Source organism: Microbacterium sp. NPDC058345 (genome assembly GCF_042723855.1).
Classification (GTDB): domain Bacteria; phylum Actinomycetota; class Actinomycetes; order Actinomycetales; family Microbacteriaceae; genus Microbacterium.
In genome coordinates this window covers 129328-241436 of sequence record NZ_JBHXIG010000003.1, presented here as the reverse complement: position 1 = coordinate 241436, position 112109 = coordinate 129328, and the positions used below count along the sequence as shown (strand labels likewise).

Annotated in this window: 109 protein-coding genes, 1 tRNA gene and 2 pseudogenes (1 of these 112 running past the window's edge); 58 read left to right on the top strand and 54 right to left on the bottom strand. The window is 68.9% G+C overall.

The features are described 5' to 3' along the window. From paaA to ACFWH5_RS12785, 7 genes are all read left to right on the top strand, one after another. On the top strand, positions 1 to 817 hold the 3' portion of the coding sequence (paaA, locus tag ACFWH5_RS12815) for a 1,2-phenylacetyl-CoA epoxidase subunit PaaA (RefSeq protein WP_378835128.1). The gene continues 164 nt to the left of window position 1, outside the view; 817 of the gene's 981 nt are visible here — the last part of the coding sequence; its start codon lies beyond the left edge, outside the window; its stop codon occupies positions 815 to 817. Continuing rightward, a complete protein-coding gene (gene paaB, locus ACFWH5_RS12810) occupies positions 817 to 1122 on the top strand; it encodes a 1,2-phenylacetyl-CoA epoxidase subunit PaaB (protein WP_378835127.1) in 306 nt (101 codons plus the stop codon). Before paaA ends, paaB begins: the two co-directional genes overlap by 1 nt. Then, positions 1119 to 1961: a 1,2-phenylacetyl-CoA epoxidase subunit PaaC gene (paaC, locus tag ACFWH5_RS12805; protein ID WP_378835126.1), complete on the top strand. Its 843-nt coding sequence runs from the start codon at positions 1119 to 1121 to the stop codon at positions 1959 to 1961. The genes paaB and paaC overlap by 4 nt, the downstream gene beginning before the upstream one ends. A 5-nt stretch (positions 1962 to 1966) precedes the next feature. After that, positions 1967 to 2479 carry a 1,2-phenylacetyl-CoA epoxidase subunit PaaD gene (gene paaD / locus ACFWH5_RS12800; protein ID WP_378835781.1) on the top strand — a complete coding sequence of 171 codons (513 nt, stop codon included), beginning with the start codon at positions 1967 to 1969 and terminating at the stop codon, positions 2477 to 2479. 14 nt (positions 2480 to 2493) lie between these two features. Beyond that, positions 2494 to 3645: a 1,2-phenylacetyl-CoA epoxidase subunit PaaE gene (gene paaE, locus ACFWH5_RS12795; RefSeq protein WP_378835778.1), complete on the top strand. Its 1152-nt coding sequence runs from the start codon at positions 2494 to 2496 to the stop codon at positions 3643 to 3645. 21 nt (positions 3646 to 3666) lie between these two features. Continuing rightward, positions 3667 to 4437 carry an enoyl-CoA hydratase/isomerase family protein gene (locus tag ACFWH5_RS12790; protein WP_378835125.1) on the top strand — a complete coding sequence of 257 codons (771 nt, stop codon included), beginning with the start codon at positions 3667 to 3669 and terminating at the stop codon, positions 4435 to 4437. A 63-nt stretch (positions 4438 to 4500) separates the two neighbouring features. After that, positions 4501 to 6024, top strand: a complete 1524-nt coding sequence (locus ACFWH5_RS12785; RefSeq protein ID WP_378835123.1) for an ATP-dependent DNA ligase — start codon at positions 4501 to 4503, stop codon at positions 6022 to 6024. A 104-nt stretch (positions 6025 to 6128) separates the two neighbouring features. Here the strand turns inward: ACFWH5_RS12785 and ACFWH5_RS12780 are convergent, their stop codons facing one another. Beyond that, positions 6129 to 6638 carry a phosphoribosyltransferase gene (locus tag ACFWH5_RS12780; RefSeq protein WP_378835122.1) on the bottom strand — a complete coding sequence of 170 codons (510 nt, stop codon included), beginning with the start codon at positions 6636 to 6638 and terminating at the stop codon, positions 6129 to 6131. Between the two features lie 86 nt (positions 6639 to 6724). Here ACFWH5_RS12780 and ACFWH5_RS12775 point away from each other — a divergent pair, with 86 nt between their 5' ends. Then, positions 6725 to 7537, top strand: coding sequence for a class II glutamine amidotransferase (locus ACFWH5_RS12775; protein ID WP_378835121.1), 813 nt, complete (start codon positions 6725 to 6727; stop codon positions 7535 to 7537). Between the two features lie 136 nt (positions 7538 to 7673). Further along, the gene (locus ACFWH5_RS12770) at positions 7674 to 9320 is read left to right on the top strand and encodes a thiamine pyrophosphate-binding protein (RefSeq protein ID WP_378835120.1); all 1647 of its coding nucleotides are present in this window, start codon (positions 7674 to 7676) and stop codon (positions 9318 to 9320) included. A gap of 100 nt (positions 9321 to 9420) precedes the next feature. Here the strand turns inward: ACFWH5_RS12770 and ACFWH5_RS12765 are convergent, their stop codons facing one another. From ACFWH5_RS12765 to ACFWH5_RS12740, 6 genes are all read right to left on the bottom strand, one after another. Continuing rightward, positions 9421 to 10041 (bottom strand): response regulator, encoded by a 621-nt coding sequence (locus tag ACFWH5_RS12765; protein ID WP_378835119.1) that lies wholly within the window; start codon positions 10039 to 10041, stop codon positions 9421 to 9423. Next, positions 10038 to 11156 (bottom strand): sensor histidine kinase, encoded by a 1119-nt coding sequence (locus ACFWH5_RS12760; protein WP_378835117.1) that lies wholly within the window; start codon positions 11154 to 11156, stop codon positions 10038 to 10040. The genes ACFWH5_RS12765 and ACFWH5_RS12760 overlap by 4 nt, the downstream gene beginning before the upstream one ends. A 10-nt stretch (positions 11157 to 11166) precedes the next feature. Further along, positions 11167 to 11928, bottom strand: a complete 762-nt coding sequence (locus ACFWH5_RS12755) for an ABC transporter permease (RefSeq protein WP_378835116.1) — start codon at positions 11926 to 11928, stop codon at positions 11167 to 11169. 2 nt (positions 11929 to 11930) lie between these two features. Continuing rightward, positions 11931 to 12905, bottom strand: a complete 975-nt coding sequence (locus ACFWH5_RS12750; protein WP_378835114.1) for an ABC transporter ATP-binding protein — start codon at positions 12903 to 12905, stop codon at positions 11931 to 11933. 86 nt (positions 12906 to 12991) lie between these two features. Beyond that, positions 12992 to 14860: an FAD-dependent monooxygenase gene (locus tag ACFWH5_RS12745; RefSeq protein ID WP_378835113.1), complete on the bottom strand. Its 1869-nt coding sequence runs from the start codon at positions 14858 to 14860 to the stop codon at positions 12992 to 12994. A gap of 54 nt (positions 14861 to 14914) precedes the next feature. After that, positions 14915 to 16300 (bottom strand): MFS transporter, encoded by a 1386-nt coding sequence (locus ACFWH5_RS12740; RefSeq protein WP_378835112.1) that lies wholly within the window; start codon positions 16298 to 16300, stop codon positions 14915 to 14917. A 137-nt stretch (positions 16301 to 16437) separates the two neighbouring features. Here ACFWH5_RS12740 and ACFWH5_RS12735 point away from each other — a divergent pair, with 137 nt between their 5' ends. From ACFWH5_RS12735 to ACFWH5_RS12705, 7 genes are read left to right on the top strand one after another with little or no spacing between them, the layout of a single operon-like run. Beyond that, positions 16438 to 17889, top strand: a complete 1452-nt coding sequence (locus tag ACFWH5_RS12735; protein ID WP_378835110.1) for a fumarylacetoacetate hydrolase family protein — start codon at positions 16438 to 16440, stop codon at positions 17887 to 17889. Continuing rightward, on the top strand, positions 17886 to 18563 hold the full coding sequence (locus tag ACFWH5_RS12730) for a GntR family transcriptional regulator (protein WP_378835109.1): 678 nt from the start codon (positions 17886 to 17888) through the stop codon (positions 18561 to 18563). Before ACFWH5_RS12735 ends, ACFWH5_RS12730 begins: the two co-directional genes overlap by 4 nt. Then, complete coding sequence (hpaE, locus tag ACFWH5_RS12725) at positions 18563 to 20083, top strand: 5-carboxymethyl-2-hydroxymuconate semialdehyde dehydrogenase (protein WP_378835108.1); 1521 nt, start codon at positions 18563 to 18565, stop codon at positions 20081 to 20083. The genes ACFWH5_RS12730 and hpaE overlap by 1 nt, the downstream gene beginning before the upstream one ends. Positions 20084 to 20111: 28 nt before the next feature. Next, the gene (hpaD, locus tag ACFWH5_RS12720) at positions 20112 to 21278 is read left to right on the top strand and encodes a 3,4-dihydroxyphenylacetate 2,3-dioxygenase (RefSeq protein ID WP_378835106.1); all 1167 of its coding nucleotides are present in this window, start codon (positions 20112 to 20114) and stop codon (positions 21276 to 21278) included. 2 nt (positions 21279 to 21280) lie between these two features. Then, positions 21281 to 22063: a 2-keto-4-pentenoate hydratase gene (locus ACFWH5_RS12715; protein WP_378835775.1), complete on the top strand. Its 783-nt coding sequence runs from the start codon at positions 21281 to 21283 to the stop codon at positions 22061 to 22063. Further along, positions 22048 to 22851 (top strand): HpcH/HpaI aldolase/citrate lyase family protein, encoded by an 804-nt coding sequence (locus ACFWH5_RS12710; RefSeq protein WP_378835105.1) that lies wholly within the window; start codon positions 22048 to 22050, stop codon positions 22849 to 22851. Before ACFWH5_RS12715 ends, ACFWH5_RS12710 begins: the two co-directional genes overlap by 16 nt. Positions 22852 to 22897: 46 nt before the next feature. Then, the gene (locus tag ACFWH5_RS12705) at positions 22898 to 24127 is read left to right on the top strand and encodes an MFS transporter (RefSeq protein ID WP_378835104.1); all 1230 of its coding nucleotides are present in this window, start codon (positions 22898 to 22900) and stop codon (positions 24125 to 24127) included. A gap of 18 nt (positions 24128 to 24145) precedes the next feature. On the opposite strand, the gene ACFWH5_RS12700 is transcribed toward ACFWH5_RS12705, so the two are convergent. Continuing rightward, a complete protein-coding gene (locus tag ACFWH5_RS12700) occupies positions 24146 to 25510 on the bottom strand; it encodes a short-chain fatty acid transporter (protein ID WP_378835103.1) in 1365 nt (454 codons plus the stop codon). 117 nt (positions 25511 to 25627) lie between these two features. Between ACFWH5_RS12700 and ACFWH5_RS12695 the strand changes: the two genes are divergently transcribed. Next, the gene (locus tag ACFWH5_RS12695) at positions 25628 to 26347 is read left to right on the top strand and encodes a DUF6882 domain-containing protein (protein ID WP_378835102.1); all 720 of its coding nucleotides are present in this window, start codon (positions 25628 to 25630) and stop codon (positions 26345 to 26347) included. Positions 26348 to 26431: 84 nt separating this feature from the next. Then, complete coding sequence (locus tag ACFWH5_RS12690; RefSeq protein WP_378835101.1) at positions 26432 to 26971, top strand: hypothetical protein; 540 nt, start codon at positions 26432 to 26434, stop codon at positions 26969 to 26971. Between the two features lie 9 nt (positions 26972 to 26980). Here the strand turns inward: ACFWH5_RS12690 and ACFWH5_RS12685 are convergent, their stop codons facing one another. Further along, the gene (locus ACFWH5_RS12685; RefSeq protein WP_378835099.1) at positions 26981 to 27862 is read right to left on the bottom strand and encodes a bifunctional methylenetetrahydrofolate dehydrogenase/methenyltetrahydrofolate cyclohydrolase; all 882 of its coding nucleotides are present in this window, start codon (positions 27860 to 27862) and stop codon (positions 26981 to 26983) included. A gap of 114 nt (positions 27863 to 27976) precedes the next feature. Then, positions 27977 to 29251 carry a serine hydroxymethyltransferase gene (gene glyA / locus ACFWH5_RS12680; RefSeq protein ID WP_378835098.1) on the bottom strand — a complete coding sequence of 425 codons (1275 nt, stop codon included), beginning with the start codon at positions 29249 to 29251 and terminating at the stop codon, positions 27977 to 27979. A 165-nt stretch (positions 29252 to 29416) separates the two neighbouring features. On the opposite strand from glyA, the gene ACFWH5_RS12675 reads away from it, so the two are divergent. From ACFWH5_RS12675 to ACFWH5_RS12655, 5 genes and pseudogenes are all read left to right on the top strand, one after another. Continuing rightward, on the top strand, positions 29417 to 30934 hold the full coding sequence (locus ACFWH5_RS12675; protein WP_378835097.1) for a family 20 glycosylhydrolase: 1518 nt from the start codon (positions 29417 to 29419) through the stop codon (positions 30932 to 30934). Further along, entirely contained in the window at positions 30931 to 32115 is a 1185-nt protein-coding gene (locus ACFWH5_RS12670) for an N-acetylglucosamine-6-phosphate deacetylase (RefSeq protein ID WP_378835095.1), read from the top strand. The genes ACFWH5_RS12675 and ACFWH5_RS12670 overlap by 4 nt, the downstream gene beginning before the upstream one ends. A 370-nt stretch (positions 32116 to 32485) precedes the next feature. After that, positions 32486 to 34816, top strand: coding sequence for a sigma-70 family RNA polymerase sigma factor (locus tag ACFWH5_RS12665; protein ID WP_378835094.1), 2331 nt, complete (start codon positions 32486 to 32488; stop codon positions 34814 to 34816). 9 nt (positions 34817 to 34825) lie between these two features. Continuing rightward, positions 34826 to 35197 carry a YrdB family protein gene (locus ACFWH5_RS12660; protein ID WP_378835093.1) on the top strand — a complete coding sequence of 124 codons (372 nt, stop codon included), beginning with the start codon at positions 34826 to 34828 and terminating at the stop codon, positions 35195 to 35197. Beyond that, positions 35194 to 36438 (top strand): annotated as a pseudogene (locus ACFWH5_RS12655) (FAD-binding oxidoreductase); the annotation flags it as partial. The gene ACFWH5_RS12660 and the pseudogene ACFWH5_RS12655, both read left to right, overlap by 4 nt. 12 nt (positions 36439 to 36450) lie before the next feature. On the opposite strand, the pseudogene acnA reads toward ACFWH5_RS12655, so the two are convergent. After that, positions 36451 to 38403, bottom strand: a pseudogene (gene acnA / locus ACFWH5_RS12650) (aconitate hydratase AcnA); the annotation flags it as partial. A 231-nt stretch (positions 38404 to 38634) separates the two neighbouring features. Here acnA and ACFWH5_RS12645 point away from each other — a divergent pair. Together ACFWH5_RS12645 and rraA are read left to right on the top strand one after the other, a co-directional pair. Further along, on the top strand, positions 38635 to 39309 hold the full coding sequence (locus ACFWH5_RS12645; RefSeq protein WP_378835091.1) for a GntR family transcriptional regulator: 675 nt from the start codon (positions 38635 to 38637) through the stop codon (positions 39307 to 39309). Positions 39310 to 39328: 19 nt separating this feature from the next. Beyond that, positions 39329 to 39796, top strand: a complete 468-nt coding sequence (gene rraA, locus ACFWH5_RS12640) for a ribonuclease E activity regulator RraA (protein WP_378835090.1) — start codon at positions 39329 to 39331, stop codon at positions 39794 to 39796. Positions 39797 to 39803: 7 nt separating this feature from the next. On the opposite strand, the gene ACFWH5_RS12635 is transcribed toward rraA, so the two are convergent. From ACFWH5_RS12635 to ACFWH5_RS12615, 5 genes are all read right to left on the bottom strand, one after another. Continuing rightward, complete coding sequence (locus ACFWH5_RS12635; RefSeq protein WP_378835088.1) at positions 39804 to 40517, bottom strand: MBL fold metallo-hydrolase; 714 nt, start codon at positions 40515 to 40517, stop codon at positions 39804 to 39806. After that, positions 40514 to 41929, bottom strand: coding sequence for a serine hydrolase domain-containing protein (locus tag ACFWH5_RS12630; protein ID WP_378835087.1), 1416 nt, complete (start codon positions 41927 to 41929; stop codon positions 40514 to 40516). The genes ACFWH5_RS12635 and ACFWH5_RS12630 overlap by 4 nt, the downstream gene beginning before the upstream one ends. Before the next feature lie 19 nt (positions 41930 to 41948). Further along, entirely contained in the window at positions 41949 to 42974 is a 1026-nt protein-coding gene (locus ACFWH5_RS12625) for an ornithine cyclodeaminase (protein ID WP_378835086.1), read from the bottom strand. A gap of 82 nt (positions 42975 to 43056) precedes the next feature. Continuing rightward, positions 43057 to 44136, bottom strand: coding sequence for an isocitrate/isopropylmalate dehydrogenase family protein (locus ACFWH5_RS12620; protein ID WP_378835084.1), 1080 nt, complete (start codon positions 44134 to 44136; stop codon positions 43057 to 43059). 141 nt (positions 44137 to 44277) lie between these two features. Further along, on the bottom strand, positions 44278 to 44829 hold the full coding sequence (locus ACFWH5_RS12615; RefSeq protein WP_378835083.1) for a MurR/RpiR family transcriptional regulator: 552 nt from the start codon (positions 44827 to 44829) through the stop codon (positions 44278 to 44280). Positions 44830 to 45576: 747 nt separating this feature from the next. Between ACFWH5_RS12615 and ACFWH5_RS12610 the strand changes: the two genes are divergently transcribed. From ACFWH5_RS12610 to ACFWH5_RS12575, 8 genes are all read left to right on the top strand, one after another. After that, the gene (locus ACFWH5_RS12610) at positions 45577 to 47019 is read left to right on the top strand and encodes an ABC transporter substrate-binding protein (RefSeq protein ID WP_378835082.1); all 1443 of its coding nucleotides are present in this window, start codon (positions 45577 to 45579) and stop codon (positions 47017 to 47019) included. A 7-nt stretch (positions 47020 to 47026) separates the two neighbouring features. Next, a complete protein-coding gene (locus ACFWH5_RS12605) occupies positions 47027 to 47974 on the top strand; it encodes an ABC transporter permease (protein WP_378835080.1) in 948 nt (315 codons plus the stop codon). Next, complete coding sequence (locus ACFWH5_RS12600) at positions 47971 to 48828, top strand: ABC transporter permease (protein ID WP_378835079.1); 858 nt, start codon at positions 47971 to 47973, stop codon at positions 48826 to 48828. Before ACFWH5_RS12605 ends, ACFWH5_RS12600 begins: the two co-directional genes overlap by 4 nt. A gap of 5 nt (positions 48829 to 48833) precedes the next feature. Next, positions 48834 to 49667 (top strand): ABC transporter ATP-binding protein, encoded by an 834-nt coding sequence (locus ACFWH5_RS12595; protein ID WP_378835078.1) that lies wholly within the window; start codon positions 48834 to 48836, stop codon positions 49665 to 49667. Beyond that, positions 49664 to 50509 carry an ABC transporter ATP-binding protein gene (locus tag ACFWH5_RS12590; RefSeq protein WP_378835076.1) on the top strand — a complete coding sequence of 282 codons (846 nt, stop codon included), beginning with the start codon at positions 49664 to 49666 and terminating at the stop codon, positions 50507 to 50509. Before ACFWH5_RS12595 ends, ACFWH5_RS12590 begins: the two co-directional genes overlap by 4 nt. A 46-nt stretch (positions 50510 to 50555) precedes the next feature. Next, positions 50556 to 51398, top strand: coding sequence for a hypothetical protein (locus ACFWH5_RS12585; RefSeq protein WP_378835075.1), 843 nt, complete (start codon positions 50556 to 50558; stop codon positions 51396 to 51398). Positions 51399 to 51437: 39 nt separating this feature from the next. After that, a complete protein-coding gene (locus tag ACFWH5_RS12580; RefSeq protein WP_378835074.1) occupies positions 51438 to 52391 on the top strand; it encodes an alpha/beta hydrolase in 954 nt (317 codons plus the stop codon). A gap of 196 nt (positions 52392 to 52587) precedes the next feature. Then, positions 52588 to 53829, top strand: a complete 1242-nt coding sequence (locus ACFWH5_RS12575; protein WP_378835072.1) for a copper resistance D family protein — start codon at positions 52588 to 52590, stop codon at positions 53827 to 53829. Positions 53830 to 53850: 21 nt separating this feature from the next. On the opposite strand, the gene ACFWH5_RS12570 is transcribed toward ACFWH5_RS12575, so the two are convergent. The 6 genes from ACFWH5_RS12570 to ACFWH5_RS12545 form a co-directional block, all read right to left on the bottom strand. Then, positions 53851 to 54693 (bottom strand): ABC transporter ATP-binding protein, encoded by an 843-nt coding sequence (locus ACFWH5_RS12570; protein ID WP_378835071.1) that lies wholly within the window; start codon positions 54691 to 54693, stop codon positions 53851 to 53853. Beyond that, entirely contained in the window at positions 54686 to 55699 is a 1014-nt protein-coding gene (locus ACFWH5_RS12565) for a FecCD family ABC transporter permease (protein WP_378835070.1), read from the bottom strand. The genes ACFWH5_RS12570 and ACFWH5_RS12565 overlap by 8 nt, the downstream gene beginning before the upstream one ends. Then, on the bottom strand, positions 55696 to 56709 hold the full coding sequence (locus tag ACFWH5_RS12560) for a FecCD family ABC transporter permease (protein WP_378835069.1): 1014 nt from the start codon (positions 56707 to 56709) through the stop codon (positions 55696 to 55698). Before ACFWH5_RS12560 ends, ACFWH5_RS12565 begins: the two co-directional genes overlap by 4 nt. Beyond that, positions 56699 to 57688: an ABC transporter substrate-binding protein gene (locus ACFWH5_RS12555; RefSeq protein ID WP_378835068.1), complete on the bottom strand. Its 990-nt coding sequence runs from the start codon at positions 57686 to 57688 to the stop codon at positions 56699 to 56701. The genes ACFWH5_RS12560 and ACFWH5_RS12555 overlap by 11 nt, the downstream gene beginning before the upstream one ends. 116 nt (positions 57689 to 57804) lie before the next feature. Next, positions 57805 to 59442 (bottom strand): ABC transporter substrate-binding protein, encoded by a 1638-nt coding sequence (locus ACFWH5_RS12550; RefSeq protein WP_378835067.1) that lies wholly within the window; start codon positions 59440 to 59442, stop codon positions 57805 to 57807. Between the two features lie 92 nt (positions 59443 to 59534). Next, positions 59535 to 60428: an FCD domain-containing protein gene (locus tag ACFWH5_RS12545; protein WP_378835065.1), complete on the bottom strand. Its 894-nt coding sequence runs from the start codon at positions 60426 to 60428 to the stop codon at positions 59535 to 59537. A 167-nt stretch (positions 60429 to 60595) separates the two neighbouring features. Here ACFWH5_RS12545 and ACFWH5_RS12540 point away from each other — a divergent pair, with 167 nt between their 5' ends. The 3 genes from ACFWH5_RS12540 (at position 60596) to ACFWH5_RS12530 (ending at position 63731) form a co-directional block, all read left to right on the top strand. Next, positions 60596 to 61315, top strand: coding sequence for a cupin domain-containing protein (locus ACFWH5_RS12540; RefSeq protein WP_378835063.1), 720 nt, complete (start codon positions 60596 to 60598; stop codon positions 61313 to 61315). 15 nt (positions 61316 to 61330) lie between these two features. Beyond that, positions 61331 to 62254, top strand: a complete 924-nt coding sequence (locus tag ACFWH5_RS12535; protein ID WP_378835062.1) for a cyclase family protein — start codon at positions 61331 to 61333, stop codon at positions 62252 to 62254. A 106-nt stretch (positions 62255 to 62360) separates the two neighbouring features. Beyond that, a complete protein-coding gene (locus tag ACFWH5_RS12530) occupies positions 62361 to 63731 on the top strand; it encodes an NAD-dependent succinate-semialdehyde dehydrogenase (RefSeq protein WP_378835061.1) in 1371 nt (456 codons plus the stop codon). A 77-nt stretch (positions 63732 to 63808) separates the two neighbouring features. Here ACFWH5_RS12530 and moaA read toward each other — a convergent pair whose 3' ends face one another. From moaA to ACFWH5_RS12505, 5 genes are all read right to left on the bottom strand, one after another. Beyond that, entirely contained in the window at positions 63809 to 64894 is a 1086-nt protein-coding gene (gene moaA, locus ACFWH5_RS12525; RefSeq protein ID WP_378835060.1) for a GTP 3',8-cyclase MoaA, read from the bottom strand. A gap of 111 nt (positions 64895 to 65005) precedes the next feature. Then, the gene (locus ACFWH5_RS12520; RefSeq protein ID WP_378835058.1) at positions 65006 to 66046 is read right to left on the bottom strand and encodes a sulfate/molybdate ABC transporter ATP-binding protein; all 1041 of its coding nucleotides are present in this window, start codon (positions 66044 to 66046) and stop codon (positions 65006 to 65008) included. Next, a complete protein-coding gene (gene modB, locus ACFWH5_RS12515; protein WP_378835057.1) occupies positions 66043 to 66828 on the bottom strand; it encodes a molybdate ABC transporter permease subunit in 786 nt (261 codons plus the stop codon). Before modB ends, ACFWH5_RS12520 begins: the two co-directional genes overlap by 4 nt. After that, on the bottom strand, positions 66825 to 67607 hold the full coding sequence (gene modA, locus ACFWH5_RS12510; RefSeq protein ID WP_378835055.1) for a molybdate ABC transporter substrate-binding protein: 783 nt from the start codon (positions 67605 to 67607) through the stop codon (positions 66825 to 66827). Before modA ends, modB begins: the two co-directional genes overlap by 4 nt. Position 67608: 1 nt before the next feature. Next, positions 67609 to 68001 carry a molybdopterin-binding protein gene (locus tag ACFWH5_RS12505; protein ID WP_378835054.1) on the bottom strand — a complete coding sequence of 131 codons (393 nt, stop codon included), beginning with the start codon at positions 67999 to 68001 and terminating at the stop codon, positions 67609 to 67611. Between the two features lie 128 nt (positions 68002 to 68129). On the opposite strand from ACFWH5_RS12505, the gene ACFWH5_RS12500 reads away from it, so the two are divergent. Genes ACFWH5_RS12500 through ACFWH5_RS12485 form a run of 4 tightly spaced genes read left to right on the top strand, consistent with a single transcriptional unit; the run spans position 68130 to position 70847 of the window. Then, on the top strand, positions 68130 to 68900 hold the full coding sequence (locus tag ACFWH5_RS12500; protein WP_378835053.1) for a HesA/MoeB/ThiF family protein: 771 nt from the start codon (positions 68130 to 68132) through the stop codon (positions 68898 to 68900). Then, positions 68897 to 70141 (top strand): gephyrin-like molybdotransferase Glp, encoded by a 1245-nt coding sequence (glp, locus tag ACFWH5_RS12495; RefSeq protein WP_378835052.1) that lies wholly within the window; start codon positions 68897 to 68899, stop codon positions 70139 to 70141. Before ACFWH5_RS12500 ends, glp begins: the two co-directional genes overlap by 4 nt. Continuing rightward, on the top strand, positions 70138 to 70617 hold the full coding sequence (gene moaC, locus ACFWH5_RS12490; protein ID WP_378835051.1) for a cyclic pyranopterin monophosphate synthase MoaC: 480 nt from the start codon (positions 70138 to 70140) through the stop codon (positions 70615 to 70617). The genes glp and moaC overlap by 4 nt, the downstream gene beginning before the upstream one ends. Then, the gene (locus tag ACFWH5_RS12485; protein ID WP_378835049.1) at positions 70614 to 70847 is read left to right on the top strand and encodes a MoaD/ThiS family protein; all 234 of its coding nucleotides are present in this window, start codon (positions 70614 to 70616) and stop codon (positions 70845 to 70847) included. Before moaC ends, ACFWH5_RS12485 begins: the two co-directional genes overlap by 4 nt. Positions 70848 to 70866: 19 nt before the next feature. On the opposite strand, the gene ACFWH5_RS12480 is transcribed toward ACFWH5_RS12485, so the two are convergent. Genes ACFWH5_RS12480 through ACFWH5_RS12470 form a run of 3 tightly spaced genes read right to left on the bottom strand, consistent with a single transcriptional unit; the run spans position 70867 to position 73409 of the window. Continuing rightward, positions 70867 to 71301, bottom strand: coding sequence for a molybdenum cofactor biosynthesis protein MoaE (locus ACFWH5_RS12480; protein WP_378835048.1), 435 nt, complete (start codon positions 71299 to 71301; stop codon positions 70867 to 70869). Continuing rightward, complete coding sequence (locus ACFWH5_RS12475; RefSeq protein ID WP_378835046.1) at positions 71298 to 71786, bottom strand: molybdenum cofactor biosynthesis protein B; 489 nt, start codon at positions 71784 to 71786, stop codon at positions 71298 to 71300. Before ACFWH5_RS12475 ends, ACFWH5_RS12480 begins: the two co-directional genes overlap by 4 nt. Positions 71787 to 71825: 39 nt before the next feature. Continuing rightward, the gene (locus tag ACFWH5_RS12470; protein ID WP_378835045.1) at positions 71826 to 73409 is read right to left on the bottom strand and encodes a molybdopterin-dependent oxidoreductase; all 1584 of its coding nucleotides are present in this window, start codon (positions 73407 to 73409) and stop codon (positions 71826 to 71828) included. A 412-nt stretch (positions 73410 to 73821) separates the two neighbouring features. Here ACFWH5_RS12470 and ACFWH5_RS12465 point away from each other — a divergent pair, with 412 nt between their 5' ends. The 10 genes from ACFWH5_RS12465 (at position 73822) to ACFWH5_RS12420 (ending at position 78707) form a co-directional block, all read left to right on the top strand. Beyond that, positions 73822 to 74220 (top strand): MmcQ/YjbR family DNA-binding protein, encoded by a 399-nt coding sequence (locus ACFWH5_RS12465; RefSeq protein WP_378835044.1) that lies wholly within the window; start codon positions 73822 to 73824, stop codon positions 74218 to 74220. Between the two features lie 20 nt (positions 74221 to 74240). Then, positions 74241 to 74759 (top strand): hypothetical protein, encoded by a 519-nt coding sequence (locus ACFWH5_RS12460; RefSeq protein ID WP_378835042.1) that lies wholly within the window; start codon positions 74241 to 74243, stop codon positions 74757 to 74759. 119 nt (positions 74760 to 74878) lie between these two features. Next, on the top strand, positions 74879 to 75415 hold the full coding sequence (locus ACFWH5_RS12455) for a carboxymuconolactone decarboxylase family protein (RefSeq protein WP_378835041.1): 537 nt from the start codon (positions 74879 to 74881) through the stop codon (positions 75413 to 75415). 32 nt (positions 75416 to 75447) lie between these two features. Continuing rightward, positions 75448 to 76095 carry a nitroreductase family protein gene (locus ACFWH5_RS12450; protein WP_378835040.1) on the top strand — a complete coding sequence of 216 codons (648 nt, stop codon included), beginning with the start codon at positions 75448 to 75450 and terminating at the stop codon, positions 76093 to 76095. Positions 76096 to 76109: 14 nt separating this feature from the next. After that, a complete protein-coding gene (locus tag ACFWH5_RS12445; protein WP_378835038.1) occupies positions 76110 to 76319 on the top strand; it encodes an FAD-dependent oxidoreductase in 210 nt (69 codons plus the stop codon). Beyond that, positions 76312 to 76443, top strand: a complete 132-nt coding sequence (locus ACFWH5_RS12440) for a hypothetical protein (protein WP_378835037.1) — start codon at positions 76312 to 76314, stop codon at positions 76441 to 76443. The genes ACFWH5_RS12445 and ACFWH5_RS12440 overlap by 8 nt, the downstream gene beginning before the upstream one ends. Before the next feature lie 81 nt (positions 76444 to 76524). Further along, a complete protein-coding gene (locus tag ACFWH5_RS12435) occupies positions 76525 to 76848 on the top strand; it encodes a GNAT family N-acetyltransferase (protein ID WP_378835035.1) in 324 nt (107 codons plus the stop codon). After that, positions 76845 to 77441: a hypothetical protein gene (locus tag ACFWH5_RS12430; RefSeq protein ID WP_378835034.1), complete on the top strand. Its 597-nt coding sequence runs from the start codon at positions 76845 to 76847 to the stop codon at positions 77439 to 77441. The genes ACFWH5_RS12435 and ACFWH5_RS12430 overlap by 4 nt, the downstream gene beginning before the upstream one ends. 197 nt (positions 77442 to 77638) lie before the next feature. After that, positions 77639 to 78115 (top strand): GNAT family N-acetyltransferase, encoded by a 477-nt coding sequence (locus tag ACFWH5_RS12425; RefSeq protein ID WP_378835032.1) that lies wholly within the window; start codon positions 77639 to 77641, stop codon positions 78113 to 78115. Positions 78116 to 78128: 13 nt separating this feature from the next. Continuing rightward, positions 78129 to 78707 carry a uracil-DNA glycosylase family protein gene (locus ACFWH5_RS12420; protein WP_378835031.1) on the top strand — a complete coding sequence of 193 codons (579 nt, stop codon included), beginning with the start codon at positions 78129 to 78131 and terminating at the stop codon, positions 78705 to 78707. A gap of 249 nt (positions 78708 to 78956) precedes the next feature. Here the strand turns inward: ACFWH5_RS12420 and ACFWH5_RS12415 are convergent, their stop codons facing one another. Continuing rightward, positions 78957 to 80429 (bottom strand): CoA transferase, encoded by a 1473-nt coding sequence (locus ACFWH5_RS12415; RefSeq protein ID WP_378835029.1) that lies wholly within the window; start codon positions 80427 to 80429, stop codon positions 78957 to 78959. Then, the gene (locus tag ACFWH5_RS12410; RefSeq protein ID WP_378835028.1) at positions 80407 to 81366 is read right to left on the bottom strand and encodes an NAD(P)-dependent oxidoreductase; all 960 of its coding nucleotides are present in this window, start codon (positions 81364 to 81366) and stop codon (positions 80407 to 80409) included. Before ACFWH5_RS12410 ends, ACFWH5_RS12415 begins: the two co-directional genes overlap by 23 nt. Before the next feature lie 91 nt (positions 81367 to 81457). Here ACFWH5_RS12410 and ACFWH5_RS12405 point away from each other — a divergent pair, with 91 nt between their 5' ends. The 4 genes from ACFWH5_RS12405 to ACFWH5_RS12390 all read left to right on the top strand — a co-directional run bounded on the left by ACFWH5_RS12405 (position 81458) and on the right by ACFWH5_RS12390 (position 85071). Next, complete coding sequence (locus tag ACFWH5_RS12405) at positions 81458 to 82912, top strand: PLP-dependent aminotransferase family protein (protein WP_378835026.1); 1455 nt, start codon at positions 81458 to 81460, stop codon at positions 82910 to 82912. An 82-nt stretch (positions 82913 to 82994) separates the two neighbouring features. Continuing rightward, on the top strand, positions 82995 to 83321 hold the full coding sequence (locus tag ACFWH5_RS12400) for a cupin domain-containing protein (RefSeq protein WP_378835025.1): 327 nt from the start codon (positions 82995 to 82997) through the stop codon (positions 83319 to 83321). Further along, positions 83318 to 84067 carry an SDR family NAD(P)-dependent oxidoreductase gene (locus ACFWH5_RS12395; protein WP_378835023.1) on the top strand — a complete coding sequence of 250 codons (750 nt, stop codon included), beginning with the start codon at positions 83318 to 83320 and terminating at the stop codon, positions 84065 to 84067. The genes ACFWH5_RS12400 and ACFWH5_RS12395 overlap by 4 nt, the downstream gene beginning before the upstream one ends. Continuing rightward, entirely contained in the window at positions 83998 to 85071 is a 1074-nt protein-coding gene (locus ACFWH5_RS12390) for an alpha/beta fold hydrolase (protein ID WP_378835022.1), read from the top strand. The genes ACFWH5_RS12395 and ACFWH5_RS12390 overlap by 70 nt, the downstream gene beginning before the upstream one ends. Positions 85072 to 85258: 187 nt before the next feature. Here the strand turns inward: ACFWH5_RS12390 and ACFWH5_RS12385 are convergent. Next, a tRNA-Ser gene (locus ACFWH5_RS12385) sits at positions 85259 to 85349 on the bottom strand. 107 nt (positions 85350 to 85456) lie between these two features. On the opposite strand from ACFWH5_RS12385, the gene ACFWH5_RS12380 reads away from it, so the two are divergent. Together ACFWH5_RS12380 and ACFWH5_RS12375 are read left to right on the top strand one after the other, a co-directional pair. Beyond that, on the top strand, positions 85457 to 86386 hold the full coding sequence (locus ACFWH5_RS12380; protein ID WP_378835020.1) for an ornithine cyclodeaminase family protein: 930 nt from the start codon (positions 85457 to 85459) through the stop codon (positions 86384 to 86386). A gap of 45 nt (positions 86387 to 86431) precedes the next feature. Next, positions 86432 to 87415: a proline racemase family protein gene (locus tag ACFWH5_RS12375; RefSeq protein WP_378835019.1), complete on the top strand. Its 984-nt coding sequence runs from the start codon at positions 86432 to 86434 to the stop codon at positions 87413 to 87415. A gap of 119 nt (positions 87416 to 87534) precedes the next feature. Here ACFWH5_RS12375 and ACFWH5_RS12370 read toward each other — a convergent pair whose 3' ends face one another. From ACFWH5_RS12370 to ACFWH5_RS12310, 13 genes are all read right to left on the bottom strand, one after another. Continuing rightward, a complete protein-coding gene (locus tag ACFWH5_RS12370) occupies positions 87535 to 89013 on the bottom strand; it encodes an aldehyde dehydrogenase (NADP(+)) (protein ID WP_378835017.1) in 1479 nt (492 codons plus the stop codon). A gap of 10 nt (positions 89014 to 89023) precedes the next feature. Beyond that, entirely contained in the window at positions 89024 to 90025 is a 1002-nt protein-coding gene (locus ACFWH5_RS12365) for a proline racemase family protein (RefSeq protein ID WP_378835016.1), read from the bottom strand. A 76-nt stretch (positions 90026 to 90101) separates the two neighbouring features. Continuing rightward, positions 90102 to 91034, bottom strand: coding sequence for a dihydrodipicolinate synthase family protein (locus ACFWH5_RS12360; RefSeq protein ID WP_378835015.1), 933 nt, complete (start codon positions 91032 to 91034; stop codon positions 90102 to 90104). After that, entirely contained in the window at positions 91031 to 92434 is a 1404-nt protein-coding gene (locus ACFWH5_RS12355; RefSeq protein ID WP_378835014.1) for an FAD-dependent oxidoreductase, read from the bottom strand. Before ACFWH5_RS12355 ends, ACFWH5_RS12360 begins: the two co-directional genes overlap by 4 nt. After that, positions 92431 to 92676 carry a (2Fe-2S)-binding protein gene (locus ACFWH5_RS12350; protein ID WP_378835013.1) on the bottom strand — a complete coding sequence of 82 codons (246 nt, stop codon included), beginning with the start codon at positions 92674 to 92676 and terminating at the stop codon, positions 92431 to 92433. Before ACFWH5_RS12350 ends, ACFWH5_RS12355 begins: the two co-directional genes overlap by 4 nt. Next, positions 92673 to 93833 (bottom strand): NAD(P)/FAD-dependent oxidoreductase, encoded by a 1161-nt coding sequence (locus ACFWH5_RS12345; RefSeq protein ID WP_378835012.1) that lies wholly within the window; start codon positions 93831 to 93833, stop codon positions 92673 to 92675. The genes ACFWH5_RS12350 and ACFWH5_RS12345 overlap by 4 nt, the downstream gene beginning before the upstream one ends. A gap of 96 nt (positions 93834 to 93929) precedes the next feature. Continuing rightward, positions 93930 to 94640, bottom strand: coding sequence for an ABC transporter ATP-binding protein (locus ACFWH5_RS12340; protein WP_378835011.1), 711 nt, complete (start codon positions 94638 to 94640; stop codon positions 93930 to 93932). Next, positions 94637 to 95548, bottom strand: coding sequence for an ABC transporter ATP-binding protein (locus ACFWH5_RS12335; protein WP_378835010.1), 912 nt, complete (start codon positions 95546 to 95548; stop codon positions 94637 to 94639). The genes ACFWH5_RS12340 and ACFWH5_RS12335 overlap by 4 nt, the downstream gene beginning before the upstream one ends. Next, positions 95545 to 96702 (bottom strand): branched-chain amino acid ABC transporter permease, encoded by a 1158-nt coding sequence (locus ACFWH5_RS12330; protein ID WP_378835008.1) that lies wholly within the window; start codon positions 96700 to 96702, stop codon positions 95545 to 95547. The genes ACFWH5_RS12335 and ACFWH5_RS12330 overlap by 4 nt, the downstream gene beginning before the upstream one ends. A 1-nt stretch (position 96703) precedes the next feature. After that, a complete protein-coding gene (locus ACFWH5_RS12325) occupies positions 96704 to 97591 on the bottom strand; it encodes a branched-chain amino acid ABC transporter permease (RefSeq protein WP_378835773.1) in 888 nt (295 codons plus the stop codon). 73 nt (positions 97592 to 97664) lie between these two features. Next, positions 97665 to 98852 carry a branched-chain amino acid ABC transporter substrate-binding protein gene (locus ACFWH5_RS12320; protein WP_378835007.1) on the bottom strand — a complete coding sequence of 396 codons (1188 nt, stop codon included), beginning with the start codon at positions 98850 to 98852 and terminating at the stop codon, positions 97665 to 97667. A gap of 111 nt (positions 98853 to 98963) precedes the next feature. Beyond that, entirely contained in the window at positions 98964 to 99629 is a 666-nt protein-coding gene (locus ACFWH5_RS12315; RefSeq protein ID WP_378835005.1) for a GntR family transcriptional regulator, read from the bottom strand. 99 nt (positions 99630 to 99728) lie between these two features. Next, complete coding sequence (locus tag ACFWH5_RS12310) at positions 99729 to 100775, bottom strand: hypothetical protein (RefSeq protein WP_378835004.1); 1047 nt, start codon at positions 100773 to 100775, stop codon at positions 99729 to 99731. A gap of 108 nt (positions 100776 to 100883) precedes the next feature. Between ACFWH5_RS12310 and ACFWH5_RS12305 the strand changes: the two genes are divergently transcribed. After that, complete coding sequence (locus ACFWH5_RS12305; RefSeq protein ID WP_378835002.1) at positions 100884 to 101657, top strand: hypothetical protein; 774 nt, start codon at positions 100884 to 100886, stop codon at positions 101655 to 101657. Positions 101658 to 101687: 30 nt separating this feature from the next. Here ACFWH5_RS12305 and cydC read toward each other — a convergent pair whose 3' ends face one another. The 4 genes from cydC to ACFWH5_RS12285 all read right to left on the bottom strand — a co-directional run bounded on the left by cydC (position 101688) and on the right by ACFWH5_RS12285 (position 107638). Beyond that, positions 101688 to 103367, bottom strand: coding sequence for a thiol reductant ABC exporter subunit CydC (gene cydC / locus ACFWH5_RS12300; RefSeq protein WP_378835001.1), 1680 nt, complete (start codon positions 103365 to 103367; stop codon positions 101688 to 101690). Positions 103368 to 103485: 118 nt separating this feature from the next. After that, positions 103486 to 105153 carry a thiol reductant ABC exporter subunit CydD gene (gene cydD, locus ACFWH5_RS12295; protein ID WP_378835000.1) on the bottom strand — a complete coding sequence of 556 codons (1668 nt, stop codon included), beginning with the start codon at positions 105151 to 105153 and terminating at the stop codon, positions 103486 to 103488. 22 nt (positions 105154 to 105175) lie between these two features. After that, the gene (gene cydB, locus ACFWH5_RS12290) at positions 105176 to 106204 is read right to left on the bottom strand and encodes a cytochrome d ubiquinol oxidase subunit II (RefSeq protein WP_378834998.1); all 1029 of its coding nucleotides are present in this window, start codon (positions 106202 to 106204) and stop codon (positions 105176 to 105178) included. An 18-nt stretch (positions 106205 to 106222) separates the two neighbouring features. Next, positions 106223 to 107638 (bottom strand): cytochrome ubiquinol oxidase subunit I, encoded by a 1416-nt coding sequence (locus ACFWH5_RS12285; protein ID WP_378834997.1) that lies wholly within the window; start codon positions 107636 to 107638, stop codon positions 106223 to 106225. A gap of 257 nt (positions 107639 to 107895) precedes the next feature. Between ACFWH5_RS12285 and radA the strand changes: the two genes are divergently transcribed. Then, positions 107896 to 109263, top strand: coding sequence for a DNA repair protein RadA (gene radA / locus ACFWH5_RS12280; RefSeq protein WP_378834996.1), 1368 nt, complete (start codon positions 107896 to 107898; stop codon positions 109261 to 109263). Positions 109264 to 109843: 580 nt separating this feature from the next. On the opposite strand, the gene ACFWH5_RS12275 is transcribed toward radA, so the two are convergent. From ACFWH5_RS12275 to ACFWH5_RS12260, 4 genes are all read right to left on the bottom strand, one after another. Next, positions 109844 to 110086, bottom strand: a complete 243-nt coding sequence (locus ACFWH5_RS12275) for a hypothetical protein (protein WP_378834994.1) — start codon at positions 110084 to 110086, stop codon at positions 109844 to 109846. Continuing rightward, positions 110086 to 110496, bottom strand: a complete 411-nt coding sequence (locus ACFWH5_RS12270) for a dehydrogenase (protein WP_378834992.1) — start codon at positions 110494 to 110496, stop codon at positions 110086 to 110088. Before ACFWH5_RS12270 ends, ACFWH5_RS12275 begins: the two co-directional genes overlap by 1 nt. A gap of 248 nt (positions 110497 to 110744) precedes the next feature. Continuing rightward, positions 110745 to 111410 carry a hypothetical protein gene (locus ACFWH5_RS12265; RefSeq protein ID WP_378834991.1) on the bottom strand — a complete coding sequence of 222 codons (666 nt, stop codon included), beginning with the start codon at positions 111408 to 111410 and terminating at the stop codon, positions 110745 to 110747. A gap of 10 nt (positions 111411 to 111420) precedes the next feature. Next, positions 111421 to 111924 (bottom strand): amino-acid N-acetyltransferase, encoded by a 504-nt coding sequence (locus ACFWH5_RS12260; RefSeq protein WP_378834990.1) that lies wholly within the window; start codon positions 111922 to 111924, stop codon positions 111421 to 111423. Between the last annotated feature and the right edge of the window lie 185 nt (positions 111925 to 112109).

Genomic DNA, 112109 nt, shown 5'->3' with positions numbered 1-112109 from the left:
CGAGATCATCGGGATGCAGCCCGAAGGCAACTGGATCACGCGCGCCCCGAGCCTGAAGCGCAAGGCCATCCTGATGGCCAAGGTGCAGGACGAGGCCGGGCACGGCCTGTACCTGTACTCCGCGGCGCAGACCCTCGGCATCACGCGCGACGAGATGATGGACCAGCTCATCAGCGGCAAGGCGAAGTACTCCTCGATCTTCAACTACCCCACCCCCACCTGGGCCGACATGGGTGCGATCGGCTGGCTGGTCGACGGTGCCGCGATCTGCAACCAGGTGCCGCTGTGCCGCGCGTCGTACGGCCCGTACGGGCGCGCGATGGTGCGGGTGTGCAAGGAGGAGTCCTTCCACCAGCGGCAGGGCTTCGAGATCCTGCTGACCCTGATGCAGGGCTCCGACGAGCAGCGCGCGATGGCGCAGGATGCGGTGGATCGCTGGTACTGGCCGAGCCTCGCCATGTTCGGGCCGCCCGATGACCAGTCGCCCAACTCGGCCCAGTCGATGAAGTGGAAGATCAAGCGCTTCTCGAACGACGAGCTGCGTCAGCGCTTCGTCGGGATGCTCGTCCCCCAGGCCGAGATCCTCGGTGTCACCCTGCCCGACCCCGAGCTGCGCTTCGACGAGGAGACAGGCCGGTACGAGATGGGCGAGATCGACTGGGACGAGTTCTTCGAGGTGCTGGGCGGCGACGGCCCGTGCAACGCCGAGCGTCTGGAGCGCCGCCGCACCGCGCACGAGGAGGGCGCCTGGGTGCGCGAGGCGGCCGCCGAGTACGCCCGCAAGAAGGCCCTGCGCGTGGAAGGGAAGGTGGCGTGATGGCGACCCCTGGCGGCTCCCCGGAGGAGACCTGGCCGCTGTGGGAGGTCTTCGTCCGCGCGAACCGCGGACTGAGCCACGTGCACGTGGGATCGCTGCACGCACCGGACGCGGACATGGCCGTGCGCAACGCCCGCGACCTGTACACTCGCCGCGGCGAGGGCGTGTCGATCTGGGTGGTGCCCGCGGATGCCGTCACGACGAGCGACCCCGACGGCAAGGACGCCTTCTTCGAGAGCCCCGCAGGCAAGAACTACCGGCACGCCGTGTACTACACGGCATCCGAGGGGGTGCCGCACCTGTGAGCGCGACGCATACCGACGAGGCGGAGAGCGGGCACGGGGACGTCTCCGTCACCGAGTTGCGGCTCTCGGAGGAACTCTCCGGCACCGGCGGCAGCGCCCGCTCGGCCGACATCGCCGAGTACGCGATGTGGCTCGGAGACGATGCCCTCATCCTCTCGCAGCAGCTCGGCGCGTGGATCTCACGGGCACCGGAGCTCGAGGAGGACGTCGCGCTGGGCAACATCGCCCTCGACCTGCTGGGTCACGCGCGCTCCCTGCTGCACTACGCCGGTTCGTGGGACGGCCGCAGCGAGGACGACCTGGCGTACTTCCGCGACGAGCCGGAGTTCCGCAGCGCGTGGCTCATGGAGCAGCCCAACGGCGACTTCGCGCAGACCATCGCGCGCCAGTTGCTCGCGTCGGTCTACATGTTCGAGCTCTACCGGGCGCTGACGTCGTCGGCCGACGCGACGCTCGCCGCGATCGCGGAGAAGTCCGTCAAGGAGGTCGACTACCATCGCGACCACGCCGTGCAGTGGGTGCTGCGCCTCGCGGGCGGCACCGAGGAGTCGCGCCGGCGGATCGTCCGCGCGTTCGCGGACCTGTGGCCGTACGCGACCGAGTTGTTCCGCGACGAGCCGCTCATCGACCGCCTCGGCGACGTCGCCGTCCGGCCCTCTTCGCTGCGCGCCGGCTTCGACGCCGTCGTCGACACGGTCTTCCGCGAGGCCGAGCTCGAGATCCCGGCCGGCGGATCGTCGTCGGCCGGCGGCCGACGCGGAATGCACTCCACGCCGTTCGGACACCTGATCGCCGAGATGCAGGTGCTGGCGCGGCGGCATCCGGGAGCGACGTGGTGATCGACATGACCGCCGTGCCACGGACCGATCGGGCCGACCGCGCGCGCCGTGTCGCCGCCGGCGTCGCCGACCCCGAGATCCCGGTGCTCACCATCGAGGATCTCGGCGTGCTGCGGGCCGTGACGGTGGCGGAACGCGACGGCCGCGAGCACGTGCAGGTCGACATCACGCCCACCTACAGCGGATGCCCGGCGATGGACGCGATCCGCGACGACGTCGTGCTCGCCCTCACCGCCGACGGATTCGGCGACGTCGATGTCCGTCTGGTGCTCAGTCCGGCGTGGACGACGGACTGGATGAGCGAGGAGGGCAAGCGCAAGCTGGTCGAGTACGGGATCGCACCGCCGACCGGCCGCGCCGCGGCATCCGGTCCCATCCGCCTCGCCCTCAGCGTGCGCTGCCCGCGCTGCGGCTCTCTCGACACCCGTGAGGTCTCCCCCTTCGGATCCACGTCGTGCAAGGCGCTCTACGAGTGCCGCGCGTGCCTGGAGCCCTTCGACCACTTCAAGGTGATCTGATGTCGCTGTTCCGGATGCCCGACACCGTGGCCGCACCCGTACCGCGCGAGATCGATCCGCCGGCTTCGTCGCGGCGCGCCCGGTTCCACACCCTCACCGTCTCGGACGTGCGTCCGCTCACCGACGACGCCATCGAGGTCACCTTCGCCGTCCCCGCCGAGCTCGCGCACGCCTACGACTACCTACCGGGTCAGTACGTCGCCTTGCGCGTGCACCTCGACGGCGCCGAGGTCCGGCGCTCCTACTCGCTGTGCCGCCCCCCGGCGCCTGTCACGTCCGGAGGGACGAGCCTCAGCGTCGCGGTGAAGCGCGACGAGGGAGGCCTGTTCTCGACCTGGGCGCAGACGGAGCTGCGGCCGGGCTTCGAGATCGACGTGATGAGCCCCCAGGGCACCTTCACCTCCGGCCTCGCCGAACTCGACGGCGCGCACGTCGTGGGCATCGCCGCCGGCTCGGGGATCACGCCGCTGATGTCGCTGGCGCAGAATCTGCTCGCCGCGTCGGACACCACGCGGTTCACACTGCTGTACACGAACAAGTCGACCGGCGATGTGATGTTCCTCGAGGACCTCGCCGAGCTGAAGGACCGCTACCCCACTCGTCTCGTGCTGCACCATGTGCTCTCGCGTGAGCAGCGGGCCGCACCGGTGCTGTCGGGCCGCATCGACGAGCACCGGCTGCGCACCATCCTCGACGCGCTCATCCTGCCCGCCACCGTCGACGAGTGGTTCCTGTGCGGGCCCTTCGCTCTGGTCGACCTGTGCCGCGAGGTGCTGGCCGACATCGGCGTTCCCCGCGAGCACGTGCGCTTCGAGCTGTTCACCAACGGGGATGCTCCCGCGGAGCGCGGACCGCGCCGCGTCGAGGTGCGCAGGGGTGAGAAGACCTACCGCATCGAGATCAGTCTGGACGGCGTCTCATCGACCGTGGAGAGCCCGGTCGACGCGCATGAGTCCGTGCTCAACGCGGCACTGCGGGTGCGCCCTGATGCACCGTTCGCGTGCTCCGGCGGCGTGTGCGGCACCTGCCGGGCGCGGGTGATCGAGGGCAGCGTGACGATGACCGAGAACTACGCGCTCGAACCGGACGAGATCGATCGCGGCTACGTGCTCACCTGTCAGTCGCACCCCACCAGCGACCGCATCGTCGTGGACTACGACGTCTGACCGTCCGACCGAGGAGCAGCCATGATCGACATCTCCATCGCCGACGACGTCGCGCACATCACCCTGAACGCGCCGGCCAGGCTCAACGCGCTCGACGAGCAGGCGCTGCACGGTCTCGACGCCGCCTACGACGAGGCGGAGCGCGCCGGTGTGCGGGCGCTCGTGCTGCGCGGCGAGGGTCGGGCGTTCTGCGCCGGGCGCGACATCGCCGACGTCGACCCGCGCGACGACGACGTGATGGGCTACCTCGGCGGCGTCGTCACCCCGCTGCTGCGGCGCATGTCCGAGTTCCCCGCGCCGACCTTCGCCGTCGCGCACGGCGCATGCCTCGGTGTCGGGCTCGGCCTGCTGATCGCCACCGACGTGGTGTACGTGGCCGAGTCGGCCAAGATCGGCTCGCCGTTCGCCGCGCTGGGAGCGACGCTGGATTCCGGCGGACATGCCCTCTTCCTCGACCGCCTCGGCGCTCATCGGACACTCGATCTCATCTACACCGGCCGGCTGATATCGGGGGCCGAGGCCGTCGCGGCCGGACTGTTCTCGCGGGTGTTCCCCGACGACGAGGTGGTGCAGGCGACCGAGGATGCCGCGAAGGCCGCCGCCCGCGGCGCCACCCGGGCGTTCCTCGCCAGCAAGGAGCTCGTGCGCCGCATCCGCGACGAGCGCCTCACACTGTGGGAATCGGTCGACGTGGAGAACGCCGCGCAGGCCGCCCTGTGCGACACCGACGATTACCGGGAGGGCTTCGCGGCCTTCCAGGAGAAGCGCACGCCGGAGTTCCGCGGGCGCTGAGTCCGGCATCATCCGCGCGGGAACCGGGTGCCGCATGTCGGATGCCGGTGCGAGAATGCGGGGATGATGCTCTCGGAGCTCGTCGCCACCACCGACGACGTCGCAGCCACGTCGTCGCGGCTCGCCAAGATCGAGGCGCTCGCCCGCCTGCTGGAGCGTGCCGAGCCGGACGAGATCCCGACTCTCATGGGTCTGCTGCAGGCCTCGCCACGGCAGGGCCGGCTGGGCGTGGGATGGCGCACGATCTCCGCTCTCTCGGTCGAGCACGCTCGTGTCCCGACGTTGACGATCGGCGATGTCGATCGCGGGCTGGATGCTCTCGCTGCGGCGTCCGGCTCGGGATCCGCCGGTGTACGGCACGAGCTCCTCGTCGGTCTCGCCGAGCGGACCACCGCCGCGGAGTGGGACTTCCTGGTCCGCGCGATGCTGGGCGAGCTGCGCACCGGGGCGCTGGCGGGTGTGCTGCTCGACGGTGTGGCGCGTGCGTCCGGCAAGCCGGCGGCATCGGTGCGGCGCGCGGCGATGCTCTCGGGGGACCTCGGCGAGACAGCACGGATCGCGCTGACCGGAACGATCGACGACCTCGACGCCGTCGGCCTCGCCGTGGGCCGGCCCGTGCTGCCGATGCTGGCAGCCACGGCCGCCACGCCTACGGCCGCACTCGGGACCACCGGCCGCGCCTCCGTCGAGTACAAGCTCGACGGCGCACGTATCCAGGTGCACCGCCATGGTGACACGGTCGGCGTCTACACCCGCAGCCTGGCCGACATCACGCACCGCGTTCCCGAGATCGTCGAGATCGTGCGCGCGCTGCCCGCGCGCGATCTCATCCTCGACGGCGAGACGCTCTCGCTCGACGAGGACGGCGGCCCGCGGCCCTTCCAGCAGACCATGTCGCGGTTCGGCGCCGACGTCTCGCGTGAGCTGCTGCTGCGCCCCTGGTTCTTCGACCTGCTGCACGTCGACGGCCGCGACCTGATCGATGAGCCGCTGTCCGTTCGTCTCTCCGAACTGGAGCGCATCGCGGGCGACTGGCGCATGCCCGGCATCGTGACCGACGACCCCGAGGCCGCCGAGCAGCTGTCACGCGAAGCCCTCGCCGCCGGTCACGAGGGCGTCGTGGTGAAGGCCATCGACTCCGCCTACACGGCCGGCCGGCGCGGCAAGTCGTGGGTGAAGGTGAAACCGGTGCTCACCTATGACCTCGTCGTGCTCGCGGCGGAGTGGGGGTCGGGTCGTCGCCGAGGATGGCTGTCGAACCTGCATCTCGGCGCTCACGACCCGGACGGCGAGTTCGTCGAGCCGGGCGGATTCGTGATGGTCGGCAAGACGTTCAAGGGTCTCACCGACGAGCTGCTGCGCTGGCAGACCGAGCGGTTCCCTGAGGTCGAAACCCATCGCACTGCGCAGGCCGTGTTCCTGCGGCCCGAGATCGTCGTCGAGATCGCGATCGACGGGGTGCAGCGCTCGCCGCGCTATCCCGGCGGTATCGCCCTGCGCTTCGCGCGGGTGAAGGGCTACCGGCACGACAAGACACCGGCCGACGCCGACACGATCCAGACGCTGCGGGCCCTGCTGCGCGGTTGAGTCGCAAGTTGTTCGAGATAATGTTCGAGACTCGGGGTCGATTCGGGTATGTCGCTCCGTACGTCACCGGTGGCAGCGGTCGAGCCCGCTGCCGCAGCCGGAGGTCACGCCGAGGGCGGCAGGCCCTGATCCTCCTGCACGACCGTGCCCTTGTACGACCAGGGGAAGTCGATCCACAGATCGGTGTCCTTCCAGGCGTAGTCCGGCTGGATGATCGTGGTGGGCTTGGTGTAGATGGTCACCGAGCGCACCTCCGCACCCTTCTCGGCGAGCAGCTGCACGGCGAGGGCCAGGGTGCGCCCGGAGTCGGCGACGTCATCGACGAGCAGCACTCGCCTGCCGTCCAGGTAGGCCATGTCGAGCGCCGGCGGAAGCACCTCGGGGGCGTCGAGCACCGTGCCGATGCCGGTGTAGAACTCGACGTTGATGGCGCCGCAGTTCTTGGCGCCGAGTCCGTAGGCGATCGCACCGGCCGGCAGCAGTCCGCCGCGGGCGATCGCCACCACGACCTCGGGCATGAAGCCGCTGCCGAGGATCCGACGGGCGAGCTCCCGCGTCGCCTCTCCGAAGCCGTCCCAGGTGAGCGTCTCGCGCTCGATCACCGCATCCGTCATGTGCTCATTCTCGCCCATCGCGGCCCGGCACCCGTCCGAGATGAGGTAGAACAGAAGGGCAGCATCGCCGTTCACCCGAGGTCTTCATGTGCCGTCTCTTCGCTTTCGTCTCCCCTGACCAGTCCACCGCCGGCGGCGAACTCGGACCCGCGGGAATCGAGAGCCTCCTCTCCCTCGCGCGCCTGCACGGCGACGGCTGGGGATGGGCCGGGGTCGCTCGCCCCGGTCAGGCGCCTCAGGTGCACAGCTCGGCCGAGTCCGCGGCATCCGACCCCGCCTTCGGCACCGCCCTGTCGACCCCGGTCCGCTCCGCGATGGTGCACCTGCGCTGGGCCACCCCTGGCATCCCGGTCTCGGCCCGCAACGCGCACCCCTTCCACGTCGGCGATCTGGCGTTCGAACACAACGGCTCGCTGAAGCCTCTCGACGATCTGCGGGCACTGCTCTCCCCCGATCTTCTCGCCCAGCTGCACGGCGACACCGACAGCGAGATGTACTTCGCGCTGATCCGGGAGCAGCTGGCACTCGGGTTCCCGCTGGCGGATGCGGCGGTGCGCGTCGCCGCCCGGCTGCGCGAGGCGTTCCCGTTCGCCAGCCTGAACGCGATCCTGCTCGACGCCGAGCAGCTGGTGGTCGTGCACGCCAGTGCGCGCAGCATCCTCTCCGAACGCGACCTGAGCGTGATTTCCCGGCATCCACATCTGCCCGAGGAGCACAACGAGGACTACTTCGCGCTGCGCTGGACGCGCACGCGCGACGGCGTGATCCTGATCGGCTCCACCGGCGTCGCCGCCGACGACTGGCGTCCGCTTCCTGCCGAAGCCGTGACGGCGATCCGCCTCGCGGACGGCAGCAGCAGCATGCTCGAGCTGGCCGACGTCGCCGTCATGCAGCGCTAGGCTTCGCGGCGCTAGAATCGACGCGTCCGACCTTCGAGGCCGGTGCCCGAAAAAGGGGCACGAAGCACTCCGCGACGCAGCGCGAGCGGCGAGACACATACGGACTGCATCCGTTCCCGTCTCGAAAGGCACTGTCATGCCCTCCGTGTCCGCCCACGTCGCCCTCACACTCGCTCAGCACATCGATCACGTCTTCGGAGTGATGGGCAACGGCAACGCCTACTTCCTCGACGCGCTCGAGTCGCAGACCGACGCTGTGTTCACCGCCGTGCGCCATGAGCAGGGCGCGGTCGTCGCCGCCGACGCGCACTTCCGCGCATCAGGGCGCATCGCCGCCGCCACCTCCACCTACGGCGCCGGATTCACGAACACCATCACCGCGCTCGCCGAGGCCGTGCAGGCGCACGTGCCCCTCGTTCTCGTGGTCGGCGACGAGCCCACCTCGGGTCCTCGCCCGTGGGACGTCGACCAGATCGCCCTGGCCTCGGCGGTCGGCGCCCGCACCTATACCACCGGTCGGGCGGATGCTGCCGCGACGACGGTCATCGCGATCGAACACGCTCTCACCTACCGGGTGCCGGTGGTGCTCGCGATCCCCTACGATGTCGCGGCGCTCGACGCCGGTCCCGTGCCCGAGGCACCGGCGCCGCGCCGTCCCGCGCCACTGGCCCCGCGCGGCGAGTTCGCCGAGGGGATGCTCGACGACATCGCCGCGGCGCTGCGCACCGCGAAGCACCCCTTCTTGCTGGCCGGTCGCGGCGCGTGGCTGGCCGGCGCCGGGGAGGCGCTGGGAGCGCTGGCCGACGCCACCGGAGCACTCACCGCCTCCACCGCCCTGGGCCGCGGAGTCTTCCCCGACGAACGATACGACCTCGGCGTGACCGGCGGGTTCGGCGCGGACGGTGCGATGGAGCTCGTGCAGCAGGCCGACGTCGCCGTCGTCTTCGGCGCGTCGCTCAACCAGTTCACGATGCGCTTCGGCGAGCTGTTCGCACCGGGCACAAGGGTCTTCCAGATCGACGTGCTCCCCGCCGCCACGCATGCGCATGTCGGCGGCTTCGTCCGGGCGGATGCTCGTCTCGCGGCATCCGCGCTCGTCGAGCGCCTCGCGGGCGCCGCCCCGTCCGGGTGGCGGGAGTCGGTCGACGCGGCCGCAGCGCGGGCCTATGCCGAGGGCGATGCGATCGCCGCGGACGGGCGCCTCGATCCCCGATCGGCGGCACGTCGGATCGCCGAGCTGCTGCCCGGCGACCGCGTGGTCGTCTCGGACGGCGGGCATTTCATCGGCTGGGCGAACATGTACTGGCCGGTCGCCGCCCCCGACCGCATGATGATGATCGGCACCGCGTTCCAGTCGATCGGTCAGGGCTGGCCGAGCGTCGTCGGTGCGACCCGCGCCCGGCCCGAGTCGACCATCGTGCTCACCTCGGGCGACGGCGGCGGCCTGATGGCGATCGCCGACCTGGAGTCGGCCGTCCGCGCCGCCGGCGGACGCGGCATGGCCGTGATCTGGAACGACGCCGCCTACGGCGCCGAGGTGAACCTGTACGGGCTGAAGGGGCTCGCCGAAGCGCCGATGCGCATCCCCGAGGTCGATTTCGCCGCCTTCGGTGCGGCGGCCGGCGCGGAAGGGGTCGTCGTGCGGACCCTCGACGACCTCGATCGGCTGCGCACCTGGTCAGCCGAGGATCCCGCCGAGCGACGGTTCCTGGTGCTCGATCTGCGGATCTCCGGCGCTGTCATCGCGCCGTACCAGCAGGAGATCATCCGCGTGAACTCGTGACCGCGGCGTCCGCGTTACCCGCTTTGCAGGAGATCAACGGGGATGCAGGAGCGATCCGCCCGGATCGCTCCTGCAAAGCGGGTGATCTCCGGCATCCGCGTCAGATCCAGCCCTTGTCCTGGGCGATCCGCACCGCCTGGGCGCGGTTCGCGGCACCGACCTTGCCGATCGCCGCCGAAAGGTTGTTGCGCACCGTGCCTGCGGAGAGGAACACCTCGGATGCGATCGCCGCAGCGCTGCGACCGTCGGCGGCGAGCCGCAGCACCTGGCGTTCCCGCTCGGTGAGCGGATTCGCGCCCTCGAACAGACTCGCCTCGGCGAGCGCAGGATCGACCACGCGCAGGCCCGCGTGCACTCGGCGCACGGCGTCGGCGAGCTGCTCGGCCGGCGCATCCTTGACGACGAATCCGCTGGCGCCGGCATCCAGTGCCGCGCGCAGATAGCCCGGTCGCGCGAACGTCGTCACGATGAGCACCCGGGTGCCGGCGCTGGCGGCGCGCACCGCCTGCGTCGCGGCGATGCCGTCCATGCCGGGCATCTGGATGTCCATGAGGCAGACATCCGGAAACGTCCGCGCCACCACCTGCACGGCCTCCTGGCCGTCACCGGCGACGCCGACGACGCTGAGGTCGTCCTCCAGGTCCAGAAGGGCGGCCAGCGCACCGCGCAGCATCGTCTGGTCGTCGGCGATCACCAGCCGGATCTGATCGTCGTCCGTCACCACGTCACCTCCACCCGCGTGCCGCGTCCATCGCCGGCGCCGACGGCGAGGGCGGCTCCGCCGATCGTCGCCCGCTCCCGCATCCCGCGGACGCCGTTGCCCTCGGCGCCCGTGAGACCGCGCCCGTCATCGACCACGGCGAACCTCCCCGGCGCGATGCGCACGGTGACCGTCGACGCATCGGCATGACGCAGGATGTTCGTCGTCGCTTCGCGGAGGATCCAGCTCGCGGTCAGCGACTGCGCGGGCGAGAGCGCGGCCTCCTCCCCCTCCACCCGCAGGGTGATGTCGGCGGCGTGCAGCGCACGGCGGCATGAGACCAGCTCCCCCGCGAGTGCTGCGGTGCGCACGTCGGCGACCGTCGCCCGCACGCCCGCGATGGCCTCGGTCGTGAGCGCTTCGATGTCGGCGAGCTCCGCCTTGGCGCGCTCGGGGTCGCTGTCGATGAGCCTGCGCACCAGCTGCGCCTTCAGGCTCACCACGGTCAGCGAATGCCCGACGAGGTCGTGCACATCACGCGCCACGGCCTCGCGCCCCTCGCTGGTGGCGAGTTCGAGCCCGATCCGCTCCGCCTCGTCCGAGCGGATGATCAGGGTCGTCGAGACCGTGTTGACCACCGCCAGCATCACCAGGATCGCCAGCACCGACAGGTAGGCCATCCCACCCGGGACGGCGAGGACGATCATCGCGGTGATCGCGATGCAGACCGAGACCGTGACCCAGTGCGCCAGCCGGGTGAGCCCGTACGACGCGAACGACATGATGAACGGCAGAAAGCTCAGCGCCGACCCGCCCGCCGCCGGCACCGCCAGCGCCGCGCAGGCGATGAGTCCGCCGAACGCCGCCCACTGGATCGGCTTCGGCGGTGTGGTGAGTCCCCCACCGCCGAGACTCATCCCGTGGACGAAGCCGGCCACGTAGATCACCACGAAGGCCCCGAGTGCGACCCAGCCCGTCACCACCCATGCCTGCGCCGCGGTCGATCGCAGCAGCGCCATCACCGGGTAGACCAGGAAGACGAGCCAGACGACGGCCATCAGCCAGCCGTAGCGCTCCCACTGCGATCCCGCGCCCCGCTGGGGGCGCGGGATCGGCGCGGTCGTACGTCCCGTCATGATCTCGACCCTATCGGCGCGAGGTGGACCGCCGGACGCCGACGGCCACGAGGACCCCGAACACGACCACCCACGCGACGACGTTCGCGACGAGCGTCCAGAGCGGGTCGGTGTGCCCGGTCGTGAGCACGCCGTCGGTGAGCGGCCAGCGCGTGAGGGCGACGAAACCGTAGAGCGGGGTGAACCGGGCGATGTCGAGCATCACGCCGTCCAGCGGCAGGAACACGTTGCCGAAGAAGGCGAAGAAGGTCATCGAGATGGAGGCCAGCGCCGCTGCCGTGTCGGAGTTGAAGAACAGCCCGACGCCGAGGCCGTACAGCCCGAACATCAGCCCGATACCGAGGATGATCCCCGCGGTGGCCGCCCAGCGCCAGCCGTCCGTCGCCTCGGCTCCGGTGAGCAGCCCGGCGACGAAGACGGCGAGCACCGCGAGAGCGGCGAAGGCGACGGCGGTGAGCAGTTTCGTCACCGCGTACCCGGCGGTGCCGAGCGGGGTCATCGCGAGCTGGCGCCCCCAGCCCTGCTTGGCCTCGGTGGCGGCCAGCGAGGTGAGCGAGCTCATCGCCACGGCCGTGCCGTACGCGGCCATCGAGACCATGACGTAGAAGGCGACGTTGCCATTGCCGGCCGACGCCGAGGCGTAGTCGGCGGTCGCGCCGAACAGCAGGTACATCGCGACCGGCATCGCCAGCGTGAACGCGAGCGTGTAGGGGTTGCGGATCTGGCGCATCGCCTCGACGCGCAGCATGGTGGGTGAGATCGTCATGGTCATGGTCAGTCCTCCGTGAGGGCCGTGAAGGCGGTTTCGAGAGTGGGGGCGGCGATCTCGAGATCGTGCGCCCCGGCGTTGAGCAGAGCGGATGCGGCGGCATCCGAGTCCCGCGCGCGCAGGCTCACGCGTTCGGCGTCGACGCGCACCTCGGTGATGCCGTCGGTTGCGGCCAGCATCCGGAGGAGCGCATCCGCGCCGCCGGCCGGCAGGGTCGCGGCGAGCGTGCGTCCGCCGAGGTTCGCGCGCAGCTGCGCGGTGGGGGCGTCGGCGACGATCCGGCCGCGGTGCATCACGACGGTGCGGCGGGCGAACTGCTCGGCCTCCTCGAGGTAGTGAGTGGCGAAGACGATGGTGCGCCCGGCGTCGGCGTCGGCGCGCATGACGTTCCAGAAGTGGCGCCGGGCCGTGACGTCCATGCCCGCGGTGGGCTCGTCGAGCACGAGGATGTCGGGGTCGGCGACCAGAGCGAGCGCGAACCTCACGCGCTGCTGCTCGCCGCCCGAGCACTTCGAGATGCGGCGGCGCGAGAGCCGGTCGAGCTCGGTGCGGGCGAGCACGTCGGGCACACGGGAGAGCGCCTCAGGCCCGTGCAGGGAGGCGATCACCTCGACGGTCTCGCGCACGGTGAGGTCCGACAGCAGGCCGCCGGTCTGCAGCACGGCCGCGATGACGCCGGCCTTGGCGGCCTTGGCCGGCTTCTGCCCGTACACCGAGACGGTGCCACTGGTGGGGTCGGCGAGCCCCAGCAGCATGTCGAGCGTGGTCGTCTTGCCGGCGCCGTTCGGGCCGAGCAGTGCCACGACCTCGCCGCGGCCGATGCGCAGGTCGATGCCGTCGACGGCCTTCACGGCGCGCTCGCCGACGCCGAAGTGCCGGCGCAGGCCCGCGATGGCGACGGCGGTGTCGGATGCTGTGGCGCCGGGTCTCGTCGGGACGAGCGCGTCCGCGGCTGGAGTGGGGTGCGTTGCGGTGGTCATGCTTCCAGCCTGGCCACCGCACGCCTCGAAATCCGGAGGGCGGTGTCACCTCGTTCGCGTGACACTTGTCACGCCGACGATGACGGTCAGGACGCCGGCAGCACGGCTCCCTCGAGGAAGGCGTCCAGCTCGTCGACGGCATCCAGCGGCAGGATCGCGGCGACGTACTGGTCGGGACGCACCACGACGACGGCGCCGTCGCGCGAGATCTCGCGCTCGGCGAAGATGTCCATGGTGCACCAGATCGTGGTGCCGGCGGCGTAGACCTTCTCCCAGTCGGTCAGGTCGTAGGGCCCGGTCTTCGGCAGGAACAGCGCGGGCGCGTCGGTGACCTCGAACTCGTCGAAGCGCTGCTGGTAGATCGCCTTCACGTCGAACACCGCATCCGAGTCACCTTCGGCCGGGGTGAACCGGGCGAAGACCGGCGTCGCGGCCTCGGCCCAGGCGGCCAGCCGTGCGGCATCCGCATCCGCGAACGCGTACACCCGCCAGCGGCCGTCCGCCTTCGCGTGGTGCCCGAGGTGTACGGCGTTGCCGTCGGCGACGCGGGTGACCTCCGCCGATTTGAAGCGCTTGCCGAGCGGGAAGCCGACCGCGAGATCCTGGTGGGCGTCGCCGGCGATGATCATCGACGGCGGGTACTGCGTCATGAATCCGGAGGGGAACTCCGCCGTCGCCAGGTAGTAGGTGGCGAGGTCCTGGGGGTCGGAGATCTCCTCGGGCTTGCGCGCCATGAGGCTCGACCATTCGCGGTCGAAGTCGATCAGCTGCTGCGCGACCGGACGGCGCTCGGCGGCGTAGGTCGACAGCAGGCTGTCCGGCGCCCGCCCGGTGAGCACATGGCCGAGCTTCCAGCCGAGGTTGAAGCCGTCCTGCATCGACACGTTCATGCCCTGCCCGGCCTTCGCGCTGTGCGTGTGACAGGCGTCCCCGGTCAGGAACACGCGCGGATGCCGGTCGGCGTCGAACGCGTCGTCGAACCCGTCGGTGACGCGGTGCCCGACCTCGTACACGCTGTGCCAGGCGACCTCCTTCACCTCGAGCGTGTAGGGATGCAGGATCTCGTTCGCCTTGGCGATCACGGCTTCGAGCGGCGTGTGACGCACCTGCCTGTTGTCGCCCTCGGCCACCTCGCCCAGGTCGACGTAGACGCGGCTGAGATACCCGCCCTCCCTCGGGATGTGCAGGATGTTGCCCGCCTCGGCGTTGATCGCACACTTGGTGCGCCAGTCCGGGAAGTCGGTGTTCACCAGCACGTCCATGACGCCCCAGGCGTGTGCGGCCATCGCACCGACGTGCGTGCGCCCGATCGCCTCGCGCACGCCGCTGCGGGCGCCGTCGCAGCCGGCGACGTACTTCGCGCGGATCGTGCGCTCCTCACCGGCGCGCTCCCCCGCCGTGTACCGCACGCGCACCTCGACGGGGTACTCGCCGTCGTCGTGCACGGTCAGCCCGAGGAACTCCACGCCGTAGTCCGGGGTGATCCGCCCCGGGCCGTGCTGCGCGGCCTCGGCGAAGTAGTCGAGCACGCGCGCCTGGTTCACGATCAGGTGCGGGAACTCGCTGATCTTCAGCCCGTAGTCCTCCGTCCGCGACGTGCGGATGATGTTCGCGCGGTTCTCGGGGTCGGGGCCCCAGAAGTTCATCCAGCCGATGTTGTACGCCTCGGCGGTGATGCGCCCGGCGAACCCGAACGCCTGGAACGTCTCGACGCTGCGCGGCTGGATGCCGTCGGCCTGTCCGAGCACGAGTCGCCCTTCGCGCTTCTCGATGATGCGCGTGGTCACCTCGGGGAACTGCGACATCTGCGCGGCGAGCAGCATGCCCGCGGGGCCGGAACCGACGATGAGGACGTCCGTCTCGTCCGGAAGATCGACCGGCCGCTCGAGGCCGACGCCCTCGGCGGGCAGCACGGTCGGATCACCCGAGACGTAGCCGTGGTGGTGGAACTGCATCGTTTCTCCTTGCGGGTGAGGGGCGGATGCCGCGGCATCCGCCCCTCAGGGTACTCAGGCCTTGGACAGGCCGCGGATCGGGCTCTCGGCCTGCTGGTCCTCGTGCTCCGGGCCGAGCGGGATGCCCGAGCGGTCGCGCAGCAGGAGCGTCGCGACCAGTCCGATGAGGGTCATGCCGGCGAGGTACCAGGTGATGCCCGCCGTCGAACCGGTGGCCTGGAAGATCGCCTGGGCGATCATCGGCGAGAAGGCGCCGCCGAGGATGGCCCCGATGGCGTACGAGATCGAGACGCCCGAGAAGCGGATGGACGCGGGAAACAGCTCGGCGTACAGCGCCGCCTGCGGTCCGTACGTGAAGCCGAGGCCGATGGTGAGGATCACCAGCGCAGCGGCGAGTGAGGGGATGGTGCCCATGTTGGTCAGCGGGAACAGCAGGAACACACCGGCCAGCTGCAGGATCCAGCCGAGGATGTACGTGTTGCGCCGGCCCATCCGGTCGGAGAGCCAGCCGCCGAACCATGTCGAGATGAGCCAGGTCACCCCCGACAGCGCGACCACCCAGAACACCGCCGACGTGTCGAGCTCGATAGGGCCCGGCACGGCGGTCGCGTAGCGCTGCACGTATCCGCCGGTGGTCATGTAGCCGACGGCGTTGTTGCCGGCGAACACGAGCGCGGCGACGATCACCAGCGGCAGATGGTGACGCAGCAGCTGCACGATCGGCATGCGGCTCTTCTCCTTGCGCTCCGCGATCTCGGTGAACACGGGGCTTTCGGAGACGCGGCGGCGCACCCAGTAGCCGACGCCGATCAGCACGATCGACAGCAGGAACGGCACCCGCCATCCCCACTCGAGGAAGGCGTCGCCCGGGGCGATCTGCGCCATCAGGGCGAGCATCATGGATGCCAGCAGCAGGCCGATCGGCACGCCGATCTGCGGTGACGCGCCGAAGATCCCGCGCTTGGCCTTGGGTGCGTGCTCGACGGCCATCAGCACGGCCCCGCCCCACTCGCCGCCCGCCGAGATGCCCTGCACCACTCGCAGGAAGATCAGCAGGATCGGCGCCCAGACGCCGATGGCGGCGTGGGTCGGCAGCACGCCGACCAGCGTGGTCGCGACGCCCATCAGCAGCAGGGTGAGCACGAGCATCGGCCGCCGGCCGATCTTGTCGCCGAAGTGACCGGCGAGGAACGCACCCAGCGGACGGAACAGGAAGCTGACGCCGACGGTGAAGAACGACACGATCTGCGCGAACTCCGCACCCATCGGCTCGAAGAACAGGGCGGCGAACACGGTCGCCGCGGCGAACGCGTAGATGAAGAAGTCGTACCACTCGACCGTGGTGCCCACGACGGTGGCCACGACCACTCTGCGGCGGTCGTGCGGGCTGGCGATGGTGCCTGTGGGGGTGAATCCGGGCGAACCGGGCTGATCGCTCATGTTGCTCCTCTGACGACGTTGTCGGGTGGCGAGGTGCTTGCCACCGCTGCAGGGATCATATACGATTTCGAATACGACGCACAAGACGTCGTCCGATGTCATGCTGACGATGTGAACGAGCGCGAGGAGGCGCCCCTGTGACCGACACCGATCGCCCCGGCAAGATCATCGCCGTGCACCTGAACTACGTCTCGCGCGCCGACCAGCGCGGCCGCCGCCCCGCCGCCCCGTCGTACTTCTTCAAGCCGGCGAGCTCGATCGGCCGCAGCGGCGGAACGGTCGAGCGCCCCGCCGGCACGGAGCTGCTGGCGTTCGAAGGCGAGATCGCACTGATCATCGGCACGGCCGCCCGCCGGGTGAGCGTCGCGGACGCGTGGTCGCACGTCGCCGCCGTCACCGCGGCCAACGATCTGGGCCTGTACGACCTGCGGGCGAACGACAAGGGATCCAACGTGCGCTCGAAGGGCGGCGACGGGTACACGCCCTTGGGACCCGCGCTCATCGACGCCGCCTCGGTCGACCCTGCGGCGCTGCGCGTGCGCACGTGGGTGAACGACGAGCTCGCCCAGGAGGACACCACGGCGGGTCTGCTGTTCCCGCTCCCCCAGCTCGTCGCCGACCTGTCGCAGCACTTCACGCTCGAGGCGGGCGACGTCATCCTCACCGGCACGCCCGCGGGCTCCTCGGTGATCGTGCCGGGCGACGTCGTCGAGATCGAGGTGGATGTGCCGGATGCCCCGGGGGCGCCCACCTCCGGCCGGCTGCGCACCACCGTCACGCAGGGCGAACTGCCGTTCGACCCGGCCGTGGGTTCGATGCCCGCCGTCGACGATCTGCAGCGCGAAGAAGCCTGGGGCTCACGCGAGGCCGCAGGACTGCCCGAGGGGGCTCCCGCCAAGCCGGTGCTGTCGGCCGAGCTGCGCGCCAAGCTGATCGAAGCGCCCACCGCAGGGCTGTCGAGCCAGCTGCGCAGACGCGGCCTGCACTCGTGCTTCATCGACGGCGTCTCCGCCAACATCCCGGGCGCGAAGATCGTCGGCGCCGCCAAGACCCTGCGGTTCGTGCCCGCGCGCGAAGACCTGTTCGCCGCGCACGGTGGCGGCTACAACGCCCAGAAGCGCGCCTTCGACGCCGTCGCCGAGGGCGAGGTGATCGTCATCGAAGCCCGCGGTGACGCGAGCACCGGCACGCTCGGCGACATCCTCGCCCTGCGCGCGAGGGCCCGCGGCGCCGCCGGCGTCGTCACCGACGGGGGCGTGCGGGACTTCGACGCCGTGGCGGAGATCGGTCTGCCGGTGTTCTCGCGCGGTGCTCACCCCTCCGTCCTCGGCCGCAGACACGTGCCGTGGGAGCACGACGTGACCATCGGCTGCGGCGGCGCCACGGTGCAGCCGGGCGACATCATCGTCGGCGATTCCGACGGGGCGATCGTCATACCCGCCGCGCTCGCCGAGGAGGTGGCGGATGCCGCGCTCGCGCAGGAGGCGGAGGACGCCTGGATCGCCGAGCAGGTCGCGGCCGGGCATCCCGTCGACGGCCTGTTCCCGATGAACGCCGACTGGCGCGCGAAGTACGAGGGCCGCACATGACTCTCTTTCGCGAAGGCAGCAAGTCCGAGCAGGCGTACGCCTGGATCCGCTCGCGGATCTCATCGCATGCCTTCGGTCCGGGTTACCGGCTCGTGCTCGGGGCGATCGCCGACGAGCTCGGCATGAGCGTGGTGCCCGTGCGCGAGGCCATCCGCCGTCTCGAGGCGGAGGGGCTGGTCAGCTTCGAGCGCAACGTCGGTGCGCGGGTGACTCTCGTCGACGAGAGCGAATACGCCTTCACGATGCAGACCCTCGGCCTGGTCGAGGGATCGGCCACCGCCCTGTCCGCTCCCCTGCTCGCACCGGACGCCCTCGACCGCGCGGCCGAGATCAACGAGCGGATGCAGCGCCTGCTCGACCATTTCGACGCGCACCGGTTCACGCAGCTCAACCGCGACTTCCATTCGGTGCTGTACGAGCCGTGCCCCAACCCGCACATCCTCGATCTGGTGCATCGCGGATGGGCGCGTCTCTCCGGCATCCGCGACACGACCTTCGCCTTCGTGCCCGGTCGTGCCCGCCACTCCGTCGAGGAGCACCGCCAGATCCTCGACCTCATCCGCACGGGAGCCGATCCACTCGAGATCGAGCTCGCCGCACGCGACCACCGCTGGCGCACCATGGACGCGTTCCTGGCCGCCAGGCATCCGCATCCCAGCGAAGAAGGACGATGATGACCGACGTGTACACCCCGGCCGACCTGCCGCAGAAGATCCAGCACTACATCGACGGCGAGTTCGTCGATTCGATCGACGGCGACACCTTCGAGGTGCTCAACCCCGTCACCAACAAGACGTACGTGCACGCCGCCGCGGGCAAGAAGGCCGACATCGATCGCGCCGTTGCCGCAGCGCGCCGTGCGTTCACCGAGGGTCCGTGGCCGCGGATGCTGCCGCGCGAGCGCAGCCGCGTGCTGCACCGCATCGCCGACATCGTCGAGTCGCGCGACGCCCGCCTGGCGGAGCTGGAGTCGTTCGACTCCGGCCTGCCCATCACGCAGGCGCTCGGGCAGGCGCGCCGCGCGGCCGAGAACTTCCGCTTCTTCGCCGATCTGATCGTCGCGCAGGCCGACGACGCCTTCAAGGTGCCCGGCCGGCAGCTCAACTACGTCAACCGCAAGCCGATCGGCGTGGCCGGTCTCATCACGCCGTGGAACACGCCGTTCATGCTCGAGTCGTGGAAGCTCGGTCCCGCGCTGGCGACCGGAAACACGGTGGTGCTCAAGCCGGCCGAGTTCACCCCGCTGTCGGCATCGCTGTGGGCCGGCATCTTCGAGGAGGCCGGGCTGCCCAAGGGCGTGTTCAACCTCGTCAACGGGCTCGGCGAGGACGCCGGCGACGCGCTGGTGAAGCATCCCGAGGTGCCGCTGATCTCGTTCACCGGCGAGAGCAGCACCGGTCAGCTGATCTTCGGCAACGCCGCGCCGCATCTGAAGGGCCTGTCGATGGAGCTGGGCGGCAAGAGCCCCGCCGTCGTGTTCGCCGACGCCGATCTCGAGACGGCGATCGACGCCTGCATCTTCGGCGTGTTCTCGCTCAACGGCGAGCGCTGCACGGCCGGCTCGCGCGTCCTCGTCGAACGCCCCATCTACGACGAGTTCGTCGAGCGGTTCGCCGCGCAGACCAAGCGCGTCAAGGTCGGCCACCCGCACGACCCGACCACCGAGGTCGGCGCGCTGGTGCATCCCGAGCACTACGACAAGGTGATGAGCTACGTCGAACTGGGCAAGACCGAGGGGCGCCTCATCGCCGGCGGCGGTCGGCCGGACGGCTTCCCGACCGGCAACTACGTGGCGCCGACGGCGTTCGCGGATGTGGCGCCGGACGCCCGCATCTTCCAGGAGGAGATCTTCGGCCCCGTGGTCGCGATCACGCCCTTCGACACCGAAGAGGAGGCGCTCGCGCTGGCGAACGACACCAGGTACGGCCTCGCGGCCTACATCTGGACGAACGATCTCAAGCGCGCGCACAACTTCGCGCAGTCGGTCGAAGCCGGCATGGTGTGGCTGAACTCCAACAACGTCCGCGATCTGCGCACCCCGTTCGGGGGCGTCAAAGCCTCCGGACTTGGTCACGAGGGCGGATACCGCTCGATCGACTTCTACACCGACCAGCAGAGCGTGCACATCACGCTCGGCGAGCCGCACAACCCCGCTTTCGGCAAGCAGGATCTCGACGACCCGGACCCCCGCTGACCCGGCCCTCTCACGCAAGGACGCTGACATGACCAACCGCGCAGACATGACCCTCACCTCGTCGGGCTTCTATGTGAGCCAGGAGGCGCCCATCCAGACCGGCAACCCGGTCGCGACGCCGACCGCCACCCCGCCCGACATCCTGCGGTGCGCGTACATGGAGCTGGTGGTCACCGACCTCGCCGCCTCGCGGGAGTTCTACGTCGACATCCTCGGCCTGTATGTCACCGAAGAGGACGAGAGCACGATCTACCTCCGCTCGACCGAGGAGTTCATCCACCACAATCTCGTGCTGCGCAAGGGAGAGCTTGCCGCGGTCGCCGTGTTCTCTTACCGTGTGCGCACACCGGAGGACCTCGACCGCGCCGTCGAGTTCTACACCGAGTTGGGCTGCGACGTGCGCCGCAGCCCCGACGGTTTCACGAAGGGCATCGGCGACTCGGTGCGAGTGGTCGACCCGCTGGGCTTCCCCTACGAGTTCTTCCACCAGACCGAGCACGTCGAGCGGATGTCGTGGCGGTACGACCTGCACATCCCCGGCGAACTGGTGCGGCTGGACCACTTCAACCAGGTCACGCCCGACGTGCCCCGCGCGGTGAAGTTCATGCAGGATCTCGGGTTCCGTGTCACGGAGGACATCCAGGACGAGGAGGGCACCGTCTATGCGGCGTGGATGCGGCGCAAGCCGACCGTGCACGACACCGCGATGACCGGCGGTGACGGGCCGCGCATGCACCACGTGTGCTTCGCCACGCACGAGAAGCACAACATCCTCGCGATCTGCGACAAGCTCGGCGCGCTGCGCCGCTCGGATGCGATCGAGCGCGGGCCGGGTCGTCATGGGGTGAGCAACGCGTTCTACCTGTACCTGCGTGACCCCGATGGGCACCGTGTCGAGGTCTACACCCAGGACTACTACACGGGCGACCCCGACAACCCTGTCGTCACCTGGGACGTGCACGACAATCAGCGCCGTGACTGGTGGGGAAACCCGGTGGTCCCCTCCTGGTACACCGAGGCCTCCCTGGTGCTCGACCTCGACGGCGAGCCGCAGCCCGTCGTCGCACGCACCGACAGCTCCGAGATGGCGGTGACCATCGGCGCCGACGGGTTCTCGTACACCCGGCCGGATGAGGGCGAGCAGTCGATGCCCGAGTGGAAGCAGGGCGAGTACAAGCTGGGCCACCAGCTGTGACGCTGCCCGCAGAGACGATCGCGCAGCTCGCCGCCGAGCTCGCCGACGCCGACCGCACGCACGGTGTGATCCCGCGGATCACGGCCAGGTACCCCGAGGCGACGATCGAGGACTCCTACGCGATCCAGGGCGTCTGGCGCGACGGGCAGATCGCGGCGGGGCGGCGCCTGGTCGGCCGCAAGATCGGCCTGACGTCGAAGGCCATGCAGCAGGCCACCGGCATCACCGAGCCCGACTACGGGGTGATGTTCGACGACACCGTTCACGAGTCGGGCGCGGAGATCCCGGTGGATCACTTCTCGAACGTGCGGATCGAGGTCGAGCTGGCGTTCGTGCTGAAGGAGCCGCTCGAGGGCCCCGACTGCACCCTCGAGGACGCCTTGGCCGCCATCGACTACGCCGTGCCCGCGCTGGAGATCCTGAACTCGCACATCGAGCTGGAGGGACGAACGATCGTCGACACGATCAGCGACAACGCGGCGTACGGTGCGATGGTGCTGGGCACGGTGCGCAAGCGCCCCGACGAGATCGATCTGCGCTGGGTGCCGGGCGTGCTCTCGAAGAACGGGGAGATCGAAGAGACCGGCGTCGCCGCCGGCGTGCTCGGCCACCCTGCGACCGGCGTCGCCTGGCTGGCGAACAAGTTCCATCAGCACGGCGCGCGCCTGGAGGCGGGCGAGATCATCCTGGCAGGATCGTTCACCAGGCCCCTGTGGGTCTCGCGCGGCGATGCCGTGCGGTGCGACTACCGCGAGATGGGAGTCATCGAATGCCGCTTCGTCTAGAACCCCCCTTCCGCGACGCCCTCGCCGCGGCGGACCGCCCGCTGATCGGCATGTGGCTGAGCACCGGGTCGCCGCTGCTGGCCGAGATCGGTGCCGGAGCAGGTCTCGACTGGCTGCTGATCGACATGGAGCACGGCCCCAACACGCTGACCTCCGTGCAGCAGCAGCTGCAGGTCATCGCCGCCTACCGGGTGCCGACGCTGGTGCGTGTGCCGTTCAACGACCCGGTGATCATGAAGCAGGTGCTGGATGCCGGCGCGCAGAACCTGCTCGTGCCGATGGTGGCCTCCGCCGACGAGGCACGCGCGGCGGTGGCCGCCGTGCGCTACCCGCCCGACGGCATCCGCGGCGTCGGCTCGGCGCTGGCCCGCAGCGGGCGCTGGGGGCGCGTGGAGCGCTACGTGCAGGACGCGTCGCAGCACGTGTCGCTGATCGTGCAGGTGGAGTCGGGGGAAGCGGTGGATGCTGCCGCGGAGATCGCCGCAGTGGACGGCGTGGACGGCGTGCTGGTCGGACCGGCCGACCTGGCCGCGTCGATGGGTTTCCCCGGCCAGCAGTCCCACCCGGAGGTGCTGGCGGCTGTGCGCCGGGTGTTCGACGCGGTGACCGCTGCCGGCAAGGCGGTGGGCGTGAACGCCTTCGATCCCGCGACCGCTGATGCCTACCTCGCCGACGGCGCCCGGTTCCTGTGCGCGAGTGCCGACGTGACGATCCTGGCCCGCGGTTCGGAGGCGCTCGCGGCGCGCTTCATCCCGGCATCCGGAGGCGCGGCGGCAGAGAGCTACTGACCCGCCCGTGCCAGGATGATCGGATGCTGCATCCGAGACCCGGCGCATGATCCGCGCCTTCGCCGCGATGGGCGACCGCAACTTCCGCTGGTTCTTCCTCGCCAGGGCGATCACCATGGTCACCGGCTCGATGTCGGCGATCGCCCTGGCGTTCGCCGTCCTCGAGATCGACAACCACCCCGAGAGCCTGTCGTACGTGCTCACCGCGTTCACGGTGAGCAACGTCATCTTCGTGCTGTTCGGCGGTGTGGTCGCCGACCGTCTGCCTCGCGCGCTGGTCATCCAGGCCTGCTACGTGATCGACATCCTCTCCATCGGCACGATCGCCGTGCTGCTCTTCACCGGCTCGGCGAGCATCCCGGCGATGGTGGCCCTCGCCGCCGTCAACGGCGCGTCGACGGCGTTCGTGCTGCCCGCGATGCAGGGCATCATCCCGCAGCTGACGACGCCCGCGCACCTCCAGCAGGCCAATGCGATGCTGTCGTTCGTGCGGTCGGCCGTCGTGATCGGCGGCCCCGTCATCGCCGGCATCCTGGTCACCACCGCCGGCCCCGCCTTGGCCATGGTGGTGCAGGTCGGCGGCTGGCTGGTCGCCATCCCCGTGCTGGCTCTCGTCCGGCTGCCGCCGCCGCCCGGTGCTGGTGAGTTCTCGCTGTTCTCCGATCTCCGCGCGGGCTGGGGCGAGTTCTGGAGCCGCTCCTGGCTGTGGACGATCGTGCTCGCCTTCATGATCATGAACGCGATCCACGTGGGAGCCTGGGGCGTGGTGGGCCCGTACATCGCGAAGAACGACGAGCGCCTCGGCATCGCCGGCTGGGGGTGGGTGGTCAGTGCCGAGGGCGTCGGCGTGCTGCTCATGACCCTGGTGCTGATGTGGTTCCCGCTGCGCCGGCCGCTGCGGTACGGGATGCTGGGCATGGCCGTCTTCGCGCTGCCGCTGACCGCGCTGGGCGCACATCCTGCCGTCGTGCTCGTGGCGATCGCCGCGTTCCTCGCCGGCGCGGGCACCGAGGTGTTCAGCACCGGCTGGAACCTGGCGATGATGGAGAACATCCCCGGCGACAGGCTGTCGCGGGTCGCGAGCTACGACATGCTCGGCAGCTTCATCGTGATGCCGATCGGCACGCTGGTCTACGGCTGGCTGATCACCCGCGCCGACCCCGCCACGGTTCTCACCACCTCGGCGATCCTCTACGCGGTGATCGCTCTCGTCACGCTGGTCGTACCGAGCGTGTGGCGGATGGGACGGGTCGAGGCGGCGGCCGTCGCGAAGTGACGGCCGCCGCCTCCGCCGTCAGAGACTGACGAGCAGCAGCGCGGCCGCCATCACCACACCCGATCCGATCAGGGTGACGGAGGTGTAACCGAGGATGTCGCGCATCTTCAGCCCGGCGATCGCGAGCACAGGAAGCGCCCAGAAGGGCTGGATCATGTTGGTCCACTGGTCACCATAGGCGACCGCCATGATGGCGATCGACGGGTCGACGCCCAGCTGGTTCGCCGCATCGAGCATGATCGGCCCCTGCACGGCGAACTGACCACCCCCAGACGGCACGAAGAAGTTCACGATGCCGGCGGACAGCAGCGCGAGCACCCCGAAGGTCACCGGTGTCGCGATCGACACGAACGCGTTCGAGAACAGCTCGATCAGCCCCGAGCTCGCCATGATGCCGAGGATGCCCGCGTAGAGGGGGAACTGCAGCAGGATCTCGCCCACGTTGGAGGCGGCCTTCTTGGTGAGGAAGATCAACTCGAACGGGCTGCGCACCAGCAGCAGGATCAGAGCGAGGAACGACCAGTTCACGATGTCGAGCGTGAGGGTGCCGCCCTGCACGAAGTGCACGACGAGGTAGGCGACCAGCCCGAGGCCGAGCACGAGAGTCAGGATGCGGGACGCGTCGATCCGGTCGGCGGGGGTGACGACCTCGTCATCCGCTTCGTCGACCCCCTCCGAGCCGACGTGTGCGGGAAGCTCGTAGACCGGCTCGCCCTTGCGCGGACGGATCATGAAGAACAGCAGGGCGCACACCACGATCACGCCGAGCGCGGCGAGCATGTTCCAGGCCGAGAAGACGGTCTGCGAGACCGGCACGACCTCGCCACCGAGGCTCGGAGCGAGGAAGGAGTCGGGCGTGGCGGCGGTGAGCGGACCCGATCCGGAGTAGCCCATGTGCCACACCACGAAGCCCGAGTACCCCGCCGCGACCAGCAGCGGGAAATGCACCTTCATGCCGCGCTCCCGCGCCTGCACGGCGATCTCGCGGGCGAGCAGCGTACCGACGATCAGCCCGAGGCCCCACGTGATGAGGTTCGCGATCGCGGCGATCACGAAGACGAACACGTACGCCGCTGCCGCCGAGGTGGGCACGCGTGCCAGCCAGGCGAGCAGGCGCCGCACCGGCCGGGTGTTGGCGAGCATGTACCCGAGCAGCAGGATCAGGCACATCTGCGTCATGAACGCGAGAAGCCCGGCGAGCCCGTCTCCCCAGCCCTTCACGACGTCGACGGGGCTGGTGCGGGTCAGGGTCATCGCGAGCACGGCGACCACGAGGGTGAGGACGATCGCGAAGGTGAGCGCGGATGGCACCCATCGTTCGAGGAAGCGGTTCACCGGCCGCATGATGCTGCGGCGCTCGGGTCTGGTCTGCGTCGTGGGCATGACGGAACCTCCTTCGTTCCGGGGACGTATGCTTCGACCATATCGATCTGCCGGCCGTACGCACGTGAAGCCCGCGGATCCTGCCGATCCATAGCAAGCGCCACCAGACTGAGCGGCATGACCTTCGAGACTCTCGCCGCTCTCGCCGATCGTGCGGCGTTGTTCACCGCCCTCCGCCAGGATCAGCTGGCCGCCGCGACGGATGCTCTCGGCGAGCATCGCTGGGATGCGGATCTCGCTGCGGGCACCTTCACGTTCACCGCCGAGGCGGACGCGGCGCGCACGCTCGTCGCCGCCCCGCATCTCATCGCCTCGATCGCACCCGGCCCTCGTTCGCTGATGTGGTCGTGGGCTCTCCCGCAGGGGGATCGCACCGGCGTCACCGAGCGGTTGCGCGCCTACGGGGAACAGCACGGCATCACCGAGCTCACGACAGGCGAGGTCACGTTCCCCGCCGACACCGGCGACGACGTCGACGAGTGGATCGCCCAGCTCGCGCACACCGTGGCGGGCGCCGCCGTGGAGATCACCGGCCTCTCGCCGTACTATTCCGCGCCGGCGGGCGGCGCGCGGGCCGTGCTGCTGCTCGACGCCCCGGTCGATCCGCTCACCGTCGCCGCCGCCGTCGCCGCGCTGCCGCGCATCCTGTCGGGACTGTCGCTGCGTGACCCGCGCGCATCGGTGTGGGACCTCGCCCGGCTCGCGGGGTGGACGATGGAGTGGACGGACGAGTCGTTCAGCGGCGCCGTCGTGACCGATGCCACGGGGTCGGCGACCTTCCGCTTCGACGAGCAGGCGCGCATCGCCGGCATCGAGGGGCGGCTCGGCGGCCGCTGAGCCTCCGTCCCTCGCGGGTCGCAGGATCCGGCCTGACCGCGCAGGTCCCCGCACGCTCGGGGCGATCTGTGCCACGCTGGAGGCATGAGGAACAGCATCATCCGGTTCGGCGCGCTCTACGTGTTCACCGTCGCCGTGCTCCTGATCATCGGCCTGGTGCTGACCAGCGTGCGGGTCGGGCTGCACGCGCTGTGGGCGGGTGTGATCCTCACCCTCGCCGCGCTCTTCGTGAAGCCGGCGCTGCGCTCCCTGTTCCGCCGGGCCGCCGAGCGCCGCGGCCGCGGCGGTGAGAAGGCGGTGCAGTACGCGACGGTGTACGCCGTCGAGCTCGCGCTGTGGCTGCTGACGGTGTGGTTCACCCCGGTGCGCGCCTCGGGGTTCTGGGGCATCGTCCTGCCACCGCTCATCCTGCTCCTGGGCTGGGTGGTGTACGACCGGGTCGACGACCGCCTCCACGCACAGGTCGGGCGCGTCTACGACGCGGCCGAGGCGAAGCTGCGCGGCACCCCCTCGCACACGCGCACAGCACCGTCGCCCGCGTCACCGGCGCCCACCGGGGCGCGCGATGAGCGGAACGACGGGCTCACGCCGGAACAGCGCCGGATGCTGGACGAACTGGGCTGAGTCCGAGGCTCACGCGGCGAGCCGCTCCGCGGCCTCCACCACGTTCGTCATGAGCAGGGCGACCGTCATCGGGCCGACGCCGCCGGGATTCGGCGAGATCCAGCCCGCGACCTCGGCGACATCCGGATGCACGTCTCCGAACACCTTGGACTTACCCGTCTCGGGGTCGTCCTCACGCGTCACACCGACGTCGAGAACCGCCGCGCCGGGCTTGACGTCCTCGGCGCGGATGAGGTGCTTGACGCCGGCACCCGCCACGATGACGTCGGCCTGACGAAGATACGGGGTCATGTCCGGCGTGCCGGTGTGCACCTGAGTCACGGTGGCGTTGATGTCGCGACGCGTCAGCAGCAGGCCCATCGGCCGGCCGATCGTCACGCCGCGCCCCACGACGACGACGTGCTTGCCCTTCAGGTCGTAGCCGCCGCGCACCAGCAGTTCGATCACGCCGCGAGGCGTGCACGGCAGTGGCGTGTGGATCGGCGCGTTGACGTTGAGCACCAGCCGGCCGAGGTTCGTGGGGTGCAGGCCGTCGGCGTCCTTGGCCGGGTCGATCCGCTCGAGGATGGCGTCGGTGTCGAGGTGCTTCGGCAGCGGCAGCTGCACGATGTACCCGTGGCACGCCGGATCGGCGTTCAGCTCATCGATCAGCGCCTCGACCTCGGCCTGGGTGGCGTCGGCCGGTAGCTCACGCTGAATCGAGTTCATCCCGATCGCCTCGGACTGCCGGTGCTTCATCCCCACGTACAGCTGGGATGCCGGATCGGCGCCGACGAGCACCGTGGCGATGCCCGGCACGATGCCGTTCGCCTTCAGCGCCGCGACCCGCTCGGTCAGCTCGGCCCTGATGGCGGCGGACGCCGCCTTGCCGTCCAAGATCTTCGCGGTCATGCGCCGCTCCTTTCACACCGGTGAGAAACCACATTCTGCGTGAGACACCACGCCACGCCCGGTGTCTCACGCGCGAATCGGTTTCTCACGCGAACACTCTCGATCCGGGCGCGGCTACTGGGCCAGGTCCGGGTACAGCGGGAAGGCGTCGGCGAGGGTGGCGACGCGGGCGCGCAGCGCCTCGACATCGGCACCCGGCAGCAGCGCGAGCGCGATGATGTCGGCCACCTCGGTGAACTCCGCGTCACCGAATCCGCGGGTCGCCAGCGCCGGAGTGCCGATACGCAGGCCGCTCGTGACCATCGGCGGGCGCGGGTCGTTCGGAACGGCGTTGCGGTTCACCGTGATGTGGATCTCGTGCAGCAGGTCTTCGGCCTGCTTGCCGTCGATCTCGGCGTCGCGCAGGTCGACGAGCACCAGGTGCACGTCGGTGCCGCCCGAGCGCACGGCGATGCCGGCATCCTTCACGTCCTGCTGCGACAGGCGGTCGGCGATGAGGGCGGCGCCGCGCAGAACACGCTCCTGGCGTTCCTTGAACTCGGGGGTGCCGGCCAGCTTGAACGCGGTCGCCTTGGCGGCGATCACGTGCATGAGCGGCCCGCCCTGCTGTCCAGGGAAGACTGCGGAGTTGATCTTCTTGGCGATGTCGGCGTCGTCGGTGAGGATGAACCCGGAACGGGGGCCGCCGATCGTCTTGTGCACGGTCGACGAGACGACGTGCGCGTGCGGCACCGGGTTGGGGTGCAGGCCGGCGGCGACGAGACCGGCGAAGTGCGCCATGTCGACCCAGAGGATGGCCCCGACCTCATCGGCGATCTCGCGGAACTTCGCGAAGTCGAGCTGGCGCGGGTACGCCGACCAGCCGGCGATGATCACCTTCGGCTTGTGCTCGATGGCGAGCGCGCGCACCTCGTCCATGTCGATCATCGAGGTCTCGGCGTTCACGCCGTAGGCGACGATGTCGTACAGCCGTCCCGAGAAATTGATCTTCATGCCATGGGTGAGGTGACCGCCCTGGTCGAGCGAGAGGCCGAGCAGGGTGTCGCCGGGACGGGCGATGGCGTGCAGCACGGCGGCGTTCGCGGTGGCACCCGAGTGCGGCTGGACGTTGGCGAACTCCGCGCCGAACAGCTGCTTGGCGCGGGAGATGGCCAGCTCCTCGGCGACGTCGACCTCCTCGCAGCCGCCGTAGTAGCGGCGGCCGGGGTAACCCTCGGCGTACTTGTTGGTGAGCACCGATCCCTGCGACTGCAGCACCGACACGGGCACGAAGTTCTCGGAAGCGATCATCTCGAGATAGCCGCGCTGCCGGTTCAGCTCGCGCTCGAGCACTTCGGCGATCTCGGGGTCGACCTCGGCGAGCGGGGCGTTGAAGTAGCGGTCGGTCATGACGATCTCCTCACACGGAAAGGGGGTGTTCCTCATCGGCCCAGGCGCGCGGTCGATTGCTATGAGGCCGCTCCCCGGTGGTGACCCACCCAGACGCCAGTCGCGACGGTGAAAGCTTAGCCGATGCAGCCGAACCGCGAGCGCCGCGCGGGGTACGTTTTGTTCATGGTCTTACCTGATCCGCTCCCCCTCGTTCCCGTACCGCGCTCGGCTATCGCCGAGGCAGGACGGATGCCGCTGACCGGCGAGACGCGCATCCTCGGCGATGCGGCCGCCGCGCCGCACCTCATCGACGGGATCGCCCGACGCACCGGCATCCGCCCGTCGTCGGCGACGGATGAACCGCGTGCGGGTGACGTCCTGCTTCGCCTCGATCCCGCGGCCGGCCCCGCGGAAGGTTACCGCCTGCGGGTCGGCGATGTCGCCGAGGTCATCGGCGCCGATGCCGCCGGCCTGTTCTACGGCACCCAGACGCTGCTGCAGCTGCTTCGCGAGCGCGACGAGGGCTGGGGCTGGCAGCACGTGCGGATCGAGGATGCTCCGCGCTTCGCCTACCGCGGCATGATGCTCGACGTCGCCAGGCACTTCTTCCCCGTCGACGAGGTCAAGACGATCATCGACCGTGCCGCCGCGCTCAAGCTCAATCACCTGCATCTGCACCTCAGCGACGATCAGGGCTGGCGCCTGCACATCGACTCGTGGCCGCTGCTGTCGGAGAAGTCCTCGGTGACGAGCGCGAACGGCGACGCCGGCGGGTGCTACAGCAAGGACGACTACCGCGCGATCGTCGCCCACGCGGCATCCCGGCACATCACGATCGTGCCCGAGATCGACCTGCCGGGGCACACCCACGCGATCGGGCTCGCCTACCGCGAGATCGTCGAGGAGCCGGTCATGAACGATCACCTCCTCTCCGACGCCACCCGGCTCGGCCACGCGCTTCCCGTCGCCGGCGAGCCCTACATCGGCTGGGGGGTGGGCCATTTCAGCGTGCGCATCCGCGAGGAGCGCACCTGGGACTTCGTGCGCGATGTCCTCACCGAGATCGCCGAGCTGACCCCCGGCCCCTACCTGCATATCGGCGGCGACGAGTCGCTCGGCACCAGTGAGGCCGACTTCGCGTACTTCATGGAGCGCGCGACCGCCCTCGTCACGGAACTCGGCAAGTCTCCGGTCGCGTGGCACGAGGCGGGCGCCGTGGAGGGCATCGCCGAGGGCACCGTCGGGCAGTACTGGGGTCTGACGTCACCCGACGGCGCCCACGCCGCTCAGGCCGCGCACTTCGTCGCGCGAGGTGGACGGCTCATCCTGTCGCCCGCGGATGCCGTCTATCTCGACATGAAGTACGACGAGGCGTTCCCACTCGGGCTGTCGTGGGCGGGTGTCGTCGACGTGCACGCCGCGTCGGACTGGGAACCGGGCGAACTGCTGCCCGTGCCGGAGGAGTCGATCCTCGGCATCGAGGCGCCGCTGTGGACCGAGACCGTCCGCAGTCTGGACGACGCCGACCGGCTGACGCATCCGCGCCTCGCGGCGGTCGCCGAGCTGGCCTGGACGGCAGCCGACGCCGCGGAGCGGAATTCCGAGTCCCTGCGCCATCGCATCGGCCGGCAGGCGCCTCTGTGGCAGTCTGATGGCATCCGCTACCACCCCACCCCCGAGATCCCCTGGAGCACCCGATGACCGCCACCTCCGACACGCACCGTTCCCGGGTCATCCACTCCGCGCGGATCATCGACGACGGGACCCTGACGGCGGACGCGTGGGTGCGGTTCGAGCGCGGCGTGGTCACGGCCCGTGGAACGGGTGCCGACTGGACGGATGCCGACGACGTGGTCGATGCGACGGCCATCGCCGGCGCCGATGCGATGCTCGCCCCGGGCTTCGTCGACATCCACGGCCACGGCGGCGCCGGAGCGGCCTTCGACGACGGCGTCGACGCGATCCGCACCGGCCGACGTCTGCACCGTGCGCACGGCACGACGCGCGCCGTGGTCTCGCTGGTCACCGGCACGGTGGACCAGCTCGCCCGCCGCGTCGACGAGATCGCCGACCTGATGCTGACCGACGCCGACATCCTCGGCAGCCATCTCGAGGGCCCGTTCCTCGACCCCGGCCACCACGGCGCGCACGAGCCCACACTGCTGCGCGAACCTCATGCCGACGACGTCGCGCGTCTTCTCGACGCGGGCAGGGGCACCGTGCGCCAGGTGACGATCGCGCCGGAGCTTCCCGGTGGCATCGACGCGATCCGGATGATCGTGGACGCCGGCGCCGTCGCCGCGGTCGGTCACACGGACGCCGACGCCGCCGTCGCGCGTGCCGCCTTCGAAGCGGGCGCGTCGATCCTCACCCATGCGTTCAACGCGATGAACGGCATCCACCACCGCGCACCGGGCCCCGTGCTGGTCGCGGCGGCCGACCACCGGGTCGTGCTCGAGGGGATCGCGGACAACGTGCACCTCGATCCGCACGTCATCAAACTGCTCTTCGACGCCGCGCCCGGTCGCATCGCGCTGATCACGGATGCGATGGCCGCGGCAGGCAGCGCCGACGGGCACTACGACCTTGGCGCGGTGAAGGTGACCGTCACGGACGGCATCGCTCGCGCGGACGACACCGGCTCGATCGCCGGCTCCACGCTCACCCAGGACATCGCGCTGCGTCGCGCCGTGGACGCCGGGGTCGACCTGGCGGCGGCCGTCCGCGCCCTCACCGAGACGCCGGCCGCGGCCATCGGGTTCGGCTCGTCGCTCGGCCGGCTGCAGCCGGGTTACGTCGCCGACGCCGTGCTGCTGGATGCCGCGCTGTCGGTGCGCGGGGTGTGGAGCGGCGCCGCGCCGCGGCGCGACCGTGCCCGTTGACCCCGGCGCTGACGGAGAACGGAGAGGCCGCCATGCTCCCCCAGCATGGCGGCCTCGCGTCCCCTACGAGCCGGCCGGACAGGGAACTCCTCCCCCGAGGCTCCCTGCCCGACCTGATCGATGCGATACCGATGGTCCCTCTGCGACCGCCCCCCGATGGCGCTTCAGGACCGCTCTACTGATGAGACGTGCGCCGCGCCGGTTCATTACGCGGATTCCCGGAAAAGTTCTGGCACCCTTCGCGGGTTATGCACAGGGGTGGCCGCACGGGGTGAATCGGAGAGACAATGGAGGAGACGCGTGATGGATCCAGGGTCCCCGCGTCTCTTCATGTGAGAGCGTTCCCGCGCTCACCGATGGGATGAGGAAAGTGCACGAAGAGGACATCGATCGATCGGCATCCGCAGACGCCGATCTCGTCCTGCGCACCCGCTCCGGCGACGCCGAGGCGTTCGGCGAACTCTGGCGCCGGCACTATCCGTCGGGCATGGCCGTGGCTCGGTCGATCACCTCCACCGTCGACGCGGACGACCTCGTCCAGGAGGCGTACGCGCGCATCTATCAGGCGATCCTCAAGGGCGGCGGGCCCAACGGCTCGTTCCGCGCGTATCTGTTCACGAGCATCCGCAACACCGCCGCGGCCTGGGGTCGCGCCCGCCGCGAGACGGCGATCGACGAGATGGAATCGGTCGTCGACCCGAACAGCACGGATCAGGCCGCCGATGAGGCCCTCGACCGCAGCCTCACTGCTCAGGCGTTCCGCAGCCTCCCCTCCCGATGGCAGGAGGTGCTCTGGTACTCCGAGATCGAGCAGCTCAAACCCGCCGAGATCGGCACACTGCTCGGCATGAAGGCCGGCGCCGTCTCGCAGCTGGCGTTCCGCGCGCGCGAGGGACTGCGGGAGGCCTGGATCCAGGCGCATCTGCGCAGCGCCGAGCCGGGCTCCGAGTGCGAGTGGACGATCGATCACCTCGGCGCCTACTCGCGGGGGAACCTCGGTGCACGTGACCGGAAGCGCGTCGAGCAGCACATCGAGGACTGCACCCGCTGCATGATCGTCGTCGCCGAGGCCAAAGACGTGTCCCAGCGGCTGGCGCTCGTGCTGCTGCCTCTGGTGCTGGGCGCGACAGGGGCCAGCGGATACCTCGCGATGCTGCAGGGCGGCGGCACTCCGGTCGTCGCGCTGGCGGCGATGCCCTCGACCGTCATGGAGGGCGCGGTCGTCGTCGGCAGCGGAGCCGGCGTGACCGGTGCGACGTCGAGCCCCGCCGGTTCGGGGGTCTCGGCATCCGGAGGCGGAGCTTCCGCCGGATCCTCTGCCGGAGGCCTGACCGGTGTGGGCGCGCTGGTGGGCGCCGGATCTGCGGCACTCGTGGTGGCCGGGGTCGTCGCGGCCGCGGCTGTGGTACCGGCGATGCTTCCCACGGCACCTTCGACCTCGCAGCCCAGCGCGTCGGAGTCCGACCCGTCGTCGATCTCCACCGAGGTCGCCCCCGATGCATCCCTGTCGCTCGAAGAGCCGATGGTCATCGACGTCGAGGATGAGACGCCGACGCCTCCGAATGCCGAGGAGCGGGAGCCGGATGCGCCGCCGGCGCCGGCGCCGGAGCAGGACGCGGAGGACCCGGAGGCCCCCGCCGCCGCGCCGGTCTCGCCACCGGAGCCCAGCGACCCGGAGACGGACCCGGGAACAGACCCCGGCACGGATCCAGGCACCGACCCGGGCACCGATCCAGGCACCGATCCGGGAACGGACCCCGGAACCGATCCAGGCACCGACCCCGGGACCGATCCTGGCACCGACCCCGGCACGGATCCAGGCACCGATCCAGGCACCGATCCGGGAACAGACCCCGGAACAGACCCGGGAACAGACCCGGGAACAGACCCGGGCACTGATCCAGGCGCCGACCCCTTCGCCGTGACGTGGGGACCGGCCACCGTCGACGGCGGGGTGTACACCGTGCCGATGCAGGGCGCACCGGGAGCGACAGTGCAGGTGGCGGTGCGGGTGCTCGTGTTCACGCGCACGTTCGAGATCACGCTCGACGACGCGGGCGACGGCGAGATCAGCTTCCGGCCGACGCTGCTCGAGAACGCCCTGAACGCCTCCGTCTGGCTGCGCGCCGTCGTCGACGATGTCCCCGGCCGATGGACGCGCACGACCCTCTCGGACCTGCAGAACGGCGGATCGTCCGAGCCGGCCGGTGAGCCGCCGGTCGAGACGACCGACGATCCTGCGGTCGACACCGCCGACGACCTCGCCGTCACCGCCGACGACGTCGCTCGCCCGGCGGGGACCGATGGCCCGGCCGACGGTGCGGACGCCTCCGACGAGCAGCTCCCGTCCACCGTCGGGGCGCCTGTCGGTGACGGCGAGACGGCACCCGCACCGATCCCCGGCGGATCGGCTGCGAAGACCGCACCGGCCGTCGCAGAGACCGTCGAGCCGGCACCCGTCGTCGAGCCCGCACCCGTCGAGCCCGCACCCGTCGAGCCCGAATCCGCCGTCGAGCCCGCACCCGTCGAGCCCGCCCCGGTCGTCGAGCCCGAATCCGCCGTCGAGCAGATCGACACGGCGACGACCTCGGCCGTCGCGGCCGTCGACGACGCCCTGAGTGAGATCGCTTCGGAGGTCGATGCGGTCAGCCCCCAAGAGGGCGTCGTCGCCCCCGTCGAAGAGGCCTCTTCCGGCGAATAGACTGGAGTCATGGCCCAGGACTCCGTCACCGAGCCGGGCGTGACCCGCCCCGCCATCACGCCCCTCGACATCGTCCGCACGCTCGTGCTGGTGGCCGGTCTCGCGACCTTCGCCCTGTGGGGCTTCGCCGCCTGGGCTCTGCCGTGGAACTTCGTCGTCGGCATCGGCGCTCCCGTCGTGCTGCTGCTGGTGTGGGCGCTGTTCCTCTCCCCCCGGCCCGTGCTGCGGCTGCATCCGTTCCTGCGCGCTGCCGTCGAACTCGTCATCTACGCCGCCGTGACGCTGGCGTGGTGGTCGATGGATGCGGCCTGGGCGGGAGTGGCGTTCGCCGTCGTCGCGGTGGCCGCCGGCGTCATGGCGGGCCGGCGGACGCTGTCGTGAGCATCGTCGCGCGGCTTCGTGCCGAGCTGGGCGACATCGTGGACACCACGCCGGAGGCGCTCGAGATCGCACGTGCGGACGCCAGCGGGCACCGCTCATCCGGCCGTCCGCTCGCGGTCGTGCGCGCCCGCGGCGTCGACGACGTGCAGCGCACCATGCGCCTCGCCTCGCAGCATGCGGTGCCCGTCGTCGTGCGCGGTGCCGGCAGCGGGCTGGCCGGTGCGGCCAACGCCGGTCCCGGTGAGATCGTGCTCTCGACGGCGGGCATGAACCGCATCCTCGAGGTGCGACCCGACGACCTCCTCGCGGTCGTGGAACCCGGCATCATCAACGCCGAGCTGAACGCACGGCTCGCCGAGCAGGGCGTGTGGTGGGCTCCCGATCCGGCCAGCCGCGAGATCTCGACCGTCGGTGGCAACATCGCCACCGGCGCCGGCGGGCTGCTGTGCGCGAAGTACGGGGTGGTGCGCGATGCCGTGCTCGGCGTGGACGTCGTGCTCGCCGACGGCCGGCTGCTGCGGCTGGGACACCGCACCGTCAAGGGCGTGACCGGACTCGATCTGACCTCGCTGGTGATCGGCTCCGAGGGCCGCCTCGGCGTGATCGTGGGTGCCACCCTGAAGCTGCGCCGCCTCATCGAGGGCGTGGTGTGCACCGTGACCGCATCCTTCCCCTCGGTGCGCGCAGCCGCCGCGGCTTCCTCCGCGGTCACCGCCTCGGGTGCGCAGCCGGCGATCATGGAGCTGATGGACGCCACCGTCCTCGCGGCCGTCCACGACCTCCTCGGCCTGCCCGCGCCGTCCGCCGGGGCCTCGCAGCTGACCATCCAGACCGACGGCCCCGCCTCCCGCGACGAGGCGGAGCGGATCGCGCAGGTGCTGACAGCGGCCGGCGGGGCCGTGGCGTTCACCGACGACCCCGCCGAGGGTGAGCGGATGCTGCGCATCCGGCGCTCCACGCACCCCGCCCTCGCCGCGATGGGCACCACGCTCATCGAGGACGTCGCGGTGCCCCGCAGCGCGATGGCGGAGATGTTCGACGAGATCGCCCGAATCGAGCAGGCGTACGGGGTGAGCATCCCGACGGTCGCGCACGCCGGCGACGGCAACCTGCATCCGAACTTCATCTTCGAAGGCGACGAGGTGCCCGAGCACATCTGGGCCGCGGCCGACGAGCTGTTCCGCGCCGCAGTGCGCTCCCGCCGGCGATATGTGGTCGGTGGTGATCGAATCGCCGAGCATGACGAGCACGCGGGCGCCGACGATGTCTTCGACAGCATCCGGATCGATGCCCATGTCGTCGAAGAACGGCGGCCGTCGGATGTAGGTGCTCGCCTCGTCCCAATCGAACGCCGCGTCGTCGGGCGCCCTCAGCGCGCGCCACCGTTCGTCGCCCGCGAAGAGGTTCTCGTACGCTTCGGTGAACATCTGTGGCGTCAAGGTCTGCTCGATGAGCGTTCCGATCTCGTCCTCCGTCGGCCACAGATCCTGCAGCCGCACGGGATTGCCTCGGGAGTCCACCCCGAGCGGCTCGCGGACGAGATCGATGTCCATCGTCCCGGCCAGCGCGTATGCGATCACGAGAGGCGGAGATGCAAGGTAGTTCATCTTGACGTCGGGGTTGATACGGCCATCGAAGTTCCGGTTGCCGCTGAGCACGGCCGCCACGGCCAGACCGCGCTGGCGAACGGCGTCCTGGACGGCCGGTATCAGCGCACCGGATGCGCCGATGCAGGTCATGCACCCATATCCCGCGGTGCTGAATCCCAGCGCGTTCAGCGAGTCGGTCAGCCCGGCCTTGTCGAGGTACTCGGTGACCACGCGCGACCCCGGCGAAAGCGTGGTCTTCACCCAGGGCATGCTCTGCAGTCCCGCCGCCACGGCGTTGCGAGCGAGCAGACCCGCGGCGATCATGACCGCCGGATTCGAGGTGTTCGTGCACGACGTGATGGCGGCGATCGCCACCGCACCATGCCCGACGTCGCTCGATTGGGACGACAGGTCGAGAAGGAACCGCTCGGCAGGATCGGCGTCCGGCTGAAGCATATCCGGGAGCGTCGAGACGTAGGACTCCCGTGCTGCAGCGAGTGGGAAGCGGTCCTGAGGACGACGAGGCCCGGCAAGCGAGGCTGAGATCGTGCTCAGATCGAGTTCGATGACCTCGGAATAGTCGGCGGTCCGCTCCGGGTCGTGCCACAGGCCCTGCCGCTTCGCGTAGGCCTCCACGAGTGTGACGCGTTCCGCAGAACGACCGGTGAACCGCAGGTACCGGATCGTCTCCTCGTCGATCGGGAAATAGATGCAGGTCGCACCCGTCTCAGGGCTCATGTTCGCGATGGTCGCGCGATCAGCGAGCGAGAGTCGCGAGACTCCTTCCCCGAAGAACTCGACGAACGTCCCCACGACTCCGTGGCGGCGAAGGAGCTGCGTGATCGTCAGCACCAAGTCCGTCGCCGTCGTCCCGACAGGCAGCGCGCCTGTAAGACGCAATCCGATCACGCGCGGAATCAGCATCCCGAACGTCTCGCCCAGCATGGCCGCTTCGGCATCGATCCCGCCGATGCCCCAGCCGAGCACGCCCACGCCGTTGATCATCGTCGTGTGCGAATCGGTGCCGAGACACACGTCCGGGTAAGCCCATCCGTCATCCGCGATCACGACCCGAGCCAAGCGCTCCAGGTTCACCTGATGCATGATTCCTGAACCCGGCGGCACCACATCGAAGCGCGTGAGCGCCTGCTGACCCCATTTCAAGAAGCGATAGCGTTCTCTGTTGCGCTCATACTCGAGTGCCACGTTGCGCTCACGAGCGTCTGGCGTCCCGAAGAAGTCGGCGATGACCGAGTGATCCACGACGAGCTCGGCGGGAATGGACGGGTTGACGACGGCAGGGTCTCCGCCGAGCACGGACATCGCGTCGCGCATCGCCGCCAAGTCGACCAGAGCCGGCACGCCATTGGTGTCGTGCAGGAAGATTCGTGACGGAGTCAGCTCGATTGCGGTCCGAAACGACTCATCGCTGCCCCAGCTCAGCAGCGTTTCGACCTGCTCGTTCGTGACGCGATGCCCATCCTGGTTTCGCAGCACATTCTCGAGGAGAACGCGAATCGAGTAGGGCAGGCGATCTGCCGCCGGGCGATCGAGTGAAACGATCCGGTAGGTGCCGAACGCGGTCGTGAGGGAGCCCTCGGGGCTCGGCTCCGGCATCAGCTCGCTCATGGATGCCCTTTCATGCTCTGGCGTCCTTCCATCCAGCGGATGTCACGCCCCCTCAGATTAGGTTATAACGAAAGGATGGTCAAGAACCGGACACATAGAGGCGCGAACTCGCCCATGTTTCCGCGACAACGAAGTGTGACGAGCCGAACAGCCAATCGCAATGTGCCACGATAACGAAGATGCGTTATAACCTAGGAACACGACAAGGATGGAGACATCATGAGCGGCTCTGCCCCCGGCTTCGCCGTCAAGAGCGACCTCGCGTACACGGTGGTCCGCAACCGCATCCTGTCCAACGAGTACGCACCCGGTTCTCCCTTCAATCAGGCGCGGTTGGCCGTCGAACTCGGCATCAGCACGACACCGCTGCGAGAGGCGCTGCGCAGGCTCCAGTCCGAGGGGCTGGTCGAACTCGGTCCGCATCGCGATGCGAGCGTCACGGGGCTGAGCATCGAGGAGGCACGGGATCTGCTGGAGTTCCGCCTGGCCGTCGATCCGCTGGCGGCCGGATTGGCCGCGCAGCGTCGCACACGGGACGACATCGCCGCGATCCGGGCGGCATCGGAGATCGAAGCTCTTCCCGAGCAGCCGAGCATCGATCAACTGATCAACCACCGACGCTTCCATCAAGCCGTCTACGCCGCATCGCACAATGACCTGCTCATCGCGACGCTGGACTCATTGTGGGACAAGTCCGACCGATACCGCCTGGAAGCGCTGCGTGACGATCGCGACGAAGAGGAGCGCCGGCGGAAGAACGCCGAGCATCGGGAGCTGATGTTGTGCGTCATCGGTGGCGACGCCGCCGGGGCCACCGAGGTCATGCGTCGGCACATCCAGTCGAGTCTCGGCGCCGCTGCAGTGCGACGACTGGGCGAACGATCCGATCCATGATCTACAGAAGGGCTCACACATGACGACGTCGACGGCCGATCTCTGGGACGAGCAACCCGACGTGCTCTTCTCTCCGACGACGCAGTTCCGCGACTTCGGCGGTACGATCCGCTTCTCGGGGCCGGCGCGCACGGTGCGCTGCGCCGAAGACAATGTGCTGCTGGATGCCGTGCTCAAGACGCCGGGAGACGGTGCGGTACTCATCATCGACGGCGGAGCGTCCCTGGCCTGTGCACTCATCGGGGACCGGATCGCCGGCCAGGCCATCGCGAACGGGTGGAGTGGCCTGATCATCAACGGTGCTGTGCGCGACAGCGCCTCTCTCGCGACGCTGCCGATCGGCATCAAAGCGCTCGGCACCAATCCGCGTAAGAGCGGCAAGCGCGGAAATGGCGAGAAGGACGTCGACCTGGAGATCGGTGGCGCCGTCATCCGCCCGGGAATGATGGTGTACGCCGACGAAGACGGCGTGCTCGTCGAGGGGTGAGGTCTCCTCAGCGCTCGAGCGCGCGATCGACGATCTCGACCTCGTCCGCGGGTGAGAGGTACTCGCCCACGAGACCGTTCCTGACTGCGAACGGGCGATCATGGCCCGGCCACACCTCGTCGGCGGTGCGCAGGATGATCTGAACCGAGCGCATCCCGGCCGCCGCATCGAAGTGAGCGACTGCGCAACGACCTTTCTGCGCTGCGTCCCGACGGGATATCGCATCTCCACTGAGGACCGCGACACCGGCCGCGGTTCTCACGCGCAACCCGATCGAGCCAGCGGTGTGCCCCGGCACGTGGAGCACGTCGACGCCCGTACCGAGCGCCTGCCCGTCCACCGCGGCAGTCGCGCCGACGAAGCGCAGCATCCGAAAGGTCCAAGCCGGCGTCGCGATATCGCGCGGACGACGGTCAGTGGGCCCATCGAGCTCGGCTGCATGTGCCCACACCGTCGCCCGCTCGAAAAGGTCGGCGTTCTGAGCATGGTCCCAATGCGCATGCGAAAGCACCACCGTGTCGATGTCCGCGGCATCCAGACCGCCCTTGGCCAGTTGCGAGAGCAATGCCGAACGCCGGCCGGCATGACCGGGGTCGAAGAGAATCCGCTGCGGACGGGGGCCGGCGCATGTCACCAAGTACGTCCCGCAGAAGCCCACACTGCCCTCTGGCGTCGTGAGGGCGCGACCCGGAAGCAGAACCTCGATCGTTGCGACACTCATGCGTTCCGACGATGCAGCGCCACTTCCGCCAGTTCGGTGCTCTGGCTGTTCACGTTGACGCTGCGGCTGTACCGGATCAGCCCGTCAGTGGACAGCCGGAATGAGAACCGGTCGACGAAGGGTGTGATCGGGTAGTCGACGAGAACCTCGACCCACCACGGCCCCCGCCGAGTCAGGCGCGCAACCGACGTCGTCGGCTCGATGTAGGAATGGTGCAGCGATGGCGCGCCCATCGCTGAGCGACCTTCATGGTCAGCGTCGATGCCCGCGGTGAACTCGACCGGCCCGGAGCGGTCGTGGCCCTGCACATGCAGCAGCGCGCCGCTGTGTCGGTGCTCGACCGAGAACATCAGCTTCGTCGTCTCGTCGGGAGAGGCGAACTCGCCGTCAAGCATGCCGGACACGTACCGCGCACTGTCGGGAACGCCGTCGGTCGTCAGGGCGCCCGTGAAGGGAGCGACGAACGACGCGAACTGCTCCGAGCGCAAGGCTTCGATGAGGTCGGCGCTGAGCGGATCGGACTCTCTGCTCGTCATCGAGGAGAACACGGCGACGACGGCATCTGCTTCGGGCACCAGAACGCAGTACTGCCCGAAGACGCCTGCGGCGTACGCGCCGTGCGGGCGGTTCCAGATCTGATACCCGTACCCCTCGCCGGCGCCCGGATCAGCGGACGCGCCGGCGACGTACCCGTCACCGGTCCACCCCAGGGAACCCACGTCGACCTGGCGTGCCAGTGATGCGTCCACCCACTCGCGGCTGACGAGCTGACGACCGTCCCAGACGCCTCCGTTGAGGTACAGCTGTCCCCACTTGAGGAAGTCCAGGACGTTCATGGTCAGCCCGTTGCCACCGCTGCAGTATCCGTCTGGATCCCTGTCCCAGCTGATCGTGCCGAAGTCGAGCGGGTCGAACAGTCGCGGACGCAGGTACTCATCGGCAGGCAGCCCGGTCGCCTTCTGCAAGCACATCGACAGCATATGGGAGGTGCCGGAGGAGTATATGAAGCTCTCCCCCGGTGTCCCCGCGATCGGAACCTGCAGGTAAGCGTCGATCCATGATGTGCTCAGAGTGCGCCAGACGACACCGGAAGTCCCCTCGGCGTGACCGGTGCGCATCGTGAGCAGGTCGGCGATCGTGAGCAGTTCGACCCCCGGTTGGGCGCTGCGCACCTGTTCGAGGGTCAAGAAGTCCGCGAGCCTGTCGTCGAGGTTCAGTCGTCCCTCGTCCACGGCCATGCCGATACCCGTGCTCACGAACGACTTGGTCGCCGAATGCAACATGTGCGCTGTGGTCCGCGATCGGTGCGGGCGGTACCACTCGCCGATGACACGTCCGTTGCGCGCGGCGAGCAGATGAGTGATGCCTCTGTCCTGCCGTTCGAATCGTTCCACGAGCTCATCGAAGATCATCGGACGCTCCTCAGTTCCGTCACACCAACACGGACGCGCCGACCATGCCGAAGAGATCCTTCGGGTCATCCGGCGCGGCGACGAGATCGATCTGCGCCTCAACGTCGCTGCCGTGCACACTGTCGCGAAGGAAACGGAGCGCGGAGTAGTCCTCGATGGCGAAGCCGACCGAGTCGAAGATCGTGATCTGATCGGCGCTCACCCTGCCCGGCGCGCGTTCCGTGAGCACCTGCCAGAGTTCCGTGACGGGGAGATCCGGCGCGGCAAGCTGGATCTCGCCTTCGATCCGTGTCTGCGGCTCGTACTCCACGAAAACGGGTCCGCATTCGAGGATCCGCGGATCGAGTTCGGTCTTGCCTGGACAGTCGCCGCCGATCGCATTTATGTGCATGCCCGGCGCGATGTCGGCGACATCGAGCACCTGCGCGGAGGTCTTGTCCGCGGTGCACGTCGTGACGATGTCAGCGCCGCGGGTCGCTTCGGACGCCGATTCGCACACCTCGATCTCGAATCCGAGCGGGTGGAGGTTGCGTGTCAGCTTCTGCGTCGCAGCACGGTCGATGTCGAACACCCGCAGTTTCGAGATCCCGAGCACGCCGCGGAAGGCCAGCGCCTGGAACTCGGCCTGACTGCCTGCACCGATCAGTGCCAGCACCTGCGAGTCCTCGCGCGCGAGCGCCCTGGCGGCCATCGCCGATGTCGCGGCCGTGCGCAACGCCGTCAGCAGCGTCATCTCTGCGACGAACACCGGATAGCCGTTGTGCACATCGGCGAGAACGCCGAATGCGGTCACCGTCTGGAACCCGCGAGCGGGGTTCGACGGATGCCCGTTGACATACTTGAACGAATACACATCGTGATCGGCGATCGGCATGAGCTCGATGACTCCGAACGGAGTGTGGCTCGCGACCCGCTCGGTCTTGTCGAATGACGTCCACCGGCGGAAATCGGCCTCGATGCAGTCCGTCATCGCCGTCATCAAGCGCTCCGCGCCGTGGCGCGAGATCCATCGCACCATATCGTCCACTCCGACGAAGCCCGTCATCGTCCTCCTCCTTCGTTCTTCATCTGCTCGCTCCTGCGCAGGCAGGTCCACGGGGGCCGAGTCGCCGTCTTGGCCGAGCGGGTCATGCGCGCACCGGCTCGCGTCGGGCCAGCTGCTCGACGACCGCTGCCGCGAACTGCGCGGTGCCCAGCCGGCCTCCGATGTCGCGTGTGCGCGTGTCGGCATTGGCGAGCACCTGTTCGACGGCCCGCTCGATGCCAGCCGCCGCCGACATGAATCGCTCCTCTTCGACGCGCCGCCCATGCCAGTCCAGCAGCAACGCCGACGAGAGGATGAGCGAGGTCGGATTCGCGATTCCAGCGCCGGCGATGTCCGGTGCGGAGCCGTGCTGCGCCTGCGCGACAGCCACATCGTTGCCCTGATTGAGCGAACCGCCCAGCCCCAGGCTCCCTGTCAGTTCGGCGGCTTCGTCGGACAGGATGTCGCCGAACATGTTCGTCGTGACGATGACGTCGAATTGGTCCGGGGTGCGGATGAGACGAGCCGCGGCGGCATCGACGATGAGTTCGTCGAGTTCGACGTCGGGAAAGTCGGCACCCGCGGCGCGAACCTCCCGGAGGAACAGTCCGTCCGACAGCTTCAGGACGTTCGCCTTATGCACCGCAGTGACGCGGCCTTTGCGGCGCCGCGCCAGCTCGAACGCCGCCCGTGCGACCCGCGCCGATCCACTCGCCGTGATCTTGCGGATGCTGAATGCGCTGTCGGCGTCCGGCATGAACTCCCCGCTTCCGGCGAACATGTTGCGGTCGGCATAGAATCCCTCGGTGTTTTCGCGGACGATGACAAGATCCATCGGAGCGCGAAGGACGCCGAGCCCTTCTCGAGAGACACTCGGCCGGATGTTGGCGAACAGTTCGAACCGCGTCCGCAGTTCCGCCGACGGGTTGATTCCGCCCTCCGCGCGGGGTGGGTAGGAATAGTGCGATACCGGACCGAGTATGACGCCGTCCACCTGCGGGATCCGCTCGAGCACCGCGGGCGGAAGAGTCGTCTTCTCGGTTGCCAGGCTGGCGAAGCCGACGTCGGCGAACTCGAGCGCGAGCCCGAGGTCGTAGGTCCTGTCGGCCACCTGGAGGACGTCGACAGTGGGGCCCGTGATCTCGGGACCGATGCCATCTCCCGGTAGTACGAGGATCTTCATCGGCTTACGACCTTTCTCGAACGGTGCGTTGTTGGTATTTTTGCACGTATTAGTACCAAAACGCAAGAGTCGGACGGCTGACGGCAGATCCGCGTGCCGACACATGCCCACACACACCCGCCGGCGCGGGTCCGAGCTGGTTCAATACCCCAGCTGTCTCCGAATGGTCCCCAGCGTGTGCGAGCTCTGTACGGTGCGTTCCACATCGAGAGCGGCGATCCCCTGCGCGAGCGCGTCCGCGACGATGAGTGGACTGAGGGCTTCAGCACTGAGCCCCGTGGATGTGTTCGGGGCGTCGATCACCAGCGTCACGCTGCCCGCCAGACGTTCGGCCAGCTCATGCGTGATGAGAATCGTCGTCACACCGACGGTGTGACAACGATCGAGCAGCACTTCGACTTCCCGCGGGTATCGCCCGGGCACGAACAAGACGATTGCGGAGTCACGCTCGATGGAGAGCATCTCATCGGCCAGCTGGAATCCGGAGCCTCTGATCCGGCGGGAAGGAAGCCCGATCCGGCGCATCTGCTGGGCAAGGTGCTCGGCGACGATACCTGTCGCCCCGAACCCGTACGTCAGGATGCTCCTCGCGTTGAGCAGCAACCGGATGGCCTCACCGAATCTCTCCGCCGAATGACTCCGACGCAGCACTGCGATGCGATCAGCAGCCTCGGCGGTGACGAGTTCCCACACCGTGTCCAGGTCGCGTCCCGTCGATTCGACTCGACGTCGCGCCTTGACGGCCGGGAGCACCTCAGCGGGACCGGCGCCCACGATCGTCGCCTTGAGATCCGCGAGACCTTCGTAGCCGAGCGCCTGAAGGGTCCGAACGACGGTGGCGTTGCTCGTCCGTGTGCGCCGACCGAGTTCCGCGGCGGTCATATAGACGAGTTCTTCGGGTGTCAGCTCGATGAGCACCTGGCAGACACGCTGCGCCGCCCGCGCGAACCCTTCGGAGTTGTCCCGTATGCGCGATCGGAGATCCGCAAGCCTCGGGTTGGGTGCGACGACGTCGAAGGCACTCACTGCGCAACAGCTCCAGTCATGTATTAAACGTTACATGATGCGCACGATGCGCGTCCATAATCCGGGTCCTCCATGGGAATTTGAGAAACACTTGATACAGAATCGGCGTGTGTGTATCGTGATCTCACCGATGGATGAAGTGTTACACGTACATCGGCCACCCGATGCAGGACGACTCAACCTGAACCACAGCTGTTTCAACCGTGAGGAAGTTCCATGAATACCCCCGTAGTCCGAACCGCGAGAATCACCGCCTTGACCGTCGGTATCGCCTTGGCGGTCACCGCGTGCGGCGCTCCACAGACACCGACAGACACGACCGCAGGCACCGGCATCGAGCAATCGAATACGACTGCAGAGGCGAATGGACCCCTGGAGTCGGCCACCTGGATGATCGCGAAGGAGCCGGCATCGATGGATCTCGATGCTGATGCGGCCACGTCGCAGACCGACATCGTCCTCTCGAACGTCTGCGAACGCCTGATGCAGCTGGGTAGCGACCTGGCCGTCACCCCCCACCTCGCCAGCGACTTCGAATGGAAGTCGGACTCCGAACTGGTCTTCACCCTGCGTGACGATGTCACTTTCCACGACGGTTCACCGATGACGGCCGATGACGTCGTCTGGTCGATGCAGCGGCACATGGCCGACGGGGCTTCCGAGGCGGACGAGTTCGTCAACGTCACCGGAGTGTCCAAGACCGCCGAGAACGAGGTCACGTTTGCGATGGCTCAGCCCGACGCCATCTTCGTGAAGGCGTTGGCCGGCGACGCCGGTGTCGTCCTCAATCCCCGGGCCGTCGCCGCTCAGGGGGACGACTACGGCACGACAGCAGGCAGCGATGCGTGCTCCGGGCCCTTCGTCCTCGATGAATGGCGCAGCGGCTCGCAGGTCACCTTGAAGAAGGCTCCCGATTATTGGGACGCCGATCGCGCGGCTCTCACCGAAGAGCTCATCTTCCGATGGGGCAGCGACGACGTGATCATCAACTCGCTCCTGACCGGCGATGCGGACGGCACCTATCTCGAGAATCTCGCTTCCGCGACGCGTCTGGTGGGCGACGAGGACATCAAGGTCGCTCAGGGTGAGGACACCAGGGTGTGGAGCCTGATGGCGACGGAACGCGGAGGTCTCACCGATCCGCGCCTCCGGCAGGCGCTTTCACTGGCCATCGACCGCGAGGGCTTGAACCAGGCAGCGTTCTCAGGCCTCGGACGGCCGTGGAACGAGCCCGTCGGGTCCGGTGCGTGGGGATACGAGCGCGACGCCTTCGAGGCAGCGAACGCCGCGTTGGAGTTCTCACCGATCACGCGTGACGAAGCGCACCTCGACAAGGCCAGAGAGCTGGTGGCCGAAGTCGGCCCGACGGAGGAGATCGTCGTCGCCTCTGATGGAGACTCGATCCGTTCCGCTCTCGCAGAAGCCGTCGTGGCCGCCGCCGACGAGATCGGTCTGGAAGCCAGCATCATCCGGATCCCCACCGCACAGTACGGCGACTACTACTCCGACGCCAGCGTGCGGCAGAAGGCCGATCTCTTCTCGGATGACTACTTCGTGTCGAAGTTCGACCCGGTCGGCTTCTACAAGAACGGCGCATCCGACTCTTCTGTCCAGTGGCTTCTCGACGACCCGGAGTTCGATCAGCTCGTTCAGGACGCCAGAGCGGCTGTCGATGACACTGAGCGATCCGAGCTGGCCATCGATCTCGCGGCTCGATGGGGAACAGCGATGCCGTGGATCAGCACGACGGCCAGCCCGAACACCGTCGCATACTCGGCAGAGGTCACCGGCATCCCGGCGGCCGGCAACTTCCGCTACTACCCCTGGGCTGCAGGCCTCGGCGCGGCAGAGGAGTGATCGGGCCTTGTCTCTGATCCGACGACTCGGCGTCATGCTCCTGACGCTGCTGATCGCATCCTTCGTCATCTTCGGGAGCCTCTACCTCGCCCCCGGTGATCCGGTGACGTTCCTGATCGGCAACCCGGAGAACCTGACTCCTGAGAGGATCGCGGAGGTACGGGCGCAGTACAACCTGGATGACCCATTCCTCGTGCAGTACATCGACTGGTTGACCTCGGTACTTCAGGGAGACCTGGGCACGTCGTTCGTCTACCAGCAGCCTGTCGCATCGCTGATGGCCTCGAAGCTGCCGAACACGGTCTTCCTGGTGCTGCTCACCGCTTTGATCTTCATCGTCGTCGGCGTGTCCCTCGGCGCAGTCTCCGCGCTGCGCCGAGGGACCGGCACAGACTCGGCCATCACGGGAATCACCACGTTCGCAGCCTCCGTGCCGAACTTCGTGATCTCCCTTGTGCTCATCTTCGTCTTCGGGGTCCAGCTGCGTTGGTTCCCCGTGGCCGGCGACGGGGACGACTTCCTCGATCGCCTTCACCACCTCGTGCTGCCCGCACTCGCTTTGGCCGCGGGTTCGCTCGCCACGATCAGTCGCGTCACGCGGCAATCGATGATCGACAACATCAAGGCAGAGCACGTCGATGTGGCCCGCAGTTTCGGACTTCCGACCCGCACGATCGTGTTCCGTCACGTCTTCCGCAACGCGCTGGGGCCGGTCCTGACGATGGGAGGGCTCATCATCGCCGGGATGCTGGGTGGCACTGTCATCATCGAGTCCGTCTTCGGGCTCAACGGAGTCGGCAGCCTCCTGGTCAGTTCGATCAACGCGCATGATTTCCCGGTCGTACAGGCGGTGCTGTTGTACATGGTGATTGCGTACATGGCCGTCACCACCCTGGTCGACCTCTTGTACCCGCTCATCGACGCCCGGACAGCGCAAAGGAGCGAATCCGTATGACCACCTCGCACCTGGCGACCACCAGCATCGGTCTTCGAACGGCCAGGAGAACCACGCCCTGGCTCTACTACCTCTGTGTCGGTATCCTCGCGTTCTTCGTCCTGATGGCGATCCTCGCTCCCTGGGTCACCCCGTACGACCCCTCCAAGACCGACTTCGCGGCGCAGTGGCTCCCCGCCAGCTCCGCGCATTGGCTGGGCACGGATCAACTCGGTCGCGACATACTCTCCCGCATCATCGCGGGTTCCCGCGACTCCATGCTGGGTGCCCTGGCACTGCTCGTGTTCGCCTCCGTCGTCGGCGTGACCCTGGGACTGACGGCGGCGTGGAAGCGCGGCTGGGTCGATACGTTGCTGGCGCGCATCACCGATGTCATGTACGCCTTCCCCGGGCTGCTGTTCGTCATCCTCATCATCGCGGTGTTCGACACCGGCGCGTTCACGTCGGTGGTCGGCATGGGCCTGGCTTTCGTGCCGACGATCGCCAAGTTCTCCCGCACCATCGCGCTGAGCGAGATCGCGCGGCCATACGTGGACTCATATCGACTGCAGGGCGTCGGTGGGTTCGTGCTGTGCGTGCGGTACCTGCTTCCCAACATGCTTCCGGCGCTGATCGGATACCTCGTCGTGCTGTTCGGCGATGCACTCGGGAGCCTGGCGGCGCTGAACTTCCTCGGCTTCGGCGCACAACCGCCGAGTTCGGACTGGGGCCTGATGGTGTCAGAGGCCAGGGATGGTGTCATTCAGGGCGTGTTCTCGCCCGCGCTCATCCCGGGACTCACCATCGCGCTCGTCGTCGTCGCCACGAACGTCGCGGGAGTCCGACTGGCCGACAAGCTCGCGGTAAGGAAGTGACCGGCATGCTGCTGAAAATCGAGAACCTGTCGTTGTCGGTGCCCGTGCCCACCGGCACCCGTCGACTGCTCGACCGCGTATCCATCCATGTCGACGACGGCGAGACGATCGGCCTGGTCGGCGAGTCCGGCTCAGGGAAGTCGACCACGGCCCGCGCCGCGCTCGCTCTCACCCCCGACGATGCCGTCACCGAAGGATGCGTGGTGGTGGGCGGCGTGGATGTGCTCTCCGCCTCCGCGGCGGCGGTCGGTGACGTACGCAAGAACACCGCGGCCATGATCTTCCAAGACCCTCGCGCCGCCCTGAATCCGGTGCGGCGCATCGGCGATAGCGCAACAGAGCGGCTCGTCCGTGTGCACGGCATCGCGCAGCGGGTTGCGACCCGGCGCATCGTCGAGCTCTTCATCGAGGTGGGTCTTCCGGATCCTGAGCGCATCCTGCGCAATTATCCCCATGAGTTGAGCGGTGGGATGCTGCAGCGCGTGTCCGTGGCGGCGGCACTGAGCACGAATCCCCGTCTGCTGCTCGCCGACGAGGCAACCAGCGCGCTGGACGTGACGACACAGGCCGAGGTGCTGGCGCTCATCCGCCGCATGCGGCAAGAACGCGGACTGGGCGTGCTCTTCATCACGCACGACCTGCTGCTCGCCGCCGCCTACTGCGACCGCGTCTATGTGATGCGGGATGGCCGGGTGGTCGACGAGCAGCCCGGAGCGGCGTTGTTCGACTCCCCGAAGAACGAGTACACGCGGGCGCTCGCCGCAGCGACGCCACGGCTTCCGGAACGCGCTTACACGCTCGCAGCAGACCACGACGACACGTCGGGAGACCACGAATGACCGGCACGGCCCACGACCCGATCCTGGAGATGTCGCACGTGACCAAGACCTACCAGGTCGGGCGCTCACGAGCACCGATCGTCGCGGCGGACGATGTCTCGTTCTCGCTCCGTGCCGGCGAATCACTCGGTGTGGTCGGTGAGTCCGGATCCGGGAAGTCCACGGTCGCCAAGATGGTGCTGGGATTGACTCGTCCCGACTCCGGTTCGATCAGGATCGCCGAGAAAGACCGCACCGTCCGGGTTCGCGGTTCGCGTGCGCGCCTGGACCGGGCCAAGGCCGTGCAGATGGTGTTCCAAGACCCCTACGGGTCTCTGGATCGCCGTCTGACCGTCACGGCCGCGCTCGAGGACACGCTTCGCAGACATCACCCGCAACAGTCCAGGTCCGCCCGTTCGCGCACCATCGCGGGGCTGTTGGAGAAGGTGCGACTCAAGCCGGAGCTCGCCGGATCGTACCCGCATCAGCTCAGCGGCGGTCAGCGCCAGCGGGTCGCGATCGCCAAGGCATTGGCCGTCGAACCCGACGTACTGGTCCTCGACGAAGCGGTGTCCGCGCTGGACGTCTCCGTGCAGGCGCAGATCCTCACGCTGCTCAACGACATCCGCTCCACCACAGGGGTCGCGCTGATCTTCGTCAGCCACGACCTCGCTGTGGTGTCTCAGATCACCGATTCGGTGCTCGTGATGTATCGGGGCGTGGTCGTCGAGTCGGGAAGCACGCACGACGTCCTGGTGAACCCCGCGCACCCGTACACCGAGATGCTGCTGTCGTCAGCGCCCGGACCAGGATGGCGCCCCGAACGCGTCGCCGCGCTCCGTGCAAGATTCGCAGCATCCTGACGAGCCATCCGCGGATCACACCTTCGCAAGACGATCGAGGAAACACATGACGACCCCTGACCCCTTCACAGACGCCAGCAGCAAGTCCCTGCAACGCGGGGGGACGCCGACCTTCGCGTCCCGGTTCGATCAGCGCCTGCATTACTCCATGTACGTCCCCCGCGATCTCGACCTGTCCAAGCCCGCGCCACTGGTGGTCGTTCAGCACGGCACGGCCCGCACGGCATTGCGTTACCGGGATGCTCTGCGCCCGTTCGCGGATGCCAATGGGGTCATCGTGCTGGCACCGATGTTCCCTGCGGGCATCATCGACCCGTACGACCTGCACAACTACAAATTCATCGAGTATCAGGGCATCCGCTTCGATCATGCGCTGCTGTCGATGATCGAAGAAGTGGCCGAACGGTACAACGTCGACACGGAGAAGTTCTATCTGCATGGCTTCTCCGGGGGCGGGCAGTTCGCGCACCGCTTCTTCTATCTGCATCCCGAACGCCTCGCCGCCGTGTCGATCGGCGCGCCCGGGCGCATCACCGAGCTCGACGACAGCAAGCAGTGGTGGCTGGGGACGAAGGGCTGGGAGGAGAAGTTCGGCAGGGCGATCGACATGGAGGCCATCCGCAGCACGCCCGTCCACATGGTCGTCGGGGGCGACGACACCGCCACCGCCGAGATCAACAATCCGGGGGATTCGAACTGGATGGCGGGCGTGGAACTCACGGGCAAGACCCGGATCGACCGGCTGCGCACTCTGCACGCGAACTACATCGCACACGGGATCACCGCTACGCTCGACGTCATCCCCGGGGTCGGGCACAACGGCACGCTGGTGCTTCCTGCGGTGGAGAGGTTCTTCGCCGCCCAGATCGCGGCGAAAGCGCACCTGTGACGATGCGGACGCCGCCGGCGCGCGGAACACGGATCTGCTGTGCTTGACGCGCATCCCGACATGGATCCGGAGGTGATGGCCGAACTGCAACGGCACGCCGCATCCTCGCCGCCGATCTGGGAGAAGACCACACAGGAGGCACGGCAGGGCCGGCTTGCGCGTACTCCCGCTCCGTGCGAGGGCTCCATTCCCACGCGCGACATCGTGATCGAGAGCGCGGATCGTGCGATGCCGGTGCGGGTGTACGACGTCGGCGCAGACGACGACGTGGTCATCCTCTTCTTCCATGGCGGCGGATTCGTTACGGGCGATCTGGAGACTCATCACGGTCAGGCGGCGGAGCTCGCCGAGATCACGGGCCGCACGGTCGTGTCCATCGACTACCGGCTCGCTCCCGAGCATCCCTTCCCGGCCGCCCTGCATGATGCCTTCGACGCCGTCGAATGGGCAAGGTCGCCGCGGGGCGCCGCGGAACTCAAGGTGAAGACACCGCGGATCGCGGTCGCCGGAGTGAGCGCTGGGGCGAACCTGGCCGCGAACGCGAGCAGAGAGTTCGCCCGCAGGAACGAGCCGATGCTGGCTCAGCTGCTCGCGTACCCGTGGTTCGACGCCACCGAAGACTTCGAATCCCGCCGCCTCTTCGCCGATGGCCTCGGGCTGTCGACGCGAGCGCTGAGCTGGTATCTCGAGCGTGTCCTGCCCGACCCTGACACCCGCCGGAGTGCCGAGTTCTCGCCGTTGCTGGACCCGCGCGCCGACCGGCTTCCGCCCACGGTGCTGAACATCGCGATGATCGACCCCCTCCGGGACGACGCGATCGCCTATGCGGTGCTCATCGACCGTGCCGGCGTACCGGCCTCCGTCCAGATCTGCCCGCAGCTTCCACACGGCTTCTGGGGCATGACAGCGCACTCCCGCACCGCGGCGGATGCTGCGCGTGAGCTTTGCACACGGTTCGCTGTGGTACTGGACGAGCTCTCACCGCGAGCGTGAGCGCAGAAGTGGAGGTCCGGCACGCGGACCGCGGCCGACGCTGTCTGCGGCTGATCGCCGCTCAACTCTGATTCCCACCTTGTCGACGCAACCGGGCGGCGGCATGGCCAACCGATGGAGGAACCAACGATGCACCTCTCAGATGTCCTACGCACACCGTCGATCGCGCTACGGAGGTCGGCTCGTGCATGATGTCGTGACCGTTCTGGTCCAGTCGGCCGCGGCCGACGAGACGATCCCCTACGCCTTACCCGCAGCATGGCGAGGCATCACCAAGTGGGCCTATTTCGTCGGCTTCACGATGGTGATGGGCTCCACCGTGGTCCATTCGCTCGCGCTTCGAAGCGCGTTGCGGTCGCACGAGACGAGTGCGCGCAACACCATGATCCTGCGCCAGCGCTCTGCGATCGTCCTCGCCATATCGGGTGTGATCTTCCTACTGTCGTTGTGGCCTCAGCTCGCAGGGAAAGCTGCCCGCGCCAGCGAGAACCTGCCATACGATCGTGCGCTGCTGCCGGAGAGCGTCTGGGCATACCTCACCGCCTCCGCAGGCGGCAGTGGCATTCCGCTCGGATCGATGGTGCTGGTGCAGTTCGCCACCTTCGCGATATGCGCGCTGCTGCTGGTGTCACTGCTCGCACCCGCGTCGCGCAGGCACGTCGACCTCATCGCGGGGGTCGCGGCGATCGGCACCGCGATCGCGTCGGTCAGCCTCGGGCTGTCGGGCGATCTCGTCGCACGAGATGCGGACGGATGGATGGCGCGGCTGCCCAGCTACGTTCATGTTCTCGCAGGCAGCATCTGGGTGGGCGGACTGATCGCGCTCGCGCTTCTCGGCACCGCCCGGCGGCGCCTGACCGCTCCGGCAGGCCTGATCTGGGCGCACATGTGGGATCGGTTCAGCCGCATCGCCCAGGTCTGCGTGGCCGGCATCATCCTCTCCGGGCTGTGGATGGTCTGGAGCGTGGTCAGCACGCCGATGGAGCTGGTGACCACGACCTTCGGACGGATCCTCCTGCTCAAGATCGTGCTCGTCGGCATCCTCATCGCGATCGGCGTCTTCAATGAGTACGTCATGATCCCGCGCATCGCACGGCTGCGCGCATCCGGAGACCAGCATGGTCTCTTCGCGATGGCTGTGCGGCACTTCCCGCAGATCATCGTGCTGGAAGCGACGATCGGGTTCGCCGTGCTGCTGGTCGTTCCGTTCCTCAACGGAAGCGCGCGCGAAGAATCCGGTGCCGGAGAGGCACACGCGACCTCGACGATGTTCTTCGCGACCGCGGCGCTGATCGTCATCCTGGTGATCTCCTTCGCGCTGAACAGTCGGCTTCAGGCGGCGATCGAACGAGCGCGAGGTGAGGGCGTTCCCAATCCGGAAGCCCATCTTGCGCTCGCGGGCGAAAGCGGACCGCAGGAACACAACCCTCGCGCGTGAGCGCTTCAGGACATTGATGCGTCAGACTGAGCGTCCACCCGCCGCGTGGCCGGCGTGCGCGGTGGGTGTGCGCGGCAGCGGCAGGCACAGGCGGCCACCGGTGATCGGATGCTCGATGACCACGGAACCCACCCCGAACACGTCATGCACCAGGCCCTCGGTGAGCACTTCCTCCGGTCGCCCGGACGCATGCACTCGTCCGCCGTGCAACGCGATCAGATGATGCGCGTAGTGCGCGGCGTGGTTGAGGTCGTGAACGACCATGATGATCGTGGTCCTTCGCCGGGCGTTCAGATCCGCGAGCAGGTCGAGGATCTCCAGCTGATGCGCGATGTCCAAGTAGGTGGTCGGCTCGTCGAGAAGCATGATCGGGGTGTCCTGCGCGAGCGACATCGCGATCCATGCCCGTTGGCGCTGCCCTCCTGAGAGCTCATCGAGCGGGCGGTCGGCGAGGTCGGCCAGCCCTGCCGATGCGAGTGCGCGTTCGACGATCTGCCGGTCGTCGGGGGTCGCGCGTCGCAGAAAGCCCCGATGGGGGTGTCGACCGAATTCGCTCAGTCCGCGGACGCTGATCCCTTCGGGGGCGACCGGCTGCTGCGGCAGCAGTGAAACCGCCTGTGCGAGCCGGCGGCGTGTGATCGACCGCATATCGACCCCGTCGAGCAGCACGCTTCCGCCCAGCGGGGCCAACGCCGACCCGAGGGTGCGCAGCAGAGTGGATTTGCCGCTGCCGTTCGCACCGATCAGCGCCGTGATGCGACCCGGCGGGATCGCGATGTCGACACTCTCGAGGATGGGGACGTCCGCACGGAACCCGACGGACAGGCGGCGCGCCTTCAGCACGGGCGTCGACGAATCAGCCATGACCCCTGGCCTCTCTGATCAGCAGGACAAGCAGGTAGGGCCCTCCAGCCACGGCGGCCACGATACCCGCGGGGATCTCATTGGGTAGGGCGATCACGCGCCCGGCGAGGTCGGCGAACATCAGCAGCGCGGCCCCCAGCATCGCCGCCGTCGGCATCAGCCAGCGGGCCCTGAATCCGACGACCCGCCGCGCGAGGTGCGGCGCGAGCAGGCCGATGAACCCGATCCCTCCCACCGCGACGACGGCACCGGCGGACAGCGCGATGGCGGTGACCACGAAGAACGCCCGGTTGGAAGTCGCGATGACTCCGAGACTGCTCTGAGTGTCGTCGCCGAAGGCGGACAGATCGAGTCGTGCGGCGCAGAAGATCACGAGCGGCAGGCAGCACGAGAGCCAGACGAGAAGAAGGATGACATCTGCGGGAGTGCTGCCATACACGCTGCCAGCCAGCCAGACCATCGCCTGGTCCGCGGAATCCGGAGACGCGACCATCGCGAATTGGATGCCCGTTCCGGCAAGAGCTGCGACTGCGACGCCGACGAGGGCGAGCGTCGTGCCCTGGCTGCCCACGATCCGCGCCACACTGAGCAGCACGAGCGCCACCGATCCCGCCCCGACGACGACGCCCAGCGGGACGGCCACGAAAAGTGCGGACGGCGGGACCATGGTCGTCGCCACCACCGCGCCCAGACCGGCGCCCTTGGTGACGCCGACCACGTCGGGAGATGCCAGGGCATTGCGCACCGCCGATTGCAGGAGCACACCGGAAACGGCCAGCGCTGCCCCCGCCAGAAAGGCGACCCACACGCGCGGTAGCCGGTACTGCTGAACGATGAAGGACTGGTCGCCCCCGAGCAGTCCTTCGACGACGGCGATCGGGCTGAGCGGTACCGCTCCGAGCCCGACGCTGGCGAACACGAGGAGTACGATGATGATGGCGAAGGCAGCCACGGCGGCGAAGCGGACGACCGGAGTGCTGCGCGAATATCGTCTGCGATCGCTCACCCCGTTCGCACCCGCCTCGCCCTCACCGCCAGGAACAGGAACGTCGGGGCTCCGAGTAACGCGGTGACGATTCCGGCCGGGATCTCCGTCGGGAACGCGACCAGTCGCGCCAGGACATCAGCGCTGAGCAGAAGTAGGGGGCCGAGAACCGTGCAGGCGACGAGTTGGGTGGCGAAGCGCGCGCCCACCATTCCTCGTGCGATGTGGGGAACGATGAGCCCGACGAATCCGATCGGTCCGGCGACCGCGACGGCGGACGCGGCGAGGACCACGACGATGATCGCGGCGATGCCGGAGACGCGTGCGGAGTGCTGTCCCAGGCTCCCGGCCGTTGCCGGGTCGAGGCTGAGCAGCGCGAATGACCTCCTGCCGAGAAAGGCGGCGCAGACGCCGATGAACGCTGCTGGGGCGAGAACGGCGACGTCTTCCCACTGCGCGCCCGCGATCGAACCGGCCAGCCAGAACACGAGGTCCTGAGTGGAGTTGTTCATGATGAGGATCGCCTGCACGAGCGCCGACAGCACGATCTGCATCGTCATGCCGGCCAGTGCGAGCCCCACCACGCTGACGGAACTCGTCGCGGACAAAGCCCACATGATGGCACCGACGACCAGAGCACCCGCGAACGCTGCCCCCGTACCGAACACACCGAGATTCGGGTAGGCGATCGTGGCTGTCACGATCGCGACAGCCGCGCCGGCGTTGATACCGAACGTCTGAGGCGATGCCAGTGGGTTACGGGTCAGCGCCTGTGCGAGCAGGCCCGCCACGGCGAGCGCGGTACCCACCAGCACCGCGAGCACTGCGCGAGGCAATCGCACCTCGAAGACCAGGCTGCGCAGCCGGCCGGGCTCGTCACCGACGACGGCGCTGATCAACGGCTCCCAACCGATGCCCGTGGGGCCGATACCGAAGCTGAGCAGGACGACAGTGAGCAATGCTCCCAAGGTCGCCGTCAATGCGATGGCGGGATGCGCGCGACGTCTCGCCGTGAAAAGCTCAGTGGTCACCGGCGATGTTCTCGACGATGTCCTCGGCGATGAGCTCTGCCGTCTGCAGCCCGCGGAAGCGAGCGTATTGATTGCGGTTCACTTCGTACACGGCATCGTCGCGCGCGGCCGACATCGACGCCCACACGGAACTCTTCGACCACTGCTCCAGCACCGTTCCCGGTGCGTCCACAGCGACGAACAAGACATCGGGATCGACATCGATCAGGCGCTCGATCCCGACACCGGACTCGACCGGCTGATCGGATTCCATCGCCGCGGTGACACCGAGCGCTTCGAAAACCGAACCGGTGAAAGCCGATGACGTGTGCAGGCTCATCGCGTCCGGCGTTGCGACAGCCAAGAGGAACCGACGATCCTCATCAGCAGGGATCCGCGCAGCGTACTCGGCCATCCGCGCTTCATGTTCGGCCACTGCCTGCTCACCGGCTGCCTGATCGCCCAGTGCGTCGGCGATCGTGACCACCGATGCCTTGATGTCGGCGTAGCTGCCCTCCCAGCTGTTGAGCACGATCGTCGGGGCGATCTGCCGCAACTGGTCGTAGATGGCCGCGTGCCTGGTCACGTCGGCGATGATCAGGTCCGGCCGGAGACTGCTCACCAGTTCGAGGTTCGGCTCGAGCCGCGTGCCCACCGATGCGTAGTCGATCTCCTTGCCGAGCAGCTGCGCGATGCGAGCCGGATCATCGTCGTCCGCGATGCCGACCGGCACGACGTCGAGAGAGTCCAGCGCCTGCACGAACGAGAACTCCAGGGCGACGACACGGACCGGCGTCTCAGGAACCTCGGTCTCCCCCAGTTCGTGATCGATCACGCGCCCCCCGGACTGCGCCGATCGTATCGAACCGTCTGCCGTCGCACCCGAGGGAGCCGCGGCGCATCCGCTCAAACCGAACAGTGCCATCGCGAAAGCAACCAGCACCGCTCTGCCGGCCAGAGCGAAGCCGCGTCCACGGGAGGGCGGGGGAAGGAAGGACATGATCTGCTTTCGATTGACGCACGGACCGAGAGGCAAGGCTAGCCTAACCTTACACGAGTCGGATGGGGTGGCCATCGAACCGTCCGTCCTGCACGAGTCCGTGCAGACGCTGCGCTTCACTCCTCCGCGGCACCGAGATCCGCAGCCCACGGGTAGTAACGGAAGATGCCCGACGCCGGAACGCCCGTCACCTCGTCGGAGAACGCCACGGTGCTGGGTGTCGCGTTCGCGCTGATCCACGGCAGCGTCTCGTTCCAGCGTCGAGCCAGCTCGATCTCCAGATCAGCGCGCTCCGAATCGTCCATCGCGGCGCGGGCGCGCGCGATCAACGCGTCGTACTCCGGGTCCTTCAGCAGCCATTCCACGCTCGACTCCGAGTTGCCGTTCTTGTAGAAGCCCACCGGATCGTACGTCGAGACGAAGAAGTCGTCCGAGAACAGGTCGGCCTGGCCGCGCACGGAGTCGTCTCCGTAGTAATCACCGTACTGCGCCGTCGGGATGCGGAGGATCCGCACATCGAGCCCGATGGTCTCGCCGGCGCTGACGACCGCCTCTGCGAGCGTGGAACGAATCGCCTCACCGTCGGTGGCGACGACGATCTCCTGCGTATCGCCGACCTCGGCGACGAGCTCCTTCGCTCTGGCGATGTTCTCATCGGTCACCGTCACCGGCGCGAACTCGAGCTCGGCGTCCGCCGCCTCGAACTTGTCTCGTTCGAAGCTCCACACCGCGGAGCCGATGGGCTGGCTCCACGCAGGGCCGAGCCCGGAGAACGCCGTCGTGTTGATGCCCTCACGATCGAGCACAAGCGAGAGGGCCTGGCGCAGCCGCGGATCCGTGAGAGCCCCGCGTTCGGTCACCATGAGGTTCCACACCCGCGTGTCTTCGCCCTGCACGACGGTGATGTCATCGCGGTGGATCAGATTGGCCGCGATGGACAGGTTCTCCAAGTACGCACCATCAGCCGCACCGGTGCTGAGCTGGTTCGCGATCGCGTCGTCGCTCCCCCACTTGATGATGACCTCGTCGGTCTTCGCCGCGCGCTCGGTGTTCCAGTAGTTCTCGGCCTTCTTCAGCACGATCCGAGAGCCGGACTCCCACGACTGGAGCGTGAACGGACCGGAGCACGCGTCGACTCCGGCCGGCGTCCCGAAGCTGTCCCCCTGCGCCTCGATGACCTTGCGATTCCAGATGACGCCGGCTCCGTTGGCCAGCGAGTTCGTGATGATCGCGTCACGTTGCTTCATGTCGAAGGTGACCTGATGATCGCCGGTCTTGCGAACCCCTGCAACGGTCGCGAACTGGTTCTTCTGCTTCGCGCCCTCAGCCATGTGGCGCTGCATCGACCATGTGACGTCGTCCGCAGTCATCCGCGTGCCGTCATGGAAGATGACATCGTCGCGCAGAGTGAAGACGAGTTCGGAGTCCGACACCCATTCCCAATCAGTGGCGATGCTCGGCTGCACCGTGAGATCGGTGCCCAACTGAATGAGCTTGTCGCACACGTTGGACATCACGATGTCGGTGTTCGACGTCGATGCGCCATCGTCGAAGTCCGAGGTTGCGGGCTCCTTGGCGATCAACCAGGTCGCGGTGTCGAGCGGGCCCACAGCGGCATCCGTGGTGTTGGCGCGAATCACGTTCGTCGACGTCTCGCCGTGAACGGACTGCACCGGGGCACCGCAAGCAGTGACGGCGAGCGAGGTGAAGACCAAGCTCGCGGCGGCGGCCGCGCGGCGGAGAGATGAACTCATGGTGCTTCCTCGGATGTGTCGGCAGGGGAATCTTTACGAAGGGTCACCCTACGACTCCAATGGTATTTTAGGAAGCGTCAGTACCAAAATGTTCAGTCACGGGTCTTCTCCGGGAGCACCGTCGAGATGTGATCGCGCAGGAACTCACTGGCCTCCGGCAGGCGACCGGCGAGGATGAGATCCGCCAGCGCGACGTGCTCGCGACACCGGATGGACGCACGCTCGGGGACCAGTGCCTGTCGATACTCGATCAGACGACGGACTCTGTTGATTCGAGCCAGACCTTCGATGAAGAAGTCGTTTCCACTGCACTCGATGATCGTCTCGTGGAACCTGGTGTTGAGGTCGAAGAGTTCCGCACCGCTGACACTGCGCACGCCGCCATCCGCCAACGATCGCTGCTCCTCTCGGCGCCGCTCGAGCGCGTCCCGGTCGAGGGTGAACGTCGGCTCGAGTATCGCCGCGGGCTCGATGACCGCGCGGTACCGGTAGCTGTTCGCGTAGGACTTGAGCGATGTCAGGACCGGCAGAAAACGCCATCCGTAGCCAGGCAGCGGCTCGATCCACCCCTCCTGAGAGATGCGCATGAGGAGCTGCGAGAGCCGCGAGCGGGTGAGGTCGTAACGGCGCAGGAGGGCGTTCTCGGTCACGCGATCAGGAAGCAGGCCATCCAAGCGGTCGGATGCGATGCGCACATAGACCTCTTCATCGCGCGCCCCCGGCGGGGAGACCTCACCGATCGAGTCACCGGAACGCGCGACCTGATACCGACCGGTCTCCGACTGGGAGATGTACCCGCTTTCACGCAGATCTCTGAGCACCCTTCGCACCGGCGACCGCGACACCCGGAGCAGCTCCGCGAGGCCGCGCTCGGTCAGCGGCGTGCCGACGGCAGGGGCTTCGCGCTTGAGGTACAGAAGTACTTCCGCACGCAGCCGCGCGGCGAGGTCGTCAGCTTCGCCCTGCATCCGATCTTGCAGCGCCATCGATTCCTCCGATCTCCCCTCATCATCTCAAACCGCACGAACACCCCCTTCGCCCACGCCGAACGGTGCGGAAGCGCCTCGGACGCGGACGTCGGAACGCCCTTTGGCACTATGCACTTCCAAAATCCCACAAACGCGGCTAGGGTGATCGCGATGGAGAGCCTCACATGACGACGTTCCTGAAGCCGCAGATCTTCAGGCCGGGCGACCTCGCATCCAATGATCGAGGTGGCGGCGCCCGCACCACACCCCTGACGACGAGGGAACGCGGCGCCACGGCGTTCCTGAACGGCATCACCAGTTTCGACCCGGGTGCGCGAATCGCCCACCATACCCATAACGTCACGGAATCCGTGATGGTGATCGAGGGCGATGCCATCGTCGACATCGACGGGGTGCGCACCGCGCTGAGGACCTTCGACACCACTCTGGTGCCGGCGAACATCCCGCACCATTTCGAGAACGCTTCCACGAAGAAGCCGATGCGAATCTTCTGGACGTACGCCTCAGTCGATGCGTCCCGGACGATCGTCGCTTCGGGAGAGCGCGGACGCATCGATGCCGAGCACGGTGACGGACGCGCCCGCGGAGTTCGCGAGGTCGCACGCATCACGGTGGACGAAGGAGCGAACGAGCGCTTCGAAGCCGCAGTCGCTCACGCGGCACCGCTCTTCCAAGCCGCGCACGGCGCCCGATCACTCGTGCTGGAGCAATCCGAAGAGGACCCACGCCAGTACCAGCTCGTCGTCAGCTGGGACAGCAGTGAGGATCACACCGACCGTTTCCGGAGTTCTGAAGCGTTCGCCGAATGGCGTCGACTGATCTCCGACTCGGTGTCGACGACTCCCGACGTGCGGCATTTCCGAACTGTGCTCACCGCCTTCTGAGCGACCGGCGAGCTCATGCACCATGAACTCCGTTCGGCGGACATCCATCGGATGCTGCGCGAGCGCGCGAACTGGGGCCGCTGGGGCGACGACGATCAGCTCGGCGCATTGAACCTCGTCACGGCTGAGAAGCGCGTCGAGGCGGCAGCGCTGGTGCGCACCGGCCGGATGGTCTCGTTGAGTCATCCCATCCCGACCAGACCCCGTCCGGACATCCCGCGCCCCGCCCAGCACCTCCTCTCCGTCGCAGAGCGGGGAACCGGAGGGATCGCCACGGACTTCTACGGGATCGAGTACCACGGTCTCGCCACGACGCACATCGATGCCCTGGCGCATGCGTGGGATGAGAACGGCATGTGGCAGGGACGAGATCCCGTCGACGAGCTCACCTCACGCGGTGCGCGATGGGGAGGCATCGAGCGGTGGGGCGGCGGCATCCTCACCCGCGGCGTGCTGCTGGACGTGCCGCGCTTCCGCAACGGCGCATATGTCACCCACGAGACGCCCGTCCACGGCGGCGAGCTGAAGGCGATCGCGGCGTCGCAAGGCGTCCGGATGCGTCCCGGAGACGCCGTGTTCGTGTACTCCGGTCGAGCAGCCTGGGATGCGGAGAATCCCGTGTGGGGCTCGGAACGTACCGCCGACGGCCGGAGCCGACGACCCGGACTGCACCTTTCCTGTCTCGACTTCCTGCGCGACCACGACTCCGCCGTGCTCGGCTGGGACATGCTCGACGCGGCACCCAATCCGTGGGGGCTGCCGTGGACGGTGCACGCCGCGATCTTCTCGTACGGTATGGCACTGATCGACAACTGCCTGCTCGAGCCGCTCGCGCAGGCGTGCGCCGAAGAAGGCCGGTATGACTTCATGCTCACCGTCGCACCGCTCATCGTTCCCGGAGGCACCGGCTCGCCGGTCAACCCGCTCGCATCCTTCTAGCTGCCACAAGCTCACCGCCCACCCCGTTGTGCAGTGTTGGTATTATCTATCTTATAAATACCAATCGGCCGATCTCTGAACGATCGCGGACACCTGGAGAGAGCACATGCTGCAATCCGTCAATCCCGCAACCGGCGAGCGCATCGCCGAGTTCCGCACGCACAGCCCGGCCGAGGTCGACTCCGCCCTCGACGCGGCCACCGCAGCACAGCGCAACTGGCGACGCACGCTGCTCGAGACCCGGCTGGAGCTTCTGCGCGCGATCGCACACGAACTGCGGGCAGACGCGGAACGCTACGCGCAGGCGATCACCCGCGAGATGGGTAAGCCGATCATCGAGTCGCGTGCCGAGATCGAGAAGTCGGCCGTGACGCTCGATCACTATGCGGACAACGCTCCGCGCTACCTGACGCCCCAGATCATCGAGTCCAACGCCGAGGAGAGCTCGGTGGTGTTCGAACCCCTCGGCGTGGTGCTCGCGATCATGCCCTGGAACTACCCGTTCTGGCAGTTCTTCCGCTTTGCCGCACCCGCATTGGCCGTAGGCAACGGCGCAGTGCTCAAGCACGCCGCGAACGTGCCCGAGTGCGCGCAGCTCATCCAGGAGGTGATCACTCGCGCCGGCACCCCGACCGGACTGGTCTCGACGCTCCTCATCCCTTCGCGCGATGTCGCCGGCCTGATCGCCGACGACCGCATCGCCGCGGTGACCATCACCGGGTCGAGCCAGGTCGGCGCGCTGGTGGCTTCGCAGGCGGGAGCCGTTCTCAAGAAGCAGGTACTCGAGCTCGGCGGGTCGGATCCTTTCATCGTGCTCGCCGACGCAGATCTGGAGGCGGCGTCGACCACGGCGGTCGCCTCGCGCTTCAACACCAGTGGTCAGAGCTGCGTCAATGCGAAGCGCTTCATCGTCGAGAGCAGCGTCGCCGACCGCTTCGTCGAACTGTTCGTCGAGAAGACCGCGGCGCTCGCCGTCGGCGATCCGGCCGACGAGTCGACGAGGGTCGGCCCTCTTGCCCGCCGCGATCTGCGGGACGCTCTGCACGAGCAGGTGCAGCGCACCATTGCGTCCGGCGCGACTTTGCGGCTCGGCGGAAGCGTGCCCGACGGGCCGGGGAACTACTACGAGCCCACGATCCTCGATCACGTGACCCCCGGCATGGCGGCTTTCGACGAGGAGACCTTCGGCCCGGTCGCCGCAGTGATCCGCGTCGAAGGACCGGACGAGGCCATCGATCTCGCGAATCGCAGCGAATACGGCCTCGGGTCAGCGCTCTGGACAAGCGACATGGAGAGGGCGCGCATTCTCGTTCCGCAGATCGACGCCGGTGCGGTCTTCGTGAACGGCATGGTCGCCTCAGACGCGCGGCTTCCGTTCGGAGGCATCAAGCACTCCGGCTACGGACGAGAGTTGAGCGAATACGGCCTTCGCGAATTCACCAACACGAAGACGGTGTGGTTCGGGCCGGCCCGGTAAGCGCCTTCGGCGTCCGGCCGTTCCCGAGCGTCGGCCGGCTCCGGCCTCGCCGGGGCGGGCGGGATCGTGGCTCGGTGCTAGCCGCCGATGGCGTTCATGCCCCGAACGGGCTGCAGGAACGACGGATCGTCGATCGCGTGCCCGGCGAGCTTGCCGTGCACGCATGATCGCAGCAGACCGGCGATCGCTTCAGCGCGTTCAGCGGGAGCAGACTGCGCTTCGCGTCGCAGCACGGCCGTGAGGTCGTACTCTGCCAGCGAGAACAGGCAGTTGCGGAACTGGCCGTCGGCCGTCAGCCGGAGCCGATCGCACGCGCCGCAGAACGGCGCGGTCACCGATGCGATCACACCGACCTCGTGCGGGCCACCATCCAGACGCCAACGCTCGGCGGGTGCCCCTCCCCGCCCGGGCACGGGATCGAGGCGCCACCGCTCTCCGAGCGTGGCGAGGATCTCTTCCCGAGTGACCATCGAGGCGCGATCCCAGGTGTGACCGGCGTCGAGAGGCATCTGCTCGATGAACCGCAGCTGCGCGCCGACCTCCATCGCGAACTGGACGAGATCCACGAGCTCGTCGTCGTTCACGCCGCGCATCGCCACGGCGTTCAGCTTCAACGGGCGAAGTTCGGATGCCGCCGCGGCGGCGATCCCCTCGAGCACGTCGTCCAAGCGATCGCGCCGGGTCAGTTCGGCGAAGCGCTGCCTTCGAATGGTGTCGATGCTGATGTTCAATCGCGTGAGGCCGGCATCGATCAGCTGCGGGAGCGTGTCAGCGAGCCGGATGCCGTTGGTGGTCATCGCGACTTCGACAGGCCCGTCGTCACCTTCGATACGCGAGATCCGCCGCACGACCTCGACGATGTCGGGTCGCAGCAGCGGCTCTCCGCCGGTGAGGCGGAAGGTACGGATGCCCAGTCGCGCCGCCACCTCGGCGACTTCGATCACCTCGTCCGTGGAGAGGATGCTCGTGCGGGCGAGCCACTCGTTCCCCTGCTCGGGCATGCAATAGGTGCACCGCAGCGAGCATCGGTCGGTCAGTGAGATGCGCAGGTCGCGGTGCACCCGGCCGTGCGTGTCGACGAGACGATCGCGCGGACCGTCCGGGTGGGCACGGACATCGCGGTCGACTGTCCGCCGGCCGATCGTGACCGGAACCGCCGTCATCGCCTCTCCTGTTCCCACGACATCTTCTGAGAATAGCCTTCGCGGAGGCTACCCGCTCGGAACGCACAGGACTGCGGCGCTTTCCCCCATGGCGGCAGAGTCCGGAGGGACTCAGGAGACGGGAACGAACGCCACCCTCGCGGGGGCGACGTGCACGCGGATCCGGTCGCCCGGAGACAGGCCACCCGCTTCAATGAGCGAGAAGTCGGCGACGACCGAGGCCGCGCTGCTTACGCGCACCCCGAGGAGGGTGGGCTCGATGCGGGTCACGACGGTGTCCCAGGATGGCTCTCCGCCGACCGCTTCGCCCATGCGGACATCGGTCGGTCGAAACACTGCGGCGAGCGTGCCCGGACCCGGCTGCGCGCACGGCAGATGCAGGTCTCCCGCCCTCCACACGCCGTCACTCACCGCCCCGACGATCCTGTTGAGGCCGGCGATCGAGGCCACGAAGCGGGATCCGGGTGCAGCGAGCACCTCGCGTACGGGGCCCTCCTGCGTGATGCGGCCCGTTTCGAGCACGACCAGCCGGTCCGCGAGCGCGACCGCGTCTGCGACGTCGTGCGTGACAGCGATGGTCGTGCTCGAAGCGAGCTGATCGCGCAGCATCTGCCTGATATCTCCCGCGGTCTCGGTGTCGAGCGCGATGAGAGGCTCGTCGAGCAGGACGATGCGCGGGGACGCCGCGAGCGCGCGGGCCACGGCGACCCGCTGGGCCTCGCCGCCCGAGAGCTCGTGCGGCATGCGCTCACCCGACCCAGGGAGCCCGACGCGTCGGAGCCAGTCCTCGGCATCGCGCCGCGCGGCACGGATGTCGGTGCCGAGGGCGCGAGGCCCGAAGGCGACGTTCTCACGCACCGACAGGTGGGGGAACAATCGCGGATTCTGCCCGAGCAGTACGGCACCACGGCGCATCGGCTTCGCGCGCACCCTGGAGCCTGTGACGCGGTCGACCACCCGGCCGTCGACAACGATCTCCCCGTCATCCAGAGGCACCAGGCCTGCGAGTGCCTGCAGCAGCGTGGACTTGCCCGCGCCGCTCGGTCCCATGACGACGACCGTCTCGCCGGCCGCGACACCGAGCGCGACGTCGACGACGAAGTGCTCTCGTTCCACGACGATCCGCGCGTGGAGCCCCTCGATGACGCTCATCGCACGGATCCCGGTCGCCACCCGCGCACCAGAAGCAGCACGGCGATCGCGGCGGCCAGCAGGAGCAGCGCGAGTGCGACGGCAGCACCCTGCGAGACGCCGGCGCCATTGAACGCCGTGTAGATCGCCAGCGGCATCGTCTGCGTGACACCGGGACGATTGCCGGCGAAGAGCGACGTGGCGCCGAACTCGCCGATGGCGCGCGCGAAGCACAGCACCACCCCGGCGACGATGCCCGGTGCGGCAAGCGGAATGGTGATGCGTCGCAGGATCGTCCAGCGGCTCGCACCGAGCGCGGCTGCGGTGCGCTCGTACTCGACGCCCGAGGTTCGCACGGCGCCCTCGACGGCGAGCACCAGGAAGGGCAGTGCCACGAAAGACTGCGCCAAGACGACCGCCGGAGTGCTGAACGAAAGGCTCAGGCCGCCGAGCCATCCCGCACGACCGAACAGATACAGCAGGGCGACGCCGCCCACCATGGGCGGCAGCACGAGCGGGATGGTGACCGCGGCGCGCAGCACTGCGGCGACCCTGGGACCGGATCGAGCGATCACCAGCGCGAGGGGAACCCCCACGAGAATGCAGATCAACGTGGCGACGAGCCCGGTGCCCAGAGAGAGAAGCAGTGCCGAACGGGCCGTCTCCGACGTGACGTCGTCGAAGAAGCTCGTCCACTGGACGCGCGCGACCAAGGCGGCGAGCGGAAGGATGAGGAACGCCAGACCGGTCAGCGCGGGGATGACGATCGCGCGTGGCGCATAACCACCGGCTGCCCTGCTCACGGCGCCCCGAAACCGTGTTCTGCCAGGATGCCCAGACCGGCGTCCGACAGAACGAATGCGACGAACGCCTCGGCCGCGTCAGCGTTCGGAGCATCGTCGAGCGCTGCGACGGGATAGTGGTTGACGACCTTGTCCGCGCCCTCCGGTGCGATCGCCTGGAGGTCTGCGCGGCCGATCACGTCCGTCGCGTAGACGAGCCCGGCGTCCGCCTCTGAGGTGGCGACTTTGGTGAGCACCGCGCTCACGTTCTGTTCCAGACTTGCCGGTTCCACGGTAATACCGGCCCTCGACAGCAGCGTGGCCGAGGCAGCGCCGCACGGCACCTCGGGTGCGCAGAGCACCGTGGTGACGTCGCCGAGGTCGGCCAGTTCCTCGACGCCGCCCGTGTTGCCCGCGGGCACGGCGATGACGAGGGTGTTCGACGCGAAGAGCATCGGATCGAGCGCCCGCTCCTCCAGCCTGCTCATATTCCTCTCGTCAGCGGAGGCGAAGACATCGCCGGGAGCGCCCTCGAGAAGCTGGGTGGCGAGGGTGGAGGATCCGTCGTACACAGGACGGAACCGCACCTCGGGATGCGCGGCCGTGAAAGCCCTGCCCATGTCGTCGAACACCGCCTGCAGCGACGCGGCCGCGTACACCGTGAGATCGCCGCTGAAGGTGCCGTTGTCCGTGGCCACCGGCCGGCGAGCGTCGGGGGCGCCGGCCGTCGAAGCGCACCCTGTGAACGTGAGGGCTGCGGCCGCGAGGACGATGGCGGGCCTGAGTACGGGATGGTGCACGTCACACCTTCGGAACGTCGACGACGACCTGTGTCGCCTTCACGGATGCGGTGGCCAGAGAACCGGCTTCGAGGCGGAGTTCGCGGGCCGCCTCAGCAGACATGAGAGAGACGATGCGGTGCGGTCCCGACTGCAGATCCACCTGCGCCATCAGCCCCTCGATCTGCACCCGGGTCACGATGCCGACGAATCGATTTCGTGCGCTCGAAAGTGCGTCGATCGGATCCACCGGCTCGTCCGCGAGCGCGACAGCGCGGGCGGCCAGCGCGTCGCCGGGAATCTCGACCGGGACCGCGTCCGTCGTCCGCAGCAGCCCTTGATCGATCCAGCGACGGACAGTGTCATCGCTGACCCCCAGCAATTGCGCTGCGCGAGCGATGCGGTAGTTCTGCATCCTCGGATGCTAGCGCAGATGCGGACGAAATCACTGCCGGACTCCGCAATCGCGGATAGCCGGGAGGGCGAAGACAATCTCTCCACCGCGGATGGAGGCACAGCAGGTTCAGCGCATAATCTTGTGCCATGCAGCCGCTCGTCGCCCCTGTCCCCGCCCTCGAGCCGGCAGAGCTGGTCCGCACTGCCCGGCACGCCGTGCTGGCCGGCATCGGCGAAGAAGGGCAGCGCCGTCTCGCCGCAGCCCACGTCGCGGTGGTCGGGGCGGGAGGCATCGGTTCGCCGGTCCTGCTCGCCCTCGCAGCGGCAGGCATCGGTACGATCACGGTCATCGATGACGACGTGGTCGAACTGACCAACCTGCAGCGCCAGCTCGCACACCGCGCCGAGGACGTCGGCACGCCGAAGAGCGCGTCCGCGGCACGGGCGATCCTCGCCCTCTCGCCGGCGACCGTGGTCGCGCCCGAGGCGGTGCGACTCGACACGTCGAACGCTGTGCGGCTGATCGGCGGGGCCGACGTCGTCGTGGACACGAGTGACTCCTTCCACACACGACGCGATGTCGCCGCCGCAGCGGAAGAACTCGGCATCCCCCTGGTCTGGGGAGCCGTGCAGGAGTGGCATGCACAGGTGACCGTCTTCTGGTCGGCGCCGCCCGAGGAGCATCAACCGGTGATTCTCGCTGATCTGTTCCCGCCGGGCTCGGAGGGCGAACCACCGAGCTGCGCCCAGGTGGGGGTGCTCGGGTCACTGTGCCTGCAGGCGGGAGGCGTCGCGGCAGGCGAGGTCGTCAAGCTCGTCACCGGTGCGGGTGAGCCGCTGCTCGGTCGCCTGGCCGTGATCGATGCGCTCTCCGCCCGGCAGCACGAGATCATGATCCGCCCGCAGGTGAACGCATGACGTCCGCGGCGCATGCACTCCGCACGGTGGACGAGCAGTCCGCACGCGTGCTGAATCGCGTCCGCATGCTGCCCGCCGTGGATCTGGCGGTGCAGGACGCAGCGGGCCGCACGCTGGTGCGAGATGCGGTCGCCACTCACGACATCCCCGTGTTCGACAACTCCGCGATGGACGGCTTCGCGGTGCGCGGGTCGGACGTCGCGGGCGCCTCTTCCCGAAACCCGGTGAAGCTGCGCGTCGTCGCCGATCTGCCCGCCGGCGCGTCGGACGACCCGCCTCTCCATCCGGGTGAGGCCGCTCGGATCATGACCGGTTCTCCCGTGCCCAGCGCCGCCGACGTGATCGTCCCGTTCGAAGACACCGCCGGCGGTCTGGCCGACTCGCTCGGCGACGTGCAGGTGCTGCGCGCACCGGCGGCCGGGGCGTTCGTGCGCCGACGCGGGACGGATCTGCGAGCCGGAGACGCGGTCGTGCGTGCCGGCGAGCGGCTGGGTGCCTACCAGTGCGCGGCCGTCATCGCCGCCGGGGTCGATCACGTCCGCGTCAGCCGCGCTCCGCGCGTGGCCGTCGTCTCGACCGGCAGCGAGCTGCTCTCTCCCGGCGAGCACCCCGACCGCGGCCGCATCCCCGACTCGAACGGACCTCTGCTCGAGCAGCTCGTGCGCGATGCCGATGCCGAGGTGATCATGCTCACACGCGTGGCGGACGACGCACGTGCCGTGCATGCCGTGACCGCCGACGCCGTCTCCGGCGGCGCCGATGTGATCATCTTCACGGGCGGCGTCAGCGCCGGAGCATACGAACCGGTGCGGGGCGCCTTCGACGGGCAAGGTGAGGTCGAGTTCGTCAGCGTCGAGATGCAACCGGGCAAGCCCCAGGCGTTCGGCGTCCTGAACTCCGGGACGCTCGTCTTCGGCCTCCCAGGGAATCCGGTGAGCGTCGCGGTGTCGTTCGAGGTTTTCGTACGACCGGCCCTGCTCGCGATGCAGGGCCGGTCGGTGATCCACCGACCCCGTGCGCCTTTCGCCGCCGGTGTCGATTGGACCACCCCTGCGGGGCGGCGTCAGTACCTGCCCGCGCAGGTCGACCTCGCGGCCCGCACGGTGCGTCCCGCGACATCCGGAGGCTCAGGTTCGCATCTCGCCGGCGGCCTGGCCCGCGCTCATGCTTTCGCGATCGTGCCCGCGGAGGTCGCACGTGTCGCCGCGGGTGACATGATCGATGTCATGCTGGTGGGATGAGCTTTCCGCATCTCGACGCCTCGGGCCGCGCACACATGGTCGATGTGACAGCCAAGCAGCCGACCGTCCGCACGGCGACGGCGCGCGGCTTCGTTCGCTGCAGCAGCGAGGTCATCGCGGCGCTGCGTGACGGCACCGCGCCCAAGGGCGACGTGCTGGCTGTGGCGCGCATCGCGGGCATCCAGGCTGCGAAGTCGACGCCGTCCCTGCTGCCGCTCGCACACGTCATCGGAGTGCACCGGGCGAGCGTCGAGCTCGAGATCTCCGATGACGGCGTCCACGTCGAAGCCACCGTCGGCACAGCCGACCGCACCGGCGTGGAGATGGAGGCGCTCACAGCCGTCTCGGTGAGCGCCCTCGCGATCGTCGACATGATCAAGGGCCTCGACCGATCGGTGGTGATCGAGGACCTGCGCATCACTGCGAAGGCCGGCGGGCGGTCCGGTGACTGGATGCGCCCAGGGGAGGAACGATGACACGGGTACGCTACTTCGCCGCGGCGGCGGAAGCGGCCGGCACGGACGCAGAGGACCGCGCCGAGAGCTCACTGCAGGCGCTCCGCGCCGCCGTCATCTCCGAGCACCCTGCGCTCGCCGGCATCCTGTCGCGATGCGCGGTCCTCGTCGACGGTGTCCGCACCGACGGTGACCGCCGACTGGAGGACGCGCGGATCGTCGACGTTCTGCCGCCGTTCGCGGGCGGCTGACACCGGATGACGGCGGCACTCAGCCGCCGATGCCCTTCCACAGGGCGGAACCGTCTGCCTCCCGCTGGCGCTTCCACACCGGCAGCTCGCGCTTGATGTCCTCGATGACGGCTCGACAGACCTCGAAGGCCTCACCACGGTGCACCGCAGCGACGGCGATCACCACGGCCGCATCGCCGACCTCGAGCCGTCCCGTGCGGTGACTCACGGCGACCGTGACCCGCGCAGCACCGAGGGCTCCGGCCTTCTCGGCGATCGCCCGCAGCACGGCCGCAGCGTCGGGATGAGAACTGTACTCGAGCCCGACGACCGGGGTGGCGGCATCGGAGTCGTTGTCGCGCACCCGGCCGATGAACGTGGCGACAGCGCCGAGGCCGGGGTCCTCGACCGCACGCAGATGCGCCTCGACGTCGAGCGGGTTCTCGGAGATCTCCGCCAGCAGGACTGTGTTCACGAGTGGTCTCCTCCATCGAGTTGAGCGACGACATGCTGTGCCACGGCCAGCACCACCGGCACACCCGCGGCGACGGCCCCCGTCGATCCGGGAAGATTCACGACGAGCGCGCCGGCCGGATCCACGGTGCCTGCCAATCCCCGTGACAGCACGGAAAGCGGCGTATCCGAGAGTCCGCTGCGCCTCAGTTCCTCGGCGATGCCCGGAATCTCCCGGGTGATCACCTGACGGGTGCCCTCCGGCGTGGCATCACGCGGTCCCACACCGGTTCCGCCCGTCGTCACGATCAGCCGTGTGCCACGGGCAACGGCTCGACGCAGGGCCTGGGCGACCGAGTCGGCCCCGTCGGGGATGACCTCGGCGTCGGGGCAGCGCCACCCGGCATCCCGCAACAGCTTCACCGCGATCGGCCCGCCGCGATCCTCACGTTCACCCGCGAACGAGCGATCGGAGACGGTGATCACACACGCGAGCAGCGAGGTCATCGCTCCAGCCTATTCGGTGCCTGCGGATGCACGTTGATGTCAGGCGACCCTGACGAGCATGCGCTGCCACCCCGTCGCTCCGTCCGGAGCGATCGGCGCCCGCTCCTCGATCTGCAGCTCGCCCTTCTTGTTCACCGCTCGAACTGCCACATAATGGGTGCCCGGGGTGGCATCCCACTCCAGGAACCACTGCACCCAGGTGTCATCGTTGATCGGCGTCGAGAGCGTCGCGGGAGCCCAGTCGCCGTCATCGATGCTGATCTCGACGCGCTCGATGCCCACGGATTGCGCCCAGGCGACGCCCGCGATCGGGATCGTCCCCGCGTCGACCGGCGAACCCGGCCTCGGGGTGTCGATGCGCGACGAGAACTTGATCGGCGCCTTTGCGCTGTAGCCGCGGGGTGTCCAGTACGCCTCGTCCTTCTCGAATGTCGTGACCTGCAACTCCGTGAGCCATTTCGTCGCCGATACGTAGCCGTACAGGCCGGGCACGACCATCCGCACCGGGAAGCCGTGCTCCAGCGGGAGCGGCTCGCCGTTCATGCCGATCGCGAGGATGGCGTCGAGATTCTCGTCGGTCAGGGCTGAGAGCGGGGTGCTGGCCGTGTAGCCGTCGACACTGCGCGACAACACCATGTCGGCGTCGGCGTCGACACCCGCTTTCTTCAGCACGTCCCGCAACGGCACGCCCAGCCACATCGCATTGCCCACCAGCTCTCCGCCGACCTCGTTCGAGACGCAGGTGAGAGTGATCGCGTACTCGTTCACCCCCATGTCCACGATGTCCTGGTAGCTCATCACAACTCTCTGCTCGACCATGCCGTCGATCACCAGTCGCCACGACTCGGGGTCGATCGTCGGCACGGTGAGCGCGGTGTCGACCCGGTAGAAGTCCTTGTTGGGGGTGAACAGCGGGCTCAATCCGGGGATATCCAGGTCCGCGCCGCCGGGGACGGTCACCTTCGCGCGCGCCGAGGGCAGGGTGAGCGATTCGCGGATCGTCTCGACGGAGGTCACTGCCGCGTTGACCGCACGCGAGGCGATGCCGACGAGAACGGCGGACACCCCGGCAAGTCCCGCGAGCAGCAAGAACTGTCGGCGGGCGACGGCGCTTGTGACCTCGGTGCTGGCCACACCTGCATCGTCGGACGACGCCATGGCATCCCGCCAGGTGCGCAGACGGCGGGCCGACAGCGCGAGCACGAGGCACCCGAAGACGGTTCCCGTCAACGGCGGGATGCCACTCAGCGGCGTCCCCCCTGCGCGGGTGACGATCGCGAGGGTCGACAGCACCCCGCCCGCCGCAAGCATCACGGTTCCGAGCGGGGGCCGCGCGAGCTCCAGGGCGCCAGCGATGGCAGAGGCGATCACGGCTGCGAAGCCGACTCCGATGAGCAGCACGAGCTTGTCGTATTCCCCGAACGTCGTGATCGCGAACTCCTTCAGCGGCCGCGGCACGATGTCGACGATGAAGCTTCCGACGGCGAGGACCGGACTCGCCGCGCGGTCGACGAACAATGCCAACACCTCAGCCGTCGCGAGGAGGACGGCACCGCTGATCGCTCCCCCCAGCGAGGACCAGGCGTACCACCGTGTGCGACCTTGTCGGTGGGAAAGTGCCATGTGTCGCTCCTTCATCACGATGATGTCCTCTCCGTCTGTTCGGAGCGGATGCGGCAACGGATGTCGAGAAGGTACTGACGATTAGTCGGCAGGTCCGACTCGAGCCGCAGATGATCCTCATCGACTCTTCGACACGGTACCGTCTGACTCCGCTCACGACGTCGCCGATGAGCACGCCTGCATCGAGGGATGCACGATCGGCTCGCTCGCCGACGAGATCATCAAGTCCGAGCTCGACGTCCGAGCGGACCCGGCGCGCGTCTTCGACGAGTGGCGCGGCGTCTTCGACGAGTGGCGCGCGTCTTCCGCGATGGCCATCGCGCACGTGAAGTCGTTCGCCGCGTAAGGACGGCGTCGCTCGCGTCACCAACACTCCGAGACCTGACAGGCCAGGTGCGGACAGGAGGATGACATGGACGACGAAGACGGCCCCGCGCCGACCCGCCTGCAGCGCCGGTCCGCCGCCCTGGCGGAGCGGCTTCCCGGTGTGGAGCGCAGCCATCAGGCGCAGGGCGATTGGGACTTCTGGAAGGTCGGCGGCAAGACGTTCCTGGCGCACACCGCGCTTCCCGGCGAGCCGGTCGTGACCGTGAAGGTCGATCCGGCGGACGGTGAGGGACTGCGGGCGCAGTACCCGCAGATCACGCCGGGCTATCACATGAACAAGCAGCACTGGGTCAGCGTGCATCCGGGAGAGCAGGTGCCGACCGAAGTCCTCGACGAGCTCGTGGTCGAGTCATACCGCCTCGTCGTCGGCGGTCTGCGCCGCGACCTCCGACCCGTCGACCCGGCGACGTTCCGCCCCGAATGAGACAGACAGAGGAGCACTTCATGAGCACGACTGACGCATCCACCGTCTTTGACGCCCTCGCGGCGGAGATCGCGCAGAACAACGCCCACGGACGCGTTCTGGTGGCGATAGACGGAGCAGGAGCCGAGACGACGCGACGTTTCGCCGACGCGCTCGCAGACGCGGCGCGCGCCGCGGGTCGCACACCCTTCCGGGCGAGCGCCGAGCGCCCGGAGCAGTACGCCGGCGACGAGGATGCGTCCCTGCTCCGGGCCGTGCTGGCGGGCTTCCGCGACGGGGCGCTGGAACGCGACGACCTCATCACCGAGGTCCCGGACAATGCCCTGCTGATCGTCGACGGCCGCTTCCTGCTGAGCCCCCGGCTGCGCGGGGCGTGGCACTACCGCGTGTGGCTCGAAGGCGATTCGATGTCGGACGAGGCCGCATACGCACAGCGGCTGCGCTACGTCCGTGACGACGAGCCGCGCGGCGCGGCCGAGGCGATCTACGACGTCTCCGGACCCGATGCGCCGGTGCGCACCTTCTCCGATTCCTGCTGACGGGCGCGCGTCGTCTCGACCTCATTCTTCGCGACACCGAATGCGCTTGACAGCCCACTTTGTACCGCTCAGTAATGGACGTTTCCGTCCGTTTCCGGATCCGACCGAAGGAACCTTTGATGTCCCGACTGACCGCTCCCGCTCCGGCCGACCTCGACACGAAGACGCACGGCGTGCTGGCCGGAGTCGCCAAGCAGTTCGGCTTCGCCCCCGGCATGTTCGACACGCTCGCCGCGAACCCCACCGTCCTCGAGATCGTTCTCGGCCTGCAGACCAGCATCGCGAGGCTGCTCGACGCGAAAACCCGGCACGTCATCGCGCTCGCGGTCTCGTACGCGAACGACTGCGACTACTGCTCGGCTATCCACGGCTACGTCTCGTCGAACCTCGGCCGCATGAGCGATGAGGAGATCGAGGCCGCGCGCGTCGGCGAGTCGAGCGACCCGAAGCGCGCCGCCGCCGCGCGATTCTCGCAGCGGGTGATCGAGCACCGCGGGCAGGTCGGCGACGAGGACCTCGCGGCCGTGCGGGAAGCCGGCTACACGGACGCGGAGATCCAGGCGATCGTGACCGTGTCGGTCGTGACGCTACTCACGAACTACCTGAACAACGTCAACGACTCGGTCGTCGACGTGCCCGGCGCGACGCGTCGTTGACCCCGCCGACAGGCCGATTCGAAAGCAGGACGATGGATCTCGACTACCTCAAGAACAAGCACCTGACCCGCTATTTCGATGCGACCAGGAAGATCCCGAACGACACGGTGGATAGCTTCCTCACGTTCCTCCACACCCTCCCGACATCCGTGAACATCCAGCCGAATCACTTCTACGTGCTCGAGACCGCGGAGGGGAAGAAGAAGCTGGTCGACGCCCTGAAGGGCCGTTTCTCAGACAACGCCGGAAAGGTCGCAAGCGCCTCGCACGCGATCGTCGTCACCACGCGGACGGACGTCTCCGACGAGCACCTGCAGACGGTGAACGCGAAGGAACGAGCGGACCTGCGCTTCCCCGATCCGAAGATCCAGGCCGGCTGGGAAACCGGCACAAAGGACTTCCTGCGGATCCAGACCGAGCGCGACGGTCTCCTCAAGCACTGGATGGAGAAGCAGACCTATCTGATCACGGGCGCGAGCATGATGGCCGCGCACGAGTTCGGCTTCGACGCCACGCCGTTCGAGGGCTTCGCGCCCGAGCAAGTGGACGAAGCCTTCGGCCTGACGGGAACCGGATACACCACGACGCTCCTGCTGGTCATGGGTTACCCCGACGAATCGCGCGCGTACAAGGGGCCCATCTCGCGCCTCGAGCAGCACAACGTCTTCACACGCCTGTGACGCGGACGGTCCGGATGCCCTCTGACGACGACCTGATCGTGATCGGCTCCGGCACCGCTGGCGCCGTCGCAGCGTATGAGAGTGCGGCGGTGGGCCGGCGGGCCGCCGTCGTCGACCACCTGCCGTTCGGCGGCACATGCGCGCTGCGTGGCTGTGATCCGAAGAAGATCCTCCGCCGCGGCGCCGAGCTGATCGACCCGGAGCGGAAGGCGCGAGATGAATGATTGGCGCGACATCGATCCGCACGCGCTCGAGGTTTTCTACCTGGTGCTCGTGGGTCTCGCGACCGTGGCGATCCTGTCCATCTCCGTGGTCATCGTGGTGGCGCTGTTCCGGGGTCAGCGCTGATGCGCACACGTCCGGAAGATGTGCGCACGCCGCGTCGCGAATGGATATGGATATGACACGACGACCGCGAAGGACAGTGACATGACCCCCGACCCGCACCCCGCGAGCGTGGATCTCCCCTCCACCGAACAGGACGCCGAGATCATCGTGCGACGTCTGGACGACGAGAGCCGCTATGTGGCGCTGCTCGCCGATCGAGAGATCGGTTCGATCGACTACCGGGAATCCGGGGGCGAGACCGAGCTGTACGCGACGTTCATCGAGCCGGAGTTCCGAGACCGCGGACTCGCGGGCGAGTTCATCGACCACGTCGTCGACGTCGCGCGCTCCGCAGGCACGGAAGTGATCGTCACGTGCCCCGTGGCATCCGCGCACATCGCCGCACGCCGGGAGACGGGGCGATGAATCACGAGACGGGAACCGACGTGCGCGAGTTCGCGGGTCCGCTCACCGACGAGGATCCTTGGGCACGGGCTGCGCGGCCACCGCTGCGGGGTGAACCTCTGGGCGGGGTCGCCTCGGAGGCCGCGTGGGAGGCGCTCGCTGCGCAGTTGATGGCGCGTTCGCCGGGCGGCAGGTTGCTGATCGCGGTCGACGGCGTGGACGCCGCCGCACGCGTGCACTTCGCCACGGTGCTGGCGCGCGCCTTGCGCGCCGTGGGCAGACCCGCGGTGCGTCTCACGGCTGCGCCCTTCACCGACGACGAAACGGTCCGTACGGTTGTGCGACTTTTCCGGTCCGACGCGTTCGGCGGCGAGTTCGAGGATGCTCCCGACGACGCCGCGCTGATCGTCGACGGCTGGTCACTGCTGCGCGGCGGCATCCGCGATGCCTGGGACTTCACGGTCTTTCTGGAGACGCGCCGGCTTCTCGACGACGACATCCGGCACCTCCACCGTCGATACGTCTCGCGGGACGCTCCGTGCGCGGCGGCCGACGTCGCCTACGACGTCACAGACATCGATCGCCCACAGCGCATCGACGTAACCGCCTGCTGAGGCCGGGCGCTGCACCCGTCGGTCCGTCGGACTGCCGGCGCGGTGGTCTCACGCATCGCCTCGACGGTGCCGCCGCCATGAGCCGAGGCGAAATGGTCGCGTGCCGTGCCGTGCGCGCGTCGCGGTAAGACTTTGCACTCCCCGGGTGCGAACGAGGTGACGTGAGATGAGACGCTCGCAGACAGGAGAACGCGACCATGGCAACCACGCTCGAAGCGGAAGCAACGCGCCGCGCCGCGAACAATGCGGCGCTCATCACCGAGATGACAGCATCCGACCACACCGAGAACCCGTCGGACTATGAGCTCACCATCGTCAACGACGCCGAACGCGGTCGCTGGATCGCGGTGCTCGGCGCCGAGGGGATCGGCGAGCTCACGTACCGATACGTCGGCGGACGGGTGGTGCTGCTGAAAGCCTGGGTGGACCACAGCTATCGCAACCACGGCGTCGCGAGCGAGCTGGTCGCCTATGCTCTCGATGAGATCACGCGGATGGGCAAGAAGATCACGATCATCTGCCCCGTCGTCGGCACCTTCATCTCGCAGCACCCGGAGTTCGCAGATCTGATCGACGCGCGGCATCCCGGAAGCGGTGCGTCCCCGGCGATGCCGGAAGCGGCACCCAGAGACGACGAGTCGGAGATCGCGGAATTCGAGAAGGACATCCATTGAGACCAGAACGACCATGAGCTTCGAGGAGATCCGGCGCGCCATCATCGATGACGCCGCGAACGCCGAGATGACGGCGAAGGGCTACCTGCCGTTGTACACGGCGGGGGCGCAAGCGCGGATCGCGGTGATCGGGCAGGCGCCGGGCCGGAAGGCGCAAGAGTCGCAGATCGCGTGGAACGATGCCAGCGGTGTGAAACTGCGAAGCTGGCTGGGCGTCACGGAGCAGCAGTTCCACGACGCGGACCTGTTCGCGCTCCTGCCGATGGACTTCTACTACCCCGGCAAGGGAGCCTCCGGTGACCTCCCGCCCCGCAAGGGCTTCGCGGATCGGTGGCATCCGCCGCTTCTGCAGCTCATGCCCCATATCCGGCTCACGGTGCTGATCGGCCGCTACGCGCAGGCTCACTACCTGGGTGCACGCGCCCAGCGGACTCTGACCGACACGGTGCACGCGTACCGCGACTACCTCCCGGACGTGATCCCGCTTGTGCACCCGTCGCCACTCAACTTCCGCTGGCAGGCGAGGAATCCATGGTTTGAGACAACGCTGCTACCGACGCTGAAGCAGCAGGTTTCAGCTCTCGTTGACTAAGAGGACTCATCGCACTCACGGATGTAGAGCACTGACCCGAGCCGCGCGTCTACGTCCAAGAGCAAGGGGATGGCGCCTTCCGCCCCGACCAGCCGAGCCAGCGCTCGACTCCGCGACGAAACTCCGCGATCGGAGAATGTCGATCTCATCCGGGCGCACTGAGCCGACGGACGCGGCTCACTCGGTAACACCCGGTGGCGGTGCGGTTTGCCGGAGGTCTTCGCTTCGTCACGCGTCCACAACCACACCTCATTCAACGACCCATCGAGGCTGATCGCTCCCCCACACATGTACGGGCGAGGGGTACTCGCTCGGCGCTCCCGGAAAGGCGAGCGCCGGCGGCGCGCAGGTGACGACGGTCCGCCCGCTCTCTGTCGCCGGCCGGATCGGGACCTGCGTGGTGGGCAGCTCCGGTGTTTCACCTACCAGTGGCGCGCCGTGCCTACGGCCGGCCGCGAGGAGTTCATCGGCGATTCTGGCGAGGCTGATGCTGATTTCATGTGAGCCACCGCTGGTCCGTTGCGCCCGAAGCGCGGTCACGATGGCCGCGGCCAGGAAGTGAGCCGCGGAATGGTCCAGGGCTTGCACGGGCAGCGCGCCGGGCGTCGCGCCGTCGTCGGGGCTTTCGATCATGGCGATGCCTGTGGCGGCCTGAGCGAGGCTGTCGAATCCCCGTCGATCTCCCCATGGACCGTGCAAGCCCCACGCCGAGAGCTGGGCTACGACGATCCCTGGGTACTCCTCGTGCAGAGTCTCGGTATCGAGTCCGAACTGCGAGAGTGCGGTCGGACGGTAGCCGTGAACGAGAACATCAACGTCGTCGAGCAGGGCATGCAATCGTTCGAGGTCGGCGGGGTCGACGAGGTCGAGCAGGGCGGATCGCTTCTCCTGGCCGGTGTCGAGATGCTGCCATGCTGCCTCCGGAAGCCAGGGCGAATCGATGCGCAGCACATCGGCACCCGCGATGGCGAGGTCCCTCGTGGCGACGGGACCGGCGATCACCCGTGTCAGGTCGAGCACACGAATCCCGGACAGAGGCCGGTCACCGCGATCCGACCACGCACGGGGAACGGCTCCTGATACGGACTCCAATCGCACGACGGGGCTCTCACGGAGCGCCGCGTGCTGCGGGTGCGCCTCCCACTCGGATGAGCTTCGGACCGCTACGGCGAGCGCTCCCGCCTGGGCCGACCGTCGCTCGAGTTCGAAGCGAGACCAGCCGAGCATCGCGCGCTCCACGGCGGATCGGTCGGCGGTCGCCGGAACGCCGAGCAGCCGCGCGAGCCGTTCGGCGTGGTGGGGATAGTTGCCGTGCGTTCGCACCCACCCGTCGGCGACCTTCCAGAACCCGGAGAGCGGGGCCCAGATCGATGGCGCGACGCCATCGACTCGGAGCACCTTCTCACTGCCGAAAGATGCTCGCACCTTTGCTGCGTCGGGAGCGACAAGATGAGCATGTGGTCGGATGCCGCCTCGATCCGCTCCGACGAGCGCGACCGCCAGGGAGGCGAGGGCCACACTGTCGTACGCGAGTTCCCCGACTCTGAGATTCGACCTCCAGTCCGGCAAGGCTTGAACAGGGCTGAGGGCCGCCAGTTCATCGGAGTCGATGCCGATGCTCTGCGCGACGCTCGCACCGAACCGATGGATGTTCGAGGAGTCTGGCTCTGCAGGGCCGCGTTGCCCGCGCGTGGATGAATCAGTCATGGTGCCCGCCTTCATTCAGGTCATATGGCGAGGCTCTTGCCCCCTTCGCCGCTCGCGTGCGTTGTCGCAAGGCTGCGATCACCGCTGCCATGTCATCGCCCGAGCGTCCCAGCGATTCCGCCTCCGCGTACAGCGCAGTGCACACTTCCATCAGCGGGGCCGCATTGCCGGTTCTCTGCGCGTGACCCTGAACCAGGCGGCTGTTCTTGAGGACGTCGGGGATCGCTGCGTGAGGCGTCCAGTCCTCGGCCGTGATCTTGGCGCTCTTCGCACGAGAAACCGCCGATGCCATCGGACCGACGTCGAGGATCGAACGCAACAAGTCCGGGTCGAGGTCGTTGGTCTCCGCGAAGTGGAACGCCTCAGCAAGGCCGGTGACGAGGGTGATGAGAAAGGTGTTCACGGCGAGCTTCATCGTGAGCGCCGACGGTACGGTGCCGCACCGGAATGCCGTCGTGCACATCGTGCGGATCAGTGGTTCGACGTCGTCGAGTGCGCTGTCGTCTCCGGCGAGCATCGAGACCAGAGTGCCGTCTATTGCGGGTTGCCGCGATCCAGAGACGGGTGCTTCGACGTAGTTCCCGCCGGCTTCTCTCACCCTGTGCCCGAACTCTTCTGAGAAGGAAGGGGCGACCGTGCTCATGAGCACGACGATCCGTCCCCGGATGGAATCCGGGTCGACAGTCATCAGCACGGCGTCGATGGCGATCTCGTCGGAGAGCATGATGAAGACGACGGCGGCATCCTCGAACACCGCCTGAGCCGAGGGCGCGACGATCGCGCCCGCACTACGGAGCGGGTCACACGCGGTGAGCGTGCGATTCCATACCGCCAGCGGCACGTGCTTCTGCAGGTTCGCCGCCATCGCCGACCCCATGAGGCCCAACCCGATGAATCCCACGGGTGAGGTCGTCGTCTGGGGCGTGGAGCTCAGCCAGGGATGCGCGTTCATTGAGGTACCTCGACGAGATGAATGACGAATGTCAGCGATCCAATCTGATGCCGGCGCTCGACGAACAGGGCCACCTGAATAATGTGGACCTATGTCCGCTGGAGCTGGTACTCGTATCTCCGCCCGTCAACTGATCCGGTTGATCGGCGAGCTCGATCCGGGCAGGCCCGTCTACGACGCGCTGGCCGAACGGGTACGGCTCCTCGTCACGGACGGTCGCATACCAGCGGGAACCCGCCTTCCCTCAGAGCGGGAGTTCGCCGTCCAGACGGGCAGAAGCCGCACGACCATCGTCGCCGCGTATCAAGCGCTACGAGATGCCGGTTATCTCGTGAGTCAGCGGGGCTCGGGAAGCCGCGTCACGCTTCCCGAATCGGGCCGGCGCAACGCGGCGGCGGGATCGCGGGCCATCGATTTCGCGCGGGCAGTGCCGCCACCCGTGGAGGGACTGCGAGACATCGTCGTCCGCGCCGGCCATCGAGTGGCCGAAGCGCTGGATGGGCCAGGATTCGACCTTCTCGGAAACGTCACGCTCCGCGGCTCCATCGCCCAGCGGTACACGGAACGCGGTCTTCCGACGACTCCTGATCAGATCATGGTGACGATGGGCGGCCAGCATGCCATCTCCCTGATCGCCCACACGTTGCTCGCACGCGCAGACGTCGCTCTGATAGAAGCGCCCACTTATCCGCACGCCTACGACGCGCTCCGGCGCGCGGGCGCCCGCCTCGTCACAACGCCTGTGACCACCGAGGGATGGGACCTCGAGCATCTGCGGGATACCCTCGCATCCGCAAGACCGACGCTGGCCTATCTCGTGCCGGACTTCCACAATCCGACCGGAGCATCCATGCCGCCCGAGGTCAGGGGCGAGGTCGCCAGAGCAGCCCGTGCGCTCGGCACGACCCTCGTCATAGACGAGACGACGGCCGACCTGAACATCGACCGCGCATGGGACGACGGACCGTTCGCCCGCCACGCGAGACGCCGATCCCCGTCGGACGGATCGGGCATCATCACGGTGGGATCGTTGAGCAAGTCGATCTGGGGCGGCCTGCGCCTGGGGTGGATCCGCGCCGACGCGGCAGTGATCCGTCGTCTCGCGAACGCCCGCCCCGCCGGCGATCTCGGCACCCCGCAGATGGAACAGATCTTGGGCGAACAGATCCTCGCTGCGATGCCACAACTCCTTCACCACCGTCGCGAGCTGCTCACCGAACATCGTGCCCTGCTGACGAGGTTGCTGCAGGAGCATCTGCCGCAGTGGATCGTGCCGCATCCCGAAGGCGGGCTGTCGCTCTGGGTTCAACTCGACAAGCCCGCCAGCTCGGCGCTGACAAGTCTCAGCGAGGCCCATGGGCTCTCGCTCGTCGCGGGGCCGAAGTTCTCCATCGACGGCGCCTTCGAACGCCACATCAGACTTCCGTTCACCTCGCCGATGGCCGATCTGGAGGACGGCGTTCTGCTGCTCGCCCAGGCGTGGAAGCAGCTCAGCGTCCGCGATCCGGCGAGATCCGAGGCGTCACGCCTTCCCTCGATGGTCTGACACCGCACGTGTCCACTTTGTTCAAGTGGACATGTGGTTTCGGCGTGTGAGGTGGTGGACTTCTCTGAGGAGGAAGCCGGACATGGAACAGCTCGTGAGCCCGCCACAACAGGCCGACCGCCTCGCCTACACCGAAGTGCTGAGAGTACCGACGATGAGCGTCGGCACCTACTATCTGCCCGCTGGAGCGACGGACCCGCAGAGCCCGCACACCGAGGACGAGATCTACGTCATCCTCCAAGGGCAAGGCATACTGCGCGCCGAAAGCGGAGACGCACTCGCGGTGCCAGGCGCTGCCCTCTTCGTACCCGCCGGCGAACATCATTCCTTCGTCGAGATCGTCGAGCCACTGTTCATGTACGTCGTGTTCTCGCCCGGCGAGGGAACCAACGCGACAGCAGATCGATGAGCGGGACCGTCGCTATCGTCACCGGCGGAAGCCGGGGAATCGGCGCAGACATCGTCCGCCGTCTGGCACGCATCGGCCATCACGTGCTCCTGGTCTACGGACACAACGAAAGCGACGCCGCGGCGACGGTTCGGCGGTGCGCAACGCAGACCACGAAGGTCATCTCCCTCAAGTGCGACATCTCCAAGCTGGACGCGCCGCAACGCGTCTTTCGTCGCGCGTCGGAGATCGGCACCCCGGTCGCGCTTGTGAACAACGCGGGCATCACCGGCCAGATCAGCAGGCTCGAAGACGCGCACGACGACACGATCAGGCACACGATCGACGTCAACCTCACCGCGACCATCATGCTCTGCCGGGAGGCGATGCGTCACTGGTCGGCGCCCGGCGCCGGCACCCCGCGGAGCATCGTCAACGTCTCGTCCATCGCCGGCAAGACCGGAGCCCCTGGCGAATACGTCTGGTACGCCGCGGCGAAGGCGGGTGTGAATGCGCTCACCACCGGTCTGGCACTCGAAGGCGCGAGACTCGGCATCCGAGTGAATGCCGTGAGTCCAGGAACCACAGCCACGACGATCCATGCCAAAGCGGGCAAGCCGAACCGCGCCCAGGAAGTCGGCTCACGCTCACCGATGGGCAGACCCGCCACCACCGACGAAGTCGCCGCCGCGGTGGAATGGCTCATCAGCTCGGAGGCGAGTTACGTCAATGGTGCGATCCTCGACGTCACGGGCGGGACGCGGTGACTGATCTCGGTTGCGAGGATGTTGACGTTCGTTGTGGTGACGGCCAGGTGATCAAGGCCAGGTTGTACGCACCCGGGCCATCTGAAGGAGAACAGCGAGGCGTGATCATCGCCCCCGCCACCGGAGTGCAGGGCAGGTACTACTGGCCGTTCGCCGGCTACCTCGCCGAGAACGGCTTCAGCGTCCTGGTGCCCGATTTCCGTGGAATCGGACGCTCTGCTCCACCGGACGCGAACGGGTATCGACGACTCAAGGCCCGCTGGCATGAGTGGGGGACGCAAGACGTCGAGGCGTGCATCGTCTGGCTTCTGAATCGGCTTGGAGGCCAGCCGCGGATCAGCGTCGTCGGCCACAGCTTCGGAGGCTTCGCGACCCTCATGGCAGCTCACGCGCACCAGCTCGAGCGAGTGCTGCTCGTGGGAGCCCAGCATGCGCACTGGGCGGATTACGACAGGCATCGACGCCTCGCCTTCATGCTCAGATGGCACCTCTTCATGCCGGCCGTGACCATGCTGCTCGGATACTTCCCGGGCAAGAAGCTCGGCTGGCTGGAGAACCTGCCCCGCGGAGTCGCGCTCGATTGGGCTCGCGGAGCGTCCGATTACGCGAAGACCATCGGCGCCGACGGCGAGGAGATCATGCACCGGGTCTCCCAGCTCACGCTGCCCGTGCTTTCGGTGAACCCCACGGACGATCCGTACGCCACGCCGGCGGCGGTGCGAAGAACGCTCGGGTATCTGTCGTCGGCTGCGTGTGAAGAATGGTATGTCGATCCCCGAGACCTCGGAGTAGACGAGATCGGACATTTCGGCCTCTTCCGCCAGCGGTTCCGCCACACCTTCTGGCCGGAAGCGATCCGTTGGCTGCTCCGCGGCAAGAACGAAGCCGAGAAGCTTCCGGCGACCGGCTGCGCGCCGATGACTGCGCAACGAGGCGAACGGTGCGATGACCTTCTGCACGGGAACAGCACCACGTGGGCGCTGCCATTCTCGCCGGAGCATTGATATCGCCGAGCGGACAACCCGCGACATGCGCTTTCACCGATGCCACTCGCTCGCACAATCGAAAGCCAGCGTCTGAGATCTCAGCGTGCTCCTGCAGCAGTGCTCATCCACTGACTCAGTTCTTGCTATCTGCACCGCGAGTGCAGCCCCGGATATGCGAAAACCCCCGATTTCTCGGGGGCTTCCGTGGCGGTGACGGTGGGATTTGAACCCACGGTAGGGGGTTACCCTACACAACTTTTCGAGAGTTGCACCTTCGGCCGCTCGGACACGTCACCGTCGTCGAGTTTACGACATCGGCGGCCGTCGCGCGAAATCGGGGGCGGGCATCGCCGCCACCCACTAGCGCGTGACATATTACTGGTCTGCGCTTAGATTGGAGAGCATGTCCGACGTCATCGCCAACCTCGCCCTCGTCAGTGCCCGGGAGGTCGAGGAGCAGGTCAGCATGTCCGACGCGATCGCCGCGATCCAGACCACCCTGCGCGACGGCTTCGACCCCGAAGACGACCTCGCCCGTTCGATCATCGACGTGCCGAACGGGCAGCTGCTGCTCATGCCCGCCGCGGCAGGCGGAGCCGTCGGTCAGAAGCTCGCGACCGTGGCACCCGGCAACCCCGCACAGGGCCTCGAACGCATCCAGGGCGTCTACATCCTCATGGACGGCGACACGCTCGCCCCGATCGCCCTCCTCGACGGCACCGCACTGACCAGCCTGCGCACGCCCGCCGTCTCCGCGGCCTGTGCCGACGAGCTCGCCGGCACGGATGCCGCAGACCTCGTCGTCGTCGGAACGGGTCCGCAGGCCATCCGGCACGTCGAGGCGTTCGCGGCCATCCGGCCGCTCCGCACGGTGCGCCTCGTGGGCCGGGATGCCGCACGCGCAGCATCCGCCGCCGAAGCCGCCCGCGGATACGCGCCCGACGCCGACGTCCGCGCCGGCAGCCTGGATGACATCGCCGCCGCCGACCTCATCGTGTGCGCCACCACGGCATCCACTCCCCTGTTCCCCTCCGAGGCCGTGCGCGACGACGCGACGATCGTCGCCATCGGGTCGCATGAACCCGACCGCACCGAACTCGACCCCGTCCTCCTCGGCCGCTCGCAGGTGATCGTCGAGAGCAGGCGCGTCGCACGCACCGAGGCCGGCGACGTCATCGTCGCCGTCGAGGCCGGGATGCTGCGCCACGATGATGTCGTGACCATGCACGAGCTGTTCACCGCCGGTTTCTCGCCCGTCGACGACCGCCCGCGCGTCATCAAGACGTGCGGGATGGGCTGGCAGGATCTCGCGGTCGCCCGCCTCGCCGTCTGACGCGGCAGAGCCCACGAACGAGCACCCACCACCCGAGGAAGACACATGCGCTGGAGCACCGAGGACTGGCACACCGCCGGCGAGCCGTTCCGCATCGTCGAGGGCGTTCCGACGCACGGGAGCACCGTCGCCGAGCGCCGCGTCGAGGCGATCACGGGTGAGGCGGATGCCGTGCGCCGGTTCCTCTGCCTCGAGCCGCGCGGCCACGACGACATGTACGGCGGCTTCATCACCCCACCCGACGACGACGGCGCCGACTTCGGCGTGCTGTTCTGGCACAAGGACGGCTTCTCCACCGCGTGCGGGCACGGCACGATCGCGCTCGGCGCATGGGCCGTGCGCACCGGGCGCGTGCCGTCAGACCCCGACGGCGAGACGGCCGTGACCATCGACGTGCCCAGCGGCCGCGTGCAGGCGCTGGTGCGGCGCTCCGGCGGCGCGATCGACGAGATCGTGTTCCGCAACGTCGAGTCCCAGGTGCTGGAGCGCGGCATCCGGCTGAGCACCTCGCGCGGCGAGGTCGTCGTCGACCTCGTCTTCGGCGGGGCGGTGTACGCCACACTGTCGGCGGCATCCGTCAGCCTCGAAGTCACGCCGCAGAACACCACAGAGCTCATCGCGGTGGGTCGCGAGATCAAGTGGGCACTGAACGACCATCCTGCCGCCCAGCTCGCCGACGACCGCCTCTCGGGCGTCTACGGCACCATCCTGTTCGACGACCTCGGCCCCACCGACGACGGACCGTGGCAGCGCAACGTCACCGTCTTCGCCGACGGCGAGGTCGACCGCAGCCCCTGCGGCTCAGGCACGGCCGCGCGGGTCGCGCTGCTCGCGGCATCCGGCGAACTCGCCGACGGCGAGACGCTCACGCACGATTCGATCGTCGGCACCCGCTTCCACGCCCGCATCGCCGAGCGCACGGCATCCGGGGTCATCCCCGAGGTCCGCGGCCACGCGTACCGGGTCGGCACCTCGACGTTCGAACTCGACGCGGGCGACCCGCTGCCGGACGGCTTCAGCCTGCGCTGACGGAACGGTAACGCAACCACGCCCAGTGCACCACGTGCCGCCGAGCGCACCACTTGGCCGCGCAGGCAGGCGGTGCAGTCGACGGCACGTGGTGCGCTCGAGCAGCGCGGCGGAAGCGCTCAGCCCGCGAAGGAACCCCACGAGGTCGAGCGCCCTGGCTCGCTGCGCTGCTGCGGCACGCCCCACGGGTTGTCGTCGCGCAGCGGCGCTGGCAGCAGCTCCTGCGGAGCGCCCTGGTAGGCGACACCGCGCAGGAAGCGCGTGATCGCCGCGGTGCCCACGCTCGTCGCATCGCTGGTGGTCGCCGGGTACGGTCCGCCGTGCTGCATCGCGGGCGTCACCGAGACCCCGGTCGGCCAGCCGCCGAACAGCACCCGGCCGCTGGTCTCGGCGAGCTTCTCGACGAGCTCCGAGAGCGACCCGTCGGCCAGCTCCTCGGCGCGGGCGTGCACGGTCGAGGTGAGGTTGCCGGGGAACAGCTCCGCGTGCAGCGCGGGCAGAGCATCGCGGTCGGCGTAGCGCACCACCACGGAAAGCGGCCCGAACGACTCCTCCAGCAGCGCCTCGCGGTGCTCGGCGAGGGTGTCGACGTCGACGGTCACGACCGTGGGCGTCGCGTAGGTCTGTCCCGCCTCGTCGACGCGCACCTCACCCTGCGACAGCACGGTCACCCCGTCCGCTCCGAGCACATCGTCGCGGCGCTGCACGAAAGATCGGGCGATGCCGGGGTTGAGCAGGCGGTGCTCGGCGACGGATGCCGCGGCATCGCCGATCGAGCCCAGTTCCGCCCCCTCGGGAACGAACAGGAACCCGGGCTTGGTGCAGAGCTGGCCCGCCGAGCCCGCCACCGAGGCGACGAAGCCGTCGAGCAGCGCGGCGTCGGCATACGTGGCGTAGACCGGGTTGACGCTGCCGAGCTCGCCGTAGAACGGGATCGGCACCGGGCGGGATGCGGCGATGTCGGCGAGCATCCGGCCCACGTGCGTGGAACCGGTGAAGGCACCGGCGCGGATGCGCTCATCCTTCAGCAGCGCGACGCCGTTCTCCTGGCCGGAGATGAGCTGGAAGACACCCTCGGGCATGCCGGCCTCGCGCAGCGCGCCCGCGACGACCTCGGCCGTGCGGCGCGAGAGCTCGGGATGCCCCGAGTGGGCCTTCACGACCACCGGGCAGCCGGCGGCGAGCGCCGCGGCGGAGTCGCCGCCCGCCACCGAGAACGCGAACGGGAAGTTGGATGCCGCGAAGTTCAGCACCGGACCGACGGGCTCGAGCATCCGCCGCACGTCCGGCCGCGGACCGATCACGTACTCCGGGTCGGCGAGGTCGATGCGCGCGTCGAGGTAGCCGCCGTCGACGATGGTGTCGGCGAACAGCCGCAGCTGCCAGGCGGTGCGACGCAGCTCGCCGGCGAGGCGCGCCTCGGCCAGGCCGGTCTCGCGCATGGCGATGCCGATCAGCTCGGGGCCGGCCGCCTCGAGGGCGTCCGCCACGGCGACCAGCGCCGCCCCGCGCTCGCGGGGGCTGGTGCGGGCGAACGGGCGTGCTGCGGCGGCCGCGCGGGCGGCGACCTCGTCGACGGTGATCTCGGTGTCGGTCACGTTTCTCTCCTTAGAAGACGAATCCCTCGGGGAACGGGTCGTTCTCGTCGAGCATGTACTGTCCGAGCCCGGTCACCCAGGCCCGTCCGGTGATGGTCGGGATGACGGCGGAGCGGTCGCCCACCGTGGTCTCGCCCACGAGCCGGCCGGTGAACTCGGTGCCGATGAACGACTCGTTCACGAAGGCGGTGTCGAGGGCGAGCTCGCCGCGGGCGTGCAGCTCGGCCATCCGCGCGCTGGTGCCCGTGCCGCACGGCGAGCGGTCGAACCAGCCGGGGTGGATGGCCATCGCGTGGCGTGAGCGCACCGCATCCGATCCGGGCGCGATGAACTCCACATGGTGCACGTGGTTCGCCCCCTCGAGCACGGGGTGCACGGGCGGCGCCTGCGTGTTGATGGCGTCCATGATCGCCAGGCCCGCCCCGAGGATCTCGTCCTGGTGGGCGCGATCGAAGGGCAGACCCACCTGGTCGAGATCCACGAGGGCGTAGTAGTTGCCGCCGAACGCCACCGAGTAGGTGATCTCGCCGATGCCCGGCACGTCGATGCGCTCGTCGAGCCGGTCGACGAAGCTCGGCACGTTCTCGATGGTCACGTCCACCGCGCGGCCGTCCTCCACCCGCACGCGGGCGATGACGAGACCGGCGGGCACGTCGAGACGGATCTCGGTGACCGGCTCGGTCACTTCGACCATACCGGTCTCGACGAGCACGGTCGCCGCGCCGATGGTGCCGTGGCCGCACATCGGCAGGAATCCGGATGCCTCGATGAACACGATGCCCCAGTCGGCGTCGTCGCGGGCCGGCGGCTGCAGCAGCACGCCCGACATCGCGGCATGACCGCGCGGCTCGTTCATCAGGAAACCGCGCAGTCCGTCGAGATGCTCCATCGCGTACAGGCGCCGGTCGTTCATGGTGGCGCCGGGGATGCGGCCCACGCCGCCGGTCACGACGCGCGTCGGCATCCCCTCGGTGTGGGAGTCGACGGCCTGGATGGTGCGGCGAGCGCGCATCAACTGCCTCCGGGAAGTATGGGGGTTCGGCGGGGATGCCGCAGCGCGGCACCCCCGCCGAGAATTCTCACATGCGTCACGCGACCACGGCTGAGCGGGCGGCGAGTGCCGCGAGTGCGCGCTCGGTGTCGGCGGTCACCTGGGCGCGCTGCTCGTCGGAGAGCGGACCGCGCGGCGGGCGGGTCGGGCCGCCGTAGGAGTTGCCGCAGATGTCCATCGACAGCTTGATGGCCTGCACGAACTCGGTGCGCGAGTCCCACCGGAACACGGCGACGAGCTGCTCGTAGAGCGCCTTGGCCTCGTGCCACTGGCCGTCGCGGCACAGGTTGTACAGCTCGACGGCCTCGCGGGGGAAGGCGTTCGGGTAGCCGGCGAACCAACCCACCGCGCCGTTGACCATGAGCTCGAAGAGCACGTCGTCGGCACCGGCGATGATGTCGATGTCGCACTGCTCCTTGATCTCGTAGACGCGGCGGACGTCGCCCGAGAACTCCTTGATCGCGACGACCTCGGGGATCTCCGCGAGCCGCGCGACGAGCGAGGGCACCAGGTCGACCTTGGTGTCGAACGGGTTGTTGTAGGCCATGATCGGCAGGCCGACCTTCGCGACCTCCTCGTAGTGCGCGATGACCTCGCGCTCGTTGGCGCGGTAGATCGTCGGCGGCAGCAGCAGCACGCCGTCGGCGCCGTCCTCGCGGGCGTGCTCGGCCCAGACGCGGGCCTGGTGGCTGCCCACGCCGTGCACGCCGGCGATGACGATGCCGCGCCCGTCGACGGCCTCGACGGCGACCTGGATCACCTTGCGGCGCTCCTCGTCGGTCAGCGACGAGTACTCGCCCAGCGACCCGTTGGGGCCGACGCCGCGGCATCCGTTCGCCATGAGGAAGTCGACGTGCTCGCCGAACTTGTCGTAGTCGACCGCGAGTCCTGCCGGCGCCGATGCGTCTTCCTTGAACGCGAGGGTGGTGGCCACGACGACGCCGCCGAGGTCCATGTTCTGCTCAGTCATTTCTTCTCCTGTGGTGTGAGCGGTGGGGCCGCGTTCTCGGTGCCGAGGGCGGCGGGGGTGCAGTGCGCGGCGAGCTCGCCGATGCGCACCGAGGAAAGGACGGGCCGTCGGTCGACGCCGAACGGGGTGCCGAGGATGTCTTCGACGCTGCGGCCGCAGGTGCGGCCCTGGCAGGCGCCGAGGGCGGCGCGGGTCGCCAGGCGCATGCCACGCGAGGAGACGCCGGCGTACTCGTCGATCGTCGCCTTGCGCACCGACTCGCAGCGGCACACGATGGTGTCGTCGTCGAGCCAGCTGGTCCAGCCGGCGCGGATGCCGTGCACGTCGAGCCGGGCGGCGAAGGCGCGCATGCGGCGGCGTGCGGCCAGCGGAGCGCGGTAGCGCAGGTCGGCCTCGGCGACGCCCGCGGCGGCGAGGCCGGCGATCTCGCCCTCGGCGAGCGCGGCGTCCGCCCCGCCGATGCCGGTGATCTCACCGGCGGCGTACACGTCGGGCGTGCTGGTGCGCTGCTGGGAGTCGACGCGCACGAAGCGATCCGGCGTGACCTCGCAGCCGAACTGCAGGGCGGCCTCCAGCCGGGGCGTGAACCCGTGGCCCAGCGCGACGGCGTCGCACTCGACGGTGCGCGCGGTGCCCGCGATGGGCCGCCAGTCGCGGTCGACGCGCTGCACGGTGACCGCTTCGACACTCGAGCCGCCGTGGATGCGGGTAACCGCGCTGCCGAACCGGTAGGGGGTGCGGCTCTTCACGAGCGATGCGACGTACGAGCCGAGCTCGCCGGCCTTACCGACGGCCGCGGTGAGCTCCCAGGCGCGCGCGCCCCAGCCCCGCAGGATCGTGCCGACGGATGCCGCCTCGACGACCTCGGCGACCGCGCCGCCGAGCAGCGTGATGCTCTGCGCCACCGGCAGGAGGAACGGCCCGGCACCGGCGACCACGGTGCGAGTGCCGAGCGTGATCCCGTCGCGCTTGGCGAGGGCCTGCGCCGCGCCGGCGGAGGTGACGCCGGGCAGGGTCCAGCCCGGCACCGGCAGCACGCGGTCGTGCGCGCCGGTCGCGATCACGACCGCATCCGCCCCCAGTGTCTCACCGCGACGATCGGCCCCGTCGGCAGCACCGATCAGCACGTGCACGCGCAACGGCGCCGCATGCTCGACGCGCCAGACGCTCGCGGACGACAGCACGCGCACGCCGTCGAGCGCCTGCCGCAGCCGGGCGAAGCGGCCGAGCTGGTGCTGCAATCTGCTGTCGGTGAAATCCGGGTGGTTCCGCCAGAACTGACCTCCGACGCGCTCGCTCTCGTCGACGAGCACGACCTCGGCGCCGGCTGCGGAGGCGGAGGTCGCGGCGGCCAGGCCCGCGGGTCCTGCGCCGATCACGACGACGCGGCGGATGCTCATGAACGCGCCTCCCGCTCGATGACATCGCCGTCGCACGCGGTGCGCTGGCAGGCGCGCACGCCCTCGACGCCGTTCACCGTGAGAACGCAGTCCTGACAGATGCCGATGCCGCAGAAGATGCCGCGCTCTGACCCGGACGCATCCCGCCACGTGCGGTGCCCGTTGGCGAGCAGGACGCCCGCGATCGTCTGCCCCTCGCGCCCTTCGAGCACCTCGCCGTCGAACCGGATGCCGACGCTCATGCGGCCACCCCCTGCAGCGTGCTGCGCGACGGCAGGAACGGGGTCGGATCGAGCGGTGCGGCGGTGCCGAGCACGGCGTGCGCGATGAGCGCGCCCGTCGTCGGGGCGAGGCCGATGCCTGCACCCTCGTGCCCCGCGGCGTGGAAGAGTCCCGCGATGCGGGCGTCGGCGCCGATGGCCGGCAGGTGATCGGGCGCGTACGGGCGGAAGCCGAAGTAGGTGCGCAGCAGCATGGTGTCACGCAGGAACGGGAAGAGGCGGGTCGCCTTCGCCGCGATCTCGGCGAGCGGTGGCAGCAGGTCGTCTTCCGAGAAGCCGACGCGCTCGCGACTCGAGCCGATCAGCACGGTGCCCGACGGAGTGGACTCCACGACGGTGGAGGTCTGCAGGGCGGCATCCCCCGAGCCGACGGCGCCGACGTAATCGGCGTCGTAGACCTTGTGGAACACCCGCTGCGGCATGGCCGTGGTGACCAGGATCGTGCCGCGGCGGGGGCGGATGTCGAGTTCGGCGCCGAACAGCGCTGCGGCCTCCCCCGCCCAGGGCCCGGCGCAGTTCACGACCGCATCCGCGTCGATCCGGCCCTCGCGGGTGTCGACACCGCGCACCCGATCGGCGTCGACGACGGCGCCGGTGACCTCGGTGATGCGCAGCCGGGCGCCGAGGTGGCGCGCACGGGCGAGCATGGCCTGCGCGGCCAGGCTGGGCTGCACCTGCGCGTCGTCGGGGTAGTGCACGCCGATCGCGACGTCCGGCGCGAGATGCGGCTCGGCGGCGCGCAGCGCCTGCTCGTCGAGCACGTCGGCGCGGATGCCGAGCTCGCGCTGGGTGGCGGCGAAGCTCTCCAACACGGCCGCTCCCCCGGCGAACGCGACGACCACGCCGCCCTTCGCCTCGAACTCGGTCGCGGGCTGTCCGGGCACCCGGTCGGCGTCGAGCCGCTCCGCGAGCTCACGCCAGGCGCGGTTCGCCTCGATGGCCATCAGCGCCTCGGCGCCGGGCTCCTTGTCGGAGACGAGGATGTTGCCCTCGCAGCGGCTGGAGGTCTCGCCGGCCACGCCGGTGCGGTCGAGCACGATCACCTCGGCGCCGGCCTCGGTGAGGGCGAGCGCGCAGGCGGCACCCACGGCACCCGCGCCGATCACGATGATCCGCATCGATCTCACCTCCTCGTCGGGGAAACTGCGACGTGTGACATATTACTCGCTGGGACAGCGCGGCGCCACCCGACGCTCGGCGAGCGCTGCGGTGGCTCAGCCGCCGAGGTACGCGTCGATCACGCGCGCATCCGCGGCCAGCTCGGCGGCCGGTCCCGACATGGTCGCCTGCCCGGTCTCCACGACGTATGCGCGGTCGGCGATCTTCAGTGCGGCCCTGGCGTTCTGCTCGACGAGCAGCACCGTGGCACCCTGGGCGTTCACGGCCTGGATCGTCTCCATGACCTGCTTGACCACCAGCGGGGCGAGACCCATCGACGGCTCGTCGAGCAGCAGCAGCTTCGGGCCGCCGATGATGGCCCGCCCGATCGCGACCATCTGCTGCTCGCCGCCCGACAGCGTGCCACCCTGCTGCCGACGCCGTTCGGCCAACCGGGGCATCAGCGCGTAGACCTGCTCGATGCGCTGCGCGATGAGCTTGGTGTCGCGCACGGTGTAGCCGCCGAGCAGCAGGTTCTCGTGCACGGTCATCGTCGAGAAGATGCGCCGGCCCTCGGGCACGTGGATCAGCCCGGCCGACACGATGTCCCACGGCTTCGCCGTCGTCAGGTCCATGTCGCCCCACCGCACCGCGCCCGACTTGGGCCGCACCAGGCCCGACAGCATGTTCATGGTCGTCGACTTGCCGGCGCCGTTGTTGCCGAGCAGGCAGACGATCTCGCCCTCGCGCACCTCGAAGCTGAGTTCACGCAGGGCGTGTACGCGGCCGTAGTAGACGTCGGCCGCCTCGACGGTCAGCGTGCTCATGAGCGCTTCTCCTTACGCGTGTTCTCCAGCAGCGAGAGGTCGACCGTCCCGGTCTGCAGCTTGGTGTCGTCGAGCGGCTCGTCCTCGACGCCGAGATACGCCTCGATCACGACGGGGTCGTTCTTGATCTGCTCCGGCGTGCCCTCGGCGATCTCCTTGCCGTAGTTGAGCACGACGATGCGCTCGGCCAGCTCCATGATCAGCCCCATGTCGTGCTCGATGAGCACCACGGCGACACCCAGGTCGCGGATGCGACGGATCAGCTGCATCAGCCCCTGCTTCTCGTTGAAGTTCAGGCCGGCGGCGGGCTCATCGAGCAGCAGCAGCTTGGGTCCGGTGGCGAGCGCCCTGGCGATCTCCACCCGGCGCTGCTCGCCGTACGGCAGCTGCGTGACGTAGAGGTTCTCATCGCCGGTGAAGCCGACGAAGTCCAGCCACCCGCGCGCCTGATCCGCGCACTCCTGCTCGGCGCGGCGGTATCCCGGCGTGTGCAGGAGCGTCGCCCAGAAGCCCTCGCGCAGGTTCGCGTGCATCGCGGTCTTGACGTTGTCGAGCACGCTCAGCTCGCGGAACAGCCGCAGGTTCTGGAACGTGCGCGCCATCCCCCACTTCGTCACCCGCGAGGGCAGCACCCGGTAGAAGCCGAAGCTCTGCAGCAGATCGAGCATGCGCAGGCGGCGCCAGAACGCCGGCGCCTCGCGCACGATGTCCTTGCCGTCGAAGACCACCGACCCCGACGTGGGCAGATAGAACGCCGAGATGCAGTTGAACGCGCTGGTCTTGCCCGCGCCGTTCGGACCGATCACGGCGAGGATCTCGCCCTCCTGGACAGAGAAGCTCAGTCCGTCGACGGCCTTCACACCACCGAACTGCAGGCGCAGATCCTTGACCTCCAGCAGAGTGCTCATCGAGCATCCTCCCCTTCCGTGGTCTCGAGATCCTCGTTGGCCGACGGCGGCGGAACGGCCATGAACCCGGCCGTCGGCGGCGGCACCGGCCGCTGCCTGCGCAGCCACGGCAGCACGGCCGTCGCGGGCCACAGCCCCGACGGGCGGAACAGCATCACGACGACGAGCAGCACGCCGAAGATCAGGAAGCGCCACTCCGAGAAGTCGCGCAGCAGCTCGGGGGCGAGCGACACGAACAGCGCACCGATGATCACGCCCGGTGTCGAGCCCATGCCGCCCAGCACCACGGCCATCAGGATCAGCGCCGAGTAGAGGAACTGGAAGCTGTTCGGGCTGATCGCCGACAGATGCGTTGCCATCAACTGGCCGGCGACGCCGGCCCACACCGCGCCGATGATGTACGCGGTGATCTTGGCGATGTAGGTGTTGATGCCCATCGCCTCGGCGGCATCCTCATCGTCGCGCACGGCCTTCCACGCCCGGCCGAGGCGGCCCTTGGCGAGCCGCCCCGCGCCGATGACGCCGACGAGCACGACGACGATCGCGACGAAGTAGTAGAACACCACCCGCTGCGGGAACTCCACCCCGAACACGGTGAAGCCGTCGGCGAAGCTCCAGCCGCCGAACGACCAGGTGGGGATGCCGTGGATGCCCGAGGGGCCGCCGGTGATGTCGAGGTTGTTCGCGGTGATGCGGATGATCTCGCCGAATCCGAGCGTGACGATGGCGAGGTAGTCGCTGCGCAGCCGCAGCGTGGGAGCGCCGATGATGATCCCGGCGAGGATGCAGGCCAGGATCGTCGCCGGCAGCGCCGCCCACATCGGCCAGCCGACCACCGTGGTCAGGATGCCGGAGATGTAGGCGCCGACGGCGAAGAACGCGATGTACCCGAGGTCGAGCAGCCCGGCGTAGCCGACCACCACGTTCAGGCCCATGCACAGCATGACGTAGATCAGCGCACTGGTCGCGATCGACATCGTGTACCGCGACGCGTCGAGGAAGGGCAGCACGGCGAGCAGCACGACGCTGAGCAGACCCAGCGCACGCAGGAACCCGCGGTTCGAGTTCAGCACTCCCCCGGGGGCCGCTTGGCGTTCGAACAGCGGGGCGGGCGCGCGCAGCGCGGCGTCGCGCGTGAGAGTGGAGCGGGACATGTCACATCCTCTCGACGACGCGGGCACCGAGGATGCCGGTCGGCTTGAAAGTGAGGAACAGGATGAGGAAGGCGAACGAGAACACGTCTCGCCATTCACCGCCGAACCATGCCGAGCCGAACGACTCGAGCAGGCCCAGCAGCAGCCCGCCGAGCATCGCACCGTAGAGGTTGCCGATGCCGCCGATGACAGCCGCGGTGAACGCCTTCAGGCCGATGATGAAGCCCATCAGGAAGTCGATCGAGCCGTAGTACGCCCCGGCCATCACGCCCGCGGCGCCGGCGAGCGCCGAGCCGATGAAGAACACCGTCGCGATGACGCGGTTGACGTTCACGCCCATGAGCTGAGCGCCCTGCGGATCGAGGGCGATGGCGCGCATCGCGCGACCCTGACGGGTGCGTTCGACGATGTGGGCCAGCACGAGCATGAGTGCCGCGGCGATCACGACCAGCACGATCTGCGCCGCGGTGATGCGCATGCCCGCGAAGTCGAATCCGCTCGACTCCAGCCGCACCGGGAAGGCCTCGGGGTTGGGCCCGAAGATCTGCCGCACCGCGTACTCGAGCGTGAACGACACGCCGATCGCGGTGATCAGCACGGCCAGTCGCGGGCTCTTGCGCAGCGGCCGGTAGGCGACACGCTCGATGCCGACGCCGATCAGACCGGTGGTGACCATCGAGAGCAGCAGGATGACCAGCAGCAGCGGGATGGAGGATTCGTTCGAGATGCCGAAGGCCGACATCGTCGCGAAGCCGGCGAACGCGCCGAGCATGTAGATGTCGCCGTGGGCGAAGTTCAGCAGCTTGATGATCCCGTAGACCATGCTGTAGCCGAGGGCGACGAGGGCGTAGAACGAGCCGACGATCAGGCCGTTCCAGATGAGTTGCATCACTGCGGATGTCCTTCCGCGTCGAAGGGACGCCGACGAGGTGGGGCGGCTCGCACCGCCCCACCCGGTCGGATCAGCCCTGGAGGTCGTCCTCGAGCACGAAGTTGCCGCTCGCCGGGTCGATGCCGACGATCACGAAGCCACCGCCGGAGAGGGTGTGGTCCTCGGTGAAGGTGAGCGGCCCCGCGAAGGTCTCGAAGTCCTTCAGCCCTTCGAGAGCGGCGACGACCTCGTCGAAGTCGGTGCTGCCCGCCTCCTCGATCGCCGCGGCGACCACGCGGACCGCGTCGTACGACTGCGTCGAGTACGGTCCGGGCTGGCCGCCGGCGAGCTCCTCGTAGTCGGCGATCCAGTCCTCGGCGCCCTCGATCATGTCGGGCGTCTGGGTGAAGGTGCCCAGCACCTTCTCGGTGTAGTCGCCGCCCGCGATCTCGGCGAACTTCGCGTCGACCGAGCCGTCGCCGACGAGGAACACGCCGTCGTAGCCGGCATCCGTCGCCTGACGAACGATCAGGCCGCCCTCCTGGTAGTAGCCGGTCCAGTACACGAGGTCGGGCTGCTCGGAGGCGAGCTGCGTGGCCACGGCCGAGTAGTCGTTCTCGCCCGGGGTCACGGTGGCCTCGAAGGCGATGTCCAGCCCCGCGGTACCGGCCTGATCGACGAACGACTTCGCGAGGTCGGCGGAGTACGAGGTGGCGTCGTCGATCACGGCGACGGTGGCCGCGCCGCTCTTCTGCGCGTAGGTGACCGCGGCCTCGGCCTGCTGCGTGCCGGTGCCGTTGATCAGGAACACGCCGGGCAGCTGCTGCGACACGAGCTCGTTCGAGTTCGCCGCCGGGATCACCATCGGGATGCCGGCCTCGTCGAAGATCGGCAGCGTCGGCAGCGTGGCGCCCGAGCAGTATCCGCCGACCGAGGCGACGATGCCGTCGGTGACGAGCTTGTTCGCGGCGGCGACCGCGGTGGTCGCGTCGCACGCGCCGTCCTCGACGAGCAGCTCGAGCTCGCGGCCGTCGATGCCGCCGTCCGCGTTGATCTCGTCGACGGCGAGCTGTGCGCCGTTCTGCATGTACTCGCCGAAGGCCGACTCGCTGCCCGAGAACGGGGCGAGCATGCCGAGCTTGATGGGGCCTTCCGCCTCACCGGAGTCGTCATCGCCGCCGCCGGCGAGGCCGCCGGAGCATCCCGCGAGGAGGACGATGGCGCCGGCTGCCGCGGCGAGGGAGAGCGCGCGACGGATGCGCGGGGTTCGGGTGTGCATGGGTGATCCTCCTGAGATGCTTCGTTGCATTGCCGCGAATAGCACGTGACACATTACTGATCGGATGGGGCGAAGGGAACAGCCGAGATGAATCCGTGACCGAACGAGCGGTCAGTCCTCGTCGCGCCCGCTCCAGACGCCACCCACGTGGCGGATGTGCCGGCGCATCAGCGCTTCGGCGCCGTCGCCGTCGCCCGCCACGAGGAGCTCGACCAGCTCACCGTGTTCGCGGGCGGTCGGCATGAGCCGGTCGCTCTCAACGAGATGAGCGAGGCCCACCAGGCGGGTCTGCTGTCGCAGCTCGCGCACGACCTCGACGAGCGTGCGGTTGCCGGTGAACTCGAGGATGCGCAGGTGGAACGCGGTGTCGGCGGCCAGGTACTCGGCGAACCTGCCGTCCCGGCCGGCATCGACGATGCGCTCCGCCAGCTCGCGCAGTTCCGCCACTTCGGCATCCGTCAGCGTCCCGGCGATCCGGCGCATGGGCGGCGCCTCGAGCAGCAGGCGAACCTCGCACAGCTCGTTGAGCTCGTCGTCGGAGACCTCGGTCACCGAGAAGCCGCGGTTGCGGATCGGACGCAGGAAGCCGCGGCGGGCGAGGTCCAGCATCGCCTCGCGCACCGGCGTCGCACTGACGCCGAAGTCGGCGGCGAGCGTGGGCACGGTGAGCACCTGCCCGGGCGGGATCTCCCCCGAGACGATGCGCGACGACAGCTGATTCTCGATCTGCTCGCGCAGGCTCTCCGCCGGCGTCAGCACCGTCCCGAACCCGCTCATCGCGCGGCGCCCAGCTGTGTCATGTGGCACATGCTACCGCGGAGAGCGAGCAGCTTCCCCAGCCGATTCCCTCACCGGTTCTCGCGGGGACGGTGCAGTTCACCAGGCCGCGGCGACCTCGGCATGCGTCGCGAGGATGCCCTCGGTCGTGCCGGCGGGCGCGCGGCCGATGCCGCATTCGGTCGCCACTCCGAACGAGGAGACGGACCGGGACGCGGCGGCGATGCGCCGGCGCGCTCCCTCGGCACCGTCCTCGCGGTGCACGAGCCCCAGATACAGCTCGGCCACCGGGGCGAGCGTCGCGAGCGGTGCGAAGTACGCGTCGTCGTCGCGCGCGATCGGCACGGGCAGATGCAGCCAGCTCAGCTCCCGTCCGGATGCCGCGATCACGGCGTTCGCGTAGCGCACCAGCGTGCCGGCATCCGCGGGCTCGATGAAGTGCTTCTCACCGGCATCGCCGTAGCAGAGGTGCACGCCGGCCTCCACGTCGGCGGGGACGGCGTCGACGAGGGCGACCAGCCGGGAGACCAGTCCGTCGAAGGGGTCACCCTCCCACCACGCCTCCATCACCTTTCCGTACCCGGAGGCGCGCTCGATGATGCCCAGCTCGCTGGCGACGTCCCACTGCACGGCCAGGTCGTCGTGCGGGATGGCGGCGAGGATGTCGTCGAGCTCACGCAGCAGCGCGTCGGCGTACACCGGCTCGATCGCGGCCCGATCGTCACCCGAGAAGAACGACGAGACGATCGCCACCGGGGTGGGCAGCGACACCTGGAACCGCACGCCCTCGGCGATCGCGCCGGCGTCGCGCAGACGTGAGAACACCTCGTACGACGCGATCGCCGCTTCCGCATATCCCAGCGCCGGCAGCTCGATCGCCGCTGCATCCACGCCCTCGGAGATGCGCAGCGGCCGGGCGTCGAGCCCGGCGCCGAACGGGATCGGCTCGGCGCCCACGCGCTCGATCCCCTCGGCCTGCCCGAGCACGTCGGGCTGGAACATGATCCAGTGGAACCGCTTGCCCACCTCGCCGTCGGGGATGCGCCGCAGGCGCGGACCGAGCACCTCGGCGGCGGTGCGGATGGTCTTCTCGGCGTCGTCGTAGTTCACGCTGCCGACGAGCAGCGCACCGCGGGGTTGGGTCATGCGTCCAGCGTAGGACGCCGCACGGCCGCGTTCCACGGCGACGACTTCGGCCGTCACACGAACGCGGATTAGGATCGCCTGAGAACGGATGCCGGAACGGAGATCGCGATGGGATTCCTCACCTCAGCCGCCCTGCACGAGACAGGGTACGTCGTGCTCGATCGCGACGACCGATCAGTCGATCCGGCGGAATGGCTCACCCTGGAGTACATCGGCTGGCGATCGTCGGGCATCACGCGCTTCGCGCCGCTGGCGAGCTACGCCGGCGACCTCGAGTGCAACGGCTTCTGGAACCACACCCCGCCGCGTGCCGACAGGGACGGCGTCTGGGTGCCGTCGCAGGTGTCGAAGGCGCCCACCCTGCAGCGGCTCGCCCTCGAGCCGGGCGCGAACGTCGGGCGCTGCCGGGTGATCGAGCTGCAGCCGAACACCTACGCCGACGCGATCTACAACCTGCACCAGGACGACAACAACCGCCTCAACGACGACGGCGCGGGCTGGGTGGTGCGCTCCTGGCGCAATCTCACCGACGATGCGGATTCGCTGCTGATCCTGCGCGCCGACCGCTTCGACCCGACCACCGAGGTGCGTCTGCCGCTGCCGTCCGGCTCGCGGATCATCGTCGACACGCAGCGCTTCTGGCACGCGGTGTGGCACCGTGGCGATGCGCCTCGGTACTCGCTCATCACGTCGTGGTCGTCGGGCGCGGAGCTCGACGGGTACATCGCCGCACACCACGGCGACCCCCGCCCGGCATCCGTCGACCTGCCCGACGCGCTCATCGCCGAGGCGCAGACCGAGATGCACCGCCGCATCGAAGAGCGCCGTCAGGCGTTCGAGGCGCACGGCATCGTGATGGAACCTCCGACGCCGCTGAACTGACGCACACGGTCGCACACCGTGCGAACACGCTCAGATCGTGCGTCCGTCAGCGATCCGCACGACGCGGTCGATCGTGCCTTCGGGCGGCGCGACGTGCGAGATGAGCACGACGGTCTGCTCACCGGCCGCGCCGAGCAGATCGCCGAGCAGCGCATCGGACGCCTCGGGGTCGACCCCTGCGGTCGGCTCGTCGAGCACGAGCAGCGGGAAACCGCGCAGCAGCGCACGTGCCAGCGCGATGCGCTGCGCCTGACCGCCCGAGACCAGCGCACCGCGATCGCCGACACGCGCGTCGAGACCGCCGCGCCGCCGCGCCCAGTCACCGAGGCCGACGCGATCGAGCACGGCGAGCAGCTCGGTGTCGGTGGCGGTGTCACGGGCGAACAGCAGGTTCTGACGCAGATCCTCGTCGAACAGCTGCGGCGACTGCTCGCACAGACCCACGAGCTCGCGCAGCGCGGGACCGGGGATGCTCGCGGCATCCCGACCGCCGAGCTCGTACACCCCGTCATGGGTCAGGAACCCGACGAGCACGGCGGCCAGCGTGGATTTGCCCGCCCCGCTGGGCCCCGTGATCAGCACCCGCTCCCCCGGCGCGACGTCGAGGTCGATGCCGTCGAGCGCGGGCGCCGAGGCGCCGGGCCAGGACGCTCGGATGCCGCGCAGCCGCAACGCCGGGACGCGGGAATCGCCCTTCCCGGCGGAGTGCCTCTGTGCCACCCTCGGCTCATCGTGCCGCAGCGCGGCGGGGGCGTCGGCCGGCAGCAGCGCATCGATCCGCTCCGCACTCGCCGTCACACCCCGCCACGAGGCCGCCGCCTGCGGCACGACGGCGAACACCTCGAACACCGCCATCGGCAGCAGCACGGCGACGGCGAACCACGCCCCATCGGCGGCGCCGCCGGCCGCGCCGGGCACGGCGACCGTCAACGCCCAGATCGACGCGGCCCCCGCCGCGACCGACACGACCGCGGCCGACAGCGACTGCGCCAGGGCGGCACGCCCGACCGCACGACGCAGCTCGGCATCCGCCGCGCGGGTGCGCTCACGCGCCTCGGCCTCCGCGCCATAGGCCAGCAGCACATCGAGCGCCGTGAGGTAGTCGACGAGAGCCGCCGACAGCTCCGATCGGCGGGCGGTGATCCGCCGTTCGGCACGAGCGCCCGCCATCCCGCCGATGAGCACCGCAAGAACGACGGCGACGACGAGACACCCGGCGAGCGCCAGCGCGGCGGCGGGCGAGACGATCGCCATCACCGCGACCGACGCGATGGCGATCAGTCCTCCGATGACCAGCGGCTGCACGACGCGCAGCGGCAGGTTCTGCAGGTTCTCGACGTCGTCGACGAGCGCCGACAGCACCGCGCCGCGATCGGTGGCTCCGAGGCCCGCGGGCGAGAACGGGATGAGCCTGCGCACGATGCCCGAGCGGACCTCGCCGAGCTGCCGCAGCGCCGCGTCGTGCCCTGCGAGACGCTCCAGGTACCGGAACACGGCGCGCGACACCGCGAAGAAGCGCACGCCGACGACGGCGACCGAGAGCGGAACGAGCGAGTCGACGACCGAGGCGCTCACGATCAGCCAGCCGCTGACCAGCAGCAGGCCGATGGCGGCGGCGGCCGACGCCACGCCGGCGATGAGACCCGGCGCGAAGCGGCGCAGCGGTGGCATCGCCCGGCGCAGCACCTCGCGTGCGTTCGCGCCGCTCATGCCGAAACCCGATCGTCGTAACCGCCGCACGTCTGAAGGACGAATGCGATTCTGAAGGACGGCTCGGCAGCATCCATCCTCAGATCTTGCCGATGTCCTGAATTCCTGCATGGAGCGCTCATGCCGGCACCCCGAGCTCGATGATCCGGTCGGCGATGTCACGGGCGGTGCGGCGGTGCGAGATCAGCAGCACCGTGGTCCCGGCATCCGCCGCGGCGCGCAGCGAGCTCCACAGCGCGGCTTCGGTGTCGGCGTCGAGCGCGCTCGACGGCTCGTCGAGCGCGAGCACCTGCGCTCCCGCCCCCAGACGGTACAGCGCCCTGGCCACCGCGACGCGCTGCGCCTGCCCTCCCGAGAGCCCCGCGCCCTGCACGCCCAGAGCCGCGGACGGGTCGAGGCCGGACGCGCAGGCGGCGTCGAGCGCGCGACGGATGCGGTCGGCATCCGGCTGCGGGTCTCCGAGCGCGACGTTCGCCGCGATGCTGCCCTGCAGCAGCCCGGGGCGCTGACCGGCCCAGGCCAGCCAGGCGGCGGGATCGAGCCCGCGCACGTCGACGCCGTCCAGTCGCGCGACGCCCTCGAAGGGCGCGGCGCCGCGCAGCGCCGCCAGCAAGCTCGACTTGCCGGCCCCGCTCGGCCCCTCGACGAGCGTCACCGTCCCCGGAGCGGCGTCGAACGACACCGGCGGCAGGTCGCGCACGCGCAGATCGCGCACGCAAAGCATCCCGCCCGCGCGCGGACCCGCGGGCGCTTCGCGCGCGGACGTGTTCTCGATGCGGGTCGAATCGGTGGAGAGCTCCGTGTGACGGGCGCTTCCCGGCGGCATGGCTTGCGGTGCACTGTCGCCGTCGAGCACCTCGAACACCTGCTCGCTCGCCGCGACGCCCTCGGCGGCGGCGTGGAACTGCACGCCCACCTGACGCAGCGGCAGGAACGCCTCGGGGGCGAGCAGCAGCACGAACAGCCCGACGCCGAGCGCCATGTCACCGGCCAGCAGCCGGAACCCCACGGCCACCGCGATGAGCGCGATGGCGAGTGACGACAGCAGCTCGAGCGCGAAACCCGACAGGAAGGAGTACCGCAGCACCCGCATCGTCTCGCGGCGGTACTGCTCGGCGGTGGCGCGGGTGCGTTCGACGGCGCGGCGCTCCCTGCCGAAGATCCGCAGCGTCGACAGGCCCTGCACGGTGTCGGCGAAGCGCGCCGCGAGCTGCTGCAGCACCTGCAGCCGGCGGCGCTGCACACCGCGCGTCGCGAGGCCGATCAGCACGAGGAACAGCGGGATCAGGGGCAGTGTGAGCGCCGCGGTCAGTCCGCTCGGCCAGTCCGCCAGCCACATGACCCCGACGATGACCGGCGTCGCGACGGCGGTGAGCACCAGCTGCGGGATGTAGCGCGAGAAGTACGGGTCGAGCGCGTCGAGCCCGTGTCCGGCGGTGACCGCCAGCGCCGCCTGGTTGCGCCGCGCGAGCCACTCCGGTCCGCGCCGGCCGATCGCCGCGAGAAGCGCCGCCCGCAGCTGCGCACCGGCGCGCGCCGCGGCTGCCAGGCCCCAGGCCTCCGATGCCCACAGCAGGATGCCGCGTGCCACGACGATCACGGCGAGCCAGGCCATCGTCGCGGCATCCGCTCCCCTGCCCTCGACGACCGCGGTGATGCCGTCGGCGAGCAGCCAGGAGAACGCGATCGTCACGGCCGTCTGCGCGATCGCGATCACGGCGGACGCCGCCAGGTAGCGGCGCGCCGCCGGCGCGTACCGCAGCAGCCGCGGGTCGATGGGCTTCAAGGGTGGTGTCCGTTCCGCGGGCTCATGCGTGCGCCGGCGCCGCCTCGATCGAGCGTCGGGTGACGCGCTTGCGGAAGACCCAGTACGTCCACGCCTGATAGGCGATCACCAGCGGCAGCGCGACCAGCGCCGTCCAGCTCATGATCTGCAGCGTGTACGGCGTGCTCGACGCGTTCTCGAGCGTCAGGCTGTTCGCGTCGGCGATCGTCGACGGCAGCACGTACGGGAACAGCGCGGCGAACAGCATCACCACGGCGAACAGCACGGTGACGACCCCTGCCGCGAACGCCCTGCCGTCGCGCTCGCGCACGGTGAACCGCACCGAGGCGACCAGCGCCACGGCCGCGACAGCACCGCCGGCGATCACCAGCCACAACGCGGGGGCCTCACGGCCGGCCGCCAGCGCGATCGTCCACAGCACCGTGCCCGCGGAGACGAGCACCGTCGGTGCGGCCGCGAACTTCGCCAGACGACGAGCATCCGCCTGCACCCGCCCGTCGGTCTTCAGAGCCACGAAGTACACGCCGTGCACGAAGAACAGCAGCAGGGTCGTGACGCCGACGAGCAGCGCGTACGGGTTCAGCAGCGCGAAGACGCCGCCGACGTGCACGTGATCGGCGTTCAGCGGCACGCCCTGCACGATGTTGCCGAACGCGACGCCCCACAGGAACGCGGGCACGACAGAGCCGATGACGATCATGCGATCGAAACGCGCCTTCCAGGCGGCATCCTCCCGCTGGTGCCGGTACTCGAACGACACCCCGCGCAGGATCAGCGCGAGCAGGATGACCAGCAGCGGCAGGTAGAACCCGCTGAACAGCGAGGCGTACCACTCGGGGAACGACGCGAACAGGCAGGCGCCCGCCACGATCAGCCAGGTTTCGTTGAGGTCCCAGACCGGACCGATCGTGTTGATCACCTGCCGGCGCGAGACGTCGTCGCGGCCGAGGAACGGCAGGGTCATGCCGACGCCGAAGTCGAACCCGTCGAGCACGAAGTAGCCGACGAAGAAGAAGGCGATGAGCCAGAACCAGACGTATGCGAGATCCATGGGTTCCCTTTCCGTGACTCAGTACACGACCGACGGCACCCGCGCCGCCTCATCGTGGGTCTCGGTGGTGTCCGGACCCTTCTGAGCGGCCCGGATGATGAGGCGGATCTCGACCACCGCCAGGGCGGCGTAGATCGCGGTGAAGGCGATGAGCGAGATGAGCACGTCGACGCCGTTCACACCGGGCGAGACGCCGTCCTGCGTGGTCATCAGGCTGAACACGATCCAGGGCTGACGGCCCATCTCGGTGAAGACCCAGCCGACGATGTTGGCGCCCAGCGCGAGCGGGTACGACCAGATGGCGATCTTCCACATCCACGGCGCAGGCGGGTTCTTCGCGTTCGGGCGGGTGGCCCAGAGGCCGACCAGGGCGATGAACGCGTGCAGCATGCCCAGGCCGATCATCCAGCGGAACGCCCAGTAGGTGATCCACAGCACCGGGGTGAACTCGGTCAGCCCCGTCGCCTCGCCGAACCGGTCGGCGTACTCGGCGTTGAGGTCGTTGATGCCGTGCACGCAGCCGTCGAGGGAGTGATTCGACAGCACCGAGAGCAGATACGGCACGCGGATGCTGAACAGCTCGGTCTTGCCGTCCGGCGTGCCGAGCGTGAACAGGCTGAAGGCGGCGTCCTTGCCGCACACCGTGTTGAACGTCGCCTCGGCGGCGGCCATCTTCATCGGCTGCGTGGCGTACATCGCGAGTCCCAGCTGGTCGCCGGTGAGCACGACGCCGGCCGTACAGACCAGCATCGCCCACAGGCCGAACTTCAGCGACACCCGCATCGTGTCGACGTGCCGGCCGCGCGCGAGGTGCCATGCCGACACCGAGATGACGACCCCCGAGGCGAACATGAACGCGCCGAACAGGGTGTGCGGGAACGCCGCGAGCGCGACCGGGTTGGTGAGCAGCGCCCAGAAGTCGACCAGCTCGGCGCGGTTCGTGGCCGGGTTGTACTCGTAGCCGACCGGGTTCTGCATGAACGCGTTGGCGGCGATGATGAAGTACGCCGAGAGGATGCTGCCGATCGAGACGCACCAGATGGTGGCGAGGTGCAGCTTCTGCGGCAGCCGGTCCCAGCCGAAGATCCACAGCCCGATGAACGTGGCCTCGAAGAAGAACGCGAGCAGTCCCTCGAAGGCCAGCGGAGCGCCGAACACGTCGCCGACGAACCGCGAGTAGTCCGACCAGTTCATGCCGAACTGGAACTCCTGCACGATGCCGGTCACGACGCCCATCGCGAAGTTGATGAGGAAGATCTTGCCGAAGAAGCGGGTGAGGTGCAGGTGGCGCACTTCGCCGGTGCGCACCCAGGCGGTCTGGAAGATCGCCGCGACGGTCGCCATGCCGATCGTCAGCGGCACGAACAGGTAGTGGTAGATGGTCGTCAGACCGAACTGCCACCGCGACAGCACCAGAGGGTCAAGCCATTCCATGCACGTGTCCTCGCTCTCGATCCGGAAGAGGTGGGGCGCGGCGCTGCGCGGGCTGAGGGTCGGTCCGGGGACGGCCCGCCGCCTGCTCTGCATCCATTATCGGCCGAGAATGACACGGGAAGGGGGTGTCGGACCGGGAAAAAGCCCCGATGACGATAGGAATGCCGGATGCCGCCGATAGCGCCGGCGCATCGCGCCCTACGCGCCGGAGCATCGCCTCTCGCGTCGGTGTCGGATCTCGCGGATAGCCTTGCACCATGGCCACCCGCAAACCCGCACCGCCCGCCTTCGTCTGCACGGAGTGCGGTTGGACGACGGCGAAGTGGGTGGGTCGCTGCGGCGAGTGCCAGCAGTGGGGAACCGTGCAGGAACAGACCGCGAAGACCGGCGTTCTGCGCCAGCTGGATGCCGTGGCACCCGCGGCGGGGCGCACGGCTCGCCCCATCACGCAGATCACCACGGCGGATGCTCCGCGGCGCACCAGCGGCGTCGGAGAGTTCGACCGCGTGCTGGGCGGCGGCATCGTGCCGGGCGCTGCCATCCTGCTCTCCGGCGAACCGGGTGTGGGCAAATCGACGCTGCTGCTCGAAGTGGCGGCATCCACCGCGCGCGCCGGACGGCGCGTGCTGTACGCGAGCGCGGAGGAGTCGCCGGCCCAGGTGCGTCTGCGAGCCGAGCGCACGGGCGCGCTGCACGACCAGCTGTACCTCGCGAGCGAGACCGACCTCGCCACGATCCTCGGGCACATCGACGAGGTGCGGCCCGACCTGGTGATCGTCGACTCGGTGCAGACCGTGTCGTCGGGCCTGATCGACGGCTCGGCCGGGCAGCCCAGTCAGGTGCGCGAGGTCGCGGCCACCCTGATCCGCATCGCCAAGGAGCGCGACCTGCCGATCATCATCGTCGGCCACGTCACCAAGGACGGCCAGGTGGCGGGGCCGCGCGTGCTGGAGCACCTGGTCGACGTGGTGTGCCATTTCGAGGGCGACCGTCAGACGGCGCTGCGTTTCATCCGTGCGCTGAAGAACCGGTTCGGCCCGACCGACGAGGTCGGCTGCTTCGAGATGACCGGTGCCGGCATCGCCGAGGTGCCCGACCCGAGCGGACTCTTCCTGTCGCAGGGGGCGGCGGAACCGGGCACCTGCGTGGCGATCGCGCTCGAGGGCCGGCGGGCGATGCCCGTGGAGGTGCAGGCGCTCACGATCGAGTCGAATGCGCCGAACCCGCGGCGCGTGGTGCACGGGCTCGACTCGTCGCGCGTGGCGATGGTGCTGGCGATCCTCGAGCGGCGGGCGGGGATCGCCACCTCGAAGCTGGACGTGTACGTGTCGACCGTGGGTGGGGTGCGATTCACCGAACCGGCCGCCGACCTGGCGATCGCCGTCGCCGTCGCCGGATCGATCCGCCAGTTCTCCGTGCCGCGCACCGTCGCCACGGTCGGCGAGCTGTCGCTGGCCGGTGAGATCCGTCCGGTGACCCAGGCGGCCCAGCGGCGCAGCGAAGCCGCGCGACTGGGCTACAGCCAGGTGGTCGACGACCGCTCGAAGACGCTGCGCTCCGCCCTGGCGGATGTGCGCTCGCGGGCGACGGCGCGCCGCGCGGAGGACGAGATCCCGGCGTTCTGATCACGCCGGCGCATGGCTTCGACGCATCGCGTCGGACCCGCTTCGGCGAGAGGTCAGAAAACGCCGCATCCGCATACCCAGATGCCACGTTCCGCGACCCCTCACCGAGCACAACCCCAGCGAGAGGTCAGAAAACGCCGCATCCGCAGGCCCGGATGCCGCATTCCGCGACCCCTCACCGAGCACGACCCGCGTGAGAGGTCAGAAAGTGCCGCACCCGCATACCCGGATGCCACGTTCCGCGACCCCTCAACGAGCACGACCCCGGCGAGAGGTCAGAAAGTGCCGCACGCGCAGGCCCGGATGCCGCGTTCCGCGACCCCTGACGGAGCACGACCCCGGTGAGAGGCCAGAAGATGCCGCATCCGCATACCCGGATGCCACGTTCCGCGACCCCTCACCGACCACGACCCCCGTGAGAGGTCAGAAAATGCCGCACGCGCAGGCCCGCATCCCGCGTTCCGCGACCCCTCAGCGAGCACGACCCCCGGTGAAAGGTCAGAAAATGCCGCATCCGCAGGTCCGGATGCGGCGCTTTCTGACTTCTCAGCATTCGGGGCGGAGCGTGGCCTGCGCCGCATCAGGCGCGGCGCGGATCGCTGGGGCCTCCCCTGGTTCCCTTGTGCGCCTCCTCGATGATGCGCACATTGCGCACCTCGACGGTGTCGGCCATCAGTAGGTCGAGCGAGGTCACGAACAGACGGCCGATCTCGGCATCCGTGGCGTCGGGGCCGGGCAGATCGACGCGGAAGCCCTGCGTCTGGAGCGCGCCCTCGTTGGCGAACGTCACCTCGGCGTCGAAGATCGCGCGGTACTGCGGCATCAGGCTTCCAGAGCCCTCAGCAGCTCGGCAGGCGGCGCCTGCATGGGGTGGGGGCCGGCGATGTCGAGGAACACCGTGGTGATCGTGTCGAGGTGCGTGCGGAGGAAGGACTTCAGCCACGCCGGCGAGTAGATGCCCACGCCGGGCGGCAGGTTGGCGGGCTTGTTCGTGGCGTCGCTGAACAGCAGCAGCGCGACGTCTCCGCTGTTCGGGTCACGATAGGTCCAGACCTCGCCGCCGTCGAGCGGGTTGTCGCGCGCGCCGGGCTTGATGAGCGGCACCACGGTGTTGCCGTTGCGCAGGGCGAGCGCGACAGCCGCCATGTCCTGCTTCTCGAGCGCCTGCGCCAGCGCTTCGGAGCGGAACTCCTCGGGAGCCGGGCGCTTGGGGGCAGGTCTCTTCTTCGCCATGGCTCCAGCCTAGAAGAGGGCGAGCCGGTGGAGAGGATGGGGCCCTCTCGAGTCTTCCATTGGGGACTGGGAAACACGAGAGGGCCCTCTGGCTCTCAGAGCGGCGACTGTCGAAGCGCTGGGGACGCTGGAATCGACACCACTGGGGATGGCTGTGCCGCATGATCCGGAGAACCAGATTCCATGGTATCCCAAGATGCTCGCCATGTCAGCCGCATCTGAACCGCGTTTCGGGCGCGTCGAGGCGGTCAGCGCAGGATGATCTGCTTCGTCATCGCGCTCTCGAAGCCGCCGATCTCCACGGCCAGGTGATACGAGGCACCCCCACCGGGCGCGCGTGCCCGGTTCTTCTGATCGCAGGTGTCGACCGACGAACGGGTGCGATCCCACACCACCGGCGTCACGCTGCTCACGTCCGTTCCTGCCGGAAGCGTGACGATCATGTCGCTGGGGTCGGTCTGGCAGTCGGTCGACCGCCACCACACATCCGACCCGCTCGAGATCGTGAACTTCTGCGTGCTGGAGCCCACGTTGATCGTGCAGTCCTGGTCGCTGATGTTCGCGAGCGCGATGGACAGCTGCGGCAGGTCGTCGGCGCCGTAGGTGTCGGCATCGGTCACGGCCGTCACCTCGACGTCCTTCGCCGTGCACGCGATGATCTGCGGCGTCTCGGACGGCGTCGGCTCGGTCGAATCGGTGGGTGCGGGAGAGCCGGAGGACGTGCCCGACGGTGTCGGTCCGGCGGTCGTCGTGGACGTCGGGGCAGGGCCGGATGCGGTGTTCCAGGGCTGTGCCACCGCCAGCCAGACACCGGCGCCGATGGCGGCGATCACGAGGAGGAGAACCAGGAGCACGGCCAGCCTGCGGCGGCGGTAGACCGCCGGTGTGGGGCGGCGTGCGGGCTTTCCTGGCATGCACTCCAGGCTAGTTCAGGTGCTTGAGCAACCGGGTGTTGCCGAGCGTGTTCGGCTTGACGTGGGCGAGGTCGAGGAACTCCTCGACGCCGGCGTCGCCGCTGCGCAGCAGCTGGGAGTACACGTCGGCGTCGACGATCTGCTCGCCGATGGGCGCGAAGCCGCGGCGGATGAAGAAGTCGGTCTCGAAGGTGAGGCAGAACAGCCGTGACAGGCCGAGTTCACGGGCGCGGCGCTCGAGATCCTCGACGATCGCTCGGCCGACGCCGTGGTGCAGCCAGTCGTCGCGCACGAGCAGGGTGCGCACCTCACCGAGGTCCTCCCACATCACGTGCAGCGCCCCGCATCCGATCAGCTCCCCTTCGGCCTCGGCGACGACGAACTCCTGTACGGCCCCGTAGAGCACGGCGAGGTCCTTGCCGAGCAGGATGCGCTGCTCGACCAGCGGATCCAGGAGTGCGTGGATCCCGCTGATGTCGGCGCTGCGCGCTGCGCGCACGATGTACTCGCTCACGGTTCCAGCCTAGAACCGGCGCGGGCCGCGTCGCGTGCTCTGCCCGCGCGGCGGCGAAAATCGGCCGGACACGACGAGGGGCGGGGGGGGCGCCCCCACCCCCCCCCCCCGGCGCGCGGACACCGCCGACGGCGTGGCGCGCGGGGCCGGGGGGGCGGGGGTGGGCCGCCGGGGGGGGCACCCGC

Bases quoted from the DNA above. Each gene is read 5' to 3' on its own strand.
- paaB (WP_378835127.1), top strand. From the start codon at position 817: ATGGCGACCCCTGGCGGCTCCCCGGAGGAGACCTGGCCGCTGTGGGAG.
- paaD (WP_378835781.1), top strand. From the start codon at position 1,967: ATGACCGCCGTGCCACGGACCGATCGGGCCGACCGCGCGCGCCGTGTC.
- paaE (WP_378835778.1), top strand. From the start codon at position 2,494: ATGCCCGACACCGTGGCCGCACCCGTACCGCGCGAGATCGATCCGCCG.
- ACFWH5_RS12790 (WP_378835125.1), top strand. From the start codon at position 3,667: ATGATCGACATCTCCATCGCCGACGACGTCGCGCACATCACCCTGAAC.
- ACFWH5_RS12785 (WP_378835123.1), top strand. From the start codon at position 4,501: ATGATGCTCTCGGAGCTCGTCGCCACCACCGACGACGTCGCAGCCACG.
- ACFWH5_RS12780 (WP_378835122.1), bottom strand. From the start codon at position 6,638: ATGACGGATGCGGTGATCGAGCGCGAGACGCTCACCTGGGACGGCTTC.
- ACFWH5_RS12775 (WP_378835121.1), top strand. From the start codon at position 6,725: ATGTGCCGTCTCTTCGCTTTCGTCTCCCCTGACCAGTCCACCGCCGGC.
- ACFWH5_RS12770 (WP_378835120.1), top strand. From the start codon at position 7,674: ATGCCCTCCGTGTCCGCCCACGTCGCCCTCACACTCGCTCAGCACATC.
- ACFWH5_RS12760 (WP_378835117.1), bottom strand. From the start codon at position 11,156: ATGACGGGACGTACGACCGCGCCGATCCCGCGCCCCCAGCGGGGCGCG.
- ACFWH5_RS12755 (WP_378835116.1), bottom strand. From the start codon at position 11,928: ATGACCATGACGATCTCACCCACCATGCTGCGCGTCGAGGCGATGCGC.
- ACFWH5_RS12750 (WP_378835114.1), bottom strand. From the start codon at position 12,905: ATGACCACCGCAACGCACCCCACTCCAGCCGCGGACGCGCTCGTCCCG.
- ACFWH5_RS12745 (WP_378835113.1), bottom strand. From the start codon at position 14,860: ATGCAGTTCCACCACCACGGCTACGTCTCGGGTGATCCGACCGTGCTG.
- ACFWH5_RS12740 (WP_378835112.1), bottom strand. From the start codon at position 16,300: ATGAGCGATCAGCCCGGTTCGCCCGGATTCACCCCCACAGGCACCATC.
- ACFWH5_RS12730 (WP_378835109.1), top strand. From the start codon at position 17,886: ATGACTCTCTTTCGCGAAGGCAGCAAGTCCGAGCAGGCGTACGCCTGG.
- hpaE (WP_378835108.1), top strand. From the start codon at position 18,563: ATGACCGACGTGTACACCCCGGCCGACCTGCCGCAGAAGATCCAGCAC.
- hpaD (WP_378835106.1), top strand. From the start codon at position 20,112: ATGACCAACCGCGCAGACATGACCCTCACCTCGTCGGGCTTCTATGTG.
- ACFWH5_RS12710 (WP_378835105.1), top strand. From the start codon at position 22,048: ATGCCGCTTCGTCTAGAACCCCCCTTCCGCGACGCCCTCGCCGCGGCG.
- ACFWH5_RS12705 (WP_378835104.1), top strand. From the start codon at position 22,898: ATGATCCGCGCCTTCGCCGCGATGGGCGACCGCAACTTCCGCTGGTTC.
- ACFWH5_RS12700 (WP_378835103.1), bottom strand. From the start codon at position 25,510: ATGCCCACGACGCAGACCAGACCCGAGCGCCGCAGCATCATGCGGCCG.
- ACFWH5_RS12695 (WP_378835102.1), top strand. From the start codon at position 25,628: ATGACCTTCGAGACTCTCGCCGCTCTCGCCGATCGTGCGGCGTTGTTC.
- ACFWH5_RS12690 (WP_378835101.1), top strand. From the start codon at position 26,432: ATGAGGAACAGCATCATCCGGTTCGGCGCGCTCTACGTGTTCACCGTC.
- ACFWH5_RS12685 (WP_378835099.1), bottom strand. From the start codon at position 27,862: ATGACCGCGAAGATCTTGGACGGCAAGGCGGCGTCCGCCGCCATCAGG.
- glyA (WP_378835098.1), bottom strand. From the start codon at position 29,251: ATGACCGACCGCTACTTCAACGCCCCGCTCGCCGAGGTCGACCCCGAG.
- ACFWH5_RS12675 (WP_378835097.1), top strand. From the start codon at position 29,417: ATGGTCTTACCTGATCCGCTCCCCCTCGTTCCCGTACCGCGCTCGGCT.
- ACFWH5_RS12670 (WP_378835095.1), top strand. From the start codon at position 30,931: ATGACCGCCACCTCCGACACGCACCGTTCCCGGGTCATCCACTCCGCG.
- ACFWH5_RS12660 (WP_378835093.1), top strand. From the start codon at position 34,826: ATGGCCCAGGACTCCGTCACCGAGCCGGGCGTGACCCGCCCCGCCATC.
- ACFWH5_RS12645 (WP_378835091.1), top strand. From the start codon at position 38,635: ATGAGCGGCTCTGCCCCCGGCTTCGCCGTCAAGAGCGACCTCGCGTAC.
- rraA (WP_378835090.1), top strand. From the start codon at position 39,329: ATGACGACGTCGACGGCCGATCTCTGGGACGAGCAACCCGACGTGCTC.
- ACFWH5_RS12635 (WP_378835088.1), bottom strand. From the start codon at position 40,517: ATGAGTGTCGCAACGATCGAGGTTCTGCTTCCGGGTCGCGCCCTCACG.
- ACFWH5_RS12630 (WP_378835087.1), bottom strand. From the start codon at position 41,929: ATGATCTTCGATGAGCTCGTGGAACGATTCGAACGGCAGGACAGAGGC.
- ACFWH5_RS12625 (WP_378835086.1), bottom strand. From the start codon at position 42,974: ATGACGGGCTTCGTCGGAGTGGACGATATGGTGCGATGGATCTCGCGC.
- ACFWH5_RS12620 (WP_378835084.1), bottom strand. From the start codon at position 44,136: ATGAAGATCCTCGTACTACCGGGAGATGGCATCGGTCCCGAGATCACG.
- ACFWH5_RS12610 (WP_378835082.1), top strand. From the start codon at position 45,577: ATGGATCTCGATGCTGATGCGGCCACGTCGCAGACCGACATCGTCCTC.
- ACFWH5_RS12600 (WP_378835079.1), top strand. From the start codon at position 47,971: ATGACCACCTCGCACCTGGCGACCACCAGCATCGGTCTTCGAACGGCC.
- ACFWH5_RS12595 (WP_378835078.1), top strand. From the start codon at position 48,834: ATGCTGCTGAAAATCGAGAACCTGTCGTTGTCGGTGCCCGTGCCCACC.
- ACFWH5_RS12590 (WP_378835076.1), top strand. From the start codon at position 49,664: ATGACCGGCACGGCCCACGACCCGATCCTGGAGATGTCGCACGTGACC.
- ACFWH5_RS12585 (WP_378835075.1), top strand. From the start codon at position 50,556: ATGACGACCCCTGACCCCTTCACAGACGCCAGCAGCAAGTCCCTGCAA.
- ACFWH5_RS12570 (WP_378835071.1), bottom strand. From the start codon at position 54,693: ATGGCTGATTCGTCGACGCCCGTGCTGAAGGCGCGCCGCCTGTCCGTC.
- ACFWH5_RS12555 (WP_378835068.1), bottom strand. From the start codon at position 57,688: ATGTCCTTCCTTCCCCCGCCCTCCCGTGGACGCGGCTTCGCTCTGGCC.
- ACFWH5_RS12550 (WP_378835067.1), bottom strand. From the start codon at position 59,442: ATGAGTTCATCTCTCCGCCGCGCGGCCGCCGCCGCGAGCTTGGTCTTC.
- ACFWH5_RS12545 (WP_378835065.1), bottom strand. From the start codon at position 60,428: ATGGCGCTGCAAGATCGGATGCAGGGCGAAGCTGACGACCTCGCCGCG.
- ACFWH5_RS12540 (WP_378835063.1), top strand. From the start codon at position 60,596: ATGACGACGTTCCTGAAGCCGCAGATCTTCAGGCCGGGCGACCTCGCA.
- ACFWH5_RS12535 (WP_378835062.1), top strand. From the start codon at position 61,331: ATGCACCATGAACTCCGTTCGGCGGACATCCATCGGATGCTGCGCGAG.
- ACFWH5_RS12530 (WP_378835061.1), top strand. From the start codon at position 62,361: ATGCTGCAATCCGTCAATCCCGCAACCGGCGAGCGCATCGCCGAGTTC.
- moaA (WP_378835060.1), bottom strand. From the start codon at position 64,894: ATGACGGCGGTTCCGGTCACGATCGGCCGGCGGACAGTCGACCGCGAT.
- ACFWH5_RS12520 (WP_378835058.1), bottom strand. From the start codon at position 66,046: ATGAGCGTCATCGAGGGGCTCCACGCGCGGATCGTCGTGGAACGAGAG.
- ACFWH5_RS12505 (WP_378835054.1), bottom strand. From the start codon at position 68,001: ATGCAGAACTACCGCATCGCTCGCGCAGCGCAATTGCTGGGGGTCAGC.
- ACFWH5_RS12500 (WP_378835053.1), top strand. From the start codon at position 68,130: ATGCAGCCGCTCGTCGCCCCTGTCCCCGCCCTCGAGCCGGCAGAGCTG.
- glp (WP_378835052.1), top strand. From the start codon at position 68,897: ATGACGTCCGCGGCGCATGCACTCCGCACGGTGGACGAGCAGTCCGCA.
- moaC (WP_378835051.1), top strand. From the start codon at position 70,138: ATGAGCTTTCCGCATCTCGACGCCTCGGGCCGCGCACACATGGTCGAT.
- ACFWH5_RS12485 (WP_378835049.1), top strand. From the start codon at position 70,614: ATGACACGGGTACGCTACTTCGCCGCGGCGGCGGAAGCGGCCGGCACG.
- ACFWH5_RS12475 (WP_378835046.1), bottom strand. From the start codon at position 71,786: ATGACCTCGCTGCTCGCGTGTGTGATCACCGTCTCCGATCGCTCGTTC.
- ACFWH5_RS12470 (WP_378835045.1), bottom strand. From the start codon at position 73,409: ATGGCACTTTCCCACCGACAAGGTCGCACACGGTGGTACGCCTGGTCC.
- ACFWH5_RS12465 (WP_378835044.1), top strand. From the start codon at position 73,822: ATGGACGACGAAGACGGCCCCGCGCCGACCCGCCTGCAGCGCCGGTCC.
- ACFWH5_RS12460 (WP_378835042.1), top strand. From the start codon at position 74,241: ATGAGCACGACTGACGCATCCACCGTCTTTGACGCCCTCGCGGCGGAG.
- ACFWH5_RS12455 (WP_378835041.1), top strand. From the start codon at position 74,879: ATGTCCCGACTGACCGCTCCCGCTCCGGCCGACCTCGACACGAAGACG.
- ACFWH5_RS12450 (WP_378835040.1), top strand. From the start codon at position 75,448: ATGGATCTCGACTACCTCAAGAACAAGCACCTGACCCGCTATTTCGAT.
- ACFWH5_RS12445 (WP_378835038.1), top strand. From the start codon at position 76,110: ATGCCCTCTGACGACGACCTGATCGTGATCGGCTCCGGCACCGCTGGC.
- ACFWH5_RS12440 (WP_378835037.1), top strand. From the start codon at position 76,312: ATGAATGATTGGCGCGACATCGATCCGCACGCGCTCGAGGTTTTCTAC.
- ACFWH5_RS12435 (WP_378835035.1), top strand. From the start codon at position 76,525: ATGACCCCCGACCCGCACCCCGCGAGCGTGGATCTCCCCTCCACCGAA.
- ACFWH5_RS12430 (WP_378835034.1), top strand. From the start codon at position 76,845: ATGAATCACGAGACGGGAACCGACGTGCGCGAGTTCGCGGGTCCGCTC.
- ACFWH5_RS12425 (WP_378835032.1), top strand. From the start codon at position 77,639: ATGGCAACCACGCTCGAAGCGGAAGCAACGCGCCGCGCCGCGAACAAT.
- ACFWH5_RS12420 (WP_378835031.1), top strand. From the start codon at position 78,129: ATGAGCTTCGAGGAGATCCGGCGCGCCATCATCGATGACGCCGCGAAC.
- ACFWH5_RS12415 (WP_378835029.1), bottom strand. From the start codon at position 80,429: ATGAAGGCGGGCACCATGACTGATTCATCCACGCGCGGGCAACGCGGC.
- ACFWH5_RS12410 (WP_378835028.1), bottom strand. From the start codon at position 81,366: ATGAACGCGCATCCCTGGCTGAGCTCCACGCCCCAGACGACGACCTCA.
- ACFWH5_RS12405 (WP_378835026.1), top strand. From the start codon at position 81,458: ATGTCCGCTGGAGCTGGTACTCGTATCTCCGCCCGTCAACTGATCCGG.
- ACFWH5_RS12400 (WP_378835025.1), top strand. From the start codon at position 82,995: ATGGAACAGCTCGTGAGCCCGCCACAACAGGCCGACCGCCTCGCCTAC.
- ACFWH5_RS12395 (WP_378835023.1), top strand. From the start codon at position 83,318: ATGAGCGGGACCGTCGCTATCGTCACCGGCGGAAGCCGGGGAATCGGC.
- ACFWH5_RS12390 (WP_378835022.1), top strand. From the start codon at position 83,998: ATGGCTCATCAGCTCGGAGGCGAGTTACGTCAATGGTGCGATCCTCGA.
- ACFWH5_RS12380 (WP_378835020.1), top strand. From the start codon at position 85,457: ATGTCCGACGTCATCGCCAACCTCGCCCTCGTCAGTGCCCGGGAGGTC.
- ACFWH5_RS12375 (WP_378835019.1), top strand. From the start codon at position 86,432: ATGCGCTGGAGCACCGAGGACTGGCACACCGCCGGCGAGCCGTTCCGC.
- ACFWH5_RS12365 (WP_378835016.1), bottom strand. From the start codon at position 90,025: ATGCGCGCTCGCCGCACCATCCAGGCCGTCGACTCCCACACCGAGGGG.
- ACFWH5_RS12360 (WP_378835015.1), bottom strand. From the start codon at position 91,034: ATGACTGAGCAGAACATGGACCTCGGCGGCGTCGTCGTGGCCACCACC.
- ACFWH5_RS12355 (WP_378835014.1), bottom strand. From the start codon at position 92,434: ATGAGCATCCGCCGCGTCGTCGTGATCGGCGCAGGACCCGCGGGCCTG.
- ACFWH5_RS12350 (WP_378835013.1), bottom strand. From the start codon at position 92,676: ATGAGCGTCGGCATCCGGTTCGACGGCGAGGTGCTCGAAGGGCGCGAG.
- ACFWH5_RS12345 (WP_378835012.1), bottom strand. From the start codon at position 93,833: ATGCGGATCATCGTGATCGGCGCGGGTGCCGTGGGTGCCGCCTGCGCG.
- ACFWH5_RS12340 (WP_378835011.1), bottom strand. From the start codon at position 94,640: ATGAGCACGCTGACCGTCGAGGCGGCCGACGTCTACTACGGCCGCGTA.
- ACFWH5_RS12335 (WP_378835010.1), bottom strand. From the start codon at position 95,548: ATGAGCACTCTGCTGGAGGTCAAGGATCTGCGCCTGCAGTTCGGTGGT.
- ACFWH5_RS12330 (WP_378835008.1), bottom strand. From the start codon at position 96,702: ATGTCCCGCTCCACTCTCACGCGCGACGCCGCGCTGCGCGCGCCCGCC.
- ACFWH5_RS12325 (WP_378835773.1), bottom strand. From the start codon at position 97,591: ATGCAACTCATCTGGAACGGCCTGATCGTCGGCTCGTTCTACGCCCTC.
- ACFWH5_RS12320 (WP_378835007.1), bottom strand. From the start codon at position 98,852: ATGCACACCCGAACCCCGCGCATCCGTCGCGCGCTCTCCCTCGCCGCG.
- ACFWH5_RS12315 (WP_378835005.1), bottom strand. From the start codon at position 99,629: ATGAGCGGGTTCGGGACGGTGCTGACGCCGGCGGAGAGCCTGCGCGAG.
- ACFWH5_RS12310 (WP_378835004.1), bottom strand. From the start codon at position 100,775: ATGACCCAACCCCGCGGTGCGCTGCTCGTCGGCAGCGTGAACTACGAC.
- ACFWH5_RS12305 (WP_378835002.1), top strand. From the start codon at position 100,884: ATGGGATTCCTCACCTCAGCCGCCCTGCACGAGACAGGGTACGTCGTG.
- cydC (WP_378835001.1), bottom strand. From the start codon at position 103,367: ATGAGCGGCGCGAACGCACGCGAGGTGCTGCGCCGGGCGATGCCACCG.
- cydB (WP_378834998.1), bottom strand. From the start codon at position 106,204: ATGGATCTCGCATACGTCTGGTTCTGGCTCATCGCCTTCTTCTTCGTC.
- ACFWH5_RS12285 (WP_378834997.1), bottom strand. From the start codon at position 107,638: ATGGAATGGCTTGACCCTCTGGTGCTGTCGCGGTGGCAGTTCGGTCTG.
- radA (WP_378834996.1), top strand. From the start codon at position 107,896: ATGGCCACCCGCAAACCCGCACCGCCCGCCTTCGTCTGCACGGAGTGC.
- ACFWH5_RS12275 (WP_378834994.1), bottom strand. From the start codon at position 110,086: ATGCCGCAGTACCGCGCGATCTTCGACGCCGAGGTGACGTTCGCCAAC.
- ACFWH5_RS12270 (WP_378834992.1), bottom strand. From the start codon at position 110,496: ATGGCGAAGAAGAGACCTGCCCCCAAGCGCCCGGCTCCCGAGGAGTTC.
- ACFWH5_RS12265 (WP_378834991.1), bottom strand. From the start codon at position 111,410: ATGCCAGGAAAGCCCGCACGCCGCCCCACACCGGCGGTCTACCGCCGC.